The 113,841-nt window shown below is 59.8% G+C and carries 101 protein-coding genes and 1 pseudogene (2 of these 102 running past the window's edge); 55 read left to right on the forward strand and 47 right to left on the reverse strand.

The window, feature by feature from the left end:
- On the forward strand, positions 1 to 581 hold the 3' portion of the coding sequence (locus WFM45_RS07330) for a LysR family transcriptional regulator (protein WP_085336961.1). It extends 343 nt beyond the left edge of the window; 581 of the gene's 924 nt are visible here — the last part of the coding sequence; its start codon lies beyond the left edge, outside the window; its stop codon occupies positions 579 to 581.
- Positions 582 to 621: 40 nt separating this feature from the next.
- On the opposite strand, the gene WFM45_RS07335 is transcribed toward WFM45_RS07330, so the two are convergent.
- Positions 622 to 1,503 carry a LysR family transcriptional regulator gene (locus tag WFM45_RS07335; RefSeq protein ID WP_085336960.1) on the reverse strand — a complete coding sequence of 294 codons (882 nt, stop codon included), beginning with the start codon at positions 1,501 to 1,503 and terminating at the stop codon, positions 622 to 624.
- Between the two features lie 206 nt (positions 1,504 to 1,709).
- Between WFM45_RS07335 and blaSRT the strand changes: the two genes are divergently transcribed.
- Complete coding sequence (gene blaSRT, locus WFM45_RS07340; RefSeq protein ID WP_031300463.1) at positions 1,710 to 2,846, forward strand: SRT/SST family class C beta-lactamase; 1,137 nt, start codon at positions 1,710 to 1,712, stop codon at positions 2,844 to 2,846.
- Between the two features lie 26 nt (positions 2,847 to 2,872).
- Here blaSRT and WFM45_RS07345 read toward each other — a convergent pair whose 3' ends face one another.
- Positions 2,873 to 3,781, reverse strand: coding sequence for a LysR family transcriptional regulator (locus WFM45_RS07345; protein ID WP_021505436.1), 909 nt, complete (start codon positions 3,779 to 3,781; stop codon positions 2,873 to 2,875).
- A 102-nt stretch (positions 3,782 to 3,883) separates the two neighbouring features.
- Here WFM45_RS07345 and WFM45_RS07350 point away from each other — a divergent pair, with 102 nt between their 5' ends.
- Entirely contained in the window at positions 3,884 to 5,038 is a 1,155-nt protein-coding gene (locus WFM45_RS07350) for a serine hydrolase domain-containing protein (protein WP_085336959.1), read from the forward strand.
- A gap of 44 nt (positions 5,039 to 5,082) precedes the next feature.
- Here WFM45_RS07350 and WFM45_RS07355 read toward each other — a convergent pair whose 3' ends face one another.
- Entirely contained in the window at positions 5,083 to 6,615 is a 1,533-nt protein-coding gene (locus WFM45_RS07355; RefSeq protein WP_085336958.1) for a YdgA family protein, read from the reverse strand.
- A gap of 140 nt (positions 6,616 to 6,755) precedes the next feature.
- Positions 6,756 to 7,934: a mannose-6-phosphate isomerase gene (gene manA, locus WFM45_RS07360; protein WP_049278376.1), complete on the reverse strand. Its 1,179-nt coding sequence runs from the start codon at positions 7,932 to 7,934 to the stop codon at positions 6,756 to 6,758.
- 478 nt (positions 7,935 to 8,412) lie between these two features.
- On the opposite strand from manA, the gene WFM45_RS07365 reads away from it, so the two are divergent.
- Both WFM45_RS07365 and fumC read left to right on the forward strand, forming a co-directional pair.
- Positions 8,413 to 8,745 (forward strand): hypothetical protein, encoded by a 333-nt coding sequence (locus WFM45_RS07365; protein ID WP_085336957.1) that lies wholly within the window; start codon positions 8,413 to 8,415, stop codon positions 8,743 to 8,745.
- A gap of 230 nt (positions 8,746 to 8,975) precedes the next feature.
- Positions 8,976 to 10,373: a class II fumarate hydratase gene (gene fumC / locus WFM45_RS07370; protein WP_004938497.1), complete on the forward strand. Its 1,398-nt coding sequence runs from the start codon at positions 8,976 to 8,978 to the stop codon at positions 10,371 to 10,373.
- Between the two features lie 41 nt (positions 10,374 to 10,414).
- On the opposite strand, the gene WFM45_RS07375 is transcribed toward fumC, so the two are convergent.
- Positions 10,415 to 11,080 carry a peroxiredoxin-like family protein gene (locus tag WFM45_RS07375; protein WP_048323296.1) on the reverse strand — a complete coding sequence of 222 codons (666 nt, stop codon included), beginning with the start codon at positions 11,078 to 11,080 and terminating at the stop codon, positions 10,415 to 10,417.
- Positions 11,081 to 11,183: 103 nt separating this feature from the next.
- Here WFM45_RS07375 and WFM45_RS07380 point away from each other — a divergent pair, with 103 nt between their 5' ends.
- The 3 genes from WFM45_RS07380 (at position 11,184) to WFM45_RS07390 (ending at position 13,224) form a co-directional block, all read left to right on the forward strand.
- The gene (locus tag WFM45_RS07380; protein WP_336954981.1) at positions 11,184 to 12,074 is read left to right on the forward strand and encodes a LysR family transcriptional regulator; all 891 of its coding nucleotides are present in this window, start codon (positions 11,184 to 11,186) and stop codon (positions 12,072 to 12,074) included.
- Position 12,075: 1 nt separating this feature from the next.
- Positions 12,076 to 12,765, forward strand: coding sequence for a helix-turn-helix transcriptional regulator (locus tag WFM45_RS07385; RefSeq protein WP_060559614.1), 690 nt, complete (start codon positions 12,076 to 12,078; stop codon positions 12,763 to 12,765).
- Between the two features lie 90 nt (positions 12,766 to 12,855).
- Complete coding sequence (locus WFM45_RS07390) at positions 12,856 to 13,224, forward strand: VOC family protein (protein WP_148875818.1); 369 nt, start codon at positions 12,856 to 12,858, stop codon at positions 13,222 to 13,224.
- Here the strand turns inward: WFM45_RS07390 and tus are convergent.
- Positions 13,214 to 14,152: a DNA replication terminus site-binding protein gene (gene tus, locus WFM45_RS07395; protein WP_033633145.1), complete on the reverse strand. Its 939-nt coding sequence runs from the start codon at positions 14,150 to 14,152 to the stop codon at positions 13,214 to 13,216. The genes WFM45_RS07390 and tus overlap by 11 nt on opposite strands.
- A gap of 332 nt (positions 14,153 to 14,484) precedes the next feature.
- On the opposite strand from tus, the gene WFM45_RS07400 reads away from it, so the two are divergent.
- Both WFM45_RS07400 and WFM45_RS07405 read left to right on the forward strand, forming a co-directional pair.
- Positions 14,485 to 16,281, forward strand: a complete 1,797-nt coding sequence (locus WFM45_RS07400) for a glycoside hydrolase family 3 protein (protein WP_336954982.1) — start codon at positions 14,485 to 14,487, stop codon at positions 16,279 to 16,281.
- A 126-nt stretch (positions 16,282 to 16,407) separates the two neighbouring features.
- Entirely contained in the window at positions 16,408 to 17,694 is a 1,287-nt protein-coding gene (locus WFM45_RS07405; RefSeq protein WP_033633141.1) for a glycoside hydrolase family 10 protein, read from the forward strand.
- A gap of 51 nt (positions 17,695 to 17,745) precedes the next feature.
- On the opposite strand, the gene WFM45_RS07410 is transcribed toward WFM45_RS07405, so the two are convergent.
- On the reverse strand, positions 17,746 to 19,014 hold the full coding sequence (locus tag WFM45_RS07410; protein ID WP_031300458.1) for an MFS transporter: 1,269 nt from the start codon (positions 19,012 to 19,014) through the stop codon (positions 17,746 to 17,748).
- 147 nt (positions 19,015 to 19,161) lie between these two features.
- On the opposite strand from WFM45_RS07410, the gene WFM45_RS07415 reads away from it, so the two are divergent.
- From WFM45_RS07415 to bioD, 3 genes are all read left to right on the forward strand, one after another.
- The gene (locus WFM45_RS07415) at positions 19,162 to 20,052 is read left to right on the forward strand and encodes a LysR family transcriptional regulator (protein ID WP_004938523.1); all 891 of its coding nucleotides are present in this window, start codon (positions 19,162 to 19,164) and stop codon (positions 20,050 to 20,052) included.
- Positions 20,053 to 20,211: 159 nt separating this feature from the next.
- The gene (mlc, locus tag WFM45_RS07420; protein ID WP_004938526.1) at positions 20,212 to 21,429 is read left to right on the forward strand and encodes a sugar metabolism global transcriptional regulator Mlc; all 1,218 of its coding nucleotides are present in this window, start codon (positions 20,212 to 20,214) and stop codon (positions 21,427 to 21,429) included.
- Between the two features lie 144 nt (positions 21,430 to 21,573).
- Positions 21,574 to 22,242, forward strand: a complete 669-nt coding sequence (bioD, locus tag WFM45_RS07425) for a dethiobiotin synthase (RefSeq protein WP_082997567.1) — start codon at positions 21,574 to 21,576, stop codon at positions 22,240 to 22,242.
- A 5-nt stretch (positions 22,243 to 22,247) separates the two neighbouring features.
- Here the strand turns inward: bioD and WFM45_RS07430 are convergent, their stop codons facing one another.
- The gene (locus tag WFM45_RS07430) at positions 22,248 to 22,742 is read right to left on the reverse strand and encodes a DUF2938 family protein (protein WP_033633140.1); all 495 of its coding nucleotides are present in this window, start codon (positions 22,740 to 22,742) and stop codon (positions 22,248 to 22,250) included.
- A gap of 70 nt (positions 22,743 to 22,812) precedes the next feature.
- Between WFM45_RS07430 and WFM45_RS07435 the strand changes: the two genes are divergently transcribed.
- Positions 22,813 to 23,205, forward strand: coding sequence for a helix-turn-helix domain-containing protein (locus WFM45_RS07435; protein ID WP_033633139.1), 393 nt, complete (start codon positions 22,813 to 22,815; stop codon positions 23,203 to 23,205).
- Here the strand turns inward: WFM45_RS07435 and clcB are convergent.
- The 5 genes from clcB to WFM45_RS07460 all read right to left on the reverse strand — a co-directional run bounded on the left by clcB (position 23,202) and on the right by WFM45_RS07460 (position 28,062).
- Entirely contained in the window at positions 23,202 to 24,503 is a 1,302-nt protein-coding gene (gene clcB, locus WFM45_RS07440) for a voltage-gated ClC-type chloride channel ClcB (RefSeq protein WP_033633138.1), read from the reverse strand. The genes WFM45_RS07435 and clcB overlap by 4 nt on opposite strands.
- Positions 24,504 to 24,628: 125 nt before the next feature.
- Complete coding sequence (osmV, locus tag WFM45_RS07445) at positions 24,629 to 25,768, reverse strand: osmoprotectant ABC transporter ATP-binding protein OsmV (RefSeq protein WP_021505258.1); 1,140 nt, start codon at positions 25,766 to 25,768, stop codon at positions 24,629 to 24,631.
- Entirely contained in the window at positions 25,765 to 26,415 is a 651-nt protein-coding gene (gene osmW / locus WFM45_RS07450) for an osmoprotectant ABC transporter permease OsmW (RefSeq protein ID WP_004938544.1), read from the reverse strand. Before osmW ends, osmV begins: the two co-directional genes overlap by 4 nt.
- Positions 26,416 to 26,423: 8 nt before the next feature.
- Positions 26,424 to 27,281 carry a glycine betaine ABC transporter substrate-binding protein gene (locus WFM45_RS07455; protein WP_198509697.1) on the reverse strand — a complete coding sequence of 286 codons (858 nt, stop codon included), beginning with the start codon at positions 27,279 to 27,281 and terminating at the stop codon, positions 26,424 to 26,426.
- Positions 27,282 to 27,345: 64 nt separating this feature from the next.
- Positions 27,346 to 28,062 carry an ABC transporter permease gene (locus tag WFM45_RS07460; RefSeq protein ID WP_004938551.1) on the reverse strand — a complete coding sequence of 239 codons (717 nt, stop codon included), beginning with the start codon at positions 28,060 to 28,062 and terminating at the stop codon, positions 27,346 to 27,348.
- A 509-nt stretch (positions 28,063 to 28,571) separates the two neighbouring features.
- Between WFM45_RS07460 and WFM45_RS07465 the strand changes: the two genes are divergently transcribed.
- Positions 28,572 to 30,059, forward strand: a complete 1,488-nt coding sequence (locus WFM45_RS07465) for an MDR family MFS transporter (protein WP_336954983.1) — start codon at positions 28,572 to 28,574, stop codon at positions 30,057 to 30,059.
- 53 nt (positions 30,060 to 30,112) lie between these two features.
- On the opposite strand, the gene WFM45_RS07470 is transcribed toward WFM45_RS07465, so the two are convergent.
- Entirely contained in the window at positions 30,113 to 30,412 is a 300-nt protein-coding gene (locus tag WFM45_RS07470) for a DUF1161 domain-containing protein (RefSeq protein WP_103085583.1), read from the reverse strand.
- An 89-nt stretch (positions 30,413 to 30,501) separates the two neighbouring features.
- Positions 30,502 to 30,870 carry a DUF1283 family protein gene (locus WFM45_RS07475; protein ID WP_004938560.1) on the reverse strand — a complete coding sequence of 123 codons (369 nt, stop codon included), beginning with the start codon at positions 30,868 to 30,870 and terminating at the stop codon, positions 30,502 to 30,504.
- A 148-nt stretch (positions 30,871 to 31,018) separates the two neighbouring features.
- Here WFM45_RS07475 and WFM45_RS07480 point away from each other — a divergent pair, with 148 nt between their 5' ends.
- The gene (locus tag WFM45_RS07480) at positions 31,019 to 31,345 is read left to right on the forward strand and encodes a YnfA family protein (RefSeq protein ID WP_004938563.1); all 327 of its coding nucleotides are present in this window, start codon (positions 31,019 to 31,021) and stop codon (positions 31,343 to 31,345) included.
- 36 nt (positions 31,346 to 31,381) lie between these two features.
- On the opposite strand, the gene ydfG is transcribed toward WFM45_RS07480, so the two are convergent.
- The 5 genes from ydfG to fecI all read right to left on the reverse strand — a co-directional run bounded on the left by ydfG (position 31,382) and on the right by fecI (position 36,922).
- Positions 31,382 to 32,131 carry a bifunctional NADP-dependent 3-hydroxy acid dehydrogenase/3-hydroxypropionate dehydrogenase YdfG gene (ydfG, locus tag WFM45_RS07485; protein WP_085336951.1) on the reverse strand — a complete coding sequence of 250 codons (750 nt, stop codon included), beginning with the start codon at positions 32,129 to 32,131 and terminating at the stop codon, positions 31,382 to 31,384.
- A gap of 125 nt (positions 32,132 to 32,256) precedes the next feature.
- Positions 32,257 to 32,778, reverse strand: a complete 522-nt coding sequence (locus WFM45_RS07490; protein ID WP_049240126.1) for a GNAT family N-acetyltransferase — start codon at positions 32,776 to 32,778, stop codon at positions 32,257 to 32,259.
- 201 nt (positions 32,779 to 32,979) lie between these two features.
- Entirely contained in the window at positions 32,980 to 35,331 is a 2,352-nt protein-coding gene (gene fecA / locus WFM45_RS07495) for a TonB-dependent Fe(3+) dicitrate receptor FecA (protein WP_336954984.1), read from the reverse strand.
- 113 nt (positions 35,332 to 35,444) lie between these two features.
- Positions 35,445 to 36,401, reverse strand: coding sequence for a ferric citrate uptake sigma factor regulator FecR (fecR, locus tag WFM45_RS07500; RefSeq protein WP_336954985.1), 957 nt, complete (start codon positions 36,399 to 36,401; stop codon positions 35,445 to 35,447).
- Positions 36,398 to 36,922, reverse strand: coding sequence for a ferric citrate uptake sigma factor FecI (fecI, locus tag WFM45_RS07505; protein WP_033633131.1), 525 nt, complete (start codon positions 36,920 to 36,922; stop codon positions 36,398 to 36,400). The genes fecR and fecI overlap by 4 nt, the downstream gene beginning before the upstream one ends.
- 426 nt (positions 36,923 to 37,348) lie before the next feature.
- Between fecI and guaD the strand changes: the two genes are divergently transcribed.
- From guaD to WFM45_RS07520, 3 genes are all read left to right on the forward strand, one after another.
- The gene (guaD, locus tag WFM45_RS07510; RefSeq protein ID WP_250602297.1) at positions 37,349 to 38,671 is read left to right on the forward strand and encodes a guanine deaminase; all 1,323 of its coding nucleotides are present in this window, start codon (positions 37,349 to 37,351) and stop codon (positions 38,669 to 38,671) included.
- 438 nt (positions 38,672 to 39,109) lie between these two features.
- The gene (locus WFM45_RS07515; RefSeq protein WP_033633129.1) at positions 39,110 to 40,396 is read left to right on the forward strand and encodes an HlyD family secretion protein; all 1,287 of its coding nucleotides are present in this window, start codon (positions 39,110 to 39,112) and stop codon (positions 40,394 to 40,396) included.
- On the forward strand, positions 40,389 to 42,488 hold the full coding sequence (locus tag WFM45_RS07520) for a peptidase domain-containing ABC transporter (RefSeq protein ID WP_033633128.1): 2,100 nt from the start codon (positions 40,389 to 40,391) through the stop codon (positions 42,486 to 42,488). The genes WFM45_RS07515 and WFM45_RS07520 overlap by 8 nt, the downstream gene beginning before the upstream one ends.
- 187 nt (positions 42,489 to 42,675) lie before the next feature.
- Here the strand turns inward: WFM45_RS07520 and WFM45_RS07525 are convergent, their stop codons facing one another.
- The 9 genes from WFM45_RS07525 to WFM45_RS07560 all read right to left on the reverse strand — a co-directional run bounded on the left by WFM45_RS07525 (position 42,676) and on the right by WFM45_RS07560 (position 54,298).
- Positions 42,676 to 42,963 (reverse strand): hypothetical protein, encoded by a 288-nt coding sequence (locus tag WFM45_RS07525; RefSeq protein WP_072010106.1) that lies wholly within the window; start codon positions 42,961 to 42,963, stop codon positions 42,676 to 42,678.
- 42 nt (positions 42,964 to 43,005) lie between these two features.
- Positions 43,006 to 43,173: a hypothetical protein gene (locus WFM45_RS07530; RefSeq protein ID WP_153303158.1), complete on the reverse strand. Its 168-nt coding sequence runs from the start codon at positions 43,171 to 43,173 to the stop codon at positions 43,006 to 43,008.
- A 24-nt stretch (positions 43,174 to 43,197) separates the two neighbouring features.
- Entirely contained in the window at positions 43,198 to 43,458 is a 261-nt protein-coding gene (locus WFM45_RS07535) for a hypothetical protein (protein WP_016927848.1), read from the reverse strand.
- A gap of 250 nt (positions 43,459 to 43,708) precedes the next feature.
- On the reverse strand, positions 43,709 to 47,851 hold the full coding sequence (locus WFM45_RS07540; RefSeq protein ID WP_336954986.1) for a non-ribosomal peptide synthetase: 4,143 nt from the start codon (positions 47,849 to 47,851) through the stop codon (positions 43,709 to 43,711).
- Positions 47,851 to 51,657: an AMP-binding protein gene (locus tag WFM45_RS07545; RefSeq protein ID WP_336954987.1), complete on the reverse strand. Its 3,807-nt coding sequence runs from the start codon at positions 51,655 to 51,657 to the stop codon at positions 47,851 to 47,853. Before WFM45_RS07545 ends, WFM45_RS07540 begins: the two co-directional genes overlap by 1 nt.
- A 27-nt stretch (positions 51,658 to 51,684) precedes the next feature.
- Positions 51,685 to 52,125: a toxin-activating lysine-acyltransferase gene (locus WFM45_RS07550; RefSeq protein WP_072010105.1), complete on the reverse strand. Its 441-nt coding sequence runs from the start codon at positions 52,123 to 52,125 to the stop codon at positions 51,685 to 51,687.
- An 18-nt stretch (positions 52,126 to 52,143) separates the two neighbouring features.
- Positions 52,144 to 53,670 (reverse strand): MchC protein, encoded by a 1,527-nt coding sequence (locus WFM45_RS07555; RefSeq protein WP_336954988.1) that lies wholly within the window; start codon positions 53,668 to 53,670, stop codon positions 52,144 to 52,146.
- 80 nt (positions 53,671 to 53,750) lie between these two features.
- Entirely contained in the window at positions 53,751 to 54,038 is a 288-nt protein-coding gene (locus WFM45_RS24650) for an E492 group microcin (RefSeq protein ID WP_438270564.1), read from the reverse strand.
- Positions 54,035 to 54,298: a hypothetical protein gene (locus tag WFM45_RS07560; protein ID WP_134942532.1), complete on the reverse strand. Its 264-nt coding sequence runs from the start codon at positions 54,296 to 54,298 to the stop codon at positions 54,035 to 54,037. Before WFM45_RS07560 ends, WFM45_RS24650 begins: the two co-directional genes overlap by 4 nt.
- Positions 54,299 to 54,624: 326 nt before the next feature.
- Between WFM45_RS07560 and dcp the strand changes: the two genes are divergently transcribed.
- Entirely contained in the window at positions 54,625 to 56,826 is a 2,202-nt protein-coding gene (gene dcp, locus WFM45_RS07565) for a peptidyl-dipeptidase Dcp (protein WP_103085575.1), read from the forward strand.
- A 72-nt stretch (positions 56,827 to 56,898) separates the two neighbouring features.
- On the opposite strand, the gene WFM45_RS07570 is transcribed toward dcp, so the two are convergent.
- The 5 genes from WFM45_RS07570 to WFM45_RS07590 form a co-directional block, all read right to left on the reverse strand.
- Positions 56,899 to 58,209: an MFS transporter gene (locus tag WFM45_RS07570; protein ID WP_004938595.1), complete on the reverse strand. Its 1,311-nt coding sequence runs from the start codon at positions 58,207 to 58,209 to the stop codon at positions 56,899 to 56,901.
- Between the two features lie 142 nt (positions 58,210 to 58,351).
- Positions 58,352 to 58,981 (reverse strand): N-carbamoylsarcosine amidohydrolase, encoded by a 630-nt coding sequence (locus WFM45_RS07575; RefSeq protein WP_336954989.1) that lies wholly within the window; start codon positions 58,979 to 58,981, stop codon positions 58,352 to 58,354.
- Positions 58,982 to 58,990: 9 nt separating this feature from the next.
- Entirely contained in the window at positions 58,991 to 59,743 is a 753-nt protein-coding gene (locus tag WFM45_RS07580) for a maleate cis-trans isomerase family protein (protein ID WP_015377793.1), read from the reverse strand.
- A gap of 15 nt (positions 59,744 to 59,758) precedes the next feature.
- The gene (locus tag WFM45_RS07585; RefSeq protein ID WP_336954990.1) at positions 59,759 to 60,553 is read right to left on the reverse strand and encodes an alpha/beta fold hydrolase; all 795 of its coding nucleotides are present in this window, start codon (positions 60,551 to 60,553) and stop codon (positions 59,759 to 59,761) included.
- Positions 60,550 to 61,701: an FAD-dependent monooxygenase gene (locus WFM45_RS07590; protein WP_076740247.1), complete on the reverse strand. Its 1,152-nt coding sequence runs from the start codon at positions 61,699 to 61,701 to the stop codon at positions 60,550 to 60,552. Before WFM45_RS07590 ends, WFM45_RS07585 begins: the two co-directional genes overlap by 4 nt.
- 326 nt (positions 61,702 to 62,027) lie before the next feature.
- On the opposite strand from WFM45_RS07590, the gene WFM45_RS07595 reads away from it, so the two are divergent.
- The 4 genes from WFM45_RS07595 (at position 62,028) to WFM45_RS07610 (ending at position 67,819) form a co-directional block, all read left to right on the forward strand.
- Positions 62,028 to 63,086 (forward strand): 2,5-dihydroxypyridine 5,6-dioxygenase, encoded by a 1,059-nt coding sequence (locus WFM45_RS07595; protein WP_082997562.1) that lies wholly within the window; start codon positions 62,028 to 62,030, stop codon positions 63,084 to 63,086.
- Positions 63,087 to 63,152: 66 nt separating this feature from the next.
- Complete coding sequence (locus WFM45_RS07600; protein WP_004938613.1) at positions 63,153 to 63,626, forward strand: MarR family winged helix-turn-helix transcriptional regulator; 474 nt, start codon at positions 63,153 to 63,155, stop codon at positions 63,624 to 63,626.
- Between the two features lie 85 nt (positions 63,627 to 63,711).
- Positions 63,712 to 64,254 carry a (2Fe-2S)-binding protein gene (locus WFM45_RS07605; protein ID WP_004938615.1) on the forward strand — a complete coding sequence of 181 codons (543 nt, stop codon included), beginning with the start codon at positions 63,712 to 63,714 and terminating at the stop codon, positions 64,252 to 64,254.
- Positions 64,247 to 67,819 (forward strand): molybdopterin cofactor-binding domain-containing protein, encoded by a 3,573-nt coding sequence (locus WFM45_RS07610; protein WP_336954991.1) that lies wholly within the window; start codon positions 64,247 to 64,249, stop codon positions 67,817 to 67,819. The genes WFM45_RS07605 and WFM45_RS07610 overlap by 8 nt, the downstream gene beginning before the upstream one ends.
- 6 nt (positions 67,820 to 67,825) lie before the next feature.
- On the opposite strand, the gene WFM45_RS07615 is transcribed toward WFM45_RS07610, so the two are convergent.
- Positions 67,826 to 68,707, reverse strand: a complete 882-nt coding sequence (locus tag WFM45_RS07615; RefSeq protein ID WP_033633115.1) for a LysR family transcriptional regulator — start codon at positions 68,705 to 68,707, stop codon at positions 67,826 to 67,828.
- Between the two features lie 107 nt (positions 68,708 to 68,814).
- Between WFM45_RS07615 and WFM45_RS07620 the strand changes: the two genes are divergently transcribed.
- The 9 genes from WFM45_RS07620 to WFM45_RS07660 all read left to right on the forward strand — a co-directional run bounded on the left by WFM45_RS07620 (position 68,815) and on the right by WFM45_RS07660 (position 80,044).
- Positions 68,815 to 69,558, forward strand: coding sequence for a sulfite exporter TauE/SafE family protein (locus tag WFM45_RS07620; RefSeq protein WP_336954992.1), 744 nt, complete (start codon positions 68,815 to 68,817; stop codon positions 69,556 to 69,558).
- 270 nt (positions 69,559 to 69,828) lie between these two features.
- Complete coding sequence (locus WFM45_RS07625; RefSeq protein ID WP_180994458.1) at positions 69,829 to 70,152, forward strand: hypothetical protein; 324 nt, start codon at positions 69,829 to 69,831, stop codon at positions 70,150 to 70,152.
- Between the two features lie 261 nt (positions 70,153 to 70,413).
- On the forward strand, positions 70,414 to 71,688 hold the full coding sequence (locus WFM45_RS07630; RefSeq protein WP_336954993.1) for an HlyD family secretion protein: 1,275 nt from the start codon (positions 70,414 to 70,416) through the stop codon (positions 71,686 to 71,688).
- Positions 71,681 to 73,780 carry a peptidase domain-containing ABC transporter gene (locus WFM45_RS07635; RefSeq protein ID WP_336954994.1) on the forward strand — a complete coding sequence of 700 codons (2,100 nt, stop codon included), beginning with the start codon at positions 71,681 to 71,683 and terminating at the stop codon, positions 73,778 to 73,780. Before WFM45_RS07630 ends, WFM45_RS07635 begins: the two co-directional genes overlap by 8 nt.
- A 169-nt stretch (positions 73,781 to 73,949) precedes the next feature.
- Positions 73,950 to 75,005: a P1 family peptidase gene (locus WFM45_RS07640; protein WP_004940769.1), complete on the forward strand. Its 1,056-nt coding sequence runs from the start codon at positions 73,950 to 73,952 to the stop codon at positions 75,003 to 75,005.
- A gap of 16 nt (positions 75,006 to 75,021) precedes the next feature.
- The gene (locus tag WFM45_RS07645; RefSeq protein ID WP_015377804.1) at positions 75,022 to 75,846 is read left to right on the forward strand and encodes a M55 family metallopeptidase; all 825 of its coding nucleotides are present in this window, start codon (positions 75,022 to 75,024) and stop codon (positions 75,844 to 75,846) included.
- A gap of 201 nt (positions 75,847 to 76,047) precedes the next feature.
- A complete protein-coding gene (locus WFM45_RS07650; RefSeq protein ID WP_033633111.1) occupies positions 76,048 to 78,270 on the forward strand; it encodes a xanthine dehydrogenase family protein molybdopterin-binding subunit in 2,223 nt (740 codons plus the stop codon).
- Entirely contained in the window at positions 78,270 to 78,728 is a 459-nt protein-coding gene (locus WFM45_RS07655; protein ID WP_336954995.1) for a (2Fe-2S)-binding protein, read from the forward strand. Before WFM45_RS07650 ends, WFM45_RS07655 begins: the two co-directional genes overlap by 1 nt.
- An 11-nt stretch (positions 78,729 to 78,739) precedes the next feature.
- Positions 78,740 to 80,044 carry a c-type cytochrome gene (locus WFM45_RS07660; RefSeq protein WP_336954996.1) on the forward strand — a complete coding sequence of 435 codons (1,305 nt, stop codon included), beginning with the start codon at positions 78,740 to 78,742 and terminating at the stop codon, positions 80,042 to 80,044.
- A gap of 37 nt (positions 80,045 to 80,081) precedes the next feature.
- On the opposite strand, the gene WFM45_RS07665 is transcribed toward WFM45_RS07660, so the two are convergent.
- Both WFM45_RS07665 and WFM45_RS07670 read right to left on the reverse strand, forming a co-directional pair.
- Positions 80,082 to 81,251 (reverse strand): cupin domain-containing protein, encoded by a 1,170-nt coding sequence (locus WFM45_RS07665; RefSeq protein ID WP_336954997.1) that lies wholly within the window; start codon positions 81,249 to 81,251, stop codon positions 80,082 to 80,084.
- 291 nt (positions 81,252 to 81,542) lie between these two features.
- A complete protein-coding gene (locus tag WFM45_RS07670) occupies positions 81,543 to 82,454 on the reverse strand; it encodes a LysR family transcriptional regulator (protein ID WP_033633109.1) in 912 nt (303 codons plus the stop codon).
- A gap of 103 nt (positions 82,455 to 82,557) precedes the next feature.
- Here WFM45_RS07670 and WFM45_RS07675 point away from each other — a divergent pair, with 103 nt between their 5' ends.
- Both WFM45_RS07675 and WFM45_RS07680 read left to right on the forward strand, forming a co-directional pair.
- Positions 82,558 to 83,124, forward strand: a complete 567-nt coding sequence (locus WFM45_RS07675) for a chromate transporter (protein WP_015377810.1) — start codon at positions 82,558 to 82,560, stop codon at positions 83,122 to 83,124.
- The gene (locus WFM45_RS07680) at positions 83,121 to 83,642 is read left to right on the forward strand and encodes a chromate transporter (RefSeq protein ID WP_041922337.1); all 522 of its coding nucleotides are present in this window, start codon (positions 83,121 to 83,123) and stop codon (positions 83,640 to 83,642) included. The genes WFM45_RS07675 and WFM45_RS07680 overlap by 4 nt, the downstream gene beginning before the upstream one ends.
- Positions 83,643 to 83,646: 4 nt before the next feature.
- Here WFM45_RS07680 and WFM45_RS07685 read toward each other — a convergent pair whose 3' ends face one another.
- Positions 83,647 to 84,000, reverse strand: coding sequence for an AprI/Inh family metalloprotease inhibitor (locus WFM45_RS07685; protein ID WP_004940750.1), 354 nt, complete (start codon positions 83,998 to 84,000; stop codon positions 83,647 to 83,649).
- Positions 84,001 to 84,411: 411 nt separating this feature from the next.
- Between WFM45_RS07685 and WFM45_RS07690 the strand changes: the two genes are divergently transcribed.
- The gene (locus WFM45_RS07690; RefSeq protein ID WP_242141697.1) at positions 84,412 to 86,028 is read left to right on the forward strand and encodes a serralysin family metalloprotease; all 1,617 of its coding nucleotides are present in this window, start codon (positions 84,412 to 84,414) and stop codon (positions 86,026 to 86,028) included.
- 42 nt (positions 86,029 to 86,070) lie between these two features.
- Here WFM45_RS07690 and WFM45_RS07695 read toward each other — a convergent pair whose 3' ends face one another.
- Both WFM45_RS07695 and WFM45_RS07700 read right to left on the reverse strand, forming a co-directional pair.
- Complete coding sequence (locus WFM45_RS07695; protein WP_336954998.1) at positions 86,071 to 86,721, reverse strand: dihydrofolate reductase family protein; 651 nt, start codon at positions 86,719 to 86,721, stop codon at positions 86,071 to 86,073.
- Between the two features lie 69 nt (positions 86,722 to 86,790).
- A complete protein-coding gene (locus tag WFM45_RS07700) occupies positions 86,791 to 87,795 on the reverse strand; it encodes an alpha/beta fold hydrolase (RefSeq protein WP_049240153.1) in 1,005 nt (334 codons plus the stop codon).
- Between the two features lie 234 nt (positions 87,796 to 88,029).
- Here WFM45_RS07700 and WFM45_RS07705 point away from each other — a divergent pair, with 234 nt between their 5' ends.
- From WFM45_RS07705 to WFM45_RS07735, 7 genes and pseudogenes are all read left to right on the forward strand, one after another.
- A complete protein-coding gene (locus WFM45_RS07705; protein ID WP_004940742.1) occupies positions 88,030 to 88,461 on the forward strand; it encodes a DcrB-related protein in 432 nt (143 codons plus the stop codon).
- Between the two features lie 31 nt (positions 88,462 to 88,492).
- Entirely contained in the window at positions 88,493 to 92,719 is a 4,227-nt protein-coding gene (locus WFM45_RS07710) for an RHS repeat-associated core domain-containing protein (RefSeq protein WP_336954999.1), read from the forward strand.
- Positions 92,716 to 93,048, forward strand: coding sequence for a barstar family protein (locus WFM45_RS07715; protein WP_171403597.1), 333 nt, complete (start codon positions 92,716 to 92,718; stop codon positions 93,046 to 93,048). The genes WFM45_RS07710 and WFM45_RS07715 overlap by 4 nt, the downstream gene beginning before the upstream one ends.
- 355 nt (positions 93,049 to 93,403) lie before the next feature.
- A pseudogene (locus WFM45_RS07720) lies at positions 93,404 to 94,603 on the forward strand (RHS repeat domain-containing protein); the annotation flags it as partial.
- Entirely contained in the window at positions 94,603 to 95,292 is a 690-nt protein-coding gene (locus WFM45_RS07725; protein ID WP_085336927.1) for a hypothetical protein, read from the forward strand. The pseudogene WFM45_RS07720 and the gene WFM45_RS07725, both read left to right, overlap by 1 nt.
- 222 nt (positions 95,293 to 95,514) lie before the next feature.
- Positions 95,515 to 95,703: a hypothetical protein gene (locus tag WFM45_RS07730; RefSeq protein ID WP_250602306.1), complete on the forward strand. Its 189-nt coding sequence runs from the start codon at positions 95,515 to 95,517 to the stop codon at positions 95,701 to 95,703.
- 154 nt (positions 95,704 to 95,857) lie between these two features.
- Positions 95,858 to 96,157 carry a hypothetical protein gene (locus tag WFM45_RS07735; RefSeq protein WP_085336926.1) on the forward strand — a complete coding sequence of 100 codons (300 nt, stop codon included), beginning with the start codon at positions 95,858 to 95,860 and terminating at the stop codon, positions 96,155 to 96,157.
- 150 nt (positions 96,158 to 96,307) lie between these two features.
- Here the strand turns inward: WFM45_RS07735 and WFM45_RS07740 are convergent, their stop codons facing one another.
- Together WFM45_RS07740 and WFM45_RS07745 are read right to left on the reverse strand one after the other, a co-directional pair.
- Positions 96,308 to 97,204, reverse strand: a complete 897-nt coding sequence (locus WFM45_RS07740; protein ID WP_103085563.1) for a PhzF family phenazine biosynthesis protein — start codon at positions 97,202 to 97,204, stop codon at positions 96,308 to 96,310.
- A gap of 54 nt (positions 97,205 to 97,258) precedes the next feature.
- Positions 97,259 to 98,176 (reverse strand): DMT family transporter, encoded by a 918-nt coding sequence (locus WFM45_RS07745; protein ID WP_076740236.1) that lies wholly within the window; start codon positions 98,174 to 98,176, stop codon positions 97,259 to 97,261.
- Between the two features lie 178 nt (positions 98,177 to 98,354).
- On the opposite strand from WFM45_RS07745, the gene WFM45_RS07750 reads away from it, so the two are divergent.
- The 4 genes from WFM45_RS07750 to WFM45_RS07765 all read left to right on the forward strand — a co-directional run bounded on the left by WFM45_RS07750 (position 98,355) and on the right by WFM45_RS07765 (position 100,941).
- Positions 98,355 to 99,224 carry an AraC family transcriptional regulator gene (locus tag WFM45_RS07750; RefSeq protein WP_318161156.1) on the forward strand — a complete coding sequence of 290 codons (870 nt, stop codon included), beginning with the start codon at positions 98,355 to 98,357 and terminating at the stop codon, positions 99,222 to 99,224.
- Positions 99,225 to 99,242: 18 nt separating this feature from the next.
- Positions 99,243 to 99,677 (forward strand): glyoxalase/bleomycin resistance/dioxygenase family protein, encoded by a 435-nt coding sequence (locus WFM45_RS07755; RefSeq protein WP_021504557.1) that lies wholly within the window; start codon positions 99,243 to 99,245, stop codon positions 99,675 to 99,677.
- 310 nt (positions 99,678 to 99,987) lie between these two features.
- Positions 99,988 to 100,440, forward strand: coding sequence for a MoaF-related domain-containing protein (locus WFM45_RS07760; RefSeq protein WP_336955000.1), 453 nt, complete (start codon positions 99,988 to 99,990; stop codon positions 100,438 to 100,440).
- Between the two features lie 9 nt (positions 100,441 to 100,449).
- On the forward strand, positions 100,450 to 100,941 hold the full coding sequence (locus tag WFM45_RS07765; RefSeq protein ID WP_021504558.1) for a nuclear transport factor 2 family protein: 492 nt from the start codon (positions 100,450 to 100,452) through the stop codon (positions 100,939 to 100,941).
- Positions 100,942 to 101,112: 171 nt separating this feature from the next.
- Here WFM45_RS07765 and WFM45_RS07770 read toward each other — a convergent pair whose 3' ends face one another.
- Complete coding sequence (locus tag WFM45_RS07770; RefSeq protein WP_004940721.1) at positions 101,113 to 102,312, reverse strand: multidrug efflux MFS transporter; 1,200 nt, start codon at positions 102,310 to 102,312, stop codon at positions 101,113 to 101,115.
- Positions 102,313 to 102,567: 255 nt separating this feature from the next.
- On the opposite strand from WFM45_RS07770, the gene WFM45_RS07775 reads away from it, so the two are divergent.
- The 3 genes from WFM45_RS07775 to WFM45_RS07785 all read left to right on the forward strand — a co-directional run bounded on the left by WFM45_RS07775 (position 102,568) and on the right by WFM45_RS07785 (position 104,695).
- The gene (locus WFM45_RS07775) at positions 102,568 to 103,140 is read left to right on the forward strand and encodes an isochorismatase family cysteine hydrolase (RefSeq protein WP_033633093.1); all 573 of its coding nucleotides are present in this window, start codon (positions 102,568 to 102,570) and stop codon (positions 103,138 to 103,140) included.
- The gene (locus tag WFM45_RS07780) at positions 103,137 to 104,153 is read left to right on the forward strand and encodes an FUSC family protein (RefSeq protein ID WP_336955001.1); all 1,017 of its coding nucleotides are present in this window, start codon (positions 103,137 to 103,139) and stop codon (positions 104,151 to 104,153) included. Before WFM45_RS07775 ends, WFM45_RS07780 begins: the two co-directional genes overlap by 4 nt.
- A gap of 92 nt (positions 104,154 to 104,245) precedes the next feature.
- Entirely contained in the window at positions 104,246 to 104,695 is a 450-nt protein-coding gene (locus WFM45_RS07785; protein ID WP_015377827.1) for a MarR family winged helix-turn-helix transcriptional regulator, read from the forward strand.
- 37 nt (positions 104,696 to 104,732) lie between these two features.
- Here WFM45_RS07785 and WFM45_RS07790 read toward each other — a convergent pair whose 3' ends face one another.
- Positions 104,733 to 105,014, reverse strand: coding sequence for a YjcB family protein (locus WFM45_RS07790; RefSeq protein ID WP_004940713.1), 282 nt, complete (start codon positions 105,012 to 105,014; stop codon positions 104,733 to 104,735).
- Positions 105,015 to 105,308: 294 nt separating this feature from the next.
- Here WFM45_RS07790 and mrdA point away from each other — a divergent pair, with 294 nt between their 5' ends.
- Both mrdA and WFM45_RS07800 read left to right on the forward strand, forming a co-directional pair.
- On the forward strand, positions 105,309 to 107,234 hold the full coding sequence (gene mrdA / locus WFM45_RS07795) for a penicillin-binding protein 2 (protein ID WP_044031276.1): 1,926 nt from the start codon (positions 105,309 to 105,311) through the stop codon (positions 107,232 to 107,234).
- Between the two features lie 107 nt (positions 107,235 to 107,341).
- Positions 107,342 to 109,060 (forward strand): penicillin-binding transpeptidase domain-containing protein, encoded by a 1,719-nt coding sequence (locus WFM45_RS07800; protein ID WP_021504563.1) that lies wholly within the window; start codon positions 107,342 to 107,344, stop codon positions 109,058 to 109,060.
- Between the two features lie 6 nt (positions 109,061 to 109,066).
- Here the strand turns inward: WFM45_RS07800 and WFM45_RS07805 are convergent, their stop codons facing one another.
- On the reverse strand, positions 109,067 to 109,465 hold the full coding sequence (locus WFM45_RS07805) for a hypothetical protein (RefSeq protein WP_021504564.1): 399 nt from the start codon (positions 109,463 to 109,465) through the stop codon (positions 109,067 to 109,069).
- A gap of 46 nt (positions 109,466 to 109,511) precedes the next feature.
- Complete coding sequence (locus WFM45_RS07810; RefSeq protein ID WP_277496870.1) at positions 109,512 to 110,750, reverse strand: hypothetical protein; 1,239 nt, start codon at positions 110,748 to 110,750, stop codon at positions 109,512 to 109,514.
- Between the two features lie 335 nt (positions 110,751 to 111,085).
- On the opposite strand from WFM45_RS07810, the gene WFM45_RS07815 reads away from it, so the two are divergent.
- Entirely contained in the window at positions 111,086 to 112,711 is a 1,626-nt protein-coding gene (locus tag WFM45_RS07815) for a methyl-accepting chemotaxis protein (RefSeq protein ID WP_103686716.1), read from the forward strand.
- A 153-nt stretch (positions 112,712 to 112,864) separates the two neighbouring features.
- On the opposite strand, the gene osmB is transcribed toward WFM45_RS07815, so the two are convergent.
- Complete coding sequence (gene osmB / locus WFM45_RS07820) at positions 112,865 to 113,077, reverse strand: osmotically-inducible lipoprotein OsmB (RefSeq protein ID WP_004940700.1); 213 nt, start codon at positions 113,075 to 113,077, stop codon at positions 112,865 to 112,867.
- A 230-nt stretch (positions 113,078 to 113,307) separates the two neighbouring features.
- Here osmB and WFM45_RS07825 point away from each other — a divergent pair, with 230 nt between their 5' ends.
- Entirely contained in the window at positions 113,308 to 113,703 is a 396-nt protein-coding gene (locus WFM45_RS07825) for a DUF427 domain-containing protein (protein WP_049277765.1), read from the forward strand.
- Between the two features lie 131 nt (positions 113,704 to 113,834).
- A protein-coding gene (locus WFM45_RS07830; RefSeq protein ID WP_004940698.1) for an Rrf2 family transcriptional regulator crosses the window boundary here: on the forward strand, positions 113,835 to 113,841 show its beginning. 464 nt of this gene lie beyond the right edge of the window; only the first 7 of its 471 coding nucleotides appear in the window; the start codon lies at positions 113,835 to 113,837; its stop codon lies beyond the right edge, outside the window.

Raw genomic sequence — 113,841 nt, forward strand, 5'->3', positions numbered from 1 at the left:
GTGAATTTCTGGAAATGTATCCTGATTTGGTTGTCGAGATTTCTTCTGCGGATCTGTATATTGATTTGGTTAAACAGGGCGTCGACTGCGTTATTCGTGTCGGTTCAGTGGGTAATGATTTGCTGGTTTCCAGAAGCATGGGGTTGCTTAAAATGTTTAATGCTGCCAGCCCGGAATATCTTCAGAAACATGGTGTCCCTCAGACCCCGGATGAGTTGGTGAAAGATAATCATCGCATGATTTTTTACTCTGTTTTCCCAGGCCAGAAACCCGCAGGCTGGGAATATCCTTCCGGAAATAAATATGACTACCTGTCGTTGCCGGGATCACTTTATGTGGACAGTGTTCAGGATTACCTTGCTGCAGGCTTAGCCGGGATCGCCCCTATCCAACTGCCGACAACCTGCGCTGAAGAATATATTAAATCGGGAAAGTTAATTGAAATACTGAATGATTTCCCGCCAAAACCGCTTAGCGTGAATTTTGTGGTTGCCCACAGAAATAATATCACCATGCGCGTACACCTTTTTTACAAATGGGTAAAGGATATAATGAAGCCTTATCTTGTTAATCCGCAATGAGACAGCATCATGTAGGGTTCAGGCTATTAAGGGAAACAGCCTAATCCCGCCGTTGTTCCTCTTCCGCCTCCCGGCGGATCCAGCCGATAAAGGTTTTCATCGCCGGCGTCAGGTCCCGCGACTTCAAATGGGTCAGCCAATAGGCGCCAAGCGCGGCCTCGGCGGCGAACGGCCGCTGCAGCGCGCCGGCGGCCAGTTCGCGGCGGAACATGCTGACCGGCGCCAGCGCCACGCCGTCGCACTGGATCGCGCCTTCCACCATCAGTCTTGACGAGTCGAACACCGGGCCGTTGATCCGCCACGGCGTCACCTGCGCAGCCGTGAACCAGCGCTCCCATTCATCCTTGCGGTAGGTGCGCATCAGCTGCTCGTGCTGCAGATCCTGCGGCGTGCGCAGGCGCGCGGCGACCGCCGGCGGGCAGAGCACCGTCAGCGGCGCGTCGAACAGCTTGATATTGCAGGTGGCGGGCCAGAGGCCTTCGCCGAAGCGGATGGCGAAATCCATGCCGTCGGCCGACAGATTGACCAGGTTGTTGTGGGTCAGCACCCGTAGATCGATAAACGGGTGCGCCGTGCGGAACGCCGCCAGCCTCGGCATCAGCCAGCCGACGGCGAAGGTGCCGACCACCGCCACCGTCAGCACCTCGTGGAAATGCCCGCCTTCGAACTGTTGCAGCACCGCCTCGATGCGGTCGAAGGCGTCGTTCAACACCGGCAGCAGCGCCTGGCCTTCTTCGGTCAGATCCAGGCCGCGCGGCAGGCGGCGGAACAGCTGAATGCCCAGCTGTTCTTCCAGCATGCGCACCTGCTGGCTGACGGCGGCCTGGGTGACGCGCAGCTCCAGGCCGGCGCGGGTGAAGTTCAGGTGGCGGGCGGAGGATTCGAACGCCCGCAGGGCGTTGAGGGGAAGTCGATTGCGCATTGTCGATAGCCATAAGTTTTTCTTTATGCTGGCTGAAATTATTATCGCTTGTCAACCCGGCGGCAAAATCCGATATTTGGCGCGGCTGCTGAGAGCGTCGCGGCAGCCGTAAAGGAATGACATCATCAACCAGGGAAAGCGCCGTGCATAACGCCAATAAAAACTTTTGGCCGCGGCCGATGCCCTGCAACCTGAGAGCTTCTATCATGACGAAAATGAACCGCCTGGCGGCCGCGTTGATCGCTGCGCTGATCCTGCCGACCGCACAGGCCGCACAGCAGCAGGATATCGACGCCGTTATTCAGCCGCTGATGAAAAAATATGGCGTGCCGGGCATGGCGATCGCCGTGTCGGTTGACGGCAAACAGCAGATTTACCCGTATGGCGTGGCCTCGAAGCAGACCGGCAAACCGATCACCGAGCAGACGCTGTTCGAAGTGGGGTCGCTGAGCAAAACCTTCACCGCGACGCTGGCGGTCTATGCGCAGCAGCAGGGTAAGCTGTCGTTCAACGATCCGGCCAGCCGCTACCTGCCCGAGCTGCGCGGCAGCGCCTTCGACGGCGTCAGCCTGCTGAATCTGGCGACGCATACCTCCGGCCTGCCGCTGTTCGTGCCGGACGACGTGACCGACAACGCCCAACTGATGGCCTACTACCGGGCCTGGCAGCCGAAACACCCGGCGGGCAGCTACCGCGTCTATTCCAATCTCGGTATCGGCATGCTGGGCATGATCGCCGCCAAAAGCCTCGACCAGCCGTTTATCCAGGCGATGGAACAGGGGATGTTGCCGGCGCTGGGCATGAGCCACACCTACGTTCAGGTGCCGGCGGCGCAGATGGCCAACTATGCGCAGGGTTACAACAAGGACGATAAGCCGGTGCGGGTCAATCCCGGCCCGCTGGACGCCGAGTCTTACGGCATCAAGTCCAACGCTCGCGATCTGATTCGCTATCTGGACGCCAACCTGCAGCAGGTGAAGGTCGCACAGCCGTGGCGCGACGCGCTGGCCGGGACGCACGTCGGCTATTATAAGGCGGGCGCGTTCACGCAGGATCTGATGTGGGAGAACTACCCGTATCCGGTGAAACTGTCGCGTTTGATCGAGGGCAACAACGCCGGGATGATCATGAACGGCACGCCGGCTACCGCCATCACGCCGCCGCAGCCGGAATTGCGCGCCGGCTGGTATAACAAAACCGGCTCTACCGGCGGTTTCTCCACCTACGCGGTGTTCATCCCGGCGAAGAATATCGCCGTGGTGATGCTGGCCAACAAATGGTTCCCGAACGACGATCGGGTCGAGGCGACTTATCGCATCATCCAGGCGCTGGAGAAGCGCTGACAATCAGGGGCGCCGGCGGGGCGCCCCTACCACCGATGCTGCCGTTCACGTTGCTCGCGCATGAAATCGATAAAGGCGCGCAGTTTGAGCGGCAGATGTCTGCCGGCGGGGAAGTAGATGAAAAATCCCGATGCTTCGCTGGCGTAACCCGGCAGCACTTCCACCAGTTGCCCCTGTGCCAGCTCCTGCAACACCGTGCCCTGAAAACGCTGTGCGATACCCAGCCCCGCCAACGCCGCATCCTTGATCAGCCTGTCTTCGTTAAAAATCAAACTGCCGCTGACGTCCAGCGCGCGTTCATCGTCGCCCAGGCTGAAATACCAGGGTTCCAGTTTGCCGCTGCCGGGAAAACGGTAGCGCAGGCAATGGTGCGCGAGCAGATCGTCCGGCGTGGCCGGTGCGCCGCAGCGCGCCAGATAGTCAGGCGAAGCGACCAGCACCCGGCGCTGGCCGTTATCGATCGGCACGGCGATCATGTCCTTTTGCAGCATGGCATGCATGCGAATGCCGGCATCGAAACTGCCCAGCACCAGATCGGAAAAGCGGTCTTCGGTAAACAGCTCCAGCTGCACCTCGGGATAGCGCCGCTGAAACGCCGCCAGATGCGGCATCACCAGCAGCGAAGCGGCCAACTGCGGCAGCGTAATGCGCAGCAGGCCTGCCGGCTGTGCGCCCAGAGCGCGCACATCGTCCGCCGCCACATCGATCTGGCCCATGGCCGGCGACACCTTCTGATAGAACAACCGGCCCTCGTCGCTGAGGCGCACCGAGCGGCTGGTGCGGTGAAATAACCGCACTCCCAGCTGATTCTCCAGCGCCTGAATGTTTTGCGACACCGCCGGCGGCGTGACGCCCAGTTGGCTGGCCGCGCGGGTAAAGTTGCCCAGGCGTGCCACGGCTTCGAAATAGGGCAACAGTTGCAGGAGTGAACTCATCTATCAATAACCCGTGCTTAATGATTCATTAAATTATGCCTTATTTTAATTTATGAAGAACGTTTTAGACTGGTTTTACTTTCCCTCAGAGAGATTAAAATCATGTCGGCAGAACAACGGGCGTTAACAGAACGGATCGCGGCGATCGATCAACAGGCGATGGCCGAAGGGCGCATCGTGGGCAGCGTGGTGCTGGTGGCGCGGCGGGGCGAAATTTGCTACGCCGGGGCGGCCGGTCATGCCGATCGCGAAGCGCGGCGGCCGATGCGGCGGGAAACGCAGTTTCGGCTGTCGTCGGTCTCCAAACCCTATACCACGCTGGCGGCGCTGCGCATGATTGAGCAAGGCAAGCTAAGCCTGGACGATGCGGTCAGCGACTGGCTGCCGTGGTTTACCCCGGCGCTGGCGGACGGCCGGCGCCCGACGATCAAGATCCGTCATTTGCTGAGCCATACCGCCGGGCTGGACTATCGGCTGAACCAACCGCCGGCGGGCGTTTACCATCAGTTGGGGATCCAGGACGGCGTGGAGCTGTCGACGCTGACGCTGGAGCAAAACCTGCGGCTGTTGGCGCAGGCGCCGTTGCTGTCGGCGCCGGGGGAGCGCTTCAATTATTCGCTGGCGATCGACGTGCTTGGCGCGGTGCTGGAGCGAGTGACGGGCATGTCGCTGCCGCAGCTGTTTGTCGAATGGGTGGCGCAGCCGCTGGGGCTTGGCAACACCGCATTCCATGCGACGGACGCCGCTAACCTGGCGACGCCGTATTACAACACCCCGCAGGGGCCACAGCGCATGCCGGAAGGCGTGCGGATCGCCTTGCCGGAAGGCATGGCGGGGGGAGAAGTGACGTTCTCGCCGGCGCGCGCGCTTAACGTCGGAGCCTATCCCTCCGGCGGCGCGGGCATGGTCGGCGATGCCGACGACGTGCTGAAGCTGGTGGAGGCGCTGCGCAGCGGCGGGCAGGGCATGTTGCAGCCGGACACGGTGGCGTTGCTGCGCAGCCCGCACGTGGGCGCGCAGGCGCAAACGCAAGGGCCGGGCTGGGGCTTCGGCTTTGGCGGCGCGCTGCTGGTGGATCCAGACGCCGCGCAGACGCCGCAGCACGCCGGCACGCTGACCTGGGGCGGCGTTTACGGCCACAGCTGGTTCTTTGATCCACAGGCGCAGCTGAGCGTGGTGATACTGACCAACACCGCGTTTGAAGGCATGTGCGGCCGCTACCCGCAGCAGATCCGCGATGCGGTTTATGCGGCGTAAATAAAAAAGGCCCCGCAGGGGGCCCTTGTCAGGTTTTCAGGCGATTACTGCGCCGGTGCCGGAGCGGGTTCCGCTTCCTGAGCCGGTTCAGCGTCTTCCGCCGGGGCGCCCAGCATGGCGAACTGGCCGATGAACTCCTGCAGCGACATTTTGTTGCCGTTCAGGTCAACCTGGTTGTCGGCATAGTGGAACTGGCTCGCGATCACGCCGTCTTTCTGGGTGGTCAGCTTGAACATCTGCCCCATGGCCGCCAGGCCCTGCACTTGCTGCTGCGCCAGTTTCTGCGCGTCTTCCGCATTATAGCCCTGCAACAAGGCGGTCTTCGCGGTCACTTCGGTAGCCATCGCTTCCGGAATGGTCAGGTTGATATCCAGCTTTTTAACCGCCTGAGCGATCAGCTGATCCGGCGATTGTGCCGGGGAAGCTGCCTTGCTCGGATCGGTCATCGCCAGATCCAGCGTGAAGACGCTCTCACCCTTGCTGTTTTTCCAGCTCAGCGGGGCGATGCTGAGGCTTGGGTTGCCTTTCAGCAGCAGCGGCAGGTTCTTTTGCAGCATCTCGGAGGTCTGCTGTTCGTAGACGTCCGGATCCAGGTTCTCGCCCTGCTGCAGCAGCGCCATGGTTTGGCGGTTGTAGCTGTCGGAGAAGTCTTTCAGCGCCTTGCCGTCGACGTTGTCGATTTTCAGCGTCAGTTTACCGGCACCGAAGTCGTTGCCCTGCACCTTGAGCGCGTCCATGGTGTAGTCGATCTGGCCGCCGATATTGCTGCTGCCTTGCTCGCCAAATTTGCTCACCAGATTGAAACCGTCCAACGCCACGGTATCTTTACCGTCGATCGTCAGTTTGAACTGCTTCAGCGTCATCGTCTGATCGCCGAGCTTCACGCCGAACTTGCTTTCGTTGCTGTTGCCTTTCAGGTTGAAGCCCTGGAAGGTGATCTGCTCGTTTTGGCCGAATTCGTTCGGGCTGGCGAACACGATAGTGTCGCTATTGGCGTCCAGCGCGAATTTTTTCAGATCGCGGGACACATCGGCGTCAATGGTGGCGCCGCTGAATTTCAGCGAAGATTTATCCTTCTGGTAGTCCAGTGGGATAAAGTCGATGGTGGACGCGGTATCGCCGCTGTACGAGATGCGCGAATCGGCGGTAAACAGCGATTTGCCTTTGGTGGTTTCAAACAGACCTTTCACCGCCGGGGTGTTTTCCAGCTCGGTATGCACCGACGCCATGCTCGGCAGCAGGTTGAATTTTTTCAGCTGCGCGAACGGGAACGGACCGTGATCGATGGTTTCCAGGAACGCCACTTCTTCACCGGCTTTCAGCGCCGCGTTTTCGCTGGTATCCGTGCCGTCGGAACGCAGCACATAACGCACTTTACTGCTGAACAGGCCGCGCTGGTAATTTTCATAGCTCAGCTTGACGCCGGCTTTCGGCAGGTAGGCTTTCAGTTGGCCATTGGCGTTGTCGACGACTTCGCCCATGTGCTGCTCGATCTGTTTCCCGGTGTACCAGGATGCCCCGGTCCATGCTGCGCCAAGAACGACAATGACGCTGACAGCGACTAACGATTTTTTCATAGCTCTGTTTCATCCTTTTTTCTTATCACCCTCCGTTGCATGGGAGGGGCAAATAGGGGCCGATAAAAAACGCCCGCAGGCGTTTAATTGTGGGGGTAGCTCTCGCTTTCAGCAAGCAATTTGCTGAAATTTATCAACGGTTAGGCCAGCTGGTTATAAACACGGGCGATGCGGCCGCTGCCGCTGACGTTGACCGGGGATTCGAACGCCCCGATAAAGCAGGATTCGCCCGGTTTGAGCGTCAGGCGTTGCCCGGATTTCTCCAGCGTCGCTTCGCCGGCGACGCAGAACACGATGGCGGCGCTTCGCTGTGCCAGCGCCTGTGGTGCGGCGGTCAAATCGTGCAGTGAGAAGGCGAAATCCTCCACCGGGATCGGGAAGAACAGCTCGTTGCCGCGTTGCTCCGGTTGGGTCAGCAGGCCGGAAGCCGGTTGCGGGCGGAACTGCAGGTTGGCCAGCAGCTCGGGCACGTCGATGAATTTCGGCGTCAGGCCCGCGCGCAGCACGTTATCCGAGTTGGCCATCACCTCCAGCGCTACGCCTTTCAGGTAGGCGTGCGGCGTTTCGGCATACAGGAACATCGCCTCGCCCGGCGCGAGCTGCACCACGTTCAGCAGCAGCGGTGAGAACAGACCGCTGTCGTCCGGATAGAAGCCGGCGATAAAGCGCACGGTATCCCAGGGTTCCCCCTGCTGGTTGTTGAGCGCGGCTTTCAGCACGCCGAGCGCCAGCGCTTTTTGTTCGCCACTCATCGTCAACAGGCTGGCGAACAGGGTCGCGAGGTGCGCGGTGTCCGGCTGTTGCAGGAAGGCGGCGATGTCGTGGTGCGCGCCCGCGATCGGTTGCAACAGGGAAACGATATCGGCCAGTTCGCGGAAGCCGTTCATCGCCAGGAACGGCGTCAGGGCGAACACCAGCTCGGGTTTGTGGTTGGGATCTTTATAGTTGCGTTCGGCGGCGCTCAGCGGAATGCCGGCGGCATTCTCTTTCGCGAAGCCGACCTCGGCAGCCGCTTTACTTGGGTGAACCTGGATCGACAGCGGCTGATCGGCGCAGAGCACTTTAAACAGGAACGGCAGCTCGCCAAAACGGCTGGCGACGTTGGCGCCCAACTGCTTTGGCTGGTCTTCATCGATAAGAAAGCGCAGCGAACGCAGTTCGCCGTCGGCGCCCGGCACGCGGGAAGGGCTTTTGGGATGGGCGCCCATCCACAGTTCGGCCATCGGCTGATTATCCGGGTTGGCGATGCCGTAAAGACGGGTCAGCGCATCGTGGCTGCCCCAAGCGTAATTCTGTACCGCGTTGGTCATTTTTTGCATGTCGATAAACGTCCTTAACGTCATTGTCGTACTGGATGACAATAACTTACTAATTTTATACGGTTAACTAAATCTGTGCCGACAGCTATCCTACGCCCGCGTCGGCAGGAAAAATCATGGGCGCGATCAAAAAAACGCCGGATAACGTCGCGCCCGGCAATGGGGCCAAAGTATAACGTGATAACGATCGGGGTCTCAATTGGCGCGCAGGTCTCAAGGCGGCCCGGAAAACCCGCCGATCGATTATTATTTGGCCCAACGGGGATTATTGCCGTTAGCCTGGTCATTCTACGTCATTATTTATTTTTTCAGCATGTCAAACTATGTCGGCTGAATTTATTTTTTACCGTCTGAGCCATTCCCTTATTATTATTCTCGCGCTGCACCGGGCTATCACACGCTGAGCTTAAACCTGGGCGTCAGACCCATTTACCGTAACGGCTAACACGTCGATTTAACGAAACAAGAGGTCTGTTGCATGAAAACACTGTTGTTGCTGTTGGGGTTTTGCACCGGCGCAGCACAGGCGGCGGTGATTGTCGCCTATCCCTACGTGGCGCCGCGCGCCGTGGTGATCGCGCCAGCGCCGATCGTCGTCACACCCGCCCCGGTCGCGGTTCCCGCCGCGATCGCGCCTGTGGCGCATCCGCTGGCACTCACCGCCGGTGCGGTGGCGACCGGGGCGTATCGGCATCATGAACGGCAGGACGCCTACGACGAGATCAATCATCTGCAGCAGCAACGGATCGATGAGCTCAATCATTTACAGGCGCAGCGCATCAATAATTTTAATGCGCGTCATCCGCGTTAATGGTTATCCAGATTTTTATTCTCCAGGCTCATTCCCGGCCGTTTATTTCATCGCGGGTTAACCGGCGGAAAATAACCGCGTCGTTAATGGGTAAAAGAGATGAAACGTGCTGTGAGATAACTCTCTTAATGCGAATAGTTATTATGTCACTATACTGGGAGTGCATGCCGACGAGGGGGAGCGCGTCGGCCTAACCCTACAATTTTAGGAATTATGCTAAGGAGATCGTGATGGCAGGCGTTCGTATCGAAAAAGACTCTATGGGCCCCATCGAAGTACCGGCCGACAAGCTGTGGGGCGCGCAAACCCAGCGTTCGTTGGCGCATTTCCGTATTTCCTCCGAAAAAATGCCGACCGCGCTGATCCACGCACTGGCGTTGACCAAGCGCGCCGCCGCGCAGGTCAACGTGGATCTGGGGCTGCTGCCGGCCGAGCGGGGCGCCGCCATCATCAACGCCGCCGACGAAGTGCTGGCGGACAGCCATGCCGACCAGTTCCCGTTGTCAATCTGGCAAACCGGCTCCGGCACCCAGACCAACATGAACATGAACGAAGTGTTGGCCAACCGCGCCAGCGAGCTGCTGGGCGGCGTGCGCGGTGAAGAGCGCAAGGTGCACCCGAACGACGACGTCAATAAAAGCCAGAGCTCCAACGATGTGTTTCCCACCGCGATGCACGTGGCGGCGGTGATTGCGCTGCGCGAACACTTGATCCCCGAGCTGAAAGTGCTGCACAAGACGCTGAGCGACAAGGCCGAAGCCTACCGCGATATCGTCAAAATCGGCCGCACCCATCTGCAGGACGCCACGCCGCTGACCCTGGGGCAGGAGATATCCGGTTGGGCGGCGATGCTGGCGCACAATCTGAAACACATCGAGGACAGTATCCCGCACATTGCCGAGCTGGCGCTGGGCGGCACGGCGGTCGGCACCGGCCTGAACACCCATCCGGAGTACGCGGTGCGCGTCGCTAAAGCGCTGGCGGAATTGACCCATCAGCCGTTCGTCACGGCGCCGAACAAGTTCGAAGCGCTGGCGACCTGCGATGCGCTGGTGCAAGGGCATGGCGCGCTGAAAGGGCTGGCGGCTTCGTTGATGAAGATCGCCAACGACGTGCGTTGGCTGGCGTCCGGCCCGCGCTGCGGCATTGGTGAGATTTCGATCCCGGAGAACGAGCCGGGCAGCTCCATCATGCCGGGCAAGGTCAACCCGACCCAGTGCGAAGCGATGACCATGTTGTGCGCTCAGGTGCTGGGTAACGACGTGGCGGTGAACATCGGCGGCGCTTCCGGCAACTTCGAGTTGAACGTGTTCCGCCCGATGGTGATCCACAACTACCTGCAGTCGATTCGCCTGCTGGCCGACGGCATGCAGGGCTTTAACGAGCACTGCGCGGTGGGAATTGAACCGAACCGCGATCGCATCTCCCAATTGCTGAACGAATCGCTGATGCTGGTGACGGCGCTCAATACCCATATCGGTTATGACAAGGCTGCGGAAATCGCCAAGAAAGCGCACAAGGAAGGGCTGACGCTGAAAGCCGCGGCGCTGAAGCTCGGCTACCTGACCGAAGCGCAGTTCGACGAGTGGGTGCGGCCGGAAGCGATGGTCGGCAGCATGCAGAAATAATGACGTCATGCCTAAATGGGGCGCGGTTGCGCCCCGTCTTTTCAAGCCAACATCTCTAGCACCGATAACAGCGCCTGCGGCTCCGGCCGCTGGGTGTAATCGGCGTGCGCTTCGGCGTAGACAATACGGCCATCGCGGGCGATGACGAATCGCGCCGGCAGCGGCAGCGTCCAGCTGTCATCCTGGTTGAACTGCGCCAGATCGAGGCCGAGCCGCTGTTGATACAGGGCGATCAGCGTGTCCGGCAGGCGGTAACGCAGGCCGAACTGGGCCGCCAGACGGTTGCCTGTATCGCTGAGCAACGGGAAGGTGAGATCGTGATCGCGCGCGGCCTTGCGGTTATGCACCGCGCTCTGCGGCGAAACGGCCAACAGCTGCGCGCCGTACTGCGTGATGGCGGGGAGTGCGGCCTGCAGCGCCTGCAGATCGAGCGTACAGTAAGGGCACCAGATCCCGCGATAGAAACTGACGACCAGCGGCCCTTTTGCCAGCAGCGCCGTGGAAGAGCATGGTCGGTTTTCGCTGTCCGACAGAGTAAAGCCGGGCGCGGCGTCGCCGACCTTCAGGGCGCGTTCGGCCATGCCCGACGCGATCTGCGCCTGGATCGCCTCACGCATCAGCGCGTGATCTTGCGCCGCGAGTTTGAACGGCAGTTGGTCGGCTTCGAATGCCGCTTTGAAGGCATCGAGTTTGTCTTGCAGTGTCATGCGTTCTCCTGACAGGAATGAGGGGGAGCGCTCATCTTGCCCATTCCGAAATAGCGCGTGTAGACTGCAATAAATGCTAACCGTTATTCCAGTAAGGAATGCCATGGGTAAATTTGCCGATTACGAAACCTATGCCTGCGTTTACGAGAGCGGCTCCTTTACCGCGGCGGCGCGGCGGCTGCACGTGGGGCAGCCGGCGGTCTCAAAAGCGGTGGCGCGGCTGGAACAGCAGCTCGGCACGCGCCTGATGCTGCGCTCGACCCACGGCCTGCAGCCGACGGATGCGGGACAGCAGCTGTATCAACGCACCCGGCGCATCCTGAACGAGCTGGCGGAGACGGAAGCGCTGGTGCAGAGCGCTGGCGAGACCCTGAGCGGCCGGTTGCGGGTCGCTTCGGCGGCGGTGTTCGCCCGCATCGTTCCCTTGCCTGATTTGACGGCGTTTATGCGCGCCAATCCACGGTTGCATGTTGATCTGCTGCTGGATGACGGCAATCTGTCGCTGATTGAAGAAGGCATCGATATTGCCCTGTGTGTTGGCGAGTTGGAGGATTCCGGTTTTACCGCCCGCAAGCTGGGTGAGGTAAAGCAATGCGTGATCGGCACGCCCGGCTATTTTGTCGCTGCCGGTATGCCGCAGCGGCCGGAAGATCTGTTGCAGCACGAGATGGTGATTTACCATCGCCGTGGCGGCGGCGAGCAGTGGCGCTTCAGCCGCGAAGGGGAACAGCGCGCGCTGCGGCTGCCGGGGCGCATACGGGTTAACGCGGCGGAGTGCGTACGCGAGCTGGTGCTGGCGGGCTTTGGCGCCACCGTCGCCAGCGAAGGCCTGTTTCGCAGCGAGCTGCAAAGCGGGGCGGCGATCGCGGTATTAGCGGACTGGCAACTGCCGCCGCTGGCGCTGTGGGCGGTGTTCCCCGGCGGCCATTTCGTTTCGGCCAAGGCGCGGGCCTTTGCCGATTTTGTCCAAACCGCGCTATGCAGGGAGCCGTGATATGTCGCGCGCACAACGTTTACTCGATTTGATGCAGCTGCTGCGCAACCACCGTTATCCGGTGGCGGGCCATGCGCTGGCGCAGACGCTGGGCATCAGCATGCGCACCCTGTACCGCGATATCGCCACGCTGCAGCAGCAGGGGGCGGAAATCGCCGGTGAGGCGGGCGTCGGCTATGTGCTGCGCCCCGGCTTTACGCTGCCGCCGCTGATGTTCTCGCCGGCGGAGACAGAAGCGCTGGTGCTGGGGATGCGCTGGGTCAGCCGCCGCGGCGACAGCCAACTGGCGAGCGCGGCGGGTCAGGCGCTGGCCAAGATCGCCGCGGTGTTGCCGCCGGCGCTGCGGGAGGAGCTGGAGGCCAATACGCTGCTTATCGCGCCGGTTCAGGCGCCGCCGGTGGCGGATGAGATGCGGGTGCTGATCCGAGACACCATCCGCTGCGAGCGCAAACTGCATATCGACTACCTCGATCTGGCGGGGCAGCGCAGCGAACGCCTGCTGTGGCCCTTTGCGCTGGGTTTTTTCGATCAGTTTCAGATGTTGGTCGCCTGGTGCGAGCTGCGTCAGGCCTTTCGCCATTTTCGTCTCGATCGCATTCAGGCCGCTACGCCGTTTGAACAGCGCTATCCGCGTGGCCGGCGGCGGCTGCTGCAAGAGTGGCGCCTCAGCGAGGGCATTGCGGAGCAATAGCGGCACGCTGCTGCCATAAACTGTCAGTCGCGCGCCTTAGTCTGTGCCTATCGGGAACCGGCCGGTTCCCATCACCCAAAGGACAGACCAATGACTGTTCCCAGCATGACCCTGCTTTATGTCGACAACCCGCTCAACAGCGCCGCCTTTTATCAACGCCTGCTGGGGCAGGCGCCGGTGGAGCTTTCACCCGGCTTTGCCCTGTTCGTGCTCAACAACGGCTTCAAGCTGGGGATGTGGGCCAAACAGGGGGTAAAACCCGCCGCCACGCTGACCGGCGGCGGCGGTGAACTGGGCTTTTTATGCCAGGATCCGCAAGAGGTGGAGGCGCGCTATAACCAGTGGCGTGAGCTTGGGCTGACTATCGAGCAAACGCCGACCGAGATGGAGTTCGGTTACACCTTCGTGGCGCGAGATCCGGACGGCCATCGCCTGCGGGTGTATGCTCTCAGCGAGTAGCGTCGTCGGTGTACAGGTGCAGACGCGGCACCAGCAGCCGCAGCGGCCTGGCGTCGGGTTTGTAACGGTGTTTCACCGCCTCGGCGTCGTAGTTGAGCAGTTCGCCGATCTTCGGCACCGCGGCGCCGCTTTCAACCTGACACAGGGCGATCAGCGGCAGCGGGCAGGGGTGCTGCACCTGTTTTTGCTGCTGCTGATACCACACCCGGGCGATCGGCTGCACTTTTACCGGCCGTTTGATCTTCAGCGTCGCCTGCTGCGGCAGCCGGCTGACGTCGTCTATTTCGCGGCTGACCAGGGCGGCCCACTGTTCACGGCTGTGCGGCGGCACCGCGCGGCCGGCTTTCAGGCTTTTCTCCAGCTGCGCCAGAATGTCGTCCCGCTTGACGTTTTTGATGATGTGCTTGTTGGCCCAGCCGAAGCGCACCGAGTCGGGATTGGTCAGGGCGGTGAGGGTGCGATAGGCGCTGAGGGTAATCAGCCCGTGCAGATGGGTGTGCACGAACTCGAAACGCTGCTCCGGCGCCAGGCCGGAATCGACGGTGATAATCTGTTCCAGTTCACCCTTCAGGCGGTTGATCAGCGCCAGCTGCATTTGCAACGTCTGATATTCCGGTTGCTCCACTGCCAGACAGATGACGCCGGGCAGGCGCACGGCGGCCTTGCTGCTGACATTCTCCCGGTTATGGTGGATGAACAACCGTTGATAATGCTCCAGCGCCAGATCGCGCGCCGCTTGCCCCACATGCTGCTCGACCGCGATATGCGAAATGGCCTGATGTTCCTGGCCTTTTTCAACCTCCGGCAGGCTGAACACCCGCGCCGCCAGCAACCGCAGCGGGGCGATCTGCTGCTGCAATGCGCCGAGCGCCTGCTCCAGCTCGGCAAAGCAGGCGTTCATTCGGCCAATCACATCGTATCTGCTCATCGCACACTCCCATATTAGTTACAACATACTATAGAGGAGTAGCCGACTGGGGGCAACATCGGCAAACGAAGAGGGAGCGGCTTCACTGGCCACCCGGCTTACCAGCAGGAAATACGCCATAACGGCTTTTGGCAGCAGGGCACACAATACACCCGCTATACATAGTGTTTTGATTCATTGATGGATTTTCTCCTGTTCGTTTGTCTTCTGTTTAATCCATTTTCCGTTTGCCGTTGTCCAATTGCTGGAACAAACAGAATGGCAGGACGCTATGAGCCCCTCGGGTTATCTTTTCTTCTGTCATTAACGGGTGCTTTAAACGGAGGTTTACTGTGGATATTAAACAGAAAGTCAAAAACATGACGCTGGAAGAGAAGATCGGGCAAAAAATCATGCTGGATTTTCGCTACTGGGATCAGAACGGTAGCAGCAATCAGGATATGACCGTTCCCGATGCAGCCATTGGCAAGCTGATCACCGATAACCACATCGGTGGGGTGATCCTGTTTGCCAATAATCTGAAAGACAAGCAGCAGATCAAAACGTTGACGGCCTGGTATGCCGCGCTGAAAACCCACGCGGGCGTTCGTTTGTTTATTGGCACGGATAACGAAGGCGGTAACGTTTTCCGGCTGCCGCGCGGCGACTACGCCTCATTCCCCGGCAATATGGCGCTGGCGGCGGCGATCGAGGGCGGTGCGGATAAACAGCTCGCCGTTGAACAGGGCAAACTGATGGCCCAGGATATGCGCGCGTTGCATATCAATACCAACTTTGCCCCGGTCGTGGACGTCAACACCAATCCGTTCAACCCGGTGATTAACGTTCGCGCCTTCAGCGATGATAAGAACACCGTTGCCCGCCTGGCGGAAAACATGGTGGCGGGCATGAAACAGCAGGGGCTGATCACCGCGTACAAACACTTCCCCGGCCATGGCAGCACCTCCACCGACTCGCATACCGGTTTGCCGCGCGTCGATCGTACGCGGGAAGAAGCTTTTGCCATTGATATCGCCCCTTATAAACAGGCCATCGATCGCTGCGCGGCGCCGGATATGGTGATGACTGCGCATATTCAGTACCCCGCACTGGATAACAGCCAGATCGACACCCGCAACGGTGAAAAAATCACGGTGCCGGCCACCATGTCGCGCGAAATCCAGACCCAGATCCTGCGCAATGAGCTGGGTTATGCCGGCGTAACGATTTCAGACGCGCTGGATATGGGCGCGATTGCCGAGCATTTCAGCCAGCAAGCGGCGGCTGAAAACGTCTTTACCGCCGGAGTGGATATCGCCCTGATGCCTGTCAGCATCGCCTCGCCGGCGCAGGCGAGCCTGCTGCCCGAGCTTATCCGCTACATTGCGCAGCGGGTGAAAACCGGGCATCTCAGCGAGGCCGATATTGATGCCTCTGTCGAGCGCATTTTGCGCCTCAAATTGCGCCATCACCTGATGGGCCATAGCGATAAACCCTGTTCCCACGACGTTTCGTCCTCCGCGCATCAGCTGGAGAAACGGATTGCCGATCGTTCCATTACCGTGGTTATCAACCGTCAATGTCTGCTGCCGTTAAAGGACAAAGCGCTGCGCTACTTTATTCTGACTCCGTGGGGCGAGCAGGCCAAAGGCATTGCGAACGTGATGGCGCAGGAGGGCTATCAGAACGTCGTGGCCGCGAAGGAAACGGAACTGAGCGACGCCCAGGTCAGGGAACATATTGCCGGCTGCGACGTGTTCTTGCTTGGAACCCTCTCAACCCGCTTTACGCCTGCCGAGCAGGATGGCGTCGTGACCGCCGCCACCGGATCGGGTAATGACAGCAGCCCTTACCCGGGCTGGCTGAAATACGCCGCCGAGCAGGGGAAAAAACGCGTTCACCTCTCATTGCGCGCGCCTTACGATATCGTGAACTATGCCGCAGACATGGATGCGGCTGTCGCCACCTATTCTTACTACGGGTATGACAGCGGCGTATGGCGTGGCCCTTCGATGATATCGCTGGCGCAGGTGCTGACGGGGAAAATCAAACCGCACGGAAAACTGCCGGTTAATACCTGGCATGACTACGATGAGCAAACCAATACCGGCAAGGTGGCGTTCCCTCGCGGGACTGGGCTGAGCTGGTGATGGGATAAGTACCGGCGTCGCCAGAAAGGGCGGCGCCGGTCGCTGGATGGCGTTGATAAAGCGGGCGGTTTCTTGCTCCGCACGCCGCGAGATGGGATAACCGTCACTCACGGAAGGAGAACATTTATGCCGACAGGCGCAACAAAACTAGGCGGATGGCTGTTGATGGCCGCCATGCTGGGCGTGAGCGGATGCGCCAAACCCCCTGAGCCGGAAAAGCCTCCGCAGCCTGTACCGCCGGCAACGCCGATGCGGGGCATCTGGCTGGCTACGGTCATTGGCTTGGACTGGCCGCCGGCGGCCTCGCTGAAAGCGGAATCCACGCAAGAGCGGGTGCGTCTGCAGCAGCAGGGGCTGACGGACGCGCTGGACGACATGGTGAAAACCGGGATTAACACGGTGTATTTTCAGGTTAAACCGGACGGCACGGCCCTGTGGCGTTCTGACATCTTGCCCTGGTCGGAGGTATTGACCGGCACCGTGGGCCAGGATCCGGGTTATGATCCGCTGGCCTTTATGCTGACAGAAGCGCACCGACGCGGCATCAAAGTGCATGCCTGGCTGAACCCTTATCGGGTTTCCATGAATACCCGACAGCAAACGATTGATGCACTCAATCATACGCTGCAGTCGCCGCCGGCCAGCGTCTATGCGCTGCATCCCGACTGGATACGCACCGCCAGCGATCGCTTCGTGCTCGACCCCGGCCTGCCCGAGGTGCGCAACTGGATCACCGGCGTGGTGGCTGAAGTCGTCAAAAACTACGATGTCGACGGCATTCAGTTTGACGATTATTTCTATTACGAAACGCCGCAATCGCCGCTGGATGATGAAAAGACGTATCGCGCATACGGCAAAGGGTTTGCAGACAAGGCCGACTGGCGAAGAGACAACACGCTGCAATTGATAAAACAGGTTTCCGCCACCGTCAAAGCACTGAAGCCCGCGGTCGCGTTTGGCGTCAGCCCGGCGGGCGTATGGCGAAACAAAGCGGACGATCCTGCCGGCTCGGCGACGCGGGCCGGCGCGCCGTCGTACGATACGGCCTATGCCGATACGCGCCAGTGGGTCAAACTGGGGCTGCTCGACTATATCGCGCCGCAGCTGTACTGGCCTTTCGATCGTGAAATTGTTCGCTACGACGTGCTGGCCAACTGGTGGGCCGAGGTGGTGAAAGACACGCCGGTTCGGCTCTATGCCGGGGTGGCGCTGTATAAAGTGGGCACGCCATCGGCCAGCGAGCCGGCCTGGACCGTCGACGGCGGCGTCCCCGAGCTGAAAAGGCAGTTGGATCTCAACGAGAGCCTGCCGGGGATGGGGGGAACCATCCTGTTCCGGCAACGTTATCTGACCGAGCCGCAAACGGACAAGGCGGTGGAGTACCTGCAAACTCGCTGGAAACCCGGTCAATAATCACGGGCTCTGGCATGACGAGCCGCGGCTAACCACCGCGGCTTTTTCCATTCACAGGCGCGCCGCTTCCGGCAGCCGTTTCAGGTAATGCACCACCAGCAGCGCCAGCAATAGCATCAGGCTGATAAACGCCGCCACGCCATTCCAGCCGAAGCTGTGCCAGAACACGCCGCCCAGGGTGCCGGCCACGCTGGAGCCGACGTAATAGCAGAACAGATACAGCGACGACGCCTGGCCTTTGGCGCGGCGCGCACGGCGGCCGATCCAGCTGCTGGCCACCGAGTGGGCGGCGAAGAAACCGGCGGTGAACAGCATCATGCCGATAAAGATCGCCGGCACCTGCGGCAGCGCGGTAATCAGGATCCCGATCAGCATAATCACGATCGACGCCAGCAGCACCGGGCCACGCCCGAAGCGTGAGGTGAGCGCACCGGCCTTGGGCGAACTGTAGGAGCCGGTGAGGTACACCACCGACAGCAGGCCGACGATCGCCTGGCTCAGGTGATAAGGATCCGCCAGCAGGCGATAACCGATGTAGTTGAACAGGGTGACGAAGCTGCCCATCAGCAGGAAACCTTCCGCGAACAGCAGCGGCAACCCTTTATCGTGCCAATGCAGTTTAAAGTTGATCAGCAGGGTGCGCGGGCGCAGCGAGCTGGCGCGGAAATGCCGCGAGGCGGGCAGGATGCGCCAGAACATGCAGGCGGCGGCGAGGGCGAACAGGCCGATGACGCCAAGCGATACGCGCCAGGAGAAGAAGTCGGTCAACACCCCGGTCACCAGGCGGCCGCTCATGCCGCCGATCGAGTTGCCGCTGATATACAGCCCCATCGAGAAGGCGACGAAGCTTGGGTGGATCTCTTCGCTGAGGTAGGTCATGCCGACCGCTGCGACGCCGCTCAGCGACAGGCCGATCAATGCGCGCATCAGTAAAATGCCGTGCCAGCTGGTCATAAAGGCGCAAATCAGCGTGCAAACCGCCGCCAGCAGCAGCGCCACCACCATCACCGACTTGCGGCCGATGGCGTCGGACAACGGCCCGGTAAACATCAGGCCGATCGCCAGCAGGCCGGTAGAGACCGAAAGCGACAGGCTGCTTTCCGCCGGCGAGACGCCGAAGTCTTGCGACAGCACCGGCAGGATCGGCTGCACGCAGTAGAGCAGCGCGAAGGTCGCCAACCCGGCGGAAAACAGCGCCAGCGTAACGCGCATAAACTGCGGCGTGCCGCGTTCGATATAGGGGAGTTTGTTGTTGAGGGTGGAGCGTTTTACTTTAGGCGCAGCGGCCGCGTCATCGTTGGCGGCCAGCGTCGACGGCATCACGGCCGCAGAACGCACAGGGGTTGTCACAGCGTTTCCTTACCGAACTTCGGGGAGATAAACAGACATTTTGCAGATAACAAAATGATAGGGAGCGGCGAATTTTTTGTCTAATATATTAATAATTACAATTAAGACTTTTTAAATATGAATATCGAATTGAGACACCTGCGTTACTTTATCGCCGTGGCCGAAGAGCTGCATTTTGGCCGCGCCGCCGAGCGGTTGCGCATCTCCCAGCCGCCGCTCAGCCAGCAAATTCAGGCGCTGGAAGAGATGGTCGGCGCGCGGCTGCTGGCGCGCAACAACCGCAACGTCAGTTTGACCCAGGCCGGGGAGATGTTTCTTAAAGAAGCCTATCAGGTGCTCGATCAGGTCGGGCGCGCGGCGGAAAAGGCGGCGCGTCTGGATCGCGGTGAACTGGGGGAAATGACCATCGGGTTTACCTCCTCCGCGCCCTTTATCGGCGTGGTGGCGCGCAGCCTGCGCGCCTTTCGCCAGCAGTCCCCGCAGGTGCACATCAAGATGCGCGAAATCAACACCAAACAGCAGATCGAACCGCTGCTGAACGGTGAGCTGGATCTGGGGGTGATGCGCAATACGCGGCTGCCGGAGGCGCTGCACTATCAGCTGCTGCTGCGTGAACCGCTGGTGGCGGTGGTGCCGGAAGGGCATCCGCTGGCGGAAACGCCCGGCGGCGCGCTGCGGTTTCAACATTTGGCGCGGGAGCCGTTCGTGTTCTTCTCGCGCGAAGTGGGCACCGCGCTGTACGACGAAATTCTGCTGCTGCTCGGCAAGGCCGGCATCACCCCGTATATCACCCAGGAAGTGGGGGAAGCGATGACTATCATCGGGCTGGTCTCCGCTGGGTTGGGAGTCTCGATTCTGCCGGCGTCTTTCGCCCGGGTGCGGGTGGACGGCGTGCGCTATTTGCCGCTGGCGGAGCCGGACGCCACCACCGAAGTGTGGCTGGTGCACCACCGCCGGCGGCCGTTGACCGCGGCGGCGCAGTCGCTGATGGCGTTGATGCTGAAATGACGTTGAGCTTGGGCAAATAAAAATCAATTCACGCTGAAATTGCGAGGAATTTGTGCAGCAAATCACATAACGAATCAAATAGTTGACGCTGTATGACAAAAGCCCCACCATAACCCCTAGTCTTTATTTAGAAGCGCGAAAAATAGTAGGAGCCGGTTTGTGATTGCGGTTGGGCAGCCTGGGCATATCGATCAAATCAAACAGACCAATGCGGGGGCGGTTTATCGGCTAATCGATCAACTGGGTCCGATTTCGCGCATCGAACTGTCAAAACGCGCGCAGCTGGCGCCCGCCAGCATCACCAAGATCGTGCGCGAACTGCTGGAAGCCCATCTGGTCAAGGAAACCGAGTACCAGGAGATCGGCAGCCGGGGGCGCCCGGCGGTGGGGCTGGTGTTGGACACCGAAGCCTGGCACTACCTGTCCGCCCGCATCAGCCGCGGCAGCATCACGCTGGCGCTGCGCGATCTCAGCAGCAAGCTGGTGGTGGAGGAGCAGCTGCCGCTGGCGGCCGAACATCCCGAACCGTTGCTGAAGCGCATCCTGACCGAAGTCGATCAATTCTTTATCCGCCACCAAAGCAAGCTGGAACGGCTGACGGCGATCGCTATTACGCTGCCGGGCATGATCGACGTCCAGTCCGGCGTGGTGCACCGCATGCCGTTTTACGACGTGCTGGAGATGCCGCTCGGCCCGGCGCTGGAAACCCGCACCGGTCTGCCGGTTTACCTGCAGCACGACATCAGCGCCTGGACCATGGCCGAGGCGCTTTACGGCGCCTCGCGCGGCAGCCAGAACGTGATTCAGGTGGTGATCGACCACAACGTCGGCGCCGGGGTGATCACCGGCGGCCATGTGTTGCACGCCGGCAGCCACAGCGTGGTGGAGATCGGCCACACCCAGGTCGATCCCTACGGCAAACGCTGCTACTGCGGCAACCACGGCTGTCTCGAAACCGTGGCCAGCATTGAGAACATGCTGGAGATCGCCCAGCAGCGGCTGAGCGGCTCGATGAGTTCCAGCCTGCACGGTGCGCCGCTGACCGTCGAATCGCTGTGCGACGCCGCGCTGGCGGGCGATCAACTGGCGCGAGACATCATTCTCGGTGTCGGCCACAGCGTGGGGCGCATTCTGGCTATCATGGTCAACCTGTTCAATCCCGAGAAGATCCTGGTGGGCTCGCCGCTCAACCGCGCGGCGGAGATCTTGCACCCGGCCATCGCCTCCTGCATTCGCCAACAGGCGCTGCCGGCCTACAGCGAGCAGGTCAAGGTCGAATCCACGCAGTTCTTCAATCAGGGCACCATGCCCGGCGCGGCGCTGGTGAAAGAGGCGCTGTATAATGGTTCATTGTTGGTGCAGCTGCTGCAAGGCTAACATCAGAACCTCTTATTAATCCCGCAAAAGATTGAGCTACCTCAAGCCCCTACGCGGCAGCATCCCCTAGAATTTTTCCGAAAGACTTCTTCGCCGCCGGTGCGGCGATACATTGTTAACGGGGCATTCTGGGGCATTTTATTCATGTTGAAGCGTTTATTTGTGACAGGCACGGATACCGACGTCGGTAAAACCGTGGTTTCCCGCGGGTTGATGCAGGCGCTGGCCGCCGAAGGCCGTTCGGTGGCCGGCTACAAGCCGATCGCCGCGCGCTGCCAGGAAACCAGCGAGGGCATCCGCAATAAAGACGCTTTGGTATTGCAGGCATCTTCAACCCTGCCGCTGTCCTACGAGGAGATCAATCCCATCACCTGCCTGGATGAGGTGTTTCACGCGCATGCGACCGAGGACATCAACTATGGCGTGATGAGCACCGGTCTGCGGGATCTTTCGGCCAAAGCCGATACGGTGGTGGTGGAAGGCAGCGGCGGTTGGCGGGTGTTGATGAACGATCTGCGGCCTTACGCCGAGTGGGTGGTGCAGGAACAGCTGCCGGTGGTGTTGGTGGTGGGCATCAAGCTGGGCTGCGTTAGCCACGCGTTGCTGACGGCACAGTCGATTATCAACGACGGCCTGCCGTTGCTGGGCTGGGTCGCCAACCGCATCAACCCGGGGTTGGCGCACTATGCCGAAACCATCGCGGCGCTGCAGCAGCGCATTTCCGCGCCGCTGCTGGGTGAAATTCCGTATCTGCCGCGCGCGGAGCAGCGCGAACTGGCGCACTATCTCGACATCTCCACGCTGCTGCGCTAGCGCGCTCAGGCCAGCAAAGGGGCCAACAAACGGGCGGAGACAAACAGCCCCAGGCCGTACACCGTATGCACCAGCAGGCTGATGATGCGGCTACGCGCCGGGTTGGGGGTATTCGCCGCCGCCACGCCAAAGCCCAACGCCGGCTGCATCACGAAGAAGGGCGCCGCCAGGCTCAGCCAGCCGCTCAACAGCGCGACGAGCGGCGTCGGCGCGGCGTACCACGCGATGCCCGCCAAGCCGAGCGGGATAAAGGCGAAGGCGACGCCGATCGCGTAGTGCAGCAGCCATCCCATCGCTTTTTCTCCCCGCCGCACCGGCGCCGCCATGATCGGAGCGTGATAAAACCGGCCGTCGAACAGGCCGATAAACCAGCGGCCGACCAGCGCGTAGTTAAGGGGCGGGATGCCCAGCACGCGCTTTTGCACGATGGCCCACAGATCGGTGCACAGCGTGGCGCCCACCCCGGTCAGCATAATCATCAGTAAAATTTCTGTCGTCATTTTCGTGCCCTTAAAGTCACTCATGGTGTAATGTGCGCACAGTGTGCAACTTAAAGTCGACTTCAAGTCAATGGGAAAAGAACTGGATATTGGCGAGGTGGCGCGTTTGAGCGGCATCGCGCCCTCGGCGCTGCGGCATTACGAGAAAAAAGGGCTAATCGCCTCGATAGGCCGCAACGGTTTACGTCGCCAATACGCCGCCGGCGTGCTGGATCAACTGAAGCTGATCGCCCTCGGGCGGCTGGCGGGGTTTACGCTGGATGAGATCGCCTCGCTGTTTGACGAGCGGGGGCGCATCGCCCTCGATCGCAGGCTGCTGGCGGCGCGGATTGAAGAACTGGATCGCACCCTGCGGCGTCTGGGGCAGGTGCGCGCCGGTTTGCAGCACATGGTCGATTGCCCTGAACCGGAGCACCTGCAGTGCCCGCAGTTCAGGAAGCTGCTGCAGCAGGGGGAGTTTTAAGCCTCGCGTTTGGGCGGCGGCGCGGTGTGGTAGACCGATACCGGCCGCAGGCCGCGCGACACGGTGGTGGCGATTACGCAGGCCAGCAGAATGCCGGGCAGCAGCGCGTATTCGCCGGTCATTTCAAATACCATCAGCGCCGCCATGATCGGCGCATGGGTGGTGGCGGCCAGCAGGGTAGCCATGCCGGTCAGCGCCAGCAGCAGCGGCACCGCCGCATCCATCCCCGGCCACAGGCCGAACAGCTGGCCGATCATCGAACCGAGCGCGGCGCCGACGAACAGCGTCGGGGTGAAGACCCCGCCGGGCGCGCCCGACCCGCTGCTGGCGAGGATCGCCAGCAGCTTGCATACCAGGATCGCCCCCAGCAGCAACACCCCCGGCGGCGCGATCAGCAGCGCCTGCACCACGCTGTAGCCATTGCCCCATACCTGCGGGAACAACAGCGAAAGCAGCCCGACGATCAGGCCGCCCAGCGCCAGCTGCAGCGGCGGCTTCAGGCGCAGCGATCGGAACGCGCGGCCGGTGGCGGTCATCAACCATAAAAACAGCGGCCCGCCGGCGCCGGCCACCACGCCGACCAGCGCCATCAGCAGGTATTGCGTCGGCAAGGGGGCGGCGAGCGGCGTCACCAGGTAGAGCGGCGCCTGGCCGCCGTTGAGCAGGTTGGTCATCAGCAGGGCGCTGACCGCGGCGATCACCACCGGGCCGAGCGAGGCCAGCATCAGGGTGCCGAACAGGATCTCGGCGATAAACAGGCTGCCCGCCAGCGGCGCATGATAGGCGCTGGCCATCCCGGCGGCGGCGGCGCAGGCCACCCACAGTTTCCATTCTTTCTCGTGCGTAAAGCGCTGGGCAAACAGCGAGCCCACCAGCGCTGCCAGCAGGATCATCGCGCCTTCACGGCCGATGGCGCTGCCGCTCGACACCACCAGCAGCGACGCCAGACACTTCACCAGGCTGGCGCCGGTGTCCAGCTTGCCGTTGCCGGTCTCGATCGCTTCCATATAGTCGGTGGGCGCCGCCGGGCGCTGGTGGCGGTAGCGCTGGTGAACATACAGCAGCAGGCCCGCCGCCAGCCCGCCCAACGCAGGCGTCAGGGCGCGCCGCCAGCCGGGCAGCGCGGCGGCGGCGGCCACCAGACTGCCGTCGGCATTGCCGAGCAACAGCCACTCGAGGCCAATCATCGAACGGTGGAACAGCCACACCGCCAGGGCGGCGGCGACGCCGATGAACACGGCGATAAACAGGCTGCGCAGCAGGGCGCGATAGTGGTGCAGGTGGACCAATCTTTTCATGCGTGGGCGGCGTCGTGAGAAAAATCAAAGGGTCATCAGCGCATTGTGCTTGGCGCTCCGGCCGATGACCAGTGAATCTTTATCAAACTGCGGCATGGGCGGGGCGGTCGGCGCCCCGGCGGGGGTTATTGCGGCGTCAGCACCCGGCGCGTGCGGCCGGAGCTGAGGTAGTCGGCGATATAATCCTGCGAGATTTCGCCGCTGTAGCGGCCGTCTTCATCGACGATCGGCATCCAGGACGTATTGTGCTCATACAGCTTCGACAGCACCACGCGCAGGTTCTCTTCCGCGCGGGCGGTGACGCGAAAGCGGTGCAGGCTATCGGCGCATACCCCCGGCGCACCGCGCGCCTCGCGGCGTTTGACGTAACCCAGCGGTTTGCCGTCGGCGTCCACTACCGTCACCGAACGGGCGTCGATATCGTCCATCAACCCGAATGCCTCTGTCAGCGGCGTTTCCCGGCGCACCGTCACCGTCTCTTGTTGGTCTGCCACGTCGCCGGCCTGCACCAGCAGCAGGCGCTTCAGCGTGCGATCCTGGCCGACAAAGGAGGCGACGAAGTCGTTCGCCGGGCGCGCCAGCAGCTCATCGGCGCTGGCGTTCTGCACGATCTTGCCCTGGCGGAACACCGCGATGCGATCGCCGAGCTTCAGCGCTTCGTCGATGTCGTGGCTGACCAGCATCACGGTCTTCTTCAGCTGACGCTGCATGTCGAGAAACTCGTTTTGGATGGTTTCGCGGTTGATCGGATCCACCGCGCCGAAGGGTTCATCCATCAGCAGCACCGGCGGATCGGCCGCCAGCGCGCGGATCACGCCGATGCGCTGCTGCTGCCCGCCGGACATCTCTTTCGGGTAGCGGTGCAAAAAGCGCTTGGGATCCAGCGCCACCATGCTCATCAGCTCCTCGGCGCGATCGTGGCAGCGTTTTTTGTCCCAGCCCAGCATGCGCGGCACTACGGTGATGTTCTCCTCGATGGTCATGTTGGGGAACAGACCGATCTGCTGGATGACGTAGCCGATTTTGCGGCGCAGGCTGACGGTATCCAGCGCGCTGGTGTCTTCGCCGTTGATCAGAATGGTGCCGCCGGTGGGTTCGATCAAGCGGTTGATCATCTTCAGCGTGGTGGTTTTGCCGCAGCCGGATGGGCCGAGCAGCACGCAAATTTCGCCTTCCGGCACGTCCAGATTGATGTTGTCGACGGCGTTGAACGGCGTGCCGTTCTTTTGCATGAACTGTTTGGTCAGATTTTCCAATTTAATCATGAGCGGATCCCCTTGGGCGTGAGCGCAATTTGCAAGCGGTGCAATAACCAATCGAGGACGATCGCCAGCAGGCTGATCATCACGGCGCCGGTAATCAACTGGCGGATGTCGCTGCTGCTGATGCCGTTGAGCAGCAGCAGGCCGAGGCCGCCGGCGCCGATCACCGCGGCTATCGCCATCACGCCGATATTCATCACCACGGCGGTGCGAATGCCGCCGAAAATCACCGGCAGCGCTACCGGGATCTCCACCCAGCGCAGGCGTTGCCAGAACGTCATGCCGATGCCGCGGCCGGCTTCGCGCAGCCCGCCGGGCAGGTTGTCGAGCGCGGTGTGGGTGTTGCGCACGATCGGCAGCAGCGAATAGAGGAACACCGCGGTGATCGCCGGCACGTAGCCGATGCCGTGGCCGATTAAGGAAAACAGCGGGATCATCAGCCCGAACAGGGCGATGGAGGGCACGGTCAGCACCAGCGTGGCCAGGCTCAGCACCGGCGTCGCCAGCCATTTGTGGCGGACGATCAGTACGCCGAGCGGCACGCCGATCAGGATCGCCAGGCCGACGGCGATGCCGACCAGCAGCAGGTGTTCCAGCGTCAATCCGGCGATATAGGCCCAGTTTTGCCAGGCGTAAAGTAAGGTATTCATCATGCCTCCTAAATCAGGCCGCGCTGCTTGAGGAACGCGTCGGCGACCTGTTGCGGCGTCTGGTAGTCGATATCCACTCTGGCGTTAAGCTCGGTGATCACCTGATTGTTGAACTGTTTCGACAGCGTGTTCAGCGCCGCTTCCAACCCCGGCGTGTTTTGCAACACGTCGGCGCGCACCACCGGCGTGACCGCATAGCTCGGGAAATAGCCTTTGTCGTCTTCGAGCACCTGCAGATCGAAGCCTTTCACCCGGCCGTCGGTGGTGTACACCAGCCCGGCGTCGACGAAGCCGTCGCGGATGGCGTTGTAGACCAGGCCGGGATCCATCTGGCGGATTTGCGGGCGATCCAGCGGCATGTCGTACAGCGCCTGCATCGGCTTCAGGCCGTCCGAGCGGCCGGCAAATTCCAGATCCAGTCCCAGCAGCCAGTTGTGTTTCGGGTCGGTTTTACGCACCTGTTCCACTTTGGCCACCAGCTGCGACATCGTGCGGATCTGCTCTTTTTCCGCGCGCCGGCGCTGCATGGCGAAGGCGTAGGTGTTGTTCATGTCCGCCGGCTGCAGCCACACCAGGCCGAGTTTGGCGTCGAGCTTTTTCACCGTGTCGTAGGTTTCCTGCGGCGACATGCGCTTATTGATGTGGTTAAAGATGATCAGCGAGGTGCCGGTGTATTCCCAGGTCATGTCGATCTGCTTGTTGATCATCGCGTTGCGGGTGATCACCGTAGCCAGATTGGTTTTGGGTTCGACCTGAAAACCTTTGGCCCGCAGGTATTGCACGGTGATCGCCGACAGAATGCGCTGTTCGGTAAAGTTCTTGCTCGCCAGCGTCAGCGGGGCGGCCCAGGCGGCCGCGCCGGTCATCAGCAAGGAGAACAGCAGCGCGTGGCGGAGTCGTTGTAACCATCGAGTCATCGCGTTTCTCCCATCAGGATGCGGTGTGCGGGCTGAGCCGGCGGCCGAGACCGGCCAGCGCCAGATCGAGCAGCAGGGCGATCAGCGCGGTGGCGGCGGCGCCGAGGATCAGCGTCGGGAAGTCGTTCAGGTAGATGCCGGGGAAGATCAGCTCGCCATAGCTGCTGGCGCCGATCAAAAACGCCAGCGGCGCGGTGCCGACGTTAATCGCCATCGCGATGCGCACCCCGGCGAAGATCACCGGCAGGGCATTGGGCAGTTCGACCTGGCGCAGCCGCTGTCCGGCGGTCATGCCAATACCGTTGGCGGCCTCGACCAGCGCCGGCGGCACCGAACGCAGGCCGGCATAGGTATTGCGCACGATAGGCAGCAGCGAGGCGAGGAACAACGCCACCACCGCCGGCCGGTCGCCGATGCCGATGATCACCATCGCCAATGCCAACACTGCCAGCGGCGGCAGGGTGTTGCCGACATTAAAGATCTGCATCACGTGCTCCGCCCAGCGGCGGGCGAAAGGGCGGCTCAGCAGGATACCGCTGGGAATGCCGACCAGCAGCGACAGCAGCATCGAACACACCACCAGGAACATGTGCTGCTGACCGAGGTAAATCAAATCTTCCCGGCGCGACTTGAGGGTTTCCCAACCGATGCCGTAAACCAGCAGCGCGATGACGGCGATAAACAGCAGGCTCCCGAGGAGCAGGCGCCGGTATGGCGCTGACTTGTGCATGATGTTGCGTCCTCCGTTGCGCGGAGCGGCCGACGAGACGGCGCATTCCGCTCTGATTGTTACCCACGGCCCGGCGGGCGTGGCGGTACAAAACGGGCGTTTCGCATGAGGTTAGCGACATTGAGCGAAGGGTGCGTTCGGCACAGCGTGCTGAACGTAGGCTCAATACGTGAGTTAATCAGCATAAGATACTGATATTTAAACCCGAGAAAGCACGAAGCCCAAAGGCGCCGGCTAGGGAAGGTATAGCACCCTGTCGTTGACCGTGCCAAGTTTTATGAACAAAATCAGCTGATTGAGTTTGCCCGTATTGGCGCCGCAGCCCGCGTCAGCGCTGGGATGCGGGTAAAGTGAAAAAAATCCACGGCAAAACGTTACGCCGTAACAGTTAGTCCAAATGGTGCGATTCGCCGCCGGCAAAGGCAGGATGTGAGGGCGGATAGACTTGGCACAGGCGCTTGCTGATATACTCAGGGAAAATAAAAACGCCAGGAAACCTGCATAACGCCATGACAAATAACGTTTCACCCGCCCCCATTGCCCACCGCCCGCTGATCCTGATCGCCTGCATGCTGGCGATGTTCATGTCGGCGATCGAAGCCACCATCGTCGCCACCGCCATGCCGACCATCATCGGCGATCTCGGCGGCTTCTCGCTGCTGGGCTGGGTGTTCGCGGTCTATTTGCTGGCGCAGGCGATCACCATTCCCATCTACGGCCGGCTGGCGGATCTCTACGGCCGCAAGCGGGTGTTTTTCTTCGGTGCCACGCTGTTCCTGCTGGGATCGGTGCTGTGCGGCTTCGCCCCCGACATGTATTGGCTGATCGGCTTCCGCTTATTGCAGGGATTGGGCGCCGGCGCCATCATGCCGATCGCGTCCACCATCATCGGCGACATCTACAGCGCCACCGAGCGGCCGAAGGTGATGGGCTACCTGTCGAGCGTGTGGGGCGTATCGGCGATCATCGGCCCGCTGCTGGGCGCGTTTATCGTGCAACACCTGCCGTGGGCGCTGGTGTTCTGGGTCAACCTGCCGATCGGCCTGTTGGCGATGTTCTTCCTCTGGCGCTATCTGCCGGCGCATCAGCAACTGCGGCGGCACGCGCTGGATCTGGCGGGCACCGCCTGGCTGACGCTGTTCGTTTCGGCGCTGCTGCTGGCGCTGTTGCAGATGGAAAGTCTCGGATGGTGGGTGGCGCCGTTGCTGGTGCTGGCGGCGGCGTCGCTGGCGCTGCTGATCCGTCAGGAGCGGCGCGCGGTCGAGCCGCTGTTCCCGCTGGCGCTGTGGCAAAGCCGGGTGATCGTCGCCGGCAACATCGGCGGGCTGGTGATCGGCGCGGCGATGATGGGCATCAGCGCCTTTCTGCCCACCTTCATTCAGGGCGTGATGGGCGGCTCACCGCTGGAGGCGGGCACCACGCTGGCCTTGATGTCGATCGGTTGGCCGCTGGCCAGCACGCTGAGCGGCCGTTTGATGCTGATGACTTCGTATCGCGCCACGGCGCTGTTGGGCGCGCTGCTGTTGGTAGCAGGCGGCCTGATCCTGCTGATGTTGCAGCCGGACGGCGGTCTGCTGTGGGGCCGTGTGGCGGCGTTTATGGTCGGCGCCGGCATGGGATTGTGCAACACGACGTTTTTAGTGTCGGTGCAGAACGCCGCGCATTACAGCATTCGCGGCATCGCCACCGCCTGTACGGTGTTTACCCGTATGGTGGGCTCGGCCATCGGCACCGCGATTTTGGGCGCCACGTTGAACCTCAACCTGCAGTGGCGTTTGCCGGAGATTGACGATCCGGTGCAGCGGCTGATGGAGCCGGCGGTGCGGCAGAGCATGGGGAGCGAAGCGCTGGCGCAGCTTATCCAGCAGGTGGCGGCTTCGCTGCATTGGGTGTTCCTGGTATCGGCGTTGGTGTCGTTGCTGGCGCTGGCGGCGGCGATGCTGATCCCGGCGCGTTGTCGGCCGCAAGGCGAAGAGGAAGAGGCGGAGCAGGCGTAGTAAAGGAAAAGGAAAGGGCGCGGCTGTTGCGCGCCCTGGGTAGCCGATGCGGCTTACTGCGCGTTGGAGGTGTCCTGGCTGGTGCCGGTCTGCGCTGCGTCACCATTATCGTCGCCGTTGTTCAGGCGGGTATAAACGATCTTCTGGGTGTCGTTTTCGCAGTGGCCGACCACCTGGCCGCCCGCTTGATCGGCCTGATCGTTAGGCACGATCTCCAGTTTGAAGCCGGACTCCGGAACGCCGTTATTGACGATTTTTTGCGAAATGTCCGCTTTCACGCTTTCACAGGAGGCCAGAGCCGCCAATGGGGCGCCGGCCAGCAATACAGCGGTTAATATCAGCGTTTTCTTCATCACGTCATCCTTTTAGACAATGAACTTCCTGTAACAGGATAGCAGCAACGGCGGCCGGGTTTCACGCTTGCCCGCCCGCCGCAGGCGGATTAAGGATTAATCCGACGCCCGGTCTGGCGATCCAGACATTTACGGGTGTCCGGTTCCCAGTACGCGTTGACGTTGTTGCTGTCGTTGCAGCGGTCTTCGTCATCCGCCGCGCGATCGGCCTTGTCGAACTCTTTCTCGACGCGGGTGTTAACCTTGTGGCGCAGGGATTTGGTATCATTCCACTGCTCTTTGCTCTGGCGCGCTTCTTCGGTGCTCATCGCGCCGCTGCCTTTGCCATCGACGGTGACGCAGGTGCTGCCCTGCGTGCAGGTGGCGGCCAGCGCCGGCGCCTGCCAGGCGCCCATAACGGCCAGCATGGCGACCGGCAGCATCCCGCGCAGCAGTCGTTGGGTCGAAAATGTTTTCATCGTTTCATCCTTATGAGTGAGTGCGCCTGATGATGGCGACACTGGCGTTACCTCGCCCGCAGGCGTGGTGATAAATATACCACCGCGCTCCTGGAATTCACCAGCCAAGCGCCGATTCGTTTACTTTACCGAGAGAAAACTGCGACCGATGTTAAAAACCACGCTGTTGTTTTTCGCCACCGCCCTGGCTGAAATTATCGGCTGTTTCCTGCCTTACCTATGGCTGAAGAAGCAGGGCAGCGCCTGGCTGCTGCTGCCGGCGGCATTAAGCCTGATGCTGTTTGTCTGGCTGTTGACGCTGCATCCGGCGGCCAGCGGGCGGGTCTATGCGGCTTACGGCGGTGTGTATGTGGCGACGGCACTGCTGTGGCTGCGGGTGGTGGACGGGGTGAAGCTGTCTGCGCTGGATTGGGTCGGCGCCGGCGTGGCGCTGGCGGGCATGCTGATTATCGTTTCCGGCTGGCGCGCGGCCTGAAGAAACGCGGCGGGAGTTGCCTCCCGCCGTCGCGGCTCAGGCGCCGCGGTGGATGTTCAGCCCGGCGAAGGACTGGCTGACCGGCATCATTTCCAGCGTGTTGATGTTGACGCGCGCCGGCAACGTCGCGACCCAGAACACCGACTCGGCGATGTCTTCCGGCGTCAGCGCATCGGCGCCTTCGTAGGTTTTGTTGACCTTGCCGTCATCACCCTTGAAGCGCACGTTGGAGAATTCGGTGCCGCCCACCAGGCCCGGCTCGATATCGGTCACGCGGATGCGCGTGCCGTGCAGATCGGCGCGCAGACCCAGGCTGAACTGCTTGACGAACGCCTTGGTGGCGCCGTACACGTTGCCGCCGGCGTAAGGCCAGTTGGCGGCGGTGGAGCCGATGTTGATCACATGGCCGACGTTGCGCTCGACCATGGCCGGCAACAGCGCGCGCGTCATGTTCACCAGCCCTTTGGCGTTGGTGTCGATCATGGTTTCCCAGTCATCGGCGTTGGCCTTATGCGCCGGCTCCAGCCCCAGCGCCAGCCCGGCGTTGTTCACCAGCACGTCGATCTGGCGCAGCTCGGCCGGCAGTGCTTCGATCGCCTGTTGAATGGCGGCGCGGTTGCGCACGTCGAGCCGCACGATGTGCAGCGCTTGGCCGAGTTCTTCCTGCAGCGCTTCAAGACGCTCAAGGCGGCGCCCGGCGGCAATCACCCGATGGCCTTCACGGATAAAACGGCGCGCAATGGCCTCGCCGAAACCGGAGGTGGCGCCGGTAACAAAAATAATCATGTTGCTGTTCCTCAACTGTTTTTACCCTACATGCCTCTATCATTAGCACAAACCCGCAGGCAGTGGCAGGGGTTATCACGGCGGAAAGCAAAAAAGATGACACCGGGCCGGCGGCCCGATGCTGACTAGCGCTGAGGCGGCAGGTGATACACCACTGCGTCATACTTGATGCGCTCGCAACGGCCGGCCAGCACACCGCCCAGCGACTCGACGAGGCGGCGGCTGGCGGTATTCTGCTCGGCCACCGGGTAGAGAAAGTGCGGCGGCTGAAAGCGCTCGCTGGCCCAGCGCGCGATGCCCTGTACGATTTCACGGCCGTAGCCCTGGCCATGCAGGCTCTCTTTCACCCAGATGCCCAGCTCCGGGGTGTGGCTGCGTAGGTTGTGCGCGCCGCCGACGCCGACGAACTGCCGGTCTTCGCGCCGACGGGCGACGAAGATCACTTCTTCGCCTTCGCGCATCAGCGGCAGCCAGCTTTGCCAGACGTTGGCGAAGTCTTCCGGCGATGCCTCCGGCTCAAAGGTCATAAAGCGCGTCAGAGTGGGGGTGATCGCCTGGTAAACATCGTCGGCGTCTGCTGCGGTAAAGGGGGCAATCAACAAACGGTCGGTGTCAACGCGGCACTGAGAAAGGTCATTATGATTCATCTTATTCCCTCGCTTTTCAGGCCAGAATGGCAAAAAAAATCCGCGCCCATAAGTCGGGGCGGATCGTCGATACTACGCGCATTGGCGGCAGAAGCGACTTATTTTTCGCCGCTGCGACGGCGCGGAGGAAGGGTATTGTGTGACGGCGTCACGTTGATGGGAAAGGCGGCGGGCACGGTTAACCGCGCCCGCCGCTGAGGGTCAGAACTTCACCGAACCTTGCAGATAGATCGTGCGCGGCTGGCCGATGTACAGACCCTTGTTGTTGTCGTCATAGGCGCGGGTGAAATACTCGTGGTTGAACAGGTTTTTCACGCCGACGCCCAGATTCAGGCCGGCCATTTCCGGGCCGAAATCATAGGCAGCGCGCACGCCCCACAGCATGTAGCCGGGAATGCGGCCGGTGCTGCCGTCGGCGCTTTCCGCCACGGTGTTGGCGTTGTCGGCGAACTGGCTGGACTGGAACTCGCCGTTAAGGTTAAACGCCCAGTTGCCTGGCGTGTAGTCCAGCCCCAGCGTGCCTTTATGCTTCGGCGAGAACGGCACCTGGTTGCCTTTGTAGCCGCCGTCTTCACGAATGGTGGCGTTGACGTAGGCGTAGCTGGCGTAGGCGGTCAGGTCGTCCAGTTTCGGCGTTAGCTGCGACAGATCGTAACGCAGGCTGCCTTCCAGCCCGGCGTGGCGGGTTTTGCCGCGCGCGGTCACGCTGTCGGTCACCTGGTTGGAGTCATACTGGTTGTTGAAGTTGATCAGGAACAGCCCGATTTCGCCGGTCAGCGCATCGCCGGCGTAGCGGGTGCCCAGCTCCCAGGTGCGCGCCTTCTCCGGTTCAATCTTGCCGCTGTCGACCGCTTTGCCCATCTGGCTGTACTGCACGGTGCCGAAGGAGCCTTCGGTGTTGGCGTACAGGTTCCAGTATTCGTTCAGGTGATACATCACGTTCAACGCCGGCAGCGGCGCGTTATAGCTGACGTCGAGGCGGTTGTTCTTGATGTAGTTGTTCTGATACGACTTGATGTATTCGTAACGCATGCCCGGCGTGAGGGTCCAGTCGCCGATGTCGATGCGATCGTCGATATAGAACGCGTGCGCCTCGGTGCCTGACTGGGTGTCGCGATCGTACGGGCTGGCGGTGGACGGCAGCCTGCCGGTGCTGGCTTTAGTGTAGTAGCGCAGCTCGTGGGTGGATTCGCTGACGTAACGGTAGCCGACGCCGACCTCGTGCGCCGAGTCGCCCCAGCGGAAGCTCTGGCTGTAGCGCGGTTCTACGCCGCGCACCCAGTATTCGCGCGGCGACAGCGTCAGGTTCTTGCCCTGATCCAGATAGCCGCTGCGCAGGGTGTAGGTGTAGAAACTCTGCACGTCGAACTTGTGCTGCCGATCCGGCTGATACTGGTAGCCGAAGTTCGCCAACTGGCGGCGGCCCCAGAACTTGTCGTACGAGCGCGTCGACTGGAACGGGTTGGCGTTGTAGTCCGCCCGGCTCAGGCCGCCCGGCATCTCCGCTTCGCCTTCGTAGTATTGCAGCAGGCTGTTGAAGGTGTGCACCTCGTTTGGCGCGTAACGGCTTTTCAGCATCATGTCGTCGATCTTGGTTGCGCTGTGCTCGCGCCAGTCGCTGCCGCGGGTGCCGGAGTAGAGCAGCGCCGCGCCGAAGCCGTTGTCGGCGGTGCCGCCGATCATCAGGTTGCCGGTGCCTTTCGGGTGATCCTGGCGCGAGGTCGGGCTGAGTTGCCCCTGCATGCCGGCCGTCATGCCGAAGGTTTTCGGGATGGCGCGGGTGACGAAGTTGACCACGCCGCCGACGCTCTGCGGCCCGTAGCGCACCGCGCCGCCGCCGCGCACCACGTCAATCGCGTCCATATTACCGAGCGAGACCGGCGCCAGCGATAGCTGCGGCTGGCCGTAAGGGGCGAAGGGCACCGGAATGCCGTCCATCAGCACGGTGGAGCGGCTGGCGAGGCGCGGGTTGAGGCCGCGTATGCCGAAGTTCAGCGCCATATCGTGGCTACCGGTGCCGTTGTTTTCCGGCGCCACCACGCCCGGCACGCGGTTCAACGCTTCGCGCACGGTGGTGGTGCCGGTTTTGACGAAGTCTTCGCGGCGCACCACGTCGCGCGCGCCGGGGTGTTCGAACACGTCTGCCTGACGGCCTTCCGCCAGCCAGTCACCGACTACCGTGATGTCCTCTTCCTTCTGCGACTGCGGCAGTGTGGCCAGCGTGTAACCGTTGTTGCCGAGCGTTTTAGCCTGCAGGCCGCTGCCCGCCAGCAGGGCGTTCAGGCCGTCGTCGACACCGTAGCTGCCGTTCAGGCCCGGCGAACGTTTGCCGGCGGTCAGCGTGCCGTCCACCGAGAGCGCGATGCCGGCGCGCGCGGCGAAAGCGTTCAGCGCGCCGTCCAGCTCACCGGCCGGAATGTGGTAGGCGGCAGCGGCGCTGGCGGCGCTCGCCATCTGCGGTGCAGCGAAGACCAGGCCAATGGCCACGGCCAGCGGCGTGGCCCGTTTTCCCCAAAGCGAAGCCGGAGCGGCCTTTCCCCAAGCGTTGTTCATACCTTCTCCTGAATCATTTTTATTTATTGCTGCAGTGTTTTCCTGGGAGTCGGATGAGCAAGGCAAAAGGGACAATCAAAAATGCGATTTTTTATCATTTTCATTTAAAAAATTCAGGCGGGGACGATTTGCAGCCAATAGCGGGTAAAGCTCTGCAGACGTATCGGCAGCGTCTGGCTGAGCAGGGCGAGAGCGCGATCGGTATCGTTGAGCGGGAAACTGCCGCTGACGCGCAGGCCGGCGACGGCCGGATCGCAGCTCAGATGGCCGCGCCGGTAGCGCGCCAGTTCGGCGATCACCCGCTCAAGCCGCCACTGGCTGACGCTCAGCACGCCGCGTAGCCAGCCGTCCTCCGCCGCAGCCGATTGCTTGTCGCCGAAGGCCGTGGCGCTGAAGCTAATCTGTTCGCCGGCGTTCACCCGGCGCGTTTGCCGCGCGTCCTGCGCTAACTGCGCTTCAACCGCATGCTCCAGCACCGTCAGGCGCGTCTCGCCGCCGCTCTCGCGCACCAAAAAACGGGTGCCGAGCGCGCGCATCGCCCCCTGCGGGCTTTGCACCCATAGCGGCCGGGCGTCGCGTCCGGTGATCAGGCTGATTTCCCCGGCGTGCAGGCGGATCAGCCGTTGACGATCGTCGTAATGCACGTCCACCGCGCTGGCGGTGTTCAGCACCAGCTGGGTGCCGTCGCTTAACACAATGGGTTTGATCTCGCCGGTGGCGGTGCGGTAGTCGGCGCGTAGCTCCCGGCCGAACGGCGACTGGTAAAGGAAGCCGCCGCCGCCCACGCCGAGCAATAACAGCAGGCTTTTCAGCAGGGTGCGGCGATCGATCGCCGATTGATGGCCGGCGCGATCGAGCGCGCGATAGCTGAATTTGCCCGGCACGCCCTGCAGCTGGCTCTGCAACGCTTCGACGCGCTGCCAGGCCCAGCGGTGATCGTCATGCTGCTGGTGCCAGGCTTGCCACTGTTGGCGCTGGCGTTCGGTGACGTGCTCGTCGCACAGCAGCGCATACCAGTGTGCGGCCATTTTCAGCGCCTGGCGCTGCTCGGGGGTGATGGCGTTGCTCATGAATAAACGTCGTTTTCGAGGCTGAACAGCAGGCAATGCTCGGTGGCTTTGGCCATGTATTTTTTAACCGAGCTGACCGAGACGCCGAGGCGCGCGGCGATGTCCACATAGCCCAAACCTTCGAGCTGCGACAACAGAAAGGCCTGTTTTACCTTCGGCCCCAGGCCGTCGAGCATCGCGTCGATCTGCTGCAGGCTGTCCAGCAGGCTCTGGCGCTGCTCCGGCGACGGGGCGTAGCCTTCCGGGATCAGCGCCAGCATCTCCAGATAGGCGCGCTCCAGCGTTCTGCGGCGGAACAGATCGACCATCACCCGTTTGGCGACGGTGACCAGAAAGTCTTTCGGTTCGCGCAGGGTCGCCGCGGCGTCGCTTCTCAGCAGGCGCATAAAGGTGTCCTGCGCCACATCGTCCGCATCGAACGCGCAGCCCAGCCGGCGGTGCAGCCATCCCTGCAACCAGGCATGATGGGTGGCGTAAAGGCGCGACAGCGCGGCGTGCGGGGCAGAAGCGGTGGCGGACATGATTTTCGCATTGCTGGTCAAAAAGATGCGCGGATGATAATTGAGAATGGTTATCGTTTCAAGTTTGGCCGTTGTCCTTAGGCCGAGATTCAATCCTCAGGCGCGCTGTTGAAATAAGCCGTGCGCCGTGAAGATATTCGCCTGCCCATTCAAGGTGCAGCGGCGCGATGTTATTTTGGCAGGCAAACGGTTGCTATTAATCTGCCGGTGAAGGCTGAGCGTGGGTCTTATTCTCTTTCGTCGGCCTACGCTTTTAGATTAATTACTAATTAATTGTTTTTATTTGAAAATGTATTTTATCTCCGCCTGTTGGCATGCGGCTTGCTATGCTTAATCCGGTCTTTGCGTTTGGGCAAAAAAGCCTTGTTTCATCGGCGCAGGTTATTTCGCGGGTGAGCTTGGCCGGTCGTCACAAGGAAGAAAATAATGGCACTGCAATTCACCACGGCTATTCGTGGCAATTTTTTTGATATCGCAGCCTGTGTGGAGGCGCCGCAACAGCTTGAGGAACGCCTGCGGCATGTTCCCGACGGTTTGCTGCTGCTGAACGACGGCGTCATCGTCTGGTTCGGCAGCTGGCAGCAGGGCGAGGCGCTGCTGCCGCCGGGCTTCACGGTCACGGAATATCGCGACAAGCTGATCGTGCCGGGATTTATCGATACCCACATCCACTACCCGCAAACCGAAATGATTGGCGCCTATGGCGACCAACTGCTGGACTGGTTAAACAATTACACCTTCCCGACCGAAAGCCGTTATGACTGTGAGCAGCACACCGAGGCGATGTCGGCCTTCTTTCTGCAGCAGTTGCTGAGTAACGGCACCACCACCGCGCTGGTGTTCGGCACGGTGCATCCACAGTCGGTCGATGCGCTGTTCAGCCAGGCGGCAGCGCTGAACATGCGCCTGATCGCCGGCAAGGTGATGATGGATCGCCATGCGCCGGAGGCGCTGCTGGAAACGCCGGAGCAGAGTTACCGCCAGACGCGTGAGCTGATTGAACGCTGGCACGGCAAAGGCCGCCTCGGTTACGCCATTACGCCGCGCTTTGCGCCTACCAGTACGCCGGCGCTGCTGGCGCAGGTGCAGCGGCTGCGCGAAGAGTATCCCGACGTTTGGCTGCAGACGCACCTGAGCGAGAACCCGCAGGAAGTGGCCTGGGTAAAAGCGCTGTTTCCGCAGCACCGCAGCTATCTGGATGTTTACCACCGTTATGGCATGACCGGCGATAAAAGCGTGTTCGCTCACTGCCTGCATCTGGAGGAGCAGGAGTGGGACTGCCTGTGCGATACCCGCTCGGCGATCGCCTTTTGCCCCACCTCCAACCTGTTTCTCGGCAGCGGGCTGTTTGACCTGCAGCAGGCCTGGCGCAAGCGGGTGAAGCTCGGCATCGGCACCGACGTGGGGGCCGGCACCACCTTCAATATGCTGCGCACGTTAGGCGAGGCGTACAAGGTCGGCCAGCTGCAGCATTACCGGCTCTCCGCCGTAGAAGCGTTCTACCACGCCACCCTGGGCGGCGCCCGCGCGCTGGCGCTGGACGACAAAATCGGCAACTTCAACGTCGGTAAAGAGGCGGATTTCGTGGTGCTCGATCCGGCGGTCACGCCGCTGCAGCAGTTGCGTCACGCCAACAGCGCCACGTCGGCGGAACAAGGCTTCGTGCTGATGACCCTGGGGGACGATCGCAATATTTATCGCACCTATGTGGACGGCAAGGTGGTTTATGAGGCGGTGAGGTCAGACTGATTTCATTCGCGGCGTTGGCGCAAAGGCATGTCGGAATACGCCGACACCGCGTGGCGGCAATTTCAATAATAAGGAAGTGAAAGCCTTGATAACGTTATTGCTGCACGCCTTATGGATGAAAAATAGACAGTCAAGGGTAGCGCATGATTATTTATTGCACATGATGAGAGGTAGAATAAATAGGGTTATTTGATTAGGAGGCTCTTTATTGGTTTTTTATCGATATGCATAGTGATATACGGCTATGTGGCTGGATAAGTGCGTAAAAAACATTGCATTTCTTCGGGACGCCCGATATCATAATGAGAATAATTATCCTTACGATATCGCTAATTAAAAACAACAGGCCTGTTTTAATCTCTGTTGCTGCTTTTTCGATATGCTTCTGCATTTTACGAGCCAAGGCTGGCGCGAATTTTATTTCTGGAAAGGGATTTCATGCGTGATTTGTTTCGACAGGAAGCCACGGATCATCAGCGGGCGAAATGGGCGGGTAAGGCCTTATTGATAAACGGCTTGCCCGCCTGGTGTTTTGGTCTTTTATCGTTTTTATTTATTCTTGTTTTCCTCTCTTTTCTTATATTCAGTCATTATACACGCCGCATTAATGTTTATGGTGAAATCACCACCTTCCCCCGCTCAGTCAACGTGTTTGCGCCCCAACAGGGTTTTATCTCGGAACGCTTCGTCGAAGTGGGGGATGCGGTTAAAAAAGGCCAGCGTCTTTATCAGATTGATGTCAGCCGAGTGACGGATAACGGGAAAGTGAGCGCCAATACGCGCCTGGCGCTTGAAAACCAGTTAAAACACGTCGACAGCATCATTCTTAAGTTGCAAGACAACAAGCGCATGACGCTGGAAAATCTACGCGCGCAAAAAAAACAGTATGAATTGGCGCACATGCAGTCCAAACAGCTGTTGGATAACGCGCGGGAAGGGGTGGCATTTGCTCAGGACAACATGCGTTCCTATAAGGAATATCAACAGCGCGGTCTGATTACCAAAGATCAGCTTAGCGGACAAACCTATTCGTTTTATCAACAACAAAGCCTGTTTCAAAACCTGCATAGTCAACATATTCAGGAATCACTGCAAATTACGAATTTGGAAAGTGACATCGTTACGCGCGCGGCGGATTTCGATAACCAAATTTCGCAGTACGAGTTTCAGCGCAATGATTTGCAACGGCAGTTAGCGGAAGCCGATGCCAGCGGCGCATTGATCGTGAACGCCCCGAGCGATGGCCGTATTGAGTCTCTCAGCGTTACGCCGGGTCAGATGGTCAATAGCGGTGACAGCTTGGTACAGATTATTCCACGTAATGGCGCGATTTATCAGCTAGTTTTATGGTTGCCGAACACCAGTGTGCCCTATGTTTCAGCAGGGGACGGCATTAACATTCGCTATGACGCTTTCCCTTATGAGAAGTTCGGCCAGTTTCCCGGCAGGATAGAAAGCATTGCTTATGTACCGGCCTCCATTCAAGAAATGTCAACTTACAGCAGTTCTCCCGTGCATCAGCCCAGCGTGCAAACGGCATCTTTTTACAAGGTGACCGTTTCCCTGGATGAAACGCATATCAGTTACCAGGGCAAAGCGTTGCAGCTCACTAACGGCATGCGGGCCCAATCCACGCTGTTTTTGGAAAAAAGACCTTTATATCAATGGATGTTCTCACCTTTCTACGATATGAAAAACAGCCTGATGGGGCCAATCAATGACTGAATCGTATTTAGACGCGCTAAAGGGCAAACTCAATTTGTCGCTGCGCCGCAAAGTGCCGCAGATCCTGCAAACTGAAGCCTCGGAATGCGGGCTGGCCAGTTTAGCGATGGTATGCCATTACCATGGTTTGCAAATCGATCTGTTTAATCTGCGCAGCCGCTACGGCTTTTCTTCACGCGGGGCAACGCTGTCCGCATTGATTGACATCGCGAGCGCACTGAAACTGCAATCCAGAGCGTTATCGTTGAATATCGATGAGCTTAAAGCGTTGAAAATGCCCTGTATTCTGCATTGGGACATGAAGCATTTCGTGGTGCTTGTCAGTGTCAGCCGAGGGCGGGCGGTGATCCATGATCCTGCTTTTGGCCGTAAAGTGCTGGGGTTGCATGAACTGTCGCGGCATTTTACTGGCGTAGCGCTTGAGCTATGGCCAGACAGTGAATTTCAGCCGATCAAACAGCAAAGCAGATTGCGTTTTCGCAAGCTGATGAGCAATGTGCGCGGCCTCAAGGGGGCCTTGCTAAAGATCTTCTGCCTGTCGATCGTAATTGAAGCGGTTAATCTGCTGTTGCCCGTCGGTACGCAGTTGGTCATGGATCATGTGATTTTGGCCGGCGATCATGATCTTTTGGCGCTGATATGTATAGGATTGCTGTTCTTTATTTTATTCCGCACCGGCGTTTCCATGTTGCGCTCGTGGATCTCTATCGTCATGGGCGCGTTGATAGACGTGCAATGGAAGGCAGGCGTGTTTGATCATCTGATGAAATTGCCGCTTTCCTTCTTTGAGAAGCGCAAGTTGGGTGATATTCAATCCCGTTTTGGCTCATTGGATACGATAAGAGCGACTTTCACTACCAGCATCGTCAGCAGCATTATTGATGGCATCATGTCTGTAGGGGTATTTATCATGATGTTGCTCTATGGCGGCTGGTTAGTTTGGGTGGTGCTCGGCTTTACGGCGATATACGTCATTCTCAGGCTGTCGACTTATCAACATTATCGGCAGCTGTCGGAAGAGCAGTTGGTGAAGGGCGCGCGGGCAGGGTCGCATTTCATGGAGACGTTATATAGCGTCAGTACGTTAAAGGCGTTGGGGTTATCTGAAACCCGTTCGCAGTATTGGCTGAATCTAAACGTAGAAACGATCAATGCCGGTATCAAGCTGACCAAGTTAAACATGATGTTTGGCGGGTTGGGGGCGTTTATTGCCACCTGTGATCAGGTGATCATCCTTTGGCTCGGCGCGGCATTGGTCATAGACAATCAAATGACGATCGGGATGTTTATCGCGTTTAACGCCTACCGTGGTCAGTTCTCGGAGCGTGCCAGCAGCCTGATTGACATGATGCTTCAGCTGCGAATGCTAAGTTTGCATAATGAAAGGGTGGCTGACATTGTGCTGTCGTCACCGGAACCGCAAATGCCCGCGCGTCAGCTGTTCACAAAAGGCAACGCCGCAGAGCTTCAGGTGCGGAATTTGCGCTACCAGTATGATCGTTTGGCGAAACCCATTATCGCGGATTTGAATCTCAGCATTGCGGCGGGAGAAAGCGTGGCGATTGTCGGTCCCTCCGGCGTGGGTAAAACCACGTTGATGAAGTTAATGTGTGGGCTGCTGTCTCCAGATGAAGGGGCCGTGTTGGTCGACGGTATGGATATCAGCAACATTGGCGTAAATAATTATCGCCAATGTATCGCTTGCGTGCTGCAGGATGACAAGCTGCTGGCGGGATCTATCGCTGAAAATATTTCAGGATTTGACGCCGAAATGGATCTGAAACGTATTGAGGCGTGCGCACAGCGTTGCAATATGCATGATGATATTCAAAACATGCCGATGGGCTACGAAACATTGATCGGCGAGTTGGGGGGAAGCCTTTCTGGCGGGCAGAAACAGCGTTTATTGATAGCCCGCGCGCTCTATCGTCGCCCCAGCATTCTGTTTATGGACGAAGCGACCAGCCACCTGGATCTCGATAATGAAACACATATTAACCGCGCTATTTCACAACTGAACATTACCCGCGTGATTATTGCACACCGTCCATCGACGATTGCCTCTGCGGATAGAGTCATTCGACTCGGATAACGCCAGCGTCGCTTTACCTGTCTTTTTCACCTCGACATTTTCGCTACGCCAAACGCGCAGTTCACCCTGTGGTGTGAGCCCATGACAAAAAGGGTTATCACAATGATAACCCTGGCATGAAGTGATGTTTAGACGCTGAAGCCAGCGTTAACCGCTGAGGTCAGCCGCGAGACTTGCAGAGCCTCGATCAGTTCGAATCGGTATTGTTGTTGTTTCCCCACATGGTACCGCCGCCGTTACTCCCGCCCCAGGGAATGCCTGATGGGCCAATAGAGCCGGGAGCGCGATCGCCGGTGACATAGTTCCCGACAGCACCGCCGACAATGGTGCCGACAACGCCGCCTGCGACGCCGCCGATAGAACCGATGCCACCGCCGATCGCTGCGCCGACAGTTTCTGCGGAAACCGTCAATGTACCGCTGCGATCTCCTGCACCGGAAATGATTGAACATTCTTCAGAGGTAAGATTGCGCATATTTTTTCCTTAATCATTAAATTTTAAAATAAGCCACATTCATCATGCCGAGCGTTGCCCGCGATCGCTATTGAGCAATTTATGCGTGACGATAACGGCAAAGGCGATAAGAGCGTATTTCAAGAAACGATTGAGGGTGAAATAATCCGCAATCGTGCCAGCAATAAGCCCAATTAAAATGGCGAACAAGATAATGAGTAACTTTTTCATATGATAAACACGAATCTTCCGACATTAGTTACTGTCGGCAGGATTATTCGTCGATGTTTGTTTATTGCCACCTAACATGGATTCCACCATTTTGCCAGCGGTATAGGCGGCACCACCGATAACGGCACCGGCAACAGCGCCTGGGCCGGCACCGACACCGCCGGCCATGGCGCCGGTCATCGCGCCACCAACCGCGCCGGCAGCGACGGCCCCGCCCAATTCCGCATAGCTGAAATCCCCAGCGGCCGCGATAAAGTTAACTTCATTAATTGTAAGCTCTCTCATAACTACTTCCTTATATTATTGGTGTTTGTTTTTTGCAGTTTTCCGATACCAGAAAAATGCCACTAGCAAGGTTGAAAAGATAAAGGATTGAATGATTGTGCTGGTAAACCTCCTGTCTTCGGTAAAAAATAACGAATAAAAAATGTCCATGAATGTATAGTAAAAACAGAACAAAAAAATCCAACTGCTGGGTAATTTCATCAGTGCCTCGATAGATTTGATGGGATATGGGAATTTTCTCGCATTAATATCATGATGTTGACAACGAGCGGAGCAGCCGCGTTAGCGCTTCAAGAAGTTGAGCGTTGTTTAAAATGCTGTAATGCGTTTCTGCACAATAGGTGAGTTGAACGCCATGTGAGGATTGCCTCTCCCAGCGTTGTGCAAGATTGGGCTGTTTACGCTGACGTTGCTGGCTGAGCCAAAGCGTAAGCGGTATCGCTATCTGCGGCAAAGGACCGGCGTTATTCGTCAGTTCAAACGATTTTTTCAGCGCCCAACAAAAGGCTTCGGCATGTTCCAGCGTGATCTTCTCCGCAAGCACGCTCTGATTCAGCGCATAGTGCATTTTTATCTCGTTGGCGAAGCTCTCTATCGCATTCGTTGCTTGATGCCGACACAAATGTCGCGCAATACCGAGAGAGTCGAACAGACTGAGGTAACTTTGCGCCACGCTGAAACGTCGATTCACTGAGGGTTGCCGGGCGGGCAAACCGCTGTCGACAACCACCACATGCGCAAAAGGCGCGCCTTGTTCCGTCGCCTGCGCCGCTATATGGACAGCTAATTGGCCGCCCAATGACCAGCCGGCGATAACGGCAGTGTCGCGTTTGGCACGCGGTATGGCCGCCAAATGAGAGGCGGCCAATCGCTGCAGGGTGAGTGTGTCGTCTGCACCTGGCGCGGCCAATCCCGGACTGGCGATGGTGATGATGTTGGCGCAGGCGCAAAGCTGTTTTGTCCACTTTGCATATTGATGCACCTGACCACCGGCACCATGCACCAAATACAAGGTGGGCAGGGAGGAGCGATCGGCTGCGCCGGACAGCATCGATAACGGCAGGGGTGCGCTATCGCGCAGACGCTCGGCAAGTTTATCGAGCTGTGAGTAGCCAAGGATTTCCGCCAGGGTTAATTCCACATTAAGGGCGCGCTTGATGTTGCCCAAAAACGTGATGCCGGAAAGCGAGCTGCCGCCATTGCTGAAGAAACTGGCATGTGGGTCGATCTTGTCTGGAGTACAGCCTAACGTATCCGCCAACAGCTCTCGTAGCAGCATGAGCTCCGCGGATGCGGCTGGCGCAGCCGCATCGCTGGCCTGACTCCGCTCGGTTCCTGGCGATAGCAAGGTGCGATCCAATTTGCCGTTGCGTGAAAGCGGGAAACGTTCAATGAGATGATATCGGGATGGCGCCATATACGCGGGCAATACGACCGTAACCTCTTCGCGTATTCTTCGCTCCGCCTGGACGCTGGCTTTCCCCGCCTCGGTCAATGTGATATAGGCTTCCAGATACGGTGTGCCGTTCCCGGTTTCATCGCGACAGAGGACACATGCTTCAGCGACCAGTTTGCTGCTTTTGAGTGCGAATTCGACGTCACCCAATTCGACGCGAAAACCTTGCAGTTTCACCTGTTGGTCTTCGCGGCCGAGAAACTCGATATAACCGCTGCGGTGCCAACGGCCGCGATCGCCGGTGCGGTACACGCGTTCACCGGTAGTTGGGAAAAGAACAAAGCTGCCGGCGGTGGTTTGCCTATCCCGCCAATACTCGCGGGCAACGCCAACGCCGCCGATATAAATGTCGCCGGTAACGCCGAAACCGCACGGCTCAAGTTTTTCATTCAACACCCACATGCTCTGATTCGGCAATGCGGTTCCATAGGGGATGGCGTTTCTGTAGTGCGTATCCCGTGTAACTGGATGATAAATTGACCATATTGCCCCTTCGGTGGCACCACCAAGACTGGTGATGGTGGCGTTGGGGCAAAGCTGATGTGCCTGGGCGATCAGCCGCGGAGAGATACGATCGCCGCTCAGCCAAATATGCCGCAGTTGAGGCAGCGACAGGATGTTTTCTTGTGCACAATATTGCACCAGCATTTGCAAGATGGCGGGAACCGAGTTCCAGATGCTGATTTGCCGCTGGCGTATCGCATGTAGCCATGCTGACGGCTCTTTAGCGTGGTGCGGCGATAACACCGTTACCGATGCGCCGGCTAGCCAACTGCCGAACAGGTCATAGACCGATAAATCGAAGGCCAGGTCGGCGAGAGCCAATACGTTGTCACGATGAGAGACGTTAAACAGTCGGTTCATGGTCAGTAGGGTGTTGGTGACGGCGCCGTGTTCCATAGCCACGCCTTTTGGCGTGCCGGTCGTCCCCGACGTATAAATGACATACGCGAGCGCTTCTGCTTCGCCTGGCGGGAAGGGCGCTGTGCCTGTGACATGGCGGGAAAACAGCGCCTCCAGATCCTGAACGCGGGTTGTCTGCGGATAGCGGGCGCGATGGTGAGCCAGGTTGCTCAAAACCCAGGCGCAACCCGATATTCGCATAATGGCCGCTACGCGGGCATCCGGCAATCCTTCGGCCAACGGCAAGTAGGCGCGTCCGGCGAGGATCACGCCGAGCGCCGCAATAGCTTGATGAGCGCCGCGTGGAAGATCGATGGCGATGAGTGCGCCTGGGGCGGTATGGGCTATCAGCCAATGCGCCACGAGGCCGGCGTGGCGCAATAGCCGATCGTAATGCCACACCTGGTCGCCCTCGAACAACGCCGGGCGATCCGTATGCTGGTGGGCAGCGCGTAACAGCCGATCAGAAAGAGGTTGCCGCAAGCATGCTGGCATCGCCTGCCCGACGGAGAGCTGTCGCAATTGCCGGTTATCGGCCATTGGCGCCAGCGAATAGTGGTCGACGGCCCGCGAAGGATCACAGGCAATTTGCTGCAACAGCAATGCGTAAGCTTGCGCCAATCCGTTAATGCGCTCCGGCGTAAACAGCTTGGCGTTGTATTGCCACTCCAACAGAATGCCCTCTGCGCCGGAAATCACTTCCAGCACCAAATCAAACTTGGGCGGCGCATAGCGTCTCGGCAGGGTGTTAACCTGTGCACGGCCAACATTCAGTTCGTTGCTTTTGCGATGTTGGCAGACGAACATGATTTGAAAAATGGGGTGGAACTTGCCGCGCGTGGGCTTGAGTTGTTCAACCAGGTAAGAGAAGGGCAACCCCTGATGTTTGAAGGCGCGCGCAAATTTATTCGCGTTCTTCTGCAGCAGCGTGGTGAAACTGTCGTCGCCAGTGACGCGAAATTGGTGAGCGACCGTGTTGACGAAGCTGCCCACGGCGCTGTTTAACGTCGGCTCGTTCCTGTTGGCGATCGGGCTGCCGATGACCACGCGATCCGTCGCAGATGCTCTGGCAATCAGTAAGGCGAAGGCGGAGTGCAACAGCGTAAACAGCGTCGTACCGTTATGTTTGGCTAACTGAGTCAGCACTGGCTGCAGTTCGTCCGCCAGCGATGTTCTGACGATATTCTGCGTTTTGCCTGCCTCCGTGATGGCGATATCGTATTCAAGCGCGTGTTTTTCCGGCGCACCATCCAGTTCATCGCGCCAAAATGCCAGGCTGTCATCGACATTAGCGACGGCGAGGAAAGGATCCTCAAGAAACCGGAAAAAAGCCTGACCGTTGTCATAATGGCAATGCGCTTCGTGCGCTTGATAATCACGGCTCAGTTCATCCACCAGCAAATTGGCCGTCCAGCCGTCGACCACGCAATGGTGAAAGGTCAAGAAGAGATAGTGGTGCTGCGCGCTCTTTCTCAAGATTCGGCAGCGCAGGGGATACTCAGCACCGAGGTCAAACGGCATCGTACACTGGGCGTTAAGCGCAGCCAGTATACTTTCTTGCTGCTCTTCACTATTCAGACCGCTGATGTCCTCGAGGCAGTGTTCGAAAATGGTTTCATCAGGATGCGCAATGTCAACGGTGATGGTTTCACCGTCGAGCCGGTAGCGACCGCAAAGCGCGCCGTGTCGCTTGAGCAGTTTTTTCAGCGCGGCGAGCAAACGCGCGGGTTCAAAGTCCCCCAGAATCTCTTTGGCGATTGGAATGTTATACAGCGGGCTGTTCTTGGTGAAGTTTTCATACAGCCACAGGTATTGCCCCGCGTAGTGATTGACGGTGTAACACGGCTTCTCCCCGGTGTGTCGCTCTGAATTATCTGGCGCGCAGACAGATAAAAAGGCGATGATGTCTTCCTGCACCGTACGGAGTACGGCGGCGTCGACATGCTCGATGGTTTGGCGGCGAGGCGACAGCTCGCCGAATGTTGCTCCCTGTTTCGCCAGTTCCATCAGATTGATCAGGCCGATGACGCTCATCAGTGCACTCCTTCCATGTTGACGTTGATAGCTTTCCCTGTTCGACCGCTTTTATTCGGGCGTTTGTCGCTGTGGGCGGAAATCAGATTCAGCCAATGTGACAAGCTACACAACTGCACTCCCGGGTTTCTCCGCTGCGCCATTGTGAAGGCGGCGCGATGATCGATGTTGTCACCATCTTCGAAACCGAAGATCTTCAGTACGCAACCGTTCAATCGCTCATTGGCCGTATCGAACCGGATGTGCGGGAAATAGCCAAGCCGTGCAGAAAGGGTTATCAACTCAGTAACGCCGGCGTCGACGGCTTGCTGGCGCGAATTGACTTTATGCAGCAACAGCAGCCGCTCATGCCGAAAATCGTGCAACAGGCCTTGCGTGAGATTGGCGCCGCCTACCGTATCATGCATAAATATCATGTAGTTAACTCGGTCCGGCAGGGAATGCAGCAGGGCCGAAAGCGCGTCGAGCCAAGGTGCATATTGCGTGGCTTCGTTCGGTACGTTGAATATGATCGCGTTCAGCGGCCAATCAGCATGCAACGGCAGCGCCTGCGGCGACAGAATGTCCACACCGTGCTTGTCAGCGAGGGCGGCTAACAAAAGCCGTTCATCTGCGCCTTCGGGAGATTGAATAAACAGCCGGTTGCTGGTCGGCGCCTCGGTTGATAGACAGCGGCCGATAGCGCAACGGATGTCCAGATGCTGCTGATCCAGGCCGTAGCGTGCATGGGCCAATTGCGTTAGGTGTCGGCAAAAATCGGCAAGTCTTGGATGTTCAAAAATGTCGCTCAGGTTCAGATCCAACTGGCAGTGTGCGTTAAGCGCGTTAATGATTTTTATAGCCTGAAGGGAGTCGCCGCCGAGCGTGAAGAAGTCGCCATCGTCACTGCCCAGCGTCGCCAGCCAAACCTCATGCACCAGGGTGTTGAAGGTCGTCGAACGTAATTCCCGTGTGGGTTCGGGCATCCGGGATTGCCTTTCCAGGGAGTGATAATCAATCTTGCCGTTAGCCAGTTTGGCCAGCGGCGTTAGATGATGCACGAAGCGCTGAGGAATATGAGCATTGGGCAATGCGCCATACAGTGTGCGGCGCATTGCCTCACTGAGTGGCTGCCGGCTGTGATAATGCGCGTAAAGTTCCGTTCCCGCATCGCCGCTTTTGGCCAGCACGGCAATCTCGATAATTGAGGGCAACCGGGCCAGACAACTTTCTATTTCACCCATATTGACGCGCTGCCCGGCGATTTTCGCTTCACGTATTTTGCGCCCAAGGAACACCAACTGCCCATCTTGAAGCTGGCAGGCGATATCGCCGGTGCGAAAGGCGGGCATGAGATGGCCGTTGACCTCAAAGGTGACGAACTTTTCCGCGCTCAGCGTTGGCTGATGCAAATAGCCCAGGCCGACGGTAGCCCCGACGATCAGTAATTCGCCACTGCAGCCGAGCGGCAACAGCCTGAGATCCTCGCCGACGATTGCCGTGTATATACCGTCCAGCGGTGTGCCTATCGTCACCGCGGCGCCATCGTTTTTGATCTCCGCGGCCGTCGCCACCACGGTTGTCTCGGTTGGGCCATAAGAGTTGAATAACTTTATGCCTTTGGGATAGCGCGCGAACCAGCGTTCTTTGGCACGCGGTGAAAGGTTTTCACCGCCGATGATGACGGTAGTGACGGTCGGCGGCAGTGTCTGTTCACCGCCGGAGGCGAACAGCATCTCATTAAAGTAGGCGGTCGGCAGATCCAACAGGCTGATTTGATGGTCGGCGCAGAATGTGAATAACGCGGCAAAGTTATGCTTGACGGTCTCGGGGGCGATACACAGGTGGGCGCCGGCACCCAGCGTCATGAAAATTTCTTCAATGCAGGCATCGAAATGCAAGGGCGCAAATTGCAACACGCGTTCGTGCGGTTGAATGCCATAGCATTTTATCGCCGCATCGACAAAAACGTTGAGAGCATGTCGGGCTCCTATCACGCCTTTAGGCATTCCTGTCGAGCCGGAGGTAAACATCAGATAGCCGGTTCCGGCCGGGAACGCTGGCGCCTCGGTCGATGTTTGTCGGCGAAACACGGTGAAGCGCGCGAAATCCGTCGGCATATCGAGTGTCGATGCGTGCCAATGCGCCAATGCGTCAGGTTCGGAATGAAAGGAGGGCAGAGTGCGATCGGTAATCAGGATAGCGTCGCTAAACTGTTCAAGCAGCTGATGATGAGACGCTCCATCCCCTTTGGCATTCAGGTTGACGAACGGCATTTTCAATTGCAGCGCAGCAAGCATGCAGATGATGGCTTCCGGCCCTTGCGGCAAGTCGAGCAACAGCACGGTGTGCGCGGCGCGAGCAGGGGTCAGGGCATCGGCCAGTGCATGCCACTGTTGCTGCAGGACGGCATAAGACAGTGTTCTGAGCGGTGACGAAGCGTGTGCAGGCGTGAGGATCGCCGCGCGTTGCGGCGCTTGAATAGCGGCACGTTCGATACGTTGCATTATATCGACCACGTTGTCGTTGGCGGTTTTACCCAGCAGCGAGAGCGAGAAATGTTGTCGCAATGCCGCGACGGAAAGATTTTCCGGATCGTCGTACAGCAAGGCGCACAAGGTTTGTATCCCCCGGCAGTGCCGCACCAGGCTGGCCGTATCGTAAAGCCCTGAATCGGCATCGATCTCCAGCCTAAGCGTTTGGTTATCGAGATCGGGGCGCATATTGAAGACCAGATCCTGCGCGCCTCCTGAGCGTAAATTACGGATTTCGCTGCGCTGCGCGGGAGCAAATGAGGCTGCCGCTTCAAATGGAATGATATTGACCACGATGTTGAACAACGGCGAGCGACTGGCGACGCTCCTCAGACTTTTTATCTCTTCGTAACGAAACGCCTGATGTTTCTTGAGGTGCTTGAGTATGTGTTCAATGGTTTGCGCCAACTGTCGGCATGAGGCGGTGTCCTCAATATCGAGAGTCAAAGGAACCACGTTGGTCTTGCAAGTCAGCGCCTGCCTCGTCAGGGCGTCTGTTCGCGCCATCATTGGTACGCCGATCGTTTGCTGCTTCTTGCCGGTACATAAGTACAAATACGCCATCACCGCTACAAAAGTGCGCGCCAGCCAAGAAGGGTGCCCGGTTTGCAGTGCAAGGCGTTCGGCAGGACAGGGTAACGACGTCACATGGCGGATTGTCTGTCCCGAGGGAATATTGGTGCAGGCTAACGTTATCGGATCTGGCAGTGAGGTGCAGATCGCTTGCCAAAAATCCCTATCAGCTTGATAGGTCGTTGACTGTTTATACTCAGATTCAGCCATGAGCAAAGCATCGATCGTGGGGGCGCCTTGCGGATGCTGCGTCTGATCTCGGTAGGCCTGCGCTACTTGATGGATCAGCAAATAAGTGCCGTAACCATCAAGCAGCAGGTGGTGGCTGCAGAAATACCACAGAAAGCGTTTCTCACCCAGCCTGATGATTTTTTGTCTGAATAACGGCTCAGCGTTCAACGAGAAGGGGCGCTCAGCATCCGCTTCCATTAATTCGATAGCGGAGGCCATACCGTCGGCCTGCTGCGAAAGATCCACCCATTCTACTGAGATGTTGGCGGTGACGGGATATTGATAAGGCGTGCCGTTATCTTCATCAAACAAAACGTGCAGCGTCGGCGTTTGGCTGATGACACGATGAATGGCGCGTTTCATTCTTGCGATATCGAGAGTGTGATTTATTTCGACATATTCCGCGATGTTATAGCCCGATTTGTCATCGCCGATCTTGGTGCCATAGTAAAATCCAACTTGTGAATCCAATAATTGATGCTTGCTCATCGCCTCATCCCTGATAGTTATTTTTCTTTATCTTTTTGCCGTCATCAGCTTTCCCGTTCGGCGGGAGCGCCATACAACCGTGCGACGTTCTGCGACTGGGTGAGCTGTTTTAAGATGTTCCAAACATAAATGGGCGCTGCCTGGCTTGCAGCAAAAATCTAAAATACACAGCGTGCCGCCTTCATCCCACTCTGAGTTATGGAGAAGAAACTGCGGATCGTTAATAAGTCGGCCCAGCGTCTCATCTCGAAGGTAGGCCCAGGTTATATACCCCAATGGATTATCCAAATGATCGAATAATATTTTAAATTGATTTTGATTAATCGCTTCCTGAGTCCATAGCTGCAACGTTTTTATATGGTATAAGCTGTAATTTTTATTCATCAACATACAGCTAACGGCGAAACCCAGGCTCTCGTATTGACTGAACTTACTTTTACCCAGGTGGCTTTCTTTGATAAAACTCACGAAATATCCTCAGCGTTATTATTGTAATACGTTGATCGCCTGGCGCTCGAAACGATCCAGATAGGTTTGCAATTGTTCGGTGATCTCGCTGACTTCGCCGCGCCAGCTGGTAATGTCTTTAAAAATCACTTCACGGCGCATGAACGTGCGGGAGCCCAACCTTCTGGTGACGGTCTGCTTCATCGCCTGCTGTAATCCGGCGGCGGTTTGGCCTGCTGATGTTTCCTGAAGGTACTTCGCGCATAACCGATGGAATGCCAGAGAAAATCTCTCCTCCGCGGTCGCACCCTGTTGTTCGGTGGGGACCTTTACGGCCGTGTCGATGAGCCGGTGCAACAGGGCAATCGCCGGATGCGCATTTCCCTGGCCCAGGCCTTGTCGACGGGTAAAGACGCCGGGAGCCAAATCGAACATTTTTTGCAAGCGTTCGCCTAAGGCGAACCACTCGGCGGTGAGGGGCAGGCGTTGTAAGAATGCAGGGTCAAAACCCGCCATACCGAGATTATCCAGCAGGCAGGCCCGATTGTAGGCCATATTAAAGGCGGCGCCGATGCCTTGGTGCGCTGCCGCGAGAAATACCGGGCCGAATTGATGCTTGGCTAAATAAAAAGCGAGATCTTGCACGCCTCTCAGCAACAAAGGGGCGTCTTCGTTGAGTTTGTTGTGTTGAATGTAGCTGCGTCCGGGATCGCGACGTTCTGCGGGAAAAACACTGCGAACACCATGAAAGTCCAACAGCCTGCCAGCCATATCGCAATTGGAGGGGGAGGTCATCATTACCAAATGGCGGGTACGGCAGTAAGCGATCTGCGTCGCAAGACGCCGGGCAAGCTCGCAGAGCCCGTAGAATGCGCGTTCTTCCTGGGGCAATGCCAACCAGTGTGCAGCGTCAAACTCAGAGGGACGAGGCAGAAAAGAAGGTGCGGCGACAATGAGTTTTTCGGTCCGCTCAATATCCGAAGGTTGCCTTTGCATCGCATCATGAGGATGATAGTAAGGCGCGCGGCAAAAATGTGCAGGGCGAACGACGGGCTCGCGCACCAGCAACGCCTTGCGGTTATGGGGGCCTCCTGCCGATGCAGAATAGAGGGTGGCAATGGGGCTGTCGGTCAGCAAGATTGCCTTATTGGGCACGGCGCCATAAGGCAGCAGTTTGGCCATGACGTTTCCCCATAATGCCTCCAATACTGCACCGGTCATTGTCAACTCGCCATCGACATGTTTGGCCCCTTGACCGACTAACGCATTGGCCCCGATGCCTTTAATCTGCCATCGCCCATCAAAGCCACAGCGTGCGCCACCGCCGTTGCGCGAAATAGCGCCGCCGCCATAACGTTCGGCGAAAAAGACTTTTTCATCGTTTAAGAGCGGCGTGCCCTCATCAAAAATAGCATGGCGATTATTTTCTTCGATGAGATAGCTGGCCTCTATTTTCAGTTCGTCCTGCTCGGCAGGGCTTAATGCATTGTGCCAGAGTAATTGAGAGCCTGTCTTTTTTGCGACGAAAGGAATCAAACTTTCGTGAAGCATGGCAAGGTTTTTCATTTTTTAATCGTTATTTTTATTGGTGCAGAGTAAGTTAAATTTCGGCCTTGTTTTACAAAGGGGAATAGGGTTGCGATTTTTTAATTTGAAGAGTCCGGTGTTGAAAGTGACGAAGAAGGTGAAGGGCGACCACCGCCACTGCCATTCCAGGTTGGGCCCATAGGAACCTGTGGAATAGCAACGTTAACCGGCATGTGCGGTGCGGCCTGAATAGCGATTTCCGTCCCGACGCCCACGGCTAATGATACAGGGGTGGGTAATTTCGCTATTGTGCTCAGGCTACCGACAATGAGTGACGTCGGATTATAAGAATCGTTGCCATCGGATCCGTTAATACACGACAATTCAGCTTCCGTTAAGGCTCTCATTTAAATTCCTTCTTGCGAGAGGTGATAGATAAAACAAACGAAAAAATAATCGCCATCGGCAAACCATAACTTGCCGTGGTTTTCAGGGCGGCCGTATCCAAAAGGATCGCTTGGCGCTGCAGGCAGTAGTCTAAAAATACGGCAAGGGGAAATATCAAGAACAGCATGACGATGTGGTATGTGCGCAAGCCTTTCTTCTTGGCGTTTTTATAGACCACACTGATAATGAGGATGAAAATGACAATAAGAACTATTTCCATTATAAGATCCAATTTGATTAGCTCCATTAATCAAAATTTACATCAAGTTACATTGGGTAACCTGATAAGTCAACAGGGTATTTTATGATTCTTCTTTGTTTATCATGTAACTGAATTAATTAATCATAGAATCATTTCTTTTGGTTACTATGTGTCGATGATGGGAAGCAGCGACGTCATAGCGGTTTTGGTCATGGTTGGCGAAGCGGCTAACTTCTAATCACTTGTTTTTGCTCAAACTGCCAACTGCGCCTAAGCTAGGTGATGACTCAGAGGGAGCCATTCCCCGAGACCTTATTCCGTGAACATGGAGGAGTTTCGATTTGATGCGTTTATCCACATTGGTGCTGGCGATCGGCATGGCGCTGGGCTCGCAGGCACAGGCAGCAGAAACCCAACCTCACGCCGACCATAGCGCGCTGCCCAGCGGCCAGGCGAAGGAGGCTACCGTGACCGGTGAAGCCAATCAGCACGACAAGCAAAAGACTCAAAATCCGTTCTTCTATCAAAGCCGTCTGCCGTTCCAGGCGCCGCCGTTCAACCTGATCAAGGAGAGCGACTACGCGCCGGCGATCGCTGCGGGCATCAAGCAAAAGCGGGAAGAGGTGGAGAAGATCGCCAACAACCCGGCCAAGCCCAACTTTAAAAATACCTTCGTGGCGCTGGAGCAGGCCGGTTCGCTGCTGACGCGGGTGATGAATGTGTTCGGCGCCATGACCTCGGCCAACACCAGCGACGCGCTGCAGAAGCTGGATGAAGAGACCTCACCGAAGCTGGCGGCGTTAAACGACGACATCATGCTCAACGGCAAATTGTTCGCGCGCATCAAGGCCATTTATCAGGATCGCGATGCGCTGAAGCTGGATCCGGAATCGCGCCGGCTGGTGGAAGTGACCTACAAGAACTTCGAGCTGGCGGGCGCCAACCTGTCGGACGCCGACAAGGCCAAGCTGAAGGCGCTGAACCAGGAAGCGGCGACGCTGAGCACCCAGTTCACCAACAAACTGCTGGCGGCGAGCAAAAACGGCGCGCTGGCGATAACCGACCAGGCGAAGCTGGACGGTCTGTCCGAAGGTGAGCTGGCTGCGGCAGCGCAGGCGGCCGCCGAACGCAAGCTGGAGAAACAGTGGCTGTTGGTGCTGCAGAACACCACGCAACAGCCGCTGCTGCAGAGCCTGAAAGATCGCGACACCCGCAAAGCGCTGTTCGACGCCTCCTGGACGCGTGCGGAGAAGGGCGACGGCAACGATACCCGTCAGACCATTTCGCGTCTGGCCAAGGTGCGCGCCGAGCAGGCCAAACTGCTGGGCTACCCGAACTACGCCGCCTGGAAGCTGCAGAACCAGATGGCCAAGACGCCGGATGCCGCGCTGAGCTTTATGCGCAACATCGTGCCGGCGGCCACCGCGCGCGCCGAGCGTGAAGCCAAAGACATACAGGCGGTGATCGATCAGCAGAAAGGCGACTTCAAGGTGCAGGCCTGGGACTGGCAGTTCTACGCCGAACAGGTACGCAAGGCCAAGTACGATCTGGACGAATCGCAGATCAAACCTTACTTCGAGCTGAACAACGTGCTGAACAACGGCGTGTTCTACGCCGCCAACCTGCTGTACGGCATCAGCTTCAAAGAGCGCAAGGACATCCCGGTGTATCAGCCGGACGTCAAGGTGTATGAAGTGTTCGACAAGGACGGTAAATCGCTGGCGCTGTTCTATACCGATTACTTCAAGCGCGACAACAAGGGCGGCGGCGCCTGGATGAGCAACTTCGTCGATCAGTCGAAGCTCAACGGCACCAGGCCGGTGATCTACAACGTCGCCAACTTCACCAAACCGGCGCCGGGGCAGCCGGCGCTGCTGTCGTATGACGACGTAATCACCATGTTCCACGAGTTCGGCCATGCGCTGCACGGCATGTTCGCCGATCAGGAATACCCGAGCCTGTCGGGCACCAACACCGCGCGCGACTTCGTCGAATTCCCGTCGCAGTTCAACGAGCACTGGGTCAGCGATCCGAAAGTGTTCAGCCATTTCGCCAAGCACTACCAGACCGGCGAGGCGATGCCGCAGGAACTGGTCGACAAGATCAAGAAGGCCGACAAGTTCAACAAGGGCTACAGCATGACCGAGCTGCTGTCCGCCGCGCTGCTGGACATGCACTGGCATATGCTGACCGCCGATCAGCCGCAGCAGGACGTCGACAAGTTCGAGGCCGAGTCGCTGCAAAAAGACAAGGTGGATCTCAGCTATGTGCCGCCGCGCTACCGTTCCAGCTACTTCCAGCACATCTGGGGTAACGGCTACGCCGCGGGCTACTACGCCTATCTGTGGACGGAAATGCTGGCGGACGACGCCTTCCAGTGGTTCACCGAACACGGGGGTCTGACCGCCGAAAACGGCCAGCGCTTCCGCGACATGATCCTGTCGCGCGGAAACAGCCAGGATCTGGAGAAGCTGTACATCGACTGGCGCGGCAAAGAGCCGAGCATCGAGCCGATGCTGATCAACCGCGGGCTGAAGGACGAGTAAGTACGGCCATTCCCGGTAAGCAAACAAAAGGGCGCGTTATGCGCCCTTCGTCTTTTTTGGCTTGGCCGACAGTCAGCGGTTCACCACCTTGGCCGGCAGGGCCACCACCAGCAGCGAGCTGAGCAGCAGGCAGCCGGCGAAGGCCCAGAGCGCGCCGCCGCTCTTGCCGGTCAGATCCAGCGCCAGCCCCATCAGCGAATTGCTCACCAGCCCGGCGATGTTGGCCAGCGAACAGGCCAGCGCGAAGCCGGTCGCCGCCGCCGTACCGCGCAGGAAGGTGGCCGGCAGGCTGAAGAACACCGGCACCGCGCCGATGATCGCCGCCTGGGCGATGGAGAACAGCAGCACCGTGGCCAGCGCGTTGTGGGTGAAGAAGGTGCTGCCGGCCATCGCCAACGCGCCGACGATAAACGGCACGATGATGTGCCAGCGCCGTTCGCGCAGCCGGTCCGAACTGCTGCCGATCAGCAGCATGCCGAGCAGGGCGGCGACGCTGGGGATCGCCGTCAGGTAGCCGATGGTGGTGATGTCGGTGACGCCGGCGGTTTTGATGAAGGTCGGCATCCAAAAGCCCATGGCGTAGGCGCTGAGCAGAATGGCGAAGTCGATGCCGCCGAGCATCCACACCTTCAGGTTGAAGAAGCCGTCGCGGAAGCTGTGCTTGCCGTGATCGGCCTCGGCGTCGTCACGCGCCAAATCGTCGGCGATGCGCTGTTTTTCCTCGGGCGTCAGCCACTTGGCCTGCTGATAAGTGTTAGGCAACAGCCAGAAGGTCAGCACGCCCAACAGCACGCTGGGAATGCCCTCCAGCAGAAACAGCCACTGCCAGCCGTGCAGCCCGTGGCGCATGTCGAAATGGCCCATGATCCAACCGGAGAGCGGCCCGCCGATCACGCTGGAGAGCGGCAGGCCGATCATGAACAGCGCGATGATGCGGCCGCGGCGATAGGTCGGGAACCACAGCGTCAGGTAAAAGAGCACGCCGGGCAGGAAACCGGCCTCCGCCACGCCGAGCAGAAAGCGGATGACGTAGAACTGCGTCGGCGTGGTGACGAACATGGTGGCGGTGGACAGCAGCCCCCAGGTGATCATGATGCGGGCGATCCACATCTTGGCGCCGACGCGCTGCAGGATCAGGTTGCTCGGCACCTCGAACAGAATATAGCCGACGAAGAACAGCCCGGCGCCCAGGCCGAAGGCCGCTTCGCTCAGCTGCAGCGCGTCGGCCATCTGCAGCTTGGCCAGCCCGACGTTGATGCGATCGAGGTAGGCCGCCAGATAACACAGGCAAAGAAACGGGATCAGTTTCCAGGTGATTTTGCGGTACAGCAGCAGCGATTCTGCGTCCGCTTTCCCCGCCAGCGGGGTGTCGACAATGGCCATGATGTTGTCTCCAGGTGGTGCGTGTTGGCCTCCGCAGGAGGCGCCTGTTGTGTTTGCGTTGCATGGACGCCGCCCTGTTTCGGGCGGTCGCCTGAGGCGCTGTCTGCGCCTTCGTTATTGTCGTTGCAGGTGAATCGTTGATTCATAACCGGTTCAGATAGTCGAGCGCCTCCCGTTTGTGCACCACGTCGCCGTACTTGCTGTCGATGTCGAACAGGTTGGCTTCGTGCGGGCCGGGGTGACGATCGCCGACGCACTCGCGCACCACCATGGCGCGAAAGCCGTGTTGCACCGCGTCCACCGCGCTGGCGCGGATGCAGCCGCTGGTGGAGCAGCCGATCATCAGCAGCGTGTCGATCCCCTGCGCCACCAGCAGCGGCGCCAGCGCGGTGCCGAAGAAGGCGCTGGCGTATTGCTTGCTCAGCACCACCTCATCGCCCTGCGGCGCCACCGGCGGGCAGAACGCCGCCAGCGGGTTGCCTTCCACCATGTCCTTCATCACCGGCGCTTTCTTGACCCACAGGCCGCCATCGGCAAAATGGCCTGCATGATAGCGGATATGGGTGTGGATCACCGGAATTCCCGTTCGGCGCGCGCAGGCCAGCAGCTCGCGGCTTTCCTCGACTGCGCTTACTACGCCCGGCGCGAACAGCGGCGCACCTTCGGTGGTGTAGGCCTGCATAAAGTCGATCGCCAGCAGCGCCGGGCGCCGGCCGAAGCCGATGCGCTGGCCCCAGACGCCGCGATAGTTGTCGCTGAGGGTGTCGTTCATTCTGCCTCCTCAATAGGCGCCGGAGAGCAGGGCGCCGGCGCCGGGGACGATCGGCTCCAGCTCCAGCGCGGTCAGCATCGCGTAAGTGGTGGCGATGGCGGCGGTGATCACCGGTTTGCCGGTTTGGGCCTCCACCGTCGGGACGGCCGGCAGCGAAGGCATCTGCACGCAGGCGGACAGCACGATAGCATCGACCTCGCGTAAATCCATCTCGGCGACGATCCCCGGCAGCCTGGCCGGATCGTGCCGGCCGACTTCGAGGTTGTCCGGGATCTCCAGCGCGCGCCATACCTTGACCTCGATGCCTTCGTGCTGGATGTAGTCCACCACCAGCTGGGTCAGCGGTTTCATGTAGGGCGCCACCAGCGCGATGCGTTTGGCGCCGATCACCTTCAGGCCGTTGACCAGCGCGCCCGCGCTGCTGATAACCGGCGCGGCGGCCTGATTGTCTTTCGTCACCTGTGCCAGCCGGGCCTGCGATTCGCGATGGTAGCCCAGCCCCATCGCCATGATGGCCACCAGGCAGGCGTAGCCGAGCACGTCGACCCGCGCGTCGGACAGCTCCAGCGCACAGCGGTCGGACTCGGCGTCCATCGCCGCCAATTCTTCTTTATTGACGTGTTTCATGCGCATGCGGCTGGAGTGAAAGGTGAAACGCTCCGGGCGTATCAGCTGGCGCGCGCCCAGCATCGCCGGGATCTCGGTTTCCATCGTGGTGTTGGAGCTGGGCACGATCTGGCCGATGCGGTAGTGGTTGCTCATGTCGGTGTTCCTCAGTTAATCCAGAAAATCGCCCAGGGCGCGTAAGAAGCCGTCGAAATCGTCCCACGGGATCATGTGTCCGGCGTTCTCGACCTCGACGATGGCGATCTCCGGCTGCAGCGCGCGGATCTCCGCCCGGTCTTCGGGCTGAATGACGCCGCCTTTGCCCGCGGCCATCAGCAGCGTCGGCATGGTCAGCTGCGGGTAGTCGCGGTGGCTGTCCACCTGATGAAAATCGTCGTAGGCGCGTTGGATAGCCGGCTCGTAGCAGGTATGCAGCCACTCGGCGCGCAGCTGACGCTGTTCTTCGCTCCAGGTTGGGCAAAAGGCGCGCATCTGCTCGGCGCTCATGCCCGGCAGCGACTGCCGGATGGAGTCGGCGTACCACGGCCATTGGCCGGGATAGGCGCGGCGGCCGGGGCCGGAAACCGGCGGATCGACCAGCACCAGCCGCCGCACGCCGGCGGGCCGCAAAGCGGCGGCGCGCAGGGCGAAGCGGGCGCCCATCGAATGGCCGAGCAGGGCGTAACTGTCCAGGTTCAGCGCGGCGGCGAAGGCGTTGACGTCCTGTGCGCAGGTCTCTGCGTCATAAGCCAGTTCCGGGCCGCTGGACGACAAACCGCGGCCGCGCACGTCGAGCACGTAGACGTCGTATTTTTCCCCCAGCCGCTCGGCGACGAAGCCCCAGGTGATCGCCGGGCTGGTGATGCCGGGCACCAGGATCAGCGCCGGGCCGTGGCCGCCGTAGCGCAGATAGTGTTGGCGAATGTTGTTGGCGTGAACGTGGGCGCCGTAGAGGAAGGTGCTCATGCGGCGTTCTCCGATTTCAGCGCTTGCGCGTACAGGTCATAGCCGTAAACCCAGGCCGGATCTTCCTGGGTGCGCAGGAAGGTGTTGGCGTTGGACACCGCCTGTACCCTGGAGGCGCGCTCCTTGCGGTTGGCTTCATACAGCTGGAAGGCGGTGCGGTAGTCGCCGAGGCCGGTTTCCTGCAGGCAGCGGGTCAGCATGGCGGCGTCTTCGATCGCCATCGCCGCGCCCTGCGCCATGTGCGGTTTCATCGGGTGGCAGGCATCGCCGAGCAGCACCAGACGGCCTTCGCTCCACAACGGCAGCGGTTTGCGGTTCAGCAATGGCCATTTGGTGACCTGTTCGCTGGATTCGATCAGCGCCTGCACGATCGGATGGTAGCCGGCGAAGGTCTCGAACATCTCTTCGCGGCTGCTGTCGATGAAGCTGCCCTGGAAATCCCAGGCCGGGTGCGGCACGCCGCTGACGTAGTAATATTCGTCGCGCCGTTGGGTGGTGTAGTAGACCATCAGATGGCGATCCGCCGACCACCACTTCACGCAGTCTTCGAACGTCAGGTTGTATTTCGCCAGCTTCTCGCCGCGGATCAGCGCGCGGTGGGCCACCCAGCCGCTGTAGGTCGGCGCTTCGGCGCCCAGCAGATGCTCGCGGATGCGCGAGTTGATGCCGTCGGCGCCGATCACGATATCAGCGTGGGCCGAGGTGCCATCGACGAAGTTCAGCGCCACCTCGTCACCGCGATCTTCAATCTTGCTCAGGCATTTGCCGAAGTGCAGGGTGCCGGGCTGCAGCGCGGAGAGCTGCAACGCCTGCAAATCGCCGCGGTGCACCGTCACATAGGCGGCGCCGTACTCCCGGCGGGCGAAGGCGCCCAGTTCGATGCGCGACAGGTAGTCGCCGCTTTCGGCGTCGCGGCTGAACCAGAAATCGGGATGAGACGCCATCTGCTCCAACCGTTGCTCAATACCGAGACGGCGGAAAATCTTCAGCACGTTCGGCCCCATGTGAATGCCGGCGCCGAGGCGCGAGAACGCCGGGCTCTGCTCATACAGATCGACGGTAAAGCCGGCTTTTTGCAGCAGCCCGGCGGCGGCGGCGCCTCCCAGCCCGGCGCCGACGACGGCGATGCGTGGTTGTTTGCTCATCATGTTTCCCCTGTCTGTTGGCTTTTTTCAGCGTAGGCCCAACGCGTGGTTGGACGATTGATTTATAGTGTATGCACTAGATAACGCAAAGTTGCAAAAGTGTTAAATCAGATCTTGCTCACGCTAATTGACAGCGCATTACTGTTAAACTCATGTTAATCACAGGATTGATAAGGCATGAAATAGGACTTTCTTATGATGGCCATCTGTGGCTTGCTTTCTTTTCCTTTTTTGACTTAGATGAAATGAGTGTGTTCGCTTTAAATCGCTTGAAAAATAACCGCCGCCTTGCGGGCGTCGGATACCCTTGACGAGACAGGAGACAGGCCATGGCGGTCAATGAAACCCAGTTGGTACAGCTGTTCGAGCAGGTGCTTACGCTGTCGAAGGTCGATGCTTCGCAGAGCGTGGCGATTTTGAAAAGCCATTATTCCGATGCGCGCACGGTGCGCGCCGCGACCGACGCGGCGCTGCGGTTGGGCGCCAGGGTGTATGCCGTCGAACTGCCGGCGTTCAACCATCCGCGGGCGATGGGCAACGACATGACCGCCTATTGCGGCGATACCGCGCTGACCGGCAACCTGGCGGCGCAGCGTGCGCTGGAGGCCGCCGACCTGATCGTCGATACCATGATGCTGCTGCATTCGCCGGAGCAGGAACAGATCCTGAAAACCGGCACCCGCATCCTGCTGGCGGTGGAGCCGCCGGAGGTGCTGGCGCGCATGTTGCCCAACGCGGAGGACAAAGCGCGGGTGCTGGCCGCCGCCGCCGTGCTGGAGCAGGCGAAGCTGATGCAGGTGACCTCCGCCGCCGGCAGCGATTTCCGCGCGCCGCTCGGGCAATACCCGACGGTGACCGAGTACGGCTATGCCGATGAGCCGGGGCGCTGGGATCACTGGCCGAGCGGTTTCCTGTTCACCTGGCCGAATGAGGAGCAGGCGGAGGGCGTGTTGGTGCTGGAGGTTGGCGATATCTTGCTGCCGTTCAAAAGCTATGCGCGCGAACGCATCACGCTGGAGATCGAACAAGGGTTCGTCACCCGCATTCACGGCGGTTTTGAGGCGGAATACCTGCGCGAATACATGAAATACTTCGACGATCCGGATGTGTACGGCATCTCGCACATCGGCTGGGGTCTGCAGCCCCGCGCCCAGTGGACGGCGATGGGCCTGCACGACAAGAACGACGGCATGTGCATGGACGCGCGCGCGTTCTACGGCAACTTCCTGTTCTCCACCGGGCCGAATACCGAAGTGGGCGGCACGCGCAAAACGCCTTGCCATATGGACATCGCACTGCGCCGCTGCGACATTCGTCTCGATGGGCAAACGGTGGTGGCGGACGGGGAAGTGGTGGCGCCGGAGGCGTCGCGCGTGCGCCGGGCGTAATCGTTGCTGCCAACGGCGGGGGTTTGTACTATTCTCGTGGATTCCATAGATGGTGAGAGTAACGCAATGACGCCCCCCGAATACCCGTCAGCCGTGAGCGGCCAACCCGAAAATTATCATTTTACCGAGCAAGTCGGGCACCTGCTGCGCAAGGTTTATCAGCGCCACGTGGCGATTTTCCAGCAAAACGTCGGCGATTCGCAGCTGACGGCGGTGCAGTTCATCACCCTGTGCGCGGTGCGCGATATGGGGCCGAGCTCGCTGACCGAGCTGGTGCAGGTGACGGCGGTGGATCAAGCCACCATCCGCGGCATCGTCGAGCGGCTGAAGGCGCGCGATCTGATCACGGTGACGCCGGATCCGGTGGATCGGCGCAAGGTGGTGGTCGGCCTGACCGACGCCGGCGGCGCGCTGCTGGCGGAAACGGTGCCGCAGGCGGCGAAAATCACAGAATTGACGTTCGGCACGCTGAACCCGGCCGAACGGATAGCGCTGATATTCCTGCTGAATAAAATGCTGGAAGACCCTGCCACCGGCTGATTCGCCCGCGCAACGTCGGTTGCCTGGTGGTCGGTGGCGAGAGGCCAGCCCATAAGACCATCAAGTGCAGGCGGAGACGCAAACAATGGCGATATCTGAAGTGCAATCGCCCAGGGAAGGCGCGAAAACCACGCTGACGGAGCATCCGCTGATGCTGTCGGTGAACGGCGAACAGCTTCATGCGCAGGTGATGGCGGATACGCCGCTCTTGCTGGTACTGCGCAACGATCTGGCGCTCAACGGCCCAAAATACGGCTGCGGCCTGGGCGAATGCGGCGCGTGCACCGTGCTGATCGACGGCGTGGCGGCGCGCTCCTGCGTGATCCCGGCCCTCGGCGTGTCCGGCCGGGCGATCGTGACCCTGGAAGGTCTCGGCACTCGCCAGCGCCCGCATCCGGTGCAGCGCGCCTTTATTGAAGAGCAGGCGGCGCAATGCGGCTACTGTCTCAATGGCATGATCATGACCACCAAAGCCCTGTTGGATCGCAATCCCGCCCCGAGTGAGGCGGAGATCCGTCAGGCGCTGTCCGGCAATCTGTGCCGCTGCGGCACCCATCTTGAAATCTTGCGTGCGGTTCAGCGCGCCATCATTCTCTGCCGCGATGAGGACGCCCACGATCATGACTGATTCCCGTACCCCATCGCCGAGCCAGGCCGAATTGCTGCAGCGCGACGGCGTGCTGCTGATCGTCGACAGCGTGCAACCGCCGCCGGGGCTGGTGCCCAAGGGGCAAACGCCGGTGCTGAAGCCCAAGGAGCAAGGGCTGTTTATCGCCCTGTGCGGCAGCGGTGAAATCTATGCCTTTAACGGCCATGTCGATCTCGGCACCGGCGTGCGCACCGCGCTCGGGCAGATCGTCGCCGAAGAGCTGTACCTGCGCATGGATCAGGTGCAGATGGTGTTGGGTGATACCGAGCGCGCGCCGAATCAGGGCGCCACCATCGCCAGCGCCACGCTGCAGATCGCCGCCGTGCCGCTGCGCAACGCCGCCGCCGAAGCGCGCCGTTGGCTGTTGCGCCAGGCGGCGCAGCGCTTCGATGCGCCGGTGGAACAGCTGACGCTGGAGGAGGGCGTGATCCGCAGCCCGCAGGGGCAGGCGCTCAGCTACGCCGAATTGGTGGCCGGCGGTCATGTCGAGCTGTCGATTTCCGGCGACGCGCCGCTGAAACCGCAGGCGGAGTATCGCCTGGTGGGCACCAGCGCCGCGCGCGTCGATATTCCGGCCAAGGCGACCGGCGAAACCACTTACGTACACGATATGCGGTTGCCGAACATGCTGCACGGCCGGGTAGTGCGGCCGCCCTATGCCGGGTACGACAGCGGCGAATTTGTCGGCACCAGCCTGCTGGCGGTGGACGAAACCTCGATCGCGCATATTCCCGGCATCGTCAAACTGGTGGTGATCGGCGATTTCATCGGCATTGTCGCCGAACGCGAAGAGCAGGCGGTCAAGGCGGCGCAGGCGCTGCAGGTCAGTTGGAAAGACTGGCGGCGCAATTTGCCGCAGATGACCGACGTGGCGCAGGCGCTGCGCGACAACCCGCATTCGACCCGGGTGGTGCACGATACCGGCGACGTGGACGCGGCGCTGGCGGCGGCCGACAGGCGTTTCACCCGCAGCTACCTGTGGCCGTATCAGCTTCATGCCTCGATTGGCCCTTCCTGCGCGCTGGCGGACTACCGGCCGGAACGTCTGCAGGTCTGGTCAGGCAGCCAGAACCCGCACCTGCTGCGCGCCGATTTGGCCTGGCTGCTGGAGTACCCGGAAGCGCAGATCGAGATCGTTCGCATGGAAGCGGCCGGCTGCTATGGCCGCAATTGCGCCGATGACGTCTGCGCCGACGCGGCGCTGCTGTCGCGCGCGGTGGGCAGGCCGGTGCGGATGCAGCTGACCCGCGAGCAAGAACATGTGTGGGAACCGAAGGGCACGGCGCAACTGATGGAGGTGGACGGCGGGCTGGACGCCGCCGGGCACCCGGTCGCCTACGATTTTCGCACCTATTATCCTTCCAACGGCGCGCCGACGCTGGCGCTGCTGCTGACCGGCCGGGTCGAGCCGTTGCCGGTGGCCTATGAAATGGGCGATCGCACCTCGGTGCCGCCTTATGAGTATCCGTCGCTGCGCGTCAGCATCGAGGACATGGCGCCGATCGTGCGCGCCTCCTGGATGCGCGGCGTTTCCGCCTTGCCCAACACCTTCGCCCACGAGTCTTATATCGATGAGCTGGCCCACGCCGCCGGCGTCGATCCGCTGGAGTATCGGCTGCGCTACATCAATGATGAACGCGCCAGTGAACTGATGCGCAGCACCGCAGAACGCGCCGGCTGGACGCCGCATACCGAACCGATGCAGACCCCGGCGGAAGACGGCGTGCTGCGCGGGCGCGGCTTTGCCTATGCCCGTTACATCCACAGCAAGTTTCCCGGCTTTGGCGCGGCCTGGGCCGCCTGGGTGGCCGACGTGGCGATCGACAAAGCCAGCGGCGAAGTGGCGGTGACGCGCATCGTGGTCGGCCACGACGCGGGCATGATGGTTAACCCGGACGGCGTGCGCCACCAAATTCACGGCAATGTTTTGCAATCGACCAGCCGGGTATTGAAAGAGCGCGTGACCTTTGAGGAATCGACGGTCTCCGCCAAAGAATGGGGGGCCTACCCGATCCTGACCTTCCCGGAGGTGCCGGAGGTGGACGTGGTGATGATGCCGCGCCCTTACGATCCGCCGCTGGGCGCCGGGGAGTCGGCGTCGGTGCCCAGCGCGGCGGCCATCGCCAACGCGGTGTTCGACGCCACCGGCATTCGTTTTCGCGAGCTGCCGATCACCTCGGACAAGCTGCGTGAGGCGCTGAACGGGCCGGATGCCGAACGGCAGGCCGCGCCGCCCAAGAAAAAGAAGCGCGGCAAATGGTGGTTCGGCGGCGCGGCGGGGCTGTTCGGCGCCGTGCTGGGCATCGCCGGCAGCGCCTTGCCGTGGCGGGCGGAGATCGCGCCGGTGGCGACGCCCGGCGCCGGCACCTGGTCGGCCGCCACGCTGGAGCGCGGCCGTCAGCTGGCCGCCGCCGGAGACTGCGCGGTTTGCCATACCGCATCGGAAGGGGCGACCAACGCCGGTGGGCTGGCGATGGCGACGCCGTTCGGCACGCTCTACAGCACCAATATTACCCCGGACGTGGCAACCGGCATCGGCAACTGGTCGTTTACTGCGTTCGATCGGGCGATGCGCCAGGGTATCGCCCGCGACGGCCGCCACCTCTATCCGGCATTTCCTTACACCGCCTTCAGCAAAATGACCGACGGCGACATGCAGGCGCTGTACGCTTATCTGATGTCGCAACCGGCGGTGCGCCAGAGCAACCCGGCCAATCAGATGCGTTTCCCGTTTAACCTGCGGCCGCTGATGGCCGGCTGGAACGCGCTGTTCCTGCGCCAGGGGGAATATCAACCCGATCCGCAACAAAGCGCGCAATGGAACCGCGGCGCTTATCTGGTCAACGGGCTTGGCCATTGCGCCGCCTGCCATTCGCCGCGCAACCTGCTGGGGGCGGAAAAGGGCGGCGCGGCTTTCCTGGCGGGGGGGATGGTGGACGGGTGGGAAGCGCCGGCGCTGAATCAATTGGCCAACGCGGAAAAACCCTGGACCGAGGAACAGCTGTTTCAGTATTTCCGCAGCGGGCATTCCGCCGAGCACGGCGTGGCGGCCGGGCCGATGGGGCCGGTGGTGAGCGAGCTGGCGACGTTGCCGCAGAGCGATCTGCGGGCGATGGCCAATTATGTGATGTCGCTGAGCGCCAAGTCGACGCTGAACGTGGAACCGCAGGCGCAGTTGGCGGCTCGCGCATTGCCGGCGGTGGGGCAACTTGCCGGTGAGCGGTTGTTTCAGGGCGCTTGCCAGGCCTGCCACAGCGCCGCCGCCGGCGGGCCGCAGCTGTTCGGCGTCAGCCCGGATCTGGCCAATAACACCAACATCTTCAGCGATCGCCCCGATAACCTGATCAAGGTGATCCTGCAAGGGATCCCCAAACCGGCCACCGCCGAATTGGGCTTTATGCCGGGCTTTAAGGACAGTTTTTCCGATCGGCAGGTAACGGCGCTGGTGAATTATTTACGCCAACGCTATGCCGGCGACAAACCGGCCTGGCGCGACGTGGAGGCGCAGGTTGCGCGGTTGCGCGCAGAGCCGGGCATGCACTGAGCCGCCTCAGGCATGGCGCAGGAACGCCACCAGCCGCTGCGCCGGCAGCGGCAACTGCGCCGGGTCACGCACCGCGATCGACAGGCGCCGGGTCGCCCAATCGTCCGTCAGCGGCAGTGCGCTGTGCCGAATTTCCGGCTGGCGTTGTGCGCTCTCTTCCGGCACCACCGCCAGCCCGGCGCCGCGCAGCACCATGCGGCAGATGGCGTCGAAATGAGCGGCACGCGCCCGCAATCGCATCGGGCCGCCGCTGCGTATCGCCAATTGCTCAAGATGTTGTTGCAGCGCGCTCTCTTCCGGCAGGCCGATGAAATCAAAAGGCAGCGCGTCCGCAAAGCTGACCTGCCGGCGGCCGCTGAGCGCATGCCCCGGCGGCAGCGCCAGCACCAGACGATCCTGGCGAAAAGGGTAACTTGTCAGCCCGCGCAGATCGGCGTGGTCCGCGACGATGCCGATATCCGCCGCTCGTTCGGCGATCGTCTGCGCGATGGCCGGGCTGGGCAGCTCTTCCAGCGCGATATCGGTGTGCGGGTGCAGCATCAGAAAATCCGCCAACAGCTCCGGCAAAAAGGCGTCGGCGGCGACGGTATTGGCGACGATGCGCAGCTGGCTGCGCTGGCCCGGCGCGAACTCGGCCATATCACCGCGTAGCCGGTCGCGCTGCTGCAATAGCACTCGCGCGTGATGCAACAGGCGCTCACCGGCGGGCGTCGCCTGGACGCCGCGCGGATTGCGCGTCAGCAGCGCTACGCCGGCCTGTTGCTCCAGCCCGCGCATGCGGGCGCTGGCGGCGGCCAGCGACAGCCCGACGCGCTCGGCGCCGGCGGTGATGCTGCCGGTCTCGAGCACCGCCGCCAACAGCCGCAGATCGATAAAGTCAAAATGCATGCGTTTTCCCTCTGTCTTTGCCGCAGGCAGGCTCTGTCATTGCCGCATTGTGCCGCGGCGCGGCGCTGGCCACAATCGAGCCGTTGATTCGCCATAAGGATAGACGCATGTCGCTGACGTTACTCGAAATTGTCGCCCTTACGGGCATTTTTACGCTGGCCGGCACGGTCAAAGGGGCGATCGGTCTGGGGTTGCCGACGGTGTCGATGGGGTTGCTCAGTCTGATGATGCCGCCGGGGCAGGCCGCCGCGCTGCTGCTGTTGCCCTCGCTGATCACCAACCTGTGGCAACTGCTGTGCGGGCCGACGCTGTGGGCGCTGTGGCGGCGGCTCTGGCCGATGATGCTGTGCGTCACGCTGGGCACATTGTTGAGCGCCGGAACGCTCACTGCTGGCGACGGCGGCCTGGCGCCGCTGGCGCTGGGCATGTGTCTGATCGGCTATGCCCTGTTGGGATTCACCCGTTTCGACTGGCGCATTTCCGCCGAGGCAGAGCCTTGGCTGGGGCCGCTGTGCGGCCTGGTGACCGGTACGCTGACCGGCGCCACCGGGGTGTTCGTCATTCCGGCGGTGCCTTACCTGAATGCGTTAGGCCTGGCGCGCGATGAGCTGGTGCAGGCGCTGGGGCTGTCGTTCACCGTCTCGACGCTGGCGCTGGCCGCCGGATTAGCCTGGCATCAGGCGCTGCCCGGCTCGTTGCTCGGCGTTTCCTTGCTGTCGCTGTTGCCGGCGTTGGCCGGCATGTGGCTGGGGGAGAGGGTGCGCCGTCATTGTCGCCCGCAGCTGTTTCGCCGCCTTTTCTTTATTGGGTTATTAATCCTGGGCGTTGAGATTATTTGGCGATTCAATTAATTGAATCGATAGCATCTGCGTGTAATTAGGTTCGGTATATTATTCTGGGTTTTATTTTAATATGATGGGTTGCAATGTTTAGAACACACTTTTCTTATTGGTTTTTTTCATGAAATACATGATGGTTATGGATTTTTATTAGTGTTTTTTACTTTTCCCATTACAGCTATTTTTAATGGCTGTAAAACCAGCAAACCCATAGGAGAGTATTTATGAAGGAAATTTTAAGCAGCCAACTCGATGCGATGTCGGGTGGATGGCAGGATCGCGATGGGAGTGGAAAAAGATCGTCTGATAGCGGAGATGGGGTATATGATGAATAGATATGTTGTTTTTATAAAGAGTGATGAATCAAAAGTGCTAAGAAAGGAAGTGGTTACACGAGAAATTATTAAGAGTATGAAGCGGAAGGGATTCAGGAAGCATCATATCGAAGTAGAGGCTGATAACGAAAACGATGCTATTAACAAATTAAATAAGAAAAGCAATGATTATTTGTATTCATTGAGAAATTTTTCAGGTGATTTATTGTTCTGTTCTATTTGTGTTATTGTTATGACGATAGTCTATTTTGCCACGATGAAAATGAGTTAGAAGTAGATACTGTAGGATTTAAAAAATAAAAAGACTTGTCGAACTGGATCTCTCTGATTTTTCTCTGGATATGATACTGCCATTGGGTGAAATATACGTTCATAAAAATTTATTGGCGCCAAGATCACTCAGAAGATTTAAAGGTGTTTATTTTAATAGTTTCATATCCTCTCACCAAAATTAACTGATCTTCTGCTTGTTTTATTATCAATACAATAGCCTGTGAATTTGAATGTTAGCTATCACTAAGGGACGCTGATCATGTTTCGCCAGGAAGCGATCGATAATCAGAAAATGAAATGGCGTGGCCGGGCGCTCCTCCTTCCCGGCATTCCCTTTTGGTTCACGGCGGGGCTGTGCCTGTTTTTTCTCATTGCTTTTCTCACCTTCACCATCGCCGGCACCTATACCCGGCGGGTCAACGTGACCGGTGAGATCAGCACCTATCCCCGCGCCGCGAACGTTTACTCCACGGTTCAAGGGGTAGTGGTCAAACAATTTGTCACCGAAGGGCAGGTGATTGCCGTTGGTGCCCCCATTTACCAGATCGACGTCAGCAAGAGTACCCGTAGCGGTGTGCTCAGCGACAACCAACGGCGGGATATCGATGGCCAGCTGGCGCGCATTGCGCAAATCATTAACCGACTGGAAAGCAGCAAGCAGGCCACGCTTATCATGCTGGAACAACAGAAGGCGCAATACACCGCTGCATTCACCCGCTCCACCGATATCCTCAAACGCGCCCAGGAAGGGATACGCATCATGAAGGAAAACATGGAGAACTACCGGCACTATCAGACCAAGGGGCTGATCAATAAGGATCAGCTCACCAATCAGGTGGCGCTGTATTACCAGCAGCAGAACAACCTGCTGGGCCTGTCCGGCCAGAACGAACAGAATGCGTTGCAGATCACCGTGCTGGAGAGCCAGATCCATATCCAGGCTGCCGAATTCGACAACCAGATCTACCAGATGGAGCTGCAGCGCTATGAGCTGCAAAAGGAGCGGCAAAACATCGATGCCACTGGCGATATTATCGTTCGCGCGCTGGCCGGCGGCCGCATCGATTCGCTGAGCGTCACGGTTGGCCAGATGGTCAACATTGGCGACAGTCTGCTGCAGATTATTCCGCAAAACATCGATCGCTATGCCCTGGTACTGTGGGTGCCCAACGACGCCATCCCCTACATTGCCGCCGGCGATAAGGTCAATGTGCGCTATGACGCCTTTCCGGCGGAGAAGTTCGGCCAGTTCGCCGGCACCGTGTCCGTCATCTCCAAAGCCCCGGCTTCACCGCAGGAAATGCTGACCTACCAGGGGGCGCCCAAAGCGGCGCTGACCGCCGCCGTGCCTTACTACAAGGTGATTGTTATCCCGGAAAAACAATCCATTGCTTACGATGGCAAACGTCTGAGCCTGGAAAACGGCATGAAAGCGCAAAGCACTCTGTTTCTGGAAAAAAGGAAGATGTATCAATGGATGCTGTCGCCGTTCTACGACATGAAACACAGTGCGACGGGGCCGGTCAATGAGTAGGAGCACATTCAAACAGCGGGTCAGCCAACTGGATCTGCGGCTGCGCCACCGGGTTCCGATGATGCACCAGACCGAGTCGTCGGAATGCGGGCTGGCCTGTCTGGCGATGATCTGCGGTTATTACGGCAAAAACATCGACCTGATCGCGCTGCGCCGGCAGTTCAATCTGTCATCCCGCGGTGCCACATTGGCTGGACTGACCGGTATCGCCGAGCAATTGAGGTTGAGCACCCGTCCTCTGTCTCTGGATCTGGACGAACTCGGTGCGCTAAAACTGCCCTGCATTCTGCACTGGGAATTCAACCATTTCGTGGTGCTGGTCAGCGTCAAAGGCCACCGCGCGGTGCTGCACGATCCGGCGCGCGGGCGCCGGGCCGTCAGCCTGACGGAACTGTCGCACAGTTTCACCGGCGTAGCGCTTGAGGCCTGGCCCGGCAGCACCTTTACCGCCGACAGCGTCCGCCATCGCATTCATCTTCGCACGCTGATCGGCAGCGTGCATGGCCTCAAGGGGGCGCTCGGCAAAATCTTTTGCCTGTCTCTGGTGTTCGAAACCATCAACCTGGTGATGCCCATCGGCACGCAGCTGGTGATGGATCACGCCATTCCCGCCGGAGATCGCGGGTTACTGTCGCTCATCTGCGCCGGATTGATGCTGTTTATCTTGTTGCGGGCTGCCATCGGCATGGTGCGGGCATGGTCCGGACTGGTTATGTCGACGCTTATCAACGTGCAGTGGCAGTCCGGGTTGTTCACCCATCTGCTGCGACTGCCGCTCGGTTACTTTGAACGGCGTAAGCTGGGTGACATTCAGTCACGCTTCGGTTCACTGGATACGCTGCGCAGCACTTTCACCACCAGCATCGTCGGCGCCATCATGGACGGCATCATGGTGATTGGCGTGCTGGTGATGATGGTGCTGTATGGCGGCTGGCTGAGTGGGGTGGTGATCGCGTTCACCGCGCTCTATGTGCTGATGCGACTGCTGACCTACGGCTATTATCGCCAGCTGTCCGAGGAGGCGCTGGTTAGAGAGGCGCGGGCAGGCTCGTATTTTATGGAGACGCTGTACGGTATCGCTACCGTCAAGATGCAGGGCATGGCAGAACGCCGCATCGCTCACTGGCTAAACCTTGAAATCGACACCATCAACACGGGTATCCGCGTCACCCGAATGGACATGCTGTTTGGCGGGATCAACACCTTCATAGCGGCGTGCGACCAGATCGTCATTCTGTGGTTGGGAACCAGCCTGGTGATCGATAACCAGATGACCCTCGGCATGTTCGTGGCGTTCGGCGCCTTTCGGGGCCAGTTCTCCGACCGCATCGGGTCGCTGACGGAATTTTTGCTGCAGTTGCGCATGATGAGCCTGCATAACGAGCGCATTGCCGATATCGCCCTGCATCCGCGGGAGGCGCGTAAACCCGATCACCCTTACACGGCGGGGCTGCAACCTTTGGGATTGACGACCCATGCCCTGAGCTATCGTTACGATAGCCAGTCACCGGCTATCTTTGATGGCCTGGACATCAGCGTTGCGCCGGGCGAAAGCGTGGCCATCGTGGGCCCGTCCGGCGCCGGCAAAACCACGTTGATGAAGGTGTTGTGCGGACTGTTTACCCCGGATTCAGGGCGGGTTGAGGTGAACGGTGTCGATATCCGCCAGCTCGGCATCAACAACTACCACAAAATGATTGCCTGCGTGATGCAGGACGACAAACTGTTCTCCGGCTCGATCCGGGAAAATATTTGCGGGTTTGCGGACGAGGTGGACGATGCCTGGATGCAAGCCTGTGCCCGTGCCAGCTATCTGCATGACGTGGTTTTACGCATGCCTATGGGATATGAAACACTGATTGGCGAGTTGGGGGAAGGATTGTCCGGCGGGCAAAAACAACGGCTATTCATAGCCCGGGCAATCTACAAAAAACCGGCTATTTTGTTTCTGGATGAGGCCACCAGCGCGCTGGATAAGGAGAGCGAAGCTGTGGTGAATCAGGCCATCAAGAGACTCAATATCACTAAGCTGATCATTGCCCACCGTGAAACGACCATTGCGTCGGCAGATCGGGTTATACATTTGGGATAAGGGGGGGATCACCCGCGGCACCGGCCATTTTCACTGTTCCCCCCTAAAAACCCAATAAATGGCGATGGGGCAAGGCTATTTTTGCTGCTCGCTTCGGCTTTCAATTTACGGCGCGGCGCATTGCGCGATATTCTGGTTTTCTGATGGGCTGACGGCGGATGAGGGAACCATGACAGACAGCCAGGCGTTTGAACAACAAAGCCTCGACAATCTGCTGAGCTATTGGCGGCGCCATCGCCGCCTGCCGGGCGCGCGCTATCCGGCCGGCCCGACCGACACCCTGTGCGACGTGCCGGGCGTCAGCGTCGGGCATCACACGCTGGCCGACGGCGAATGCCAGACCGGCGTTACCGCCATCGTGCCGCCGGGCGATCTGTTTAACCAGCCGCTGCCGTGCGGCAGCGCGGTGCTCAACGGCTTCGCCAAGCCGCTGGGGTTGGTGCAGCTGAACGAGCTGGGGGTGCTGCAAACGCCGATCCTGCTGAGCAACACCTTCGCCGTCGGCACGCTGTTCAACGCCATGGTGCGGCGCAGCTGTCTGCGTTACCCGCAGATCGGCCGCGGCAGCGCCACCATTAACCCGCTGGTGCTGGAGTGCAACGACGGTTACCTCAACGATATTCAGGCGATGGCGGTGCGTGAGGAGCACGTCTTCAGCGCGCTGGATAACCATTCCACCCGCTTTGCGCGCGGCAGCGTCGGCGCCGGGCGCGGCATGAGCAGCTTCGGCTTGAAAGGGGGCATCGGCACCGCCTCACGCTATTGCCCAGGGCTTGGCACCACGCTCGGCGTGCTGGTGCTGGCCAACTTCGGCACCCTCGACTCGTTGACGCTGAGCGGCGTGCGCGTTGGCCAGGCGCTGGGCAAACTGTTGGCGGATCCGCCGCCGCAGGTGGACGCCGGTTCGGTCATTATCATCATCGCCTGCGATCGGGCGCTGGACAGCCGCCAGCTGAACCGCATCGCCCGCCGCGCGGGCGCCGGTTTGGGGCGGGTGGGCAGCCATTGGGGGCACGGCTCCGGCGATATCGCGCTGGCGTTTTCCACCCGGTTGCTGGGGGCGACGTTGCCGGACGAGCGGCTGGAGCCGCTGTTTGCGGCGGCCGCGGACGCCACCGAATACGCGGTGCTGGATGCCTTGCTCAGCGCCGAAGGCGTCAGCGGTTTCCAGCAACACGATCGTATGGCGTTGGGCCCGCTGCTCGATCGGCTGGCGGAAAATTAAATAACGGGAGTGTGATGTGAAAGTCTTTATCTCTGCGGATATCGAGGGTATCGCCGGCGTGATGCGGCCGGAGCAGTGCAACCCGGCCCATGCTGACTATGCGGCGGCGCGCGAGCTGATGGAGCAGGAGGTCAACGCCGCCATCGACGGCGCTTTTGCCGGCGGCGCCACCGAGGTGACGGTGGCCGACAGCCACGCGATGATGCAGAACCTGCGCGCCGATCGCATCGATGCGCGGGCGCGCCTGGTGCAGGGCAAACCGCGCGGGCTATCGATGGTGGAAGGGCTGCAGCATCAACGTTACGACGGCCTGATGTGTATCGGTTATCACAGCGCCGCCGGCGAACGCGGCGTGCTGGCGCATACCATCAATGGCCGGGCCTTTTACCGCGTCAGCCTGAACGGCGAGGTGGTAGGCGAAAGCGATCTGTATGCGGCGGCGGCGGCCGAGTTGAACGTCCCGCTGTGGCTGGTGAGCGGTGACGACGAGCTGCAACGTTGGATCGCTGAGCGTTATCCGCAATCTGGCTATGTTTGCGTGAAACGCGCCATCTCGCAAACCGCCGCTGAATCGCTCAGCCCTCAGCGGGCGCGGGCGGAGATCCGCGAGCGGGCGATGCAGCAGGTGCGCCAGGGAGCCAGACTGCCGGTGGAGCGCCGCTTCATGCCACCTTATCGGTTGACGCTGATGGCGGCCAAACCGGTGCTGGCGGATCTGTTCAGCCTGGTGCCCGGCGTGCAGCGCCAGGACGCGCTCACCGTGGCCTTCGACAGCGACAACATGGCGGCGCAAATCCGCCTGCTCAGCGTCTTCTCCTCTCTGGCGACGACGCAGAGCTGACCCCCGGTGCGGGTTCCCGCCCGCACCGCACGATTCTCCAACAGAAAATCCCTTATCAAGATTAGGCTTGCTGAATAATAGGCTACGCTAATTATTGCTCTGTTGCGCTATGTCACCTGACCGGCGCGGCAAGCCATTCCCATAACAAGAGTTGTTTCGCCGAAGGCAGTGACGCCTTCGGTTTTTTTGGAGTCATGAGCAATGAGCATATCCCAAGTTCCGCTTTCGCGGCGGCGGTTTATCGTCGGCGCCGGGGCGTTGGTGATCGGCGCCTATCTACCGTCCACCGGCGCGCTGGCGCGCTCGAACGCCCCGGCCGTCTCCGGCACGGCGGCGTTAGACGCCAACGCCTTCGTTCAGATCGGCGCCGACGGCGTCGTCACCGTCATCAGTAAACACACCGAAGTGGGCCAGGGGGTCTATACCGGCATGGCGACGCTGGTTGCCGAAGAGCTCGATGCCGATTGGGCGCAGGTGCGGGTCGTGGCCGCGCCGGTGGACACCAATATCTACAAAAACCTGGCCTTCGGATTCCAGGGGACCGGCGGTTCCAGCTCGGTGGCCAATGCCTATGAGCAAATGCGGCGCATGGGCGCCATGGCGCGCGCGCTGCTGGTGCAGGCCGCCGCGCAGAGCTGGAAAACCTCGGCGCAGGAAATCACCGTGCAGGCGGGCAAGATCCGCCATGCCGCCAGCGGGCGCGAAGCGGGCTTTGGCGAGTTCGCCGCGCTGGCCGCCACGTTGCCGCCGCCCGATCCCGCCAGCCTGACGCTGAAGGATCCGGCCAATTTCACCCTGATCGGCAAAACGCGCGGTTTGCACCGCGTCGATTCGCTGGCGAAAACCAACGGCAGCGCGCAGTTCTCGCAGGATATCCACGAGCCGGACATGCTGACCGTCACCATCAAGAAACCGCCGCGTTTCGGCGGCAAAGTGGCGACCTTCGACGCCGAGCGGGCGCTGGCGGTGCCGGGCGTGGTGGCGGTGAAACAGGTTGCCACCGGCGTAGCGGTTTACGCCAAAAACACCTGGGCGGCGATCCAGGGGCGGGAACGGCTGAGGGTCACCTGGGACGATGCGCAGGCCGAACGGCGCAACACCGAGGAAATCTACGCCGAGTTCCGCCAGGTGGCGCAAAAAACCGGCGTGGTGGCGAAGAGCCACGGCAAGCCGGACGAGGTGTTCGATAAGGCCGACAAGGTGATCGAGGCTGAATACACCTTCCCGTACGTCGCCCACGCGCCGATGGAGCCGCTGGGCGGCTATCTGTTCTGGGACGGCGAGAGCGTTAAGGCGCGCTACGGCTGCCAAATCCAGACGCTTGACCATAAGCAGCTGTGCGATCTGTTCGAGCTGCCGCCGGACAAGGTGCAGATTGAAACCATTCTGGCGGGCGGCAGCTTCGGCCGGCGCATCGATTTAGGCAACCCGACGCTGGGGCCGGATCTGGCGGCCGACATGGCGGCGGCGGCCAAGGGCATCGGCCCCGGTTACGGCGTGAAGGTGGTGTGGACGCGCGAGGACGACATCCGCAACGGCTGGTATCGCCCGATGATCCTGCACCGCCTGCGCGGCGCCATTCGCGGCGGCAAGGTGGTGGGCTGGACCGATACCGTGGTCGGCCACTCCTGGACGCGCCACAGCGCGATGGATGCGCTGGTGGTCAACGGGCTCGATCAAATGATGGTCGAGGGCGCCAGCGAGGTGTCATACACCTTCGAAGCCTTCCGCTGCGATGCGCACATCGTGCCCGGCAAGGTGCCGACCACCTCGCTGCGGTCGGTCGCCAGCACCCACACCGGCCATGCGGTGGAGAGCTTTATCGATCAGCTGTTGCAGGAAACCGGGCAGGATCCGGTCGAAGGGCGGCTGGCGCTGATGGGCGATGCGCCGCGCGCGGCGGGCGTGCTGCGGGCGGTGGCCAAAGCCGCCGGCTGGCAGGGCGCCAAGGTGGTGGACGGGCGCGCGCGCGGCGTGGGCGTCGCCAAGGCGTTCGATACCTATGTGGCGCAGGTGGCCGAGGTGTCGATCGGCGAAGGCGGCATCCCGAAAGTGCATAAAGTGTGGTGTGCGGTGGACTGCGGCGTGGCGGTGAACCCCGACGTGATCCGCGCGCAGATCGAGGGCGGCATCGGTTACGGCCTCAGCATGGCGCTATACGGCAATATCACGCTGAAAGACGGCGTGGTCGAACAGTCCAATTTCAATAACTTCCGCCCGCTGCGCATCGATGAGATGCCGGAGATCGAGGTGATCATCGTGCCCTCGACCGAGAAACCGACCGGCGTGGGCGAGCTGGGGGTGCCGACCATCGCCCCGGCGGTCGGCAATGCGCTGGCGCTGCTCGGGCGGCCCCGCACCTCGCTGAGCCTGCCGCTGCATAATCCCACTGCGAATCCGGCGTCTGACAAGGAGAGAACCTGATGATTCATTTAACTGTAAACGATCAGCCGCTGATCTTTGAGGGCGATCCGCACATGCCGCTGCTGTGGTTTCTGCGTGACGAAGCCGGCCTGACCGGCACCAAGTTCGGCTGCGGCATCGCCATGTGCGGCGCCTGTACCGTGCATCTGGACGGCGTGCCGGTGCGTTCGTGCATGACGCCGGTCTCCGCCGCCGTCGGCAAGAAAATCACCACCATCGAAGCCGTGGGCGCCACACCGGAAGGCAAGGCGGTGCAGGAAGCCTGGCTTGATCTGGACGTGGTGCAGTGCGGTTACTGCCAGTCCGGCCAGATCATGAGCGCCAGCGCGCTGTTGGCGCAAAGCAAGGATCCGAGCGATGCGGACATTGACGCGGCGATGGGCGGCAACGTCTGCCGCTGCGCCACCTATGTGCGCATTCGCGCCGCCATCCACCAGGCCGCCAAGGCGTTGGGTTAGGGAGAGATGCGATGAGCAATGCCTTGAAAGGGCTGTTATGGCTGATTATCGCCGTGGTGGTGTTGGCGGGAGGATACGCGCTGTACACGCTGCTGCGGCCCACCGGCGCTGAGCCGGCGGCGCCGATCGCCGGGGCGCCGGCCGGCATGACCGACAAACTGGCGCGCGGCGAGTACCTGGCGCGCGCCGCCGACTGCGTGGCGTGCCACACCGCGCCGGGCGGCGCGCCTTATGCGGGCGGCTTCGCCTTCAAATTGCCGTTCGGCACCATTTACGGCACCAATATTACCGCCGACAAGGAGACCGGCATCGGCAACTGGAGCGACGATCAGTTCGTGCGCGCGGTGCGTGAGGGCATCGGCCCGCAGGGCAACCTGTATCCGGCGATGCCTTATACCTCGTACACCGGGCTGAGCCGCGACGACGTGCTGGCGATCAAGGATTATCTGTTCAGCCTGCCGCCGGTGAAACAGGCCAACCCGCAAAACGAGCTGTCGTTCCCGTTCAACCAGCGCTGGGGCATGAAATTCTGGAACCTGGCGTTCTTCCATGAGCAGCGCTTCGCGCCGGATCTCAACAAGGATGAACAGTGGAATCGCGGCGCCTATCTGGCGACGGCGCTGGGCCACTGCGGCGAGTGCCATACGCCGCGCAATCTGGGGTTCGGTCTTAACCAGAGCAAGCACCTGAGCGGTGAAGTGGTGCAGGGCTGGTTCGCCGCCAACATCACGCCGGACAAACAGACCGGCATCGGCGGCTGGAGCGACCAGCAGCTGTCGCAATATCTGGCTACCGGCCATGCGCCGGGGCGCAGCAGCGCCGCTGGCCCGATGGCGGAAGCGGTGGAAAACAGCCTGCAGTTCCTGACGCCGGAAGATAATTTGGCGCTGGTGAAATACCTGCGCGACATCGAGCCTATCGCCGGCGACGGCGCGGCGGAGGTGAACCTGCAGCCGAAGGGCGCGGGGGCTTCCACCCCGATCCTGCCGGGCGGGCAAGACAGTTCGCTTGGGCGCCGGGTGTTCGCCAACGACTGCAGCGGTTGCCACCAGTGGAACGGGCCGGGCCGCCAGAGCGAGTACGCATCGCTGGTCGGCAGCACGGCGGTGAACGATCCGCAGGGGCGCAGCGTGGTGCAGGCCATCCTGAAGGGGACGAGCATCAGCGTCGGCGAGCGGCATGAGATGATGCCGGCGTTCGGCAGCGCCTATTCCGACGAGGAAGTGGCGGCGGTCGCCAACTTTGTGGTCGGCCATTTCGGCGACAAGCAGGGCAAAGTCACCGCCAAACAGGTGGCGGAGCAGCGTAAGCAGTAAAGAAAAGCGGCGAGGGAGCGCCTCCCTCGCCGCGGCGTCAGCGGCTGCGCCGCGACATCACCCGTTTGTCTTTCGGCCGATCCTGCCAGTCCTCAACCTGATTGTTGAAGTTGTTCGCCAGCAGGTAGGCCGGGGTTTTCGCCAGCCAGTCGGACAACGAAATATCCTGATAAATGCCGTTGTCCATCACGATCAATACCTTCAAATCCTCATCGCTGATGTTCTCGATGTAATGGCCGAAGCCCTGCGGCACGTAGCCGACGTCTGAAGGGGCGTACTCTTCCTTCTGCGCGTGGCCGTGCGAGCTGAACACCGTCATTCGGCCTTTGCCGGCAATATAGTATTGCCATTCGTTGGCATTGGGGTGCCAGTGCAATTCCCGGATTGCGCCGGGTTTCACGATCTCGATGATGCCGGTCATGGTGGTGGAGATGGGGAACTCTTTCGACGACACCAAATGGACGCTGCCGGCGTCATTTTCAAAGAACGGTTTTTGCTTCATTAATTCATAACGGTGGGTCAGCGGGGCGTTATTTAATCCGCCGTCGTTTTTCGGCAATGGCAAGGCGGGCGGAACGGCGCCGCCGACAATATAAGCTTCACCCTGTTTGGCCTTGGAAAATACCGCCGCCGGCATGTTGACGCTTTTTTCCAATACCTCTTTCGGCATATGCGCCACCCAATCGGTGATGCTGAAGGTGCCGAATTCGGAGAAATGGCCGTTATCGAACGCCAAAATAAAATGCGCGCCGTCCGCCAACGCCTGAATGGAATGGCCGTAGCCTTTTGGGAAATACCAGACGTCGCCTGGCCCGAAATCCGCCACTTCGCATTTGCCTTCGGGATCGAGGATGGTGATGCGCGCATGGCCCTCCAGCATAAACGCCCATTCGGCGGCGATAGCATGCCAGTGCAATTCGCGCACGCCGCCCGGCTCCAGCGTCATGTCGACGCCGGCCACGCCCTCGGAGATCGGGAATTGCTCGACGGTGGCTTCGCGCGCCCAGCCGCTGGGCAGGCTGCGCTTTTTGCTGTCGGTGAATTTGTATTTATAGAGATGCTGCGCATCGGCAGGCGGCTGATAGCTGCTGGGGGGCACGATATTGCGATGGTCGTCAGCAGCGGCATTTTTGGCGATGCCGCCAATCATGCCGGCGGCGGCCGCGCTGACGGCGGAGACTTTTAATATATCACGACGCGATAGCATAGCATTTTCTCCAATATAAAGCCGTGCGCCTGCAGAAGCAGGCGACAGGGAAGGCGCGATCGCCATTGAAATGATTTTTGTCATCGGCGGAAATAGGCTGTGACCCTTAAATCCTAGCGGCTGGAAGGTATTGCGTAGGCGCTTATTTGTTTGCGTTTGTTACTAAGTGAGTGCAGGTTTAATTAATTAAACGGAAGTTGAATAGTCATTGGATGGAATTAATTTTAGTCGCCGGATAATTTAAATAAATAATAAACGAACGTCATTTTTTATTGGCCGTTTGGGCTATTTTTATGACTGCCCCACGGTCTCCAGCACCAGTTGCCGAAAGCGCTCGACGATCGGCGAGGCCGGACTGCGGCGCAGCGCCAGGTAAAGCGGGGCGCTGAGCTGCGCCTCTGCGGCGAGAGTGCGGTAGACGATGCCGTCGCCGCCCAGCCGCCGCATCGAACCGGGCACGATTGACACCCCCAATCCGGCGCCGACCAGGCTGAGGGTGGCCGGCAGGCGCGGCGCTTCCTGCACGATGCGCGGGCTGAAGCCGGCGCGGTGACAGGCGGCCAGAATGGCGTCGTACAGCCCCTGGCCGGCCGGGCGGCGATAGAGAATAAACGCCTCGTGGGCCAGTTCGGCCAACGGCAGCGGCTGCTGCGTCTCATGCGCCAGCCGATGGCCCAGCGGCAGAGCGACGATCATCGGCTCGCTGAGCACCGGCTCGACGCTCAGGCCGGGAATGCCGTTGGCCGGCGAGCGCACGAAGGCGGCGTCGAGGCGCTGTTCCAGCAACGCCTCCATCAGCTCGCCGCTGCCGGCCTCTTCCAACTGAGTGGTGATGCCCGGCAGGATGTCGCGGTAGCGGCGCAGCAGGTTGGGCACGAACGGGTGCAGCGCGGCGGAACTGGTGAAACCGATGGCGATATGGCCCTGCTCGCCGCGGGCGGCGCGCTGCACCGCTTCTCGCAGGCGTTCGGCGCGCGCCAGCAGGGCGCGGGCTTCTTCGAACAGCACGCCGCCCGCTTCGGTGACGCGCACGCCGCGCGGCAATCGCTGCAACAATTTCACGCCCAATTCATCTTCCAACCCCTGTAATAAACGGGTCAGCGGCGGCTGCTGGATAAACAGCCGCTCGGCGGCGCGGGTGATGTTGCCTTCTTCCACCACGGTGACGAACGCCCGCAGGCGACGCAGTTCGATCATAGCCATACCTCAAAGGTATCTTTAGTAGTTCCGGAATGCATTAGACATCATGGCACGGCGGCGCGCATGATACCAGACATCAAAACAAGCGATGTGGAACGGCAATGTCATGTCAGATATCAATACGATAAAACCGCACCCGGCGGCAGCGCCGGGCAACGCGGCGCTGTTTTTGGGCTTTCTGTGGCTGGGGTTGATCGGCTTCGGCGGCGTACTGCCGATGGCGCGCAGCATGTTGGTGGAGCGCCGGCGCTGGCTGAGCGGCGAACAATTCACCGAGCTGCTCGGGCTGTGCCAGTTTCTGCCCGGCGGCAACGTGATCAACCTGTCGGTGGCGGTGGGCATGGAGTTTCGCGGGCTGCGCGGCGCGCTGTGCGCCTTGTTGGGCCTCATCAGCGCGCCGACGGCGATTGTGGTGGGGCTGGGCGTGGTGTACGCCCGCTTCCAAAACGATCCTCATGTGCAGCATGTGTTCGCCGGTCTGGCCGCCGCCGCCGCCGGGTTGCTGCTCTCGACCGGGATTAAGATGCTGCTGCCGCTGCGCGGCAAGTGGGCGGCGCTGGCGATTGTGGCGCTGGCGCTGATCGCCATTGCCTGGCTGCGCCTGCCGCTGCTGCCGACCATGCTGGTGCTGGCGCCGCTGAGCATTCTGCTGATGTGGCGGTGGCCGTCATGAGCGGGGTGTTGATGGCGTTGGCGTTGATTTTCACCGAGCTGTCTCTGCTGGCGTTCGGCGGCGGCATGACCATTCTGCCGGAGATGCAGCGGCAGGTGGTGGAGGTGCATCAGTGGATGAGCGCCCAGGAGTTCAGCGCGCTGTTCGCCATGGCGCAGGCCGCGCCGGGGCCGAACATGATGATCGTGCCGCTGGTCGGTTGGCACGTCGCCGGTTGGGCGGGGCTGCTGGTGTCTTCGGTCGCCAAGTTCGGGCCGTCTTCCATCGTTACGCTATTGGTGATGGGCGCCTGGCGGCGCTTTAAGGATCGCCCGTGGCGCCGCATCGTGCAGGCCGGGCTGGTGCCGCTGACCGTGGGGCTGGTGGTGGCCAGCGGCCTTTTGATCGCCGAGGCTTCCGCGCCCAATTGGCGGCTGGCGGCGATCGTGGCGCTGGCGACGGGCTTGAGCATGAGCAAGCGCCTCCATCCGCTGTGGGTGCTGGCCGGTGGCGCGCTGCTTGGCTTGCTGTTCGCCTGAAGGATTAGCGCGGGATCAGCACAAAGCGCGAAGGGCCGTTGCGGTCGATCAGCTCATAGCGCTTCGGCGCGGTCAGGGCCAGAAACGCCACCATGCTCCCTTCAGCGTCGGTCAGCGTCATGCCGTCCGGCGTTGGCCGCCAGGCGACCGGCAGCGCGTGCAGCGCCAGCGGCTGCAGGCATTCGGCTGAGGCGCTGAAGCGGAAGGCGTTGGTGTTGGCTACCGCTTCGTCGCTCAGCTGCACCTCGCAGACGGTTTTACCGTCGCCGATGGCGGCGAGCTGCCAGTCGCCCTTCAGCGCGGCGGGTTCCAGCAACGGCAGTGAACTGCCCAGGGCACTGCTGCACAATACGCTCATAATGACTCCTGTCAGGCTGGCGCGGCGCAAGGCGCGCATAAGGAAATGGGTTGGCATCGGGTCACTCCTTTCGGCTGTCCGTTCACACCTTAGCACGTTCCCGGCAGGATGATGAGGCAAGGATTAGGTTTTTTAATCCTCGATAATTCTGATCTAACCGGCGATAACATGCCCAAAAAGACGAGTCATTAGCCCGCCGATACGCTTATCTTTCTCATTAATACTGCGCTAATACAAATCGTTATGATTATTTCCGCCTTAACGCCCGGCGCGGTGATGCGCGGCGGCGTGGGCTCGCGCCGTCGGGGTTAATTACTATACTGGTCAATCCTAAGCCTTGGCTTAGATTAGAACGACTGATGAATAGTCTTACAAAGCGAGTGGATTCCTACTGTGTAAAAGGAGAATGCAATGAGCAGTCGCCACAACGACATTTTGCAAGATGACGATGAGTTCACCAGCCTGGCCGCCACATCCCCCAACGATCACAACTATCAGTTTTACTATCATCAGCCCGGCAGCCCCTATGACGGATTGGGCTACGGCGCGCTGTTCACGCTGGACAACGCTAACCTGTACAGCAACCAGCGCGGCGGGGCAGCCATCAACAACCTGGGTAAAATCCGCGATAACTTCAGCTTCGATCGCGCCGCCGATCAGCTGACGCGGCCGGGCCTGACGCACAACGGCGATCAGGCGTATCACCAGCCGGTGGCGCTGACCTATTCCTTCCTGACGCAGAGCGCGCTGAACCGCATCGGCCAGACCGGCGACGGCGACAAGGGGCTGCAGCCGCTGACCCTGGCGGCGCAGGCTCAGGCGCTGAAATCGATGCAGGCCTGGGCCGATGTGGCGAACGTAACCTTTACTGCGGCGGCGTCCACCGACATCAACCACCGCGCGGATATTACCTTCGCTTACTTCACCCAGCGCGCCGACGGCAGCACCGCCGCCGGCAGCGGCCCGAATGCCATCAACGCGTACGCCTATTACCCGCCTAGCTCCAAAGCGGGCAGCGATAACGCCTTCGCCGGCACGGTATGGTTTAACAAAAACTTCGCCACCCATAAGGCGCCGGTTAGCGGCGACTTCAGCAGCCAGACCTTCACCCACGAACTGGGGCATGCCCTGGGGCTGGCGCACCCGGGATCTTATGACGCATCGTTAGGCAACCCGAGCTACCAGAACGATGCCGCCTATTATCAGGATTCGTTGCAATACTCGATCATGAGCTATTTCAACGCCGGTTACACCGGCGCCGACACCAAAGGGGTGTACGGCTATGGCCCGATGGTGGATGACATCGCCGCGATCCAAAAATTGTACGGCGCCAACATGAGCACCCGCACCGGCGACACGGTGTACGGCTTCAACTCCAACACCGGGCGCGATTTCCTGACCGCCACGGCGGACAACGGCAAACCGGTCAACTTCGCGGTGTGGGACGCCGGCGGCAACGACACGCTGGACTTCTCCGGCTACAGCCAGCAGCAGATGATCAACCTGAACGACGGCGCGTTCTCCAGCGTCGGCGGCGGCACGCAGAACGTCGCCATCGCGCGCGGGGCGATCATCGAGAACGCCATCGGCGGCAGCGGGCGCGATCTGATCATCGGCAACGATCAGGACAACCTGCTGGCGGGCAACGCCGGCTCCGATATCCTGTACGGCGGCCTGGGGGCGGATCATCTGTGGGGCGGCAAAGACGCCAATAACTTCACCGACTATTTCGTCTATCTCAACGCCAAAGAGTCCACGGTGGCGGCGTTCGACGTGATTGAAGACTTCGAGCACGGCATCGACAAGATCGATCTCTCCGGCCTGCGCTTCAACAACAGCCTGAGCGAGCTGCGCTTTATCGACAGCGGCAGCGCCTTCAGCGGCCAGAAAGGCGAGATCCAACTCAACTTCGACGCCTTCAACGGCACCACCGATCTGTTGATGAACACCCAGAGCAACAGCTACGCCGCCGACTTCAAGATCCACGTGGTCGGGCAGGTGGAGCAGAGCGATATTCTGTTTGCCTGAGGGCGAGGAAGGAAAAGAGAAAAGGGCCGAACGGCCCTTTTTTTACGACTGGGCCGCCGCCGCGCTTTCCACCGTGAAGTCGCCGGTGTCCACCTCGCCGGCGCGGCGGTAGTGGGCCACGATCACGCCGCCGGGCGAGACCACCGATTGGGTCAGCGTGAAGGCCGCCGGCGCGGCGTTTTCATCGAACAGCCGCTTGCCGCCGCCGAGCAACACCGGGTAGGTGAGCAGGCGCAGTTCGTCCACCAGATCGTTGGCCAGCAGCTGTTGCATCAGCGTGCTGCTGCCCTGCACCAGCAGCACCGGCCCCTGAGCGCGCTTCAGCTCGCGCAGCCGGGCGATGATGTCCCGCCCCAGCCACTGGCTGTTCTGCCACGCCAGCGTCTCGCCGTGGTGGGTGGCGACGTATTTGACCGCCTGATTGAACGTGCGGGCGATATCGGACGAAAACGGGTCAGCTTCATCGGTGATCTGCGGCCAGTAACCGGCGAAGATATCGTAGGTGCGCCGCCCGAGCAGCAGATCGAAAGGCGCAGAGAAAAGATCGCTCATCGTTTCCGCGACGGCGTCATCCCAGTAGGGGGCGGTCCAGCCGCCGAAGCGAAAGCCGCCGCTGCGGTCTTCGTCCTGCCCGCCCGGCGCCTGCATCACGCCGTCGAGGCTGATGAAGGCGCTGGCAATAATCTGTCGCATGGCTGTCTCCTGCAGTTGAGTGCCAGCTGAAAGTTTAGCCGCCGTGCAGCGGCCGCGCCAACCGGCCGCTCAGGGTTGCAGCGCCTTGAGCAGCGCCTGATGGAAACGCTCCGGCTCCTCCATCTGCGGCGCATGGCCGAGCCCGGCGAACTCGATCAGCGTGGCGTGCGGGATCAGTTTCGCCGCCTGTTTGCCTAACACGTCATAATGCCCGATCGCGGCTTTGACCGCCGGCGGGGCGATATCGCTGCCGATGGCGGTGGTGTCGGCGGTGCCGATCATCAGCGTGGTGGGCGTTTGCAGATCCTTGAACTCGTAATACACCGGCTGGGTGAAGATCATGTCGTAGATCAGCGCCGAGTTCCACGCCACCAGGCGATGGCCCGGCCCGTTGTTCAGCCCGGCCAGCATGTCCACCCAGCGATCGTACTCCGGCTTCCAGCGGCCGCCGTAGTAAGTGTGCTGCTCATAATTGCGGATGCTCTCAGCGGAGGTGTTCAGCTCGCGCGCGAACCACTGATCGATGCTGCGCCACGGCACGCCTTTCGCCTTCCAGTCCTCAAGGCCGATCGGGTTGACCATCACCAGCCGTTCCACCGCCTGCGGGTACATCAGGCTGTAGCGCGTGGCCAGCATGCCGCCGGTGGAGTGGCCGATGACGATGGCCTTGCTGATGTTCAGATTCTGCAGCAGGCCGTGGGTATTTTGCGCCAGCTGTTGGAAGCTGTACTGGTAATGCGCCGGCTTGGTGGAGGAGCAAAAGCCGATTTGATCGGGCGCGATGACGCGGTAACCGGCCTTGCTCAGCGCCTTGATGGTGTCCTGCCAGGTGGCGGCGCAGAAGTTTTTACCGTGCAGCAACAGCGCGGTGCGGCCGTTGGCGGCGCCTTCCGGCGGCACGTCCATATAGCCCATTTTTAACGGCTGCCCCTGCGAGGTGAAGCTGAACTGCTGCAACGGGTAGGGGTAGTGAAAGCCCTGCAGCTCCGGGCCGAACGTCGGCGTTTCGGCGGCGCCGGCGGCGAACGCGGCCAGCGCGGCGCACAGCAGCGCGCTACGGGTGAATCTCAGCATCCTGATCTCCTGAAAAACGGACGAAAGCCGAGTATAGCCATAATCGGCGCGGCGGCGCGCCGGTGGATTCAGATAATTCTGTAATATGACGGTTTGATTCCCGGCCAGATTCCGGCACCGCTCTTTTGCACAGTGAACGCGGTCACGCCGCGCAACATTCGCCGTATCTGATGGTTTTATTTCAAGGCTAAGTTATGCGATGCTTAAGCATTATTTATGCAAAAGGATCCTCGCATGTCCGCTTTATCCCGCTGCGCTTTCAGCGAAGGCAGCGTCGCTTTGCCGGAAGGCTATGCCGATCGCACGGTCAACGTCCTGTTGGCCGGCGATGATGTTTCCCCCTCAGTCAATATTTCCCGCGATGCGCTGCAGCCGGCGGAGAGCCTGGAAGGCTACGTCACCCGCCAGCTCGATGCGCTGGCGCAGGGGCTGAAAGGCTGGGCGTTCAAAAGCCGCGAACCGGCGACGCTGGGCGATGGGCTGGCCGCCGGTGAGTGGGTGCGCGCCAGCTACCTGCGCGACGGCAAACGCATCTGGCAGAACCAGGCGGTGTTTGCGCTGGCGGAAGGCCGGGTGCTGGTATTCACTCTGGCGATGGCGCGCAAGCTGACGCCGCAAGACGACGCGCTGCTGCAGCAGGTGCTGAGCAGTTACCGGGCGGCCTAACGATGAACTCTTTGCGTAAAAGGAACTTACGATGACCGAAGCGGCTCGCGTCGGCGATACCATCGGGCATTCCCATGCCCTGGCCGGCATGATTGCCGGCACCCTTGTCGGCGGCCTGATCGCCGCCGCAGGCGCGGTGGCTGCGGGGGCGCTGTTCGTCGCCGGCCTGGCGGCTTCCTGTATCGGCGTCGGCGTGCTGCTTATCGGCGCCAGCCTGGCGGTGGGGTATCTCACCGGGGAGGCGGCCACCGCGGCGCGCGACGGCATTGCCGACGCCGGTGCCGGTAGCCTGACCCCCAAAGGCAATATCGTCACCGGCTCCCCCAACGTCTTCATCAACGGCAAACCCGCCGCGCTCGCCACCAACAGCCAGGTGGCCTGCAGCGACGACGGCCCGAGCATGCAGATGGCGCAGGGCTCCGACAAGGTCAGCATCAACGGCCAGCCCGCCTCGCGCGTGGGGGACAAAACCAACTGCGACGCGCAGGTGATGGAAGGCTCGCCCAACGTGTTTATCGGCGGCGGCACCGTCACCACCTTGCCGATCAAGCCCGAAGTGCCGGATTGGCTGTACAAGGTCTCTGACCTGACGCTGCTGTTCGCCGGCCTGGTGGGCGGCGTGGGCGGCGCTGCCGGCAAGCTGGGGGCGCTCGGCAAACTGCTGGGCAAGCTGCCCGGCATCAACAAACTGGCGCGCATCGCCTGCCGCGCCGGCACCCTGATGACCGCCACCGCCGCGGTCGGCATTATCGCCCGGCCGGTGGATATCGTCAGCGGCCAGAAATTCCTCGACGGCGAAGACGATCTCGATTTCGTGCTGCCTTCGCGCCTGCCGGTCGCCTGGCAGCGCTATTGGCGCAGCGGCAACCCCGGCGACGGCGTACTGGGCCGCGGCTGGAACCTGTTCTGGGAGAGCAGCCTGCAGCCGTATCAGGACGGCCTGGTGTGGCGTGCGCCTTCCGGCGACTTCGTCGCTTTCCCTATGGTGCCGCGCGGCCACAAAACCTACTGCGAAGCCGAAAAATGCTGGCTGATGCACAACGACGACGGCAGCTGGCAGCTGTTTGACGTCGGCGAACAGATTTTCCACTACCCGCCGCTGGCGGGCGACCAGCCGAGCCGGCTGAGCATGATCACCGACGCCATCGGCAACGCCACCTCGCTGTTCTACGACGATGAGGGACTGCTGAGCGAACTGGTGGACAGCGCCGGGCAGCGCCTGATGTGCCGCTATGCGCAGGGCCGCCTGCGTGAAGTGGCGCTGCAAACCGCCGACGGTGAACGAACGCTGGCGCGCTACGGTTACGATGAGCAGGGCCAACTGACGACGGTGAGCAACCGCGCCGGTGAGGTGACGCGGCGCTTTGGCTGGCGCGACGGCCTGATGATCAGCCACCAGGACGCCGCCGGGCTGCTGAACGAATACCAATGGCAAGAGATCGACGGCGTGCCGCGCGTGACGGCCTACCGCAACAGCGCCGGGGAATCCCTTGAGTTCGGCTATGACTTCGCCGGCGGGCGCCGCAGCGCGGTGCGCGGCGACGGCAAACGGGCGGAGTGGCGGCTGGATGACGACGACAACGTGGCGCAGTACACCGATTTCGACCAGCGCCGCTACGGTTTCATCTACCAACGCGGCGAGCTGTGCAGCGTGCTGCTGCCCGGCGGCGCGCAGCGCCAGAGCGAATGGGATCCCTACGGCCGCCTGCTGTCGGAGACCGATCCGCTCGGCCGCGTGACGCGCTATCAATATTCGCGCAACAGCGGCCGGCTGTTCGCCGTCGCCTACCCGGACGGCAGCAGTGAGGCGCAGCATTGGGACACGCTGGGGCGCCCGACGCGCTATGTCGATGCGCTGGGCAACGCCACGCTGTACCGCTATCCTGATGACGAAGAGAGCCTGCCCGCTAGTGTGATCGACGCGCTGGGCGGGGAAGTGAAGCTGGAGTGGGACGCTCGCGGCCAGCTGACGCGCTACACCGACTGTTCCGGCAGCGTGACGGCTTATACCTACGATGCGCTGGGGCAGCTGACGACGCAGACCGATGCCGAAGGCCATCAGACGCATTACCGATGGGATAACGGCGGGCGCCTGCACACCCTGATCCACCCGGACGGCGGCGAAGAGCGCTTTAACTGGAATGCGCACGGCCAGCTGGCCGAGCATCAGGACGCGTTGGGCAGCCTGACCCGCTGGCAGTACAACGCCCTGGGGCTGCCGGTCAGCATCACCGATCGCATCAACCGCACCCGGCGCTATCACTACAGCCCGCAGGGCTGGCTGACGCGGCTGGAGAACGGCAACGGCGGCGAATACCGCTTCAGCTACGATGCGGTGGGCCGCGTGCTGACCGAAGAGCGCCCGGACGACACCCGCCACGATTATCGCTACGGCGCGGCCGGGCTGCTGGAGGCGCACCGCGAGGTCGGCCTGCCGGGCAGCGCAGGTGAGCTGACGCAGCGCGAACAGCGCTTCCGCTTCGACGAGGCGGGGCAGATGGTCTGGCGCGGCAACGCCAGCGCGGAATGGCATTACCGTTTCGACGCCATGGGGCGGCTGCGCGAGCTGAACCGCCTGCCGACGGCGAGCGGCGCGGCGCTGGGCATCGAGCCGGACAGCGTGCAGATGCGCTATGACGCCGCCGGGCGGCTGCTCGGCGAGCAGGGCGTGAACGGCGAGCTGCAATACCAGTGGGATGCGCTGGCCAACCTGCAGGCGCTGACGCTGCCGCAGGGCGATCGCCTGCAGTGGCTGTATTACGGCTCCGGCCACGCCAGCGCCATCAAATTCAACCAGCAGGTGGTGAGCGAGTTCACCCGCGATCGCCTGCACCGGGAAACCGGCCGCAGCCAGGGCGCGCTGCAGCAGCAGCGGCGTTACGACGCCATGGGCCGCCGCAGCTGGCAGAGCAGCGCCTTCGGCCACGATAAACTGACCCGGCCGGAAGACGGCGTGCTGTGGCGCGCCTATCGCTACACCGGCCGCGGCGAGCTGGCCGGGGTGAGCGACGCGCTGCGCGGCGAAGTGCACTATGGTTACGACGCCGAAGGCCGCCTGCTGCAACACCGCGAACCCAATCAGGGCAAACCGGGCGCACGGCTGGTGTACGATCTGGCGGATAACCTGCTGGGCGAACGCAGCCCGCAGAGCGACATCGACGCGCACCTGCCGCTGGCGCCGATCGCCGACAACCGCCTGACGCACTGGCAAAAACTGTTTTACCGTTACGACGCCTGGGGCAACCTGATCAGCCGGCGCAACGGCCTGTACGAACAGCACTACCGCTACGACGCCGACAACCGGCTGGTGCAGGCGCACGGCCGCGGCCCGCAGGGCGAGTTCGAGGCGCAGTACCATTACGACGCGCTGGGCCGCCGCAGCCGCAAAACGGTGCGCTACAGGGGCAAAACCGAACAGACGACCCGTTTCCTGTGGCAGGGTTACCGGTTGCTGCAGGAGCAGCGCGACGACGGCAGCCGCCGCAGCTGGAGCTACGATCCGGCCAGCCCGTGGAGCCCGCTGGCGGCGCTGGAGCAGGCGGGCGACAGCCGCTCGGCGGATATTTACTGGTATCACACCGATCTGAACAGCGCGCCGCTGGAGGTGACCGACGCAGCGGGCAACCTGTGCTGGTCCGGGCAATACGACACCTTCGGCAAGCTGCAGGGCCAGACGGTGGCCGGCGCGGCGAAGCGGCAGGGCGCGCAATACCAGCAGCCGCTGCGCTACGCCGGGCAATATCAGGACGACGAAAGCGGCCTGCACTACAACCTGTTCCGCTACTACGAACCCGAGGTGGGGCGTTTCACCACGCAGGATCCGATAGGGCTGCGCGGCGGGTTGAACCTGTATCAGTATGCGCCGAACCCGCTGATGTGGGTGGATCCGCTGGGGTTGACATGTAGCCATTCTGCTAAGAATCCGAAGCAGGCTCACGCTGCTATAAAGGATAAATGGGGACACGATATGACTCCTAAAGAAATGAAGGAGTTACATAAAACAGTAGACAATATCAAATTGAATAGGCCTGCTTATGCAAGGGATGGTATTGAATTTGAAAATAGTTATCGTATATCACCGAATAGCCAACGACTAGATACAGGTAGTGGGCCATATAGAGAATGGACAGTTAAGACCCCTGGTGTTGGTAATCGAGGTACAAGACGTATTGTTGTTGATAAAGCGACAGGGAAAGCTTACTACAGTCATGATCATTACGATTCCTTTATAGAAATAGATCTTTCAGGGTGGAAATGATGAAGTTTAAACGAGTAGTTGTTGATTTTTCAGAAATAAATACGGATGATGAATTTCATTATGAAATGAATAGGATTTTTGGTTTCCCAGATTTTTATGGGAATAACTTCAACGCTTTTGTTGACTGTTTAAATAGCCTTAGATTTCCTGATGATGGGATGACTAGCATACACTTAGATAAGGATGAGTATTTGTTGATGAAAATCAATGGAATAAATTCGCTGCCTGACGATATTAGATATAATTTTTTATTGGCGGTAGAGGCTGTCAATAGGGGGGCTATCTCGTTTGGTGACGAAGCATTGATTCTATTACTTTTGGTTAAGTGAAAATGTACTAAAAAGGTGCTCGACTTTGAATTAAGGGACGCTTTTTTAATAATTTAAATAGAGCATTTTTAGAGATGGGTTGGCATGTCAGACCATTGCGATGCTCTGTTTAGCCGCAACCGCACACTCATTTTTTGGGTTTTCATTGGAAGCGGTAAATTCACTAAGTCAAGGTTTTTTTGTGCTGAGTGTTGTCTATCGGTGACTAATGAGTAACTGCTTTATAATGGTCTGCTTTCAGACAATACCTAATTTATATGAAAAGATTAAAATGTGAATAGATAATCTTCAGCTCTTTAAAAATAAAGAATCATAGAAGGTTAATATTCCAAGTATTTATTGTAGAGCATGCAGCCTGCTGCAACACCGCGAACCCAATCAGGGCAAACCGGGCGCGCGGCTGGTGTACGATCTGGCGGATAACCTGCTGGGCGAGCGCAGCCCGCAGAACGACATCGACGCGCACCTGCCGCTGGCGCCGATCGCCGATAACCGCCTGAGGCACTGGCAAAAACTGTTTTACCGTTACGACGCCTGGGGCAACCTGATCAGCCGGCGCAACGGCCTGTACGAGCAGCACTACCGCTACGACGCCGACAACCGGCTGGTGCAGGCGCACGGCCGCGGCCCGCAGGGTGAGTTCGAGGCGCAGTACCATTACGACGCGCTGGGCCGCCGCAGCCGCAAAACGGTGCGCTACAGGGGCAAAACCGAACAGACGACCCGTTTCCTGTGGCAGGGCTACCGGTTGCTGCAGGAGCAGCGCGACGACGGCAGCCGCCGCAGCTGGAGCTACGATCCGGCCAGCCCGTGGAGCCCGCTGGCGGCGCTGGAGCAGGCGGGCGACAGCCGCTCGGCGGATATTTACTGGTATCACACCGATCTGAACAGCGCGCCGCTGGAGGTGACCGACGCAGCGGGCAACCTGTGCTGGTCCGGGCAATACGACACCTTCGGCAAGCTGCAGGGCCAGACGGTGGCCGGCGCGGCGAAGCGGCAGGGCGCGCAATACCAGCAGCCGCTGCGCTACGCCGGGCAATATCAGGACGACGAAAGCGGCCTGCACTACAACCTGTTCCGCTACTACGAACCCGAGGTGGGGCGTTTCACCACGCAGGATCCGATAGGGCTGCGCGGCGGGTTGAACCTGTATCAGTATGCGCCGAACCCGCTGATGTGGGTGGATCCGCTGGGGTTGAGTACCAGAAGAGACCAACTTCCAGGGGATAAAACGCTTGAGACGTCTCGAGCAGCAAGAAGGGAGGCTATGCGTTCGCAAGGTATCCCTACATCGCAAACATACCAAGTCCAAGTAGTCGAGGATATAACCCAATCTGAAAACTCAAAACTTAACTCAGGTATTTTGCATGAGGAACGGATTATGAGAAATAATTCTGAGGTTGGTCGTGTAAAAGTGCATCATCAAGGGCATGTTTTCACGGACAATGACACTTTTGAGAAACCACATTATCATGGTACTAAAGGCGAGCATTTCTCTTATGAGAAAGGCCGACCAAGGAATACAAATAAATACAAAGGTGATAGGTGCTTCTAATGAGAACAAAGCTGATTACTGATGCAAAAGCTAGTTTAAAAAAAATTGGTGTCTCAGTAAAAGACACGGATCTTTCTCTAATTAATGTGTTCTCAAGCGACGAATATGAGCTATACATAAAAAAGTTATGGGCAACAATAAATAGCTTTAAGGTTAAAAGGATTGTATTCCTTGATGATGACTATTATGTGGATAACGTAAGTGACAAAATAAAAAGTATAAAAAGAGCTGTGGGTAAAAACGGTTTAATGGAACTGAAGAAAAATGTAACTGAAAAAGAAGATGTTATTGTTAATAATAGAAACTATTTTATTGATATGGTTGAGGTTAGTGATGATGTAGGCCTTCTAACTGTGGAGAGAATTTATAAAGCAATATATAGTGGCGGTGGGGTTTATTTATTCTTGCAGGAGGGTTTAATTTGTGATAGTGATTCACTGTTAGGGTTGATAAAATCGTATAATGATGAGTGTAGTATTTCTTGTAAATTACACTTTGGCGAAACTCTGACATCAGAGAGATATTTCATTCTAACAGGGGTGAATGAATATAATAATTCTCACTTATTGAGTGGAGTTACAAGATTTACAGGGGAAGATGTTGATAAACTCATTGAAAAAACATCCCATCATTATCCAATGGTATTTGAAAAGCAAATATTAAAGTTTGAAACTCGCTCGCAGAGATAGGGTGATTATGCTGGGATTTATATCAGGAGGTTTTTGTGGGCACTATAACTGTTCGTGAGGCGCTGATGTGTGGTTTGAAAATGCTATAGGGAAAGAAAGTATCAAATTCATGTTTAATAATGAGTTTAATATTAAAAATATTGAGGTTGATAATTTCTCATTGGGCATTTTTCAGATTTAAAGATTGGGTTTTATTGTAAGGATGTACCCAAATGGTATCCTATGAAATGGAACGAAGAGGGTTTTAATGTAATGAGTTTAGTAGTTACTTTTGGAGATGTTATTCAATTGAATGTTACTGGGGCGAGGGTCGGTTTTTTGTGTTTGCCAATAATAAATTCTTTAAAAGAATCCTCTGAAATAACTATGAAACATCATGGGTTTTATCTTTATTGCAAGGCAATGTTTTAACTATAGAAAGTTATATGGATGAAAGATGGGGCTAGTTGGAATAGGACCAGCGATATATGCTGAAGTCGTTTATTTGAATAATCACGCCAAGGTTACTTGGAGCAAAGGAATTAAAGCTAAGCGCGAGTGTTGAGTATCTAATGGAGAGTGTGTTATGAGTCTCGTAAAGGTTGATTGGACTCCTGAACATATGGGCGGGAGAAAAACAGTCCCTCCAGCAGGAAAGTATTATGCAGTATCTCGATTTCCTGAGGACAAGGAGTGGCAAAATAATGCCTGGAGCGTTGTTTTTGAGCTAGAGGAGTCCAAGTCTGAAAATGGCAAGACGTTTTCGTTGGGAACTGTAGATTTTCTTATGGAATCTGCACCTAAAGAGCGTATAGTTCAGCATGATAAATTCGAAATTTACGAAGGTCCCAAAAAAGTAGCGGATGTTTTTCTTCTTCGAACCTGATTATTGATAGTGTTGGTACTGGATAGTGCTAACTACTACAGAACCAGGCGCTAGCTGAACTTCTTTCAGCGAGAGATAATTACTGAGCCTCATTAGGGCAAGCCGAAGGGGCAGATAAAACCCCCCCCCTCCAACCCGTTATTCCCCAAACTAAATACCCACCGTGCCATTAATCAGGGTGCGGCACTGCCCGCCGATCCAGGGCTCGCCGTCAACAAAGCGCACGCTCACGCGGCCATCTCGCTTCAGTTGGGTGCCCTGGCGCACCTGGTAACCCTGTGCGGTCCGGCCGCCGTCGGGGAAGCGGCTGGCTTGCAGCAAGCGCGCCAGGCAGGCATTGGCGCTGCCGGTTACCGGATCTTCAATCAAAACACCGCATTCCACCATAAACGCGCGCATTTCGTAATCGGCGGGTTCGGTTGCGGAGCAGGCGCCATAAATCACTACGCCATCCACATCACAGGCGGTTTGCAGCTGTTTAATCGTGGCCTGATCCGGCGTTACCGCCAGGCAGGACTGCGCGTCCGGCAGGCGCACCATTAGCCAGCGAATGCCCATATCGGCAATCACCGGTAGGGGGCCTCCTTCAATCACCGCAGGCCGTAAAGCGGCCATCAGCCGTTCTGTTTCCTCAGCCGCCATTGGGCGGAACTCAACTTCGGGCGCGGCGAACGCCAATGTGCCTTCCGGCAGGATATTGACCGCCACCAGACCGACGCCGCATTCCTGCATCATCGTTCCAGGGCGTTTAGGCGTCAATCCGGCTTTCAGCAAGGCGTGGGCGGTGCCCAGCGTCGGGTGGCCGGCGAAGGGCAGCTCTTTTTCGGTGGTGAAAATGCGCACCTTATAATCCGCCGCCGGGTGCGTCGGTTTAAGCACGAAGGTGGTTTCCGACAGGTTGGTCCAACGGGCCAATGCCAGCATCTGCGCGTCGTTCAGCCCTTCGGCTTCCAGCACCACCGCCACGGGATTGCCCTGCAGTGGCGTGGCGGTGAAAACGTCCACCTGTTGGTAGGCGCGGGGTGTCACATCATCACTTCTGAGCATTGGCCATCATCCGTTATCAACAAAACCTGATAATAACGATATTCGCCAATGGCTTCAAAGGGTTGAGTTTTGTTTTGAGATACCCGCCCGTCGCCACTTCAGCCCCGGCTTGGCGAACATCACCAGGTTGCCCAGCAAAATCAGGCACAGGCCCAGCACGGCGTTGAAGTGCCACTGGTAGCCTTCGTAGATCGTTGAGATGGTCAGCGCCACCAGCGGGAACAGTAGGGTGCTGTAGGCCGCCGCGCCGGCGCCGATGCGGCCGAGCAGGCTGAAGTAGGCGGCGAAGGCGATCACCGATCCGAAGATCGCCAGATACAACAGGGATCCGATATAGCGGCTGCTGTATTCCATCTGGAACGATGCGCCCTGCGCCAGGGCGATCAACGCCATCAACAGCGCGCCGTAGGTCATGGCATAGGTATTGGTGGAAAAAATATCCAGCCCGCGGCGCTGATGGCGCGCGCTGATCATATTGCCCAGCGAGAAGCCGTAGGTGCCGAGCGCGCTCAGGCCGATGCCTTTAAGCAGCTCCGGCGCCATGCGGGTGGCGGCCAGATCTTGCCAGAACAGCGCCACGATGCCGGTCAACCCCAGCAGCGCCGCCGGCAGCAGGTTGGGGCTGGGGCGCTGGCGGAAGAACAGCAGGCTGTTGAGGGCGTTGAACAGCACCGCCATCGAGAAGATCACCGATTCCAGCCCGCTGCTGATATAAGCCGCCGCATGGTAAAAGCAGAAGAAGTTGAAACCGAACACGCAGCAGCCCTGCAGCACGCAGAACAGATGATCGCGCGGGGCGATGCGGCGCAGGCGGCGCGTTAGCAACAGCACGGCGAACATCACCGCGGCGGAAATGGCGAAGCGGTAAGCGATCGACACGGGAATGGCCACCGGGCCTTCCTGTTGCAGGGTAATCGCTATCCAGGTGGTGCCCCAAATCAGCACCACGGCGAGGTACAACAGCGCATTCATTCTATTCACTCCGAAAAAACCGATGGCGCAGTATCCGCTTTGGCGCGCGGCGGCGCTTGCAGCGCTTTGCGCCCAGTTGCATATTCTTGCGCTTTTTTTGCCAAAAGCGCGGGGCGGCCGCTGGCATGCCGCGGCGCCACTCTTTACACTGTCAGCATGTCGAACAACGGGGCCGGCGATGTCCAACTATCAGGCGTTTGAAACACTGCGAGAGCACAAGGCGCGGCTGCACGGCAGCGTGCTGCTGGGCACCGGCGTGGAGCTGGCGGCCTGGTCTAACTGCAACGATCGCGTCACGCAGGAAAGCGCCGACCACCATACCCTGAGCCTGTACGTCGCCGACGGCTATGAGTGCTACCAGCAGGTGCCGGGCGGCTGGCGCAACGGCGGCGGGCCGGATCGCTTCTGCATCATGCCGCGCCAGTACGCTTCCACCTGGGATGTGCGCAGCGATCTGTCGTTCGTGCATCTGTACTGCACCGATGACCATCTGCGGCAGTTGGCGGAGCAAACCTGGGATCGCAGCCCGGCGGCGATCAACGTGGAGCCGCGCAGCTTCGGCGAAGATCCGCAGATCACGCTGCTGTATCGCCAGTTTTTGCTCAACTGCGACTGGCGGGACAGCGCCAACCTGCTGGCGCTCAGCAGCGCCTCGAACCTGCTGATGTCGCACCTGATCCAGCGCTACAGCCAGCTGCAGTGGAAGCTGCCGGCGGCGCGCGGCGGCCTTGCTCCCGCGGTAGCCAGGCGGGTGCGGGAATATATCGCAAGCCACCTGGATCGGCCTTTGTTGTTGGCCGATCTGGCGGCGCAGGCCGGGTTGAGCGAATACCATTTTGCCCGCATGTTCAAACATTCGACCGGCCTGGCGCCGCACCAGTTTGTGATGCGCGCGCGGCTGCAGCGGGCGGAACAGCTATTGCGGCATAGCCAACAGCCGATCACCGAGATCGCGCTGGCGTGCGGCTTCAGCTCCGCCAGCCATTTCAGCAACCGCTTCAAGGCGGCCTATGGATTTGCTCCGCTGCAGGTGCGGCAGGGGCGCTAACCGGAAGGGAGTGCAAGCATGGATCAACCATTTGCCGGGCTGGGCGTGTTGTTCGTCGCCGGATTCGGGCCGATCACGCGTGAGAGCGACGAGAGCAAGGCGTTTTATGTCGAGGCGCTGGGGTTGCCGCTCAAGCCGATGCCGGGCAACGAAACCTATCTGCTGGCCGAGCAGGGCGCGCTGGACGGGGTGAAACACTTCGCCCTGTGGCCGCTGGCGCAGGCGGCGCAGTCCTGCTTTGGCGACGATCGCTGGCCGGCGGATCTCGCGGTGCCGCAGGCATGGATCGAGTTCGACGTGGCCGACATGGCGGCCGCCACCCAGGGGCTGGTCGATCGCGGTTATCGGCTGCTTGTCGCCAATCGTGAAGAGCCGTGGGGGCAAAGCGTTACCCGTTTGCTCAGCCCGGAAGGGTTGCTGGTTGGCGTCACCTATACGCCTTGGCTGCGTTAAACGCCACGCCGTTCGCCGCCGTTTCCCTGCGGCGGGCGGCTTAAGAATAAATACGCATTAGCTTAAAGCGATCTGCGCTATAGACCCATCAAATCCCCGAGTGGTTTCCCTTCCTGAAAGCAGTAATTCCGTTCATTGCGTAAAAACCAATGGCCAGAACGCGCTATTGCTATGCCATTTTACGGCGATTTTTCGCCTGCTTTTTTCGCCGCCAGGTGCCTGATAGGAATAGAGATTATTCTTATATTTCCGCCAACCGTTAAGAAATAATAATGATTCTCGTTTTCAACCACGGAAAGGAGAAGGAACGATGAAAACAGTGAAACGAACGGGCATCGCGCTGGCGATAGCCCTGACTTTCCCCCTGGCATTGCCTGCCGCTTTGGCGGCGCAAACCACCCTGACAAACAGTAAGGCGGCGACGATGACGGAAAAACACGGGCAGTTTATTGCGGTCGGTAAAGTGGTGCAGGTGACCTTCGGCGATTTCGCCTTCAAGCTGGATTTTACCGATGACAAGACCATGATCTTCACCGGTATCGGCGAAGCGTCGCAGGGCATCACCGATACCGTGCAGTACACCGCGGTGGAGATTCGGCCGAAGGTCTACATGGTCTATTGGCATGAACCACAGTCCGGCGACAACGTGACGCATGTCGAGGACTTTGAGCGCGGCGAGGTATACACCAACATCGCCGCCAGGGACGGCAGCTTCACCCATCTGAAAGGGCAGCTGAAAATCGTAGGTCACTCAGGAAACTAAGGAGCAGTTATGAAAAAGGCATTGATCACCTGTGCGATCGTCGGCGGTTTGCTGGCGAGTTACCCGGCGCTGTCAACGGATCAGGCGGCGTCTTACAAATCGGCCGGCAAGGGCGGTTATCATCATGCCCAGCAGAAGCTGAAGGTGGTGGAAGATCTGTATGCGGGCTTTTTCAACCGTCATGACATCAGCGTGGCGCAAAAGCTGATTGTGGAGAACTACAAGCAGCATAACCCGTTCGTCGGCGACGGCATCAAGCCGTTCCTGGATTTCTTCAGCCAGACCTTCAAAGACAATCCGCAGTACAGCGCCAAAATATACCGCAGCGCGGTCAACGGCGATCTGGTCTACGTTCACGTCCAATACCAAAATAACCCGCAGGATCGCGGCACCGCCAGCGTGGATATTTATCGGGTGAACGATCAGGGTAAAATCACCGAGCATTGGGACGTCAATCAGGATGTGCCGGAAAAATCGGCCAACGACAATACCATGTTCTGATCCGCAAGGGCCGCTGCGGCGGCCCTCTACATGCCCGCAACACTTTATTTACTTACATAAATAGGAAATGACCGCCGCGTCGAGTAGGCTACGGCCGCCTTTGGCAGTGGTGGTACGGTTGATGGGCGTCATTGTCCCGCCACTGCTTGAGGCGTTTCCCCACATTCCTCGTTATCCCGCGCGTTGATTTTCCACTTTTTTGAACTGATGCCGCAGCTGCAGCGCATTGCAAAGCACCAATACCGCCGTGACGGCGAACACCCAGCGGAACCCCATCATCGCCGAAATGCCCGATCCCAGCAGCGGGCCAACCACGTTGCCCAGGTACATAAAGGATTGGTTATAGCCGAAGATGCGCCCGGTCACCTGATCGGAGGAATACTTCAGCAGCAGCGCCTGCACCGCCGGCATCAGCGCGCCGTCGGCGAACCCCAGCAGGAAGCGCAGAATGCCCAGCTGCAGCGGCGTATTCACCCAGGCCATCACGGCGAACAGGCCGGTGGTGAACAGCAGCGCGGCGATCAGGATGCGCGCGGTGCCGATGCGATCGCCGAGCCGCCCGAGGCGTGGCGCCGAGATCAGCGCCGCAATGCCGGGCACGGCGGCGATCATGCCGCTGACAAAGGCGATATTGCTGACGTCGCCCGACAGTTCGCGGATGAACAGCGTCAGGATCGGGCTGATGGAGGAGTTAGCCAGCTGGATCATCAGGGTACAAACGAACAGGGTGACGATCAGCGTCGGATAAGGCAGCGAACGGAACACCGCCTTGCCGCTCAGCTGATCCGCTTTTTTCACCGTGATGCGCCGTTCTTTAATCAGGAACAGCGTCACCAGGAAGCTGACGAACATCAGCCCGGCGGTGACAAAAAACACCACCCGCAGCCCCAAATGGTCGGCCATCAGCCCACCCAGCAGCGGCCCGGCGATCACGCCGGAGATCTGCCCGGTAGATAGCGTGCCCAGCGCCCAGCCGCTTTTATCGCGCGGCGCCTGCGAGGCGACCAGCGCCATGGCGTTGGGAATATAGCCGGACGTCAGCCCCATCAGGGCGCGCAGCGCGAACAGTTGCCAGACGTTGGTGGCCAGCCCCTGCAGGGCGATGACGATCGCCATGCCCAGCGAAGCGCGCAGCAGCATCAGCTTGCGGCCTTTGCGGTCGGCGAGGCTGCCCCACAGCGGCGACACCACCGCCGAGACCAAAAAGGTGCCGCTGAACACCAGCCCGGACCACAGGCTGAGGGACTGATGATCGCTGACGCCGAGCTGTTCGACGTACAGCGGCAGAAAAGGGAGGATTTGGCTCATCGCCAGCCCGGTGAAGAAACACCCGAGCCAGACCGAGATCAGATTGACTTTCCACGCTTCCATCGACTTGTCGTACCACTTTGAATTTGGAGGGATTTGTTAAGCAAGGTAATAATAACACCGCGAACTGGCCGGCGCGGGGGAAATGCGTGAGAAAACGTAAAGCCCGTCGGCGGCGTTGTTACATTTCGCTATAAAATAATAGCTATATCATCATAGGTATTTATTTTAAGCTACTCCACCAAGCCGCTCAACAATTCGGCGGCGCCACACTCTCTCTACCCATTTCGCCGTGTCGGCGGCAAGGAGACGCTTTCTATGAATACCGCACTGATCGCTCTGGATTACATCGTGGATATCTCCCACCCGGAAGGAAAAATTGCGCGCTCGGCGCAGCAGGTCATCGAGCGCGATGCCATCGCGCGGGCAAATAGCGCATTGTCTCTCGCACAGCGCAAGGATTGGCTGCGCATATTGGTTAAAGTCGGTTTCGCGGCCGGCTATGTCGATCAACCCAAATACTCGCGGATGTTTGGGCAGGCGCATCAATTTGGCGCTATCGCACTGGGCCAGCCGGGCACGGATTTTCATCCTGATTTAGCGTCTGATTTGGGGGAGTTAACCATCGTAAAACCGCGCGTCAGCGCGTTTTATGGCACCAATCTGGATGCGACGCTGCGCGCCCGCCGCATTGAACGGTTGGTGATCTGTGGGGTCAGCAGCACCTGGGCGGTACAGGCGACGGCGCGCGACGCGCACGATCGCGATTATCAGGTGCTGATACTGGAAGAGGCTTGCGCGGCGGCCACGGCGGAAGAGCACCGGATCTCGATGGAAACGCTTGCCACTATTGCCGATATCGTCACGCTGGAACAGCTGAGCGCATTGTGAAGCTGCTGCGTGAAGAAATCGCCTGGCGTCAGCTGCGACGGGGAGCATGGGTGTTGGCGCCGTTGCTGGCCCTGAGCCTGGCGACAGGCAATGCCAACTGGCTGAAGGCTTCGGTGGTCACCATATCGCTGTTTGTCGTTTGCGAGCGTCTTGAACTGGCGCCGCTCGGCGTGGCGCTGCATGCGGCGGCATTGCTGCTGCTTTTTATGGCGCTGCTGTGCGCCATGCACACGCCGGTAATCTTCATTTTGGCGTGCGTGTTGGCAGCGGCGGCGGCGGTTGGGATCTCCGCGTTCGGCGGCAAGCTGCGATCCCTGGGGAATTTTATTTTTATTCCGGCTCTTTATCTGGCGTGTGAAACCGCTGAAGGTGGCGCCGGCGCGCCATTAGCCCAATGCGGCTGGGCGCTGCTCCCTTTTCTGGAGGCAGCCGTCTTGCCGGTGCTGATGCTTGCACTGGCGGAGCACCGGCGGCTAGCGTGGTTGTCGACGAGTGACAGCCTGCATCATTATCTCCAGCTGCGCCGCAGCGATGAGCTTGGCGCTCGCGTGGCCTGCGGCGAGGCTTTGCTCGCCGTAAGTTGTGCCGTTGCACTGTCGGCGGCGATCGTTGAGTGGCAACACCTCGATTACGGGCAATGGGTGATCTGGTCGGCCGTCAGCGTGATCAGCGGCGATATGGCCGCTACGCGCAACAAACTCCGCCAGCGTGCGTCAGGCGCATTGCTGGGCGTGCCCGTCGGTATTTTGCTGGGTAGCCTCATGCCGCATGGCAATGTGGGTTATGAACTGCTGAGCGTGGTGACGATGCTCACCCTGGTGTCTTTTCATCGTTATACCTTGGGGTTTGGCGCCCGTTGCGCCTGCATCGCCTGCGCGTTGGTGATTGCAGGAAAAGCGCCGTCGATCGCCGCAGAAAGGGTGGTCAATGTGTTGCTGGGCGGTGGCATCGGTCTGCTGTTCGCTTTGGCGGTGCATGCGGTGTTGCCGCTCAACGCCGGCACCCGCCAATAGCGAGCTGGCATATTTCGTCCGCCAATTTCGGTTGACCGTTTCCGGTCTCGGTGTGAAAGTACGGACAAATCTATCGTTATCTATTGATGCCAATGAAAAAAGATCATCCTGAAGACGTGACGCTGCTGCGCACGCAATTAATGTCGCTGGTGCGCCGTTTGCGGCGCGAGTCGCGCAGCGACGAAAAATCCTGGGCCCAGCTGATGCTGCTGGGAGCTATCGATCGTCACGGCGGCGAGGCGACGCCGTCGCTGCTGGCGGAGTCGGAGCGCATGCGTTCCTCTAACCTGGCGGCCGCCTTACGGGAGCTGGAGGCCGATGGGCTGCTGGTGCGCACGCCGGATGCTGAAGACAAACGCCGGGTGCGGGTGCGCCTGACGCCCGCCGGGCTGGGCCTGTTGCAGCAAAGCCGCACCCGGCGCGAGGCGTGGCTGCTGGCGGCGATGGAAAGCTGTTTAACGGAGCAAGAACAGGCGCAGCTGATCGAAGCGGGGGCGTTGATGGCGCGGCTGGCGGCGGCGCCGTCAACGGACGCGGAATAATCGGCGGGGCGGCAGATGCGCCGCCCGTACAGCGAGGTTACGGCATCGGCCAATCGGCCGGCATGGTGCTGACGACGTCCACGTAGCGATCCCAGGCCGATGACCAGAATTGGGTGAAGGCTTCCAGGGTGAGGTGGATGCCCATCAGGCCCATCACGAACCAGCAGGCGGTAAACAGGCCCAGGCTGCTGAACATGAACGCCATGCCGTTGCGGCTGGTTTTACGGCAAACGACGTTTAACTGGCTGGCGAAGAACATCATCACGGCGCTCAGCAACTCCCAGCGCATCATGACTAAACCGGTGGCAATGGTACTCATCGAACTCGATCCTATGTAACAAAAAGCCGCATCCGGCAGGGCGCCGACAGGGAAATGCGGGGGAATAACGGGAATAATGTGATTCAGATCACATTGTAGCATTGGGGCGAACGACGGCTCAATGGGGCGCGCGGTGAAAAAAACGCCGACGGTAACATTCCAATATGCTGAAACAGTTATGCCATTTCATTAGCAACCTTTTCATGGGGCGGCGCGCTCGATAACGCTATGCTTGCCGGCTTTTCAGTTCCCTGATTTTACGGGGAAATGTGACGCAAAAGGTACCGGCACCGCATGGCCCTGTTAAAAGAAAAAATTCGCGACCACTCTGCGGAAGAGAGGCTGTTTATCCGCCGGGCAGGCGTAGCGCTGGCGCTGGTGGTGGTCTGCTTCGGCGCGCTGATCGTTAACCTCTACCGGCTGCAAATCCGCCAGCACGGCTTTTACCAGACGCGTTCCAACCAGAACGACATCAAGATGCTGCCGCTCGCCCCCAGCCGCGGGTTAATCTTCGATCGCAATGGCACTCCGCTGGTGCGAAACGTGACACTGTATCGTGTCGAAATCACGCCCAGCAAAATCACCGACATGGCGGCGCTGCTGCAGGCGCTGACGCCGATCGTCGATCTGACGCCGGAAGACATCAGCGCGTTTCGCGACGATATGCACCACAACAGCCGCTACAAGCCGGTGACGCTAAAAACCGGGCTGAGCGACACTGAGGTGGCGCGCTTTGCCGTCAATCAATACCGTTTCGACGGGGTGACCATCGATACCTATCAGCAGCGTGAATATCCTTACGGCGCCCAGCTGGCGCACGTGCTGGGCTATGTGTCGAAGATCAACGACAGCGATCTCAAGCGCCTGGACAAGGCCGGCCTGAGCGAGAACTATGCCGCCGACCGCAACATCGGCAAACAGGGCATCGAAGCCTATTATGAGTCAGAACTGCACGGCACCACCGGCTATCAGGAGGTGGAGGTGGATAACCATGGGCGGGTGATCCGCTTGCTGAAGGAGCAGCCGCCGAAGGCCGGCAAAAACATTTACCTGACGCTGGATCTGCCGCTGCAGCAGTACATCGAATCGGTGCTGAAGGGGCAACGCGCCGCGGTGGTGGTGGAAGATCCGCGCGACGGCGGCATTCTGGCGATGGTCTCCAGCCCCAGTTACGATCCTAATCCCTTCGTCAAAGGCATCGGCTATCAGGCCTATAAGGCGCTGCTGGGCAACCCGGATCTGCCGCTCATCAACCGCGTTACCCAGGGGTTGTACCCGCCGGCTTCCACGGTGAAGCCCTACATGGCCGTTTCGGCGCTGTTCGCCGGGGTGATCACGCCCACCACCACCTTTTTCGGCGCGCCGACCTGGACGCTGCCCGGCACCGAGCGGCGCTACCGCGACTGGCTGAAAACCGGCCACGGCATGCTCAACGTCACCAAAGCGATTGAAGAGTCCGCCGATACCTTCTTTTATCAGGTGGCCTATGAGATGGGCATCGATCGCATTCACCACTGGCTGAGCCAGTTCGGTTATGGCCAGTCGACCGGCATCGATCTGAACGAAGAGTACCGCGGCGTGCTGCCGAGCCGCGACTGGAAACTGAAGGTGCACAAAAAGGGCTGGTATCAGGGGGATACGGTCTCGGTGGGCATCGGCCAGGGGTATTGGGTGGCGACGCCGATCCAGATGGTGAAAGCCTTGAGCACGCTGCTCAACAACGGCCGGGTGAAAACGCCGCATCTGTTATATTCGCTGCAGCAGGGCAACCGGGTGACGCGCTACCAGCCGCCGGCGCAAACGGCGCAGATCGGCGATCCCAACTCGCCTTACTGGGGCATCGTGCGCAACGGTATGTACGGCATGGCCAACTTGCCGAACGGCACCGGTTACAAGCTGTTCCACACCGCGCCGTATCAGATCGCCGCCAAATCCGGCACCTCGCAAGTGTTCAGCCTGAAGCAAAACCAGACTTACAACGCCAAAATGATCCCGGTGCGGCTGCGCGATCACATCTTTTATACGCTGTTTGCGCCCTACAAAAATCCCCGGGTGGCGATGGCGCTGATCCTGGAAAACGGCGGTGGCGACGGCGTGGTGGCGGGGCCGACCGCGCGCGCGATCCTCGACCACATTTTTGACCCGGCCAACGCGCCGCAGCCCGGCGATACGCCGCAAAGTAAACCGCAGTTAAACGACAGCGCGGATGTGCAACGGTGATGCGGTTTGTTTTTACTTTCTTACAAACTGCAATCTCCTGACCATTTCCGGCAAGGTAGACTGAAATAACACCATAAACTGAATAAAAACGTAGGGTTAACACAACAGTGGCGCCATCGACCAAAAAGAGCGGTAAAACCTATTCCACAGTTCGTTTCGGCTGGATTTGCGCCGGCATGCTGGTCTGTTTTTTTCTGTTGGCGTTCAGGGTCGGCTACCTGCAACTGCTGGAACACCAGCAGTTGGCCAATCAGGCTGACCAACGTTCGATCCGCACCCAGGTGGTGCCGACCAACCGCGCCATGATCACCGATCGCAACGATGAGGCGCTGGCGGTCAGCGTGTCGTCCAAAGACATCGTGCTGGATCCGAAGCATATTCTCGATACCCAGACCGATACCGGCAACGAACGCTGGCAGAGCATGGCCAACGTGCTGAAGATCCCGCTGGCGGACATCCAGCACCTGATCCAGAGCAACGCGCGCAAACGTTTTGTCTACCTCGCTCGCAAGGTAGAGGACGATAACGCCGCCTACATCAGCAAACTGCATCTGACCGGCGTCAGCACCGAGCAGGATTTCAGCCGCTTTTATCCGATGGGCCAGGACGCCGCCGGGCTGATCGGCATCGTCGGCCAGGACAATCAGGGGCTGGAGGGCATTGAGCTGGGTTTCAACCCGCTGTTGCAGGGCAAAAACGGCCTGCGGGTCTATCAGAAGGACGGCAGCGGCGCGGTGATCGGCGTGCTTAAAAGCGTGGATCCGGTGCCGCCGCCGAACGTGACGCTCAGCATCGATAAATTTATTCAGTACGTGCTCTATGCGCAGATCCGCGACGGCGTGGTGGCTAACCAGGCCGACTCCGGCTGTGCGGTGCTGGTCAAGATCGACACCGGCGAGGTCCTCGGCATGGCCAGCTACCCGTCGTTCAACCCGAACAACTATGGCAGCACCCCGGCGAAGGATATTCGCAACGTGTGCAGCAGCGACAGCTTCGAACCGGGCTCGACGGTGAAACCGGTGGTGGTAATGGTGGGGCTGGAGCATAAGCTGATCCGGCCGGATACGGTGCTGGACACTACGCCGTATCGGGTGAACGGTCACCTGATCAAAGACGTCGGCCATTGGTCGAAACTGACCATCACCGGTGTGCTGCAAAAATCGAGCGACATCGCGGTATCGCACATTGCGCTGGCGCTGCCGGCCACGGTGCTGCCGGCGGTCTACCGCAGCTTTGGCCTGGGGCGACCGACCGAGCTCGGCATCGGCAACGAGAGCAGCGGCTACTTGCCGCAGCATCGCGAACGCTGGGCCGATATCGAACGCGCTACCTTCTCCTTCGGCTATGGGCTGCGCGTGACGCCGCTGCAGATGGCGCGCGAGTATGCCGCGATCGGTTCCTTCGGCATTTATCGGCCGCTGTCGATCACCAAGGTGACGCCGCCGGTGATGGGGCAACGTATTCTGCCGGCGGATACGGTTCGGGCCGTGGTGCATATGATGGAGAGCGACGCCTTGCCGGGCGGCAGCGGGGTGAGCGCCGCAGTGCCGGGCTACCGGCTGGCGATCAAAACCGGTACCGCCGAGAAAATGGGCCCGAGCGGCAAATACGACGGCGGCTACATCAACTACACCGCCGGCGTGGCGCCGGCCAGCGATCCGCAGGTGGCGCTGGTGGTGATGGTCAACAACCCGAAAGCCGGCAAGCACTTCGGCGGTTCGGTGGCCGGGCCGGTGTTCGGCAAGATCATGGCCCAGGTGCTGGAGCACATGAATATTCTGCCGGATGCCCAGCCGCTTAACGTGGTGTCGTCGGTCAAGGGGTAAGGGGGATTAGCGCGATTCCAGCAGGCGCTTCAGCGCCTGCAGATCGGCGTTCACCAGCCCGACGTCGCGGGCGAACAGCGCGTCGTCCATGTCCGGCTGGCGGAACAGGGTGAAGATCACCTCGGCGCCTTGTCGGTTGGCGAGCGCGCGCAGCGGCACGTAGACTACGCCGCCGTCCGGCAGCGTCACCCAATGATCCAGCACGCCGAAGGCATTGGGCGCGCTAAATCGAATGCGGATCCGCCCCTGCGGGGTCTCCGCCATCCAATCTTCACCTTCCCGCCGTAAGCTATTGGCTAATCCTTTGGCCCACAACGGGAAGTTTTCCGGGCGGCTGAGAAAGGCGTACACCTCGTCACAGGGGCGGTTGATGGCGACATGCAGCGTTTGCGCGCTCAGCATCATGATTTCTCCGGTTGACGGCGATACTTCAGTGTAGATCCCGCCGCGCTCAGAAGTAGTAACCGATGTTTACGTTGGTGCGAAAATACCATTTATTGCTGCCGGAGGACTGGGTGCCGGTCCAGCCGGTGGCGTTTTCCACGCCGCCCCACGGATTGGCGTTCTGCGCCCAGGTCAGATCCACCCACAGCATCACCGGCATGGCGAACACCTGTACCCCGAGCGTATTCATTTTGGAGTCGGAGCCGCCGTGCCTGTCCTTCCAGAGCACGCTGTAGTCGTTGTAGAAGCGTAGCTTTTTCACCGGTCCCCAGGGCACCTCGACGTCGCGCGCCAGGTTGATGGCGGCAGTGGTGGCCTGCGACGGGATCAGATAGGCCGGCGTCAGGCCGTTGCCGCCCATCAGGATCACCGAATTGCTGGCGCCGGCCGGGCCTTTGGCGTCGTAACCGTAGCGGATCACCTGGCCGGACAGATGCCAGGCATCCCGATTCACCAGCGTATGCAGGCCCGCCGCCCAGAAGCTGCCGTTATCGCCGGTCGCCTGGTTGTAGAGCCGCGAGGCCGCCAGCGAACCGCCGAGCTCATTGTCCCAGCCGCCCTGGTGGAAAGCCCGCGTCAGCCGTAGGTTTACCTGATCGCGTTTTTCGTTGCGCTGCAGATGCTGTGAGGCAAAGTTGGTGTTCTTCAGATCGTCGTAGCTGGCGACGTCGGGGGCGTAACGCACGCCGGTCGGCATCATGCGCGGGTAGTAGGCGGCGTCAAAGGCCCAATCGCCCCGTTGGTATTGGTACTTGGCGCCGAGCCCGGTGTTGACGCCAAAGCCGAGGTAAAACGGAATGCCGTACGACCAGCCGAACTGCGGATAGGGCATCAGGCCGAACGGTTTGAACGGCGCGCCCAACTGCACGGTGGAGCGCTCAGACAGGTGGTAGCCGACATAGGCGCGGTCGATGGCGTATTTGCGCCGATCCTGAAACCAGAATCCGCTATCGAAAAACGCGTCGTTTATCTGGCCGGCGGCATCGATGCGAAAGGCGTCAAAGCGTAAATGCGGCGGATGCCGATAATTGCTGCTGCGCCAGTCTTCATAGCGATAATTGGCGCGCAGCGCGCCGCCGATATCAATATTCTTTTTATTATCCTCGCTTTGCCAATGAATATGCGGAAAGGCCGGGCGGTTTTTTTTTACCGGCGCCACGGTGGCAGCAGCGTCGCTGGGCAATGCGACGGTAGTCGCGTAACTCACTGGTGAAACAAGAAAAAAACAAAGGGTGATCTTGCGCATGCTTTGCCCCTGGTGAATGTTTGGTTTTTATTAAGACGAGCGGGGTTTACCTGTGAATAAGGCGCTGTTGCTCGTTTGTTTTATATTTGAGACGTTTCATTGTGCGTTTCATATATTAAATTCATTTCCGGTTAATATATGAAACTTTGTTTCTTGTTTAATGGGAAAACTATAAATCCGGTATTGAACAAGTCAAGAAATAAAAATTAGCGTTGACGAGAAATTCCGATTATTGGGTCGCCCTGGTTTGCGGGGGCGACCCAAAGCAGGCTGAAATAGTCGTGTCATAAATGCGCGTTAGACTCGCGGCATTCTGGCATTACTGACTAAAAATCATGAACATAAAACTGACACTTGGCCGCCGGGTAAAACCTGCGGCAGCGCTGCCGCACGCGTTTGGCATCGGCAAGAGCATGGGCTTATTAGGCGGCGTAATTTGCGTTATTGCGCTATTTTCTCTGCTGCAATTGTTTTCCACCGTATTTATTTCCACTATTCTGCACGACGCCAAGGTTAACCTGGTGACGGGAGACGGGTTGCATCGCCAGCAGGCGACGATGGATCGCGCCAGACTGTCGCTGCTGACGGCCAGCGACACCCTGAACCGTGCGGGCATCTATTATCTGCAGGACAAAGTCACCGGCTCCGACGGCAGTTGGCATAGCCTGCTGGATGAATCGTTGGCGGCGTTGGAGGCTTCAAAGCAGGCCTTTGCCCGGTTCGAGCGCTTGAGCGCGGCTGCGCCCGAAGCGGCGGGCGCCCTGAAAGACAGTTATCGCCTGTTCTATGACGGCCTGAAGGAACAGGCGCAAGGGTTGCAAAGCAGCGCCAGCATCGATGCGTTTTTCGCCGTGCCGATCCAGGCGTTTCAGGCGGATTTCAACGAAAAGTACCTCGCTTATCAGGCGCTGAACGAACAGCATGGCAATGACGTCAACGTGCGGCAATTGGCGGCGCTGGAGCAGGCCAATACCTTTGCGCTTGGCGCATTGGCCGCGCTGGCGCTGATCGCCGTGGGGGTGTGGTTCGGCGTCGCCCGCTGGGTGATAGCGCCGCTGCAGCGGGCAATTGTCCACCTCAACGTGCTGGCCGCCGGCGATCTTTCGCGGCCGCTGCCGCCTGAGCGGGCGTTGAACCGCGAGATGCGTCAGCTGCAAACCAGCATTGGCCACATGCAGGGCGGTCTGCAGCGCCTGGTAAGCGAGGTGCGCGATGCGGCGAGCGGGATCCTGAACGGCGTCGAGCGGCTGGCGGACGGCAATCGACAGTTGACGGCACAGTCGGCGAAGCAGAACGGGGAACTGCAGTTGGCGACCGAGCACGTGCAGCAGTTGGCGGCGCGGGTGGAAGAAAACGGCCAATACGCGCAGCAGGCCAGCCAACGAACCGAACAGGCCCGGCAGTGCGCCGGCGCCGGTGAGCAGATGATGCAAACCGTCAATGTTTCGATGCACGGGATCGTCAACCAATCGGCTGAGATGCGCGGCATTGTCGCGCTGATCGACAGCGTGGCGTTTCAGACCCATATTCTGGCGTTGAATGCGGCGATCGAGGCCGCGCACGCCGGCGTTCACGGCCGCGGTTTCGCCATCGTGGCTAAAGAAGTGGGCTTGCTGGCGCAAAAGAGCAGCCATTCGACGCGCGATATTCAGCAGTTGATCGGTCGCTCATTGCAGCAAATCGATCAAGGTTCGCAGGCGGTCGAACGGCTGACGGGCAACCTGCGCAAAATTATCGATCTGGTGAACAAATGCAGTGCGCTGATGGGGGAAATCTCGCTGGCGTCGTTCAATCAAGGGGAGAGCATCCAGGACGTGACGGCGCGCATCACCGCGCTGAATCAGGTGGCGCAGCAAACCGGCGCCGTGGTGAGCGCGGTGACCGAGGCTTCGCAGTTGCTGCAGGGGGAGTCGGAACGATTGGATAAAGCGATGGCGCGCTTCAGGCTGCCGGTGCAATAAATAACCCTGACGCGGGTTAATGAATAATAACGCTGCGTTTAATGTTATTCATTATTTCCCTGTGCTGAGGGACGTTATTTCGATAAATAAAAACAGGCCGGCGCTTATGGATTAAAAAAGCGCCGGCCTGCAGAGATTATTTTAACGGGAGGATTAACGGCTGGTCTGGTGGCCGATAATGCCGCCCAGCGCTGCGCCGCCGAGGGTGCCCAGCGTGCTGCCGTCGGTCAGCACTGCGCCGCCGACCGCGCCGACGCCAGCGCCGATCGCCGTGTTGCGATCGCGATTGGACATATGCCCACATGCGGTAACGGAAAGCGTCGCCATCACCACCACCAACACACCTGCGGCACGTTTAATATTCATAATCAGTTCCTGGTAAATTGGCTGATTAATGGATTAAAAATAATCCGATTAACCCACCGGTAGAAGTTGGGATGAATGTATTCCTCCGAAAGAAAATCGAACAGGTAAAAATTCTTAATTTTGCGGCGGTGAAAAGCGATTGCTCGCCGAATGTGCGGCCACCGACAAAACCGCTGGTCTATACTGGGAAGACGCCTCGCGGGGGCGGGGCACATACTCTGGAGGCCGCCATGTCCGATCTCGTTTCCGCGTCCGGCAAACCGGTGAAAATCCCCGGCCCGGATCACCCGATCACCTTGACCCGTCATCCGACGCGGGTCGTGGTGCGTGCTGCCGGGAAAACCCTGGCCGACAGTCGCAATGCGCTCATCCTGCAGGAAGCTACCTATCCGCCGGTGTTTTACTTTCCGCGTGAGGACGTGAATATGGCGCTGTTGCAGAAAAACGAGCACGTCAGCTACTGCCCGTATAAGGGCGACTGCAGTTATTTCACCTTCACGCTGAACGGCGCACAGGGGGCCAATACGGCCTGGAGCTATGAAATGCCTTACAACGCCGTGGTGGCGATCAAGGATTATCTGGCATTTTATCCCGACAAAGTGACAGAAATCAGTACTGAAGCCTGACCTGCCGCCGCCGCCGGGCGGGGGCAGGTTGACATTCCGCTTATCCCTACTCATTATGTGTATTACTGGAAACTGATACGCTTTCCTTATGTTTTAATCCGACATAAACGAAACTCTGAGCAGGTGCCAAGGTGTCTA

Origin of the sequence: Serratia sp. KG1D, from assembly GCF_037150675.1 — a bacterium.
Taxonomy (GTDB): domain Bacteria; phylum Pseudomonadota; class Gammaproteobacteria; order Enterobacterales; family Enterobacteriaceae; genus Serratia; species Serratia nematodiphila.

Excerpts from the sequence above, each read along its gene's own strand:
- WFM45_RS07490 (WP_049240126.1), bottom strand. The coding sequence starts at position 32,778 with ATGAATCATAATGACCTTTCTCAGTGCCGCGTTGACACCGACCGTTTG.
- WFM45_RS07625 (WP_180994458.1), top strand. The coding sequence starts at position 69,829 with ATGGGAGTGGAAAAAGATCGTCTGATAGCGGAGATGGGGTATATGATG.
- WFM45_RS07695 (WP_336954998.1), bottom strand. The coding sequence starts at position 86,721 with ATGCGACAGATTATTGCCAGCGCCTTCATCAGCCTCGACGGCGTGATG.
- clcB (WP_033633138.1), bottom strand. The coding sequence starts at position 24,503 with ATGAAAAGATTGGTCCACCTGCACCACTATCGCGCCCTGCTGCGCAGC.
- WFM45_RS07660 (WP_336954996.1), top strand. The coding sequence starts at position 78,740 with ATGAGCAATGCCTTGAAAGGGCTGTTATGGCTGATTATCGCCGTGGTG.
- WFM45_RS07520 (WP_033633128.1), top strand. The coding sequence starts at position 40,389 with ATGACTGAATCGTATTTAGACGCGCTAAAGGGCAAACTCAATTTGTCG.
- WFM45_RS07415 (WP_004938523.1), top strand. The coding sequence starts at position 19,162 with ATGAATATCGAATTGAGACACCTGCGTTACTTTATCGCCGTGGCCGAA.
- WFM45_RS07770 (WP_004940721.1), bottom strand. The coding sequence starts at position 102,312 with ATGGAAGCGTGGAAAGTCAATCTGATCTCGGTCTGGCTCGGGTGTTTC.
- WFM45_RS07730 (WP_250602306.1), top strand. The coding sequence starts at position 95,515 with ATGAAATGGAACGAAGAGGGTTTTAATGTAATGAGTTTAGTAGTTACT.
- dcp (WP_103085575.1), top strand. The coding sequence starts at position 54,625 with ATGCGTTTATCCACATTGGTGCTGGCGATCGGCATGGCGCTGGGCTCG.
- WFM45_RS07480 (WP_004938563.1), top strand. The coding sequence starts at position 31,019 with ATGTTAAAAACCACGCTGTTGTTTTTCGCCACCGCCCTGGCTGAAATT.
- WFM45_RS07555 (WP_336954988.1), bottom strand. The coding sequence starts at position 53,670 with ATGAAAAACCTTGCCATGCTTCACGAAAGTTTGATTCCTTTCGTCGCA.
- WFM45_RS07470 (WP_103085583.1), bottom strand. The coding sequence starts at position 30,412 with ATGAAGAAAACGCTGATATTAACCGCTGTATTGCTGGCCGGCGCCCCA.
- WFM45_RS07745 (WP_076740236.1), bottom strand. The coding sequence starts at position 98,176 with ATGAATGCGCTGTTGTACCTCGCCGTGGTGCTGATTTGGGGCACCACC.
- WFM45_RS07365 (WP_085336957.1), top strand. The coding sequence starts at position 8,413 with ATGAAAACACTGTTGTTGCTGTTGGGGTTTTGCACCGGCGCAGCACAG.
- WFM45_RS07355 (WP_085336958.1), bottom strand. The coding sequence starts at position 6,615 with ATGAAAAAATCGTTAGTCGCTGTCAGCGTCATTGTCGTTCTTGGCGCA.
- WFM45_RS07390 (WP_148875818.1), top strand. The coding sequence starts at position 12,856 with ATGACTGTTCCCAGCATGACCCTGCTTTATGTCGACAACCCGCTCAAC.
- WFM45_RS07475 (WP_004938560.1), bottom strand. The coding sequence starts at position 30,870 with ATGAAAACATTTTCGACCCAACGACTGCTGCGCGGGATGCTGCCGGTC.
- WFM45_RS07515 (WP_033633129.1), top strand. The coding sequence starts at position 39,110 with ATGCGTGATTTGTTTCGACAGGAAGCCACGGATCATCAGCGGGCGAAA.
- WFM45_RS07725 (WP_085336927.1), top strand. The coding sequence starts at position 94,603 with ATGAGAACAAAGCTGATTACTGATGCAAAAGCTAGTTTAAAAAAAATT.
- WFM45_RS07345 (WP_021505436.1), bottom strand. The coding sequence starts at position 3,781 with ATGAGTTCACTCCTGCAACTGTTGCCCTATTTCGAAGCCGTGGCACGC.
- WFM45_RS07675 (WP_015377810.1), top strand. The coding sequence starts at position 82,558 with ATGTCAGATATCAATACGATAAAACCGCACCCGGCGGCAGCGCCGGGC.
- WFM45_RS07385 (WP_060559614.1), top strand. The coding sequence starts at position 12,076 with ATGTCGCGCGCACAACGTTTACTCGATTTGATGCAGCTGCTGCGCAAC.
- osmV (WP_021505258.1), bottom strand. The coding sequence starts at position 25,768 with ATGATTAAATTGGAAAATCTGACCAAACAGTTCATGCAAAAGAACGGC.
- ydfG (WP_085336951.1), bottom strand. The coding sequence starts at position 32,131 with ATGATTATTTTTGTTACCGGCGCCACCTCCGGTTTCGGCGAGGCCATT.
- WFM45_RS07750 (WP_318161156.1), top strand. The coding sequence starts at position 98,355 with ATGTCCAACTATCAGGCGTTTGAAACACTGCGAGAGCACAAGGCGCGG.
- osmW (WP_004938544.1), bottom strand. The coding sequence starts at position 26,415 with ATGAATACCTTACTTTACGCCTGGCAAAACTGGGCCTATATCGCCGGA.
- mrdA (WP_044031276.1), top strand. The coding sequence starts at position 105,309 with ATGGCCCTGTTAAAAGAAAAAATTCGCGACCACTCTGCGGAAGAGAGG.
- WFM45_RS07765 (WP_021504558.1), top strand. The coding sequence starts at position 100,450 with ATGAAAAAGGCATTGATCACCTGTGCGATCGTCGGCGGTTTGCTGGCG.
- WFM45_RS07595 (WP_082997562.1), top strand. The coding sequence starts at position 62,028 with ATGGCGGTCAATGAAACCCAGTTGGTACAGCTGTTCGAGCAGGTGCTT.
- WFM45_RS07350 (WP_085336959.1), top strand. The coding sequence starts at position 3,884 with ATGTCGGCAGAACAACGGGCGTTAACAGAACGGATCGCGGCGATCGAT.
- WFM45_RS07775 (WP_033633093.1), top strand. The coding sequence starts at position 102,568 with ATGAATACCGCACTGATCGCTCTGGATTACATCGTGGATATCTCCCAC.
- WFM45_RS07615 (WP_033633115.1), bottom strand. The coding sequence starts at position 68,707 with ATGCATTTTGACTTTATCGATCTGCGGCTGTTGGCGGCGGTGCTCGAG.
- manA (WP_049278376.1), bottom strand. The coding sequence starts at position 7,934 with ATGCAAAAAATGACCAACGCGGTACAGAATTACGCTTGGGGCAGCCAC.
- WFM45_RS07740 (WP_103085563.1), bottom strand. The coding sequence starts at position 97,204 with ATGCTCAGAAGTGATGATGTGACACCCCGCGCCTACCAACAGGTGGAC.
- blaSRT (WP_031300463.1), top strand. The coding sequence starts at position 1,710 with ATGACGAAAATGAACCGCCTGGCGGCCGCGTTGATCGCTGCGCTGATC.
- WFM45_RS07585 (WP_336954990.1), bottom strand. The coding sequence starts at position 60,553 with ATGAGCACCTTCCTCTACGGCGCCCACGTTCACGCCAACAACATTCGC.
- WFM45_RS07670 (WP_033633109.1), bottom strand. The coding sequence starts at position 82,454 with ATGGCTATGATCGAACTGCGTCGCCTGCGGGCGTTCGTCACCGTGGTG.
- WFM45_RS07430 (WP_033633140.1), bottom strand. The coding sequence starts at position 22,742 with ATGACGACAGAAATTTTACTGATGATTATGCTGACCGGGGTGGGCGCC.
- fumC (WP_004938497.1), top strand. The coding sequence starts at position 8,976 with ATGGCAGGCGTTCGTATCGAAAAAGACTCTATGGGCCCCATCGAAGTA.
- WFM45_RS07810 (WP_277496870.1), bottom strand. The coding sequence starts at position 110,750 with ATGCGCAAGATCACCCTTTGTTTTTTTCTTGTTTCACCAGTGAGTTAC.
- WFM45_RS07455 (WP_198509697.1), bottom strand. The coding sequence starts at position 27,281 with ATGACCGGCGCGGCCGCCTGGGCCGCCCCGCTGACGCTGGCGAGCAAG.
- WFM45_RS24650 (WP_438270564.1), bottom strand. The coding sequence starts at position 54,038 with ATGAGAGCCTTAACGGAAGCTGAATTGTCGTGTATTAACGGATCCGAT.
- fecA (WP_336954984.1), bottom strand. The coding sequence starts at position 35,331 with ATGAACAACGCTTGGGGAAAGGCCGCTCCGGCTTCGCTTTGGGGAAAA.
- WFM45_RS07655 (WP_336954995.1), top strand. The coding sequence starts at position 78,270 with ATGATTCATTTAACTGTAAACGATCAGCCGCTGATCTTTGAGGGCGAT.
- WFM45_RS07335 (WP_085336960.1), bottom strand. The coding sequence starts at position 1,503 with ATGCGCAATCGACTTCCCCTCAACGCCCTGCGGGCGTTCGAATCCTCC.
- WFM45_RS07705 (WP_004940742.1), top strand. The coding sequence starts at position 88,030 with ATGTCCGCTTTATCCCGCTGCGCTTTCAGCGAAGGCAGCGTCGCTTTG.
- WFM45_RS07610 (WP_336954991.1), top strand. The coding sequence starts at position 64,247 with ATGACTGATTCCCGTACCCCATCGCCGAGCCAGGCCGAATTGCTGCAG.
- WFM45_RS07715 (WP_171403597.1), top strand. The coding sequence starts at position 92,716 with ATGATGAAGTTTAAACGAGTAGTTGTTGATTTTTCAGAAATAAATACG.
- WFM45_RS07635 (WP_336954994.1), top strand. The coding sequence starts at position 71,681 with ATGAGTAGGAGCACATTCAAACAGCGGGTCAGCCAACTGGATCTGCGG.
- WFM45_RS07630 (WP_336954993.1), top strand. The coding sequence starts at position 70,414 with ATGTTTCGCCAGGAAGCGATCGATAATCAGAAAATGAAATGGCGTGGC.
- WFM45_RS07540 (WP_336954986.1), bottom strand. The coding sequence starts at position 47,851 with ATGAGCGTCATCGGCCTGATCAATCTGATGGAACTGGCGAAACAGGGA.
- WFM45_RS07460 (WP_004938551.1), bottom strand. The coding sequence starts at position 28,062 with ATGCACAAGTCAGCGCCATACCGGCGCCTGCTCCTCGGGAGCCTGCTG.
- WFM45_RS07575 (WP_336954989.1), bottom strand. The coding sequence starts at position 58,981 with ATGAACGACACCCTCAGCGACAACTATCGCGGCGTCTGGGGCCAGCGC.
- WFM45_RS07755 (WP_021504557.1), top strand. The coding sequence starts at position 99,243 with ATGGATCAACCATTTGCCGGGCTGGGCGTGTTGTTCGTCGCCGGATTC.
- WFM45_RS07700 (WP_049240153.1), bottom strand. The coding sequence starts at position 87,795 with ATGCTGAGATTCACCCGTAGCGCGCTGCTGTGCGCCGCGCTGGCCGCG.
- fecR (WP_336954985.1), bottom strand. The coding sequence starts at position 36,401 with ATGAGCAACGCCATCACCCCCGAGCAGCGCCAGGCGCTGAAAATGGCC.
- WFM45_RS07410 (WP_031300458.1), bottom strand. The coding sequence starts at position 19,014 with ATGCCGTCGACGCTGGCCGCCAACGATGACGCGGCCGCTGCGCCTAAA.
- WFM45_RS07710 (WP_336954999.1), top strand. The coding sequence starts at position 88,493 with ATGACCGAAGCGGCTCGCGTCGGCGATACCATCGGGCATTCCCATGCC.
- WFM45_RS07590 (WP_076740247.1), bottom strand. The coding sequence starts at position 61,701 with ATGATGAGCAAACAACCACGCATCGCCGTCGTCGGCGCCGGGCTGGGA.
- WFM45_RS07375 (WP_048323296.1), bottom strand. The coding sequence starts at position 11,080 with ATGACACTGCAAGACAAACTCGATGCCTTCAAAGCGGCATTCGAAGCC.
- osmB (WP_004940700.1), bottom strand. The coding sequence starts at position 113,077 with ATGAATATTAAACGTGCCGCAGGTGTGTTGGTGGTGGTGATGGCGACG.
- WFM45_RS07405 (WP_033633141.1), top strand. The coding sequence starts at position 16,408 with ATGCCGACAGGCGCAACAAAACTAGGCGGATGGCTGTTGATGGCCGCC.
- WFM45_RS07805 (WP_021504564.1), bottom strand. The coding sequence starts at position 109,465 with ATGATGCTGAGCGCGCAAACGCTGCATGTCGCCATCAACCGCCCCTGT.
- WFM45_RS07815 (WP_103686716.1), top strand. The coding sequence starts at position 111,086 with ATGAACATAAAACTGACACTTGGCCGCCGGGTAAAACCTGCGGCAGCG.
- WFM45_RS07600 (WP_004938613.1), top strand. The coding sequence starts at position 63,153 with ATGACGCCCCCCGAATACCCGTCAGCCGTGAGCGGCCAACCCGAAAAT.
- WFM45_RS07580 (WP_015377793.1), bottom strand. The coding sequence starts at position 59,743 with ATGAGCAACCACTACCGCATCGGCCAGATCGTGCCCAGCTCCAACACC.
- WFM45_RS07525 (WP_072010106.1), bottom strand. The coding sequence starts at position 42,963 with ATGCGCAATCTTACCTCTGAAGAATGTTCAATCATTTCCGGTGCAGGA.
- tus (WP_033633145.1), bottom strand. The coding sequence starts at position 14,152 with ATGAGCAGATACGATGTGATTGGCCGAATGAACGCCTGCTTTGCCGAG.
- WFM45_RS07735 (WP_085336926.1), top strand. The coding sequence starts at position 95,858 with ATGAGTCTCGTAAAGGTTGATTGGACTCCTGAACATATGGGCGGGAGA.
- guaD (WP_250602297.1), top strand. The coding sequence starts at position 37,349 with ATGGCACTGCAATTCACCACGGCTATTCGTGGCAATTTTTTTGATATC.
- WFM45_RS07380 (WP_336954981.1), top strand. The coding sequence starts at position 11,184 with ATGGGTAAATTTGCCGATTACGAAACCTATGCCTGCGTTTACGAGAGC.
- WFM45_RS07530 (WP_153303158.1), bottom strand. The coding sequence starts at position 43,173 with ATGAAAAAGTTACTCATTATCTTGTTCGCCATTTTAATTGGGCTTATT.
- WFM45_RS07690 (WP_242141697.1), top strand. The coding sequence starts at position 84,412 with ATGAGCAGTCGCCACAACGACATTTTGCAAGATGACGATGAGTTCACC.
- WFM45_RS07620 (WP_336954992.1), top strand. The coding sequence starts at position 68,815 with ATGTCGCTGACGTTACTCGAAATTGTCGCCCTTACGGGCATTTTTACG.
- WFM45_RS07545 (WP_336954987.1), bottom strand. The coding sequence starts at position 51,657 with ATGAGCAAGCATCAATTATTGGATTCACAAGTTGGATTTTACTATGGC.
- WFM45_RS07570 (WP_004938595.1), bottom strand. The coding sequence starts at position 58,209 with ATGGCCATTGTCGACACCCCGCTGGCGGGGAAAGCGGACGCAGAATCG.
- WFM45_RS07760 (WP_336955000.1), top strand. The coding sequence starts at position 99,988 with ATGAAAACAGTGAAACGAACGGGCATCGCGCTGGCGATAGCCCTGACT.
- WFM45_RS07535 (WP_016927848.1), bottom strand. The coding sequence starts at position 43,458 with ATGAGAGAGCTTACAATTAATGAAGTTAACTTTATCGCGGCCGCTGGG.
- WFM45_RS07685 (WP_004940750.1), bottom strand. The coding sequence starts at position 84,000 with ATGAGCGTATTGTGCAGCAGTGCCCTGGGCAGTTCACTGCCGTTGCTG.
- WFM45_RS07560 (WP_134942532.1), bottom strand. The coding sequence starts at position 54,298 with ATGGAAATAGTTCTTATTGTCATTTTCATCCTCATTATCAGTGTGGTC.
- WFM45_RS07825 (WP_049277765.1), top strand. The coding sequence starts at position 113,308 with ATGTCCGATCTCGTTTCCGCGTCCGGCAAACCGGTGAAAATCCCCGGC.
- WFM45_RS07785 (WP_015377827.1), top strand. The coding sequence starts at position 104,246 with ATGAAAAAAGATCATCCTGAAGACGTGACGCTGCTGCGCACGCAATTA.
- WFM45_RS07605 (WP_004938615.1), top strand. The coding sequence starts at position 63,712 with ATGGCGATATCTGAAGTGCAATCGCCCAGGGAAGGCGCGAAAACCACG.
- WFM45_RS07435 (WP_033633139.1), top strand. The coding sequence starts at position 22,813 with ATGGGAAAAGAACTGGATATTGGCGAGGTGGCGCGTTTGAGCGGCATC.
- WFM45_RS07790 (WP_004940713.1), bottom strand. The coding sequence starts at position 105,014 with ATGAGTACCATTGCCACCGGTTTAGTCATGATGCGCTGGGAGTTGCTG.
- WFM45_RS07640 (WP_004940769.1), top strand. The coding sequence starts at position 73,950 with ATGACAGACAGCCAGGCGTTTGAACAACAAAGCCTCGACAATCTGCTG.
- WFM45_RS07665 (WP_336954997.1), bottom strand. The coding sequence starts at position 81,251 with ATGCTATCGCGTCGTGATATATTAAAAGTCTCCGCCGTCAGCGCGGCC.
- WFM45_RS07465 (WP_336954983.1), top strand. The coding sequence starts at position 28,572 with ATGACAAATAACGTTTCACCCGCCCCCATTGCCCACCGCCCGCTGATC.
- bioD (WP_082997567.1), top strand. The coding sequence starts at position 21,574 with ATGTTGAAGCGTTTATTTGTGACAGGCACGGATACCGACGTCGGTAAA.
- WFM45_RS07650 (WP_033633111.1), top strand. The coding sequence starts at position 76,048 with ATGAGCATATCCCAAGTTCCGCTTTCGCGGCGGCGGTTTATCGTCGGC.
- fecI (WP_033633131.1), bottom strand. The coding sequence starts at position 36,922 with ATGTCCGCCACCGCTTCTGCCCCGCACGCCGCGCTGTCGCGCCTTTAC.
- WFM45_RS07680 (WP_041922337.1), top strand. The coding sequence starts at position 83,121 with ATGAGCGGGGTGTTGATGGCGTTGGCGTTGATTTTCACCGAGCTGTCT.